The organism is Micromonospora sp. NPDC049559, assembly GCF_040676675.1.
GTDB lineage: Bacteria > Actinomycetota > Actinomycetes > Mycobacteriales > Micromonosporaceae > JBFAPK01.
The window spans coordinates 1-115343 of the sequence record NZ_JBFAPK010000021.1; the positions used below are offsets into that span (position 1 = coordinate 1).

The window sequence follows — 115343 nt, forward strand, 5'->3', positions numbered from 1 at the left end:
GCCCGACCACGCGGCCCACACAACAGCACCACCCGCCGCGCACCCGCCGCCACCGCCCGGATCGCCGGACCCGTCACCAACACGTCCCCGGCCGAATCGCTGCGGACCACCAGCACGCAACCGCGCCGCCGCGCGACGACCGACCCGACGGACGGCCCGGCGGGGCGCCGGACGGTTCCGACCCCGAACCCCGCCGGCGGTACGGCGCCGGACGCCGGCGGCGCGGCGGTGAGCAGCCCCTGACGACGCAGGATCAGATCGACGGCACCGTTCAGGTCGGACGCGACCGCCGGCGCGGCGGCCACCTCCTCCGCCCGGGTCACCGGCGTCGGCACCAGGATCCCGCTCGCACCCGCGGCGAGCGCCGCCGCCATGTCGCGGCCGATGTCGCCGACCAGCACGCAGCGGGCGGGCGTGGTACCCAGCGCCGCCGCGGCCCGCTCCACCAGCGCCGGGCCCGGCTTGCGGCAGCGGCAACCGGCCGTCTCGTCGTGCGGACAGACCTGCCACGTGTCGAACGGACCCAACAACTCCTCGACCCGCGCGTTCACCCGCGCCAACTGCCCACCCGAGAACAGACCCCGCGCCAACCCCGACTGGTTCGTCACCACCCCCAGCCGCAACCCCGCCGCCCGCAACCGGTCCAACGCCACCCGCACACCCGGCAACGGCCGCACCTTCTCCGGATCACCGTTGTACGGCACGTCCTCCACCAACGTGCCGTCCCGATCCAGCAGCACCGCGTCGAAGAGCGGGCGCATCAGCGCTCCCGCCCGTACGGCGACACGGCCCGGGCACCCCACCAGCCGCGCAGCCAGTGCCCGACGGCCAGCGGCGGGATCAGCACGCTGGTCACCAGCATGGTGCCGACCTCCTCGGCGGTACGGGGGCCGGGCGCGATCCGGGCCGCGGCGAAGCGGGCGGTGCCGGCGAGCCAGACGCCCGCGCCGAGCGTGGCCGCCACCCCGGCCAGGCACCGCCCGGTCGCGCTCGCGGGCCGGTGGACGCCCCGCAGCGTGAGCGCGCCCAGCGCCAGCGCCCCGGCGGCGGTGATCCGGGCGTGCCGGTGCCGCCGTCCGGCCGGTATGCCCAGCTCGGCGCGCCAGCGCGGCCCGTAGCGGCGGCGCAGCAGCGCGTCGTCGGCGTTGCCCCGCTGGGTGCGCAGGCTCACCCAGCGGTCCTCGGGCCGGACCGGATGCGTCACCGTCCGCCCGCCGCGCTTGAGGTACCAGCCGGCCAGGCGTACCCGGTGGGCCAGCTCGGCGTCCTCCCGGAAGGCCCGGGGGAAGCGCTCGTCGAAGCCACCGGTGGCGACCAGCGCGGCCCGGCGGTAGGCCATGTCGGCGGTGATCCAGCGCCCCTCGGCGAGGCCGGCGGTGGCGCGTTCCCAGTCGGTGGGGCGGCGGTCGGCCGGCAGCGGGACCCGTACCCGGCCCTGGACGCCGCCGACCCGGTCGCCGACGGCGAGGTCGGCCGCGAGCCGGCGCAGCCAGTCCGGCGCGGGCAGCACGTCGTCGTCGAGGAAGACCACCCAGGGGTGGTGGGCGGCGCGCCAGCCCACGTTGCGCGCCGCCGCCGGGCCGGCGCCGCGCCCGCGCAACACCTTGGTGTACGGCGCCAGCGCCCCCGGTACGGCCAGCTCCCCGCCGCCGGCGGCGCGGTCGTCGACCAGCAGGATCTCCGGCTCCGGACCGCTGCCCACCTGCTCGGCGAGGGCGCGCAGCAGCCGGGCCAGGCTGGGTCGCCCGACGGTCGGCACCACGATGCTGATCACGGGCGGCCGGCCAGGTCGGCGCGGCGCACCGCGAACGGGCCGAGCGCGAGCAGATCCACCGGGGCGGAGCCGAACAGCTCCATCGCCTCGCGCGGGGTGTCCACCATGGGCCGCCCGGCGGTGTTCAGCGAGGTGTTCACCACCACCGGCAGGCCGGTCAGCCGCTCGAACTCGGCGAGCATCGCCGCCACCAGCGGTTCGGTCCCCGCGTCGACGGTCTGCACCCGGGCCGTACCGTCGACGTGCACCACGGCGGGGATCCGGTCCCGCCACTGCGGCTTCACCCGGTGCACGAAGAGCATGTACGGGCTCGGCAGCACCCCGTCGAAGATCTCCGCCGCCCGCTCGGCGCGGACCATCGGGGCGATCGGCCGGAACTGCTCGCGGCCCTTGACGTCGTTCATGCGGCGGGTGGTCTCGGCGTCGCCCGGGTTCGCCAGCAGCGACCGGTGCCCGAGCGCGCGGGGGCCGTACTCGCTGCCGCCCTGGAACCAGGCGACCACGCCGTTGCCGGCCAGCACCCGGGCGGCCTCGACGGCGATCGACTCGGGCCGGTGGTACGGCAGCGCGGCGCGGCGCAGCTCCTGTTCCAGCTCCTCGTCGCTCCACCGGCGGCCCAGGTCGACGCCGGGCATCGGCGCGGTCCGCTCCCCCAGCGCCTCGGCCACGTGCAGGGCGGCACCGAGCGCCGTACCCGCGTCGCCGGCGGCCGGCTGCACCCAGACCCGCTCGTACGGCCCCTCGGCGGCGAGCCGCGCGTTCGCGACGCAGTTGAGCGCCACGCCGCCGGCCAAGGTCAGCGTCGACGGACCGCCGGCCGCGTCGTACAGCCAACGGGCCAGGTCGAGCAGCACCTCTTCCAGCCGCGCCTGGACGCTCGCCGCGAGGTCGGCGTGCTCGGCGCCGAGTTCCTCCCCGGCGGCGCGCGGCTTGGCCAGTCCCGCCCAGTCGATCCGTTCGACCGTGAACCCGCCGTTGCCGGTGGGGCGGATCAGGTCGCGCAGCGCCCCGAGGTGTCGCGGCTCACCGTACGAGGCCAGCGCCATCACCTTGTACTCGTCGCTGGAGTGCAGGAAGCCGAGGTGGCGGGTCAGCTCCTCGTAGAGCAGCCCGAGCGAGTGGGGCAGTTCCTGGGCGGCGAGCTGGGCCAGCTGGCCGTCCCGGTACACCCCGGCGAGGTGGCTGGCGACCTCGCCCCGCCCGTCGAGTACCAGGACGGCGCGGTCGTCGCCGGCCGCCCGCTCGCCGGTGCCGGGACCGGCCGGCGGCGCGGCGAGCCCGGCCGAGGCGGCGTGCGCCACGTGGTGCGGCACGAACCGCACCCGCTCCGGGTCGAGGCCGGGCAGCGCCTCGGCGAGGAAGGCCGGGGCACGTTTGGCGTACTCGATCCGCAGCCAGTCCCAGGGGTCGGTCAGGCCGAGGCTGTCGGCGCTGCGGCACAGCCCGGGGTCGAAGGAGTACGCGACGGCGTCGAGGGAGCCGGCGTCGATGCCGGCCCGCTCCAGGCACCAGGCCGCCGACAACTCCGGCAGCTCCCAGGCGGAGAAGGGCACCGGCCGCTTGCCGTGCTTGCGCCGGCTGAACCGCTCCTCCTCGGCGGCGGCGACCACCCTGCCGTCGACGACGAGGGCGGCGGCCGGGTCGTGGAAGACCGCGTTGATCCCGAGAACACGCATGGCTGGGCTTCTACCCTGGCGGGACCTGCTCAACCACAAGATCAGCCACTTCCCATAAGTCGCTTTTGTCCATGCCGACGGCAGCGATGTATACGTCCAATCCGGACGATCCATCGGTGGCCCGTGAGGGTCGGACGCGCGAAGGCTCACCGTGCGGATGCGCGTCGACACGGCGAGCGATAAAGGGGTCGGGTGCCGGTCGACCGGCGCGGAACGGATCCGGCCGCGGCTCGGCCCCGAGGGCGGCAGAACGCGGCGCGAACCAGGGCGCCGGCGGGCGACGAGACGCCGCCCGAGCCGGGCATCGGGAGATGTCAGGTCCGGCGGGCGCGAAGGTACCGGCGACGTCAGCAGTGCCGGCGACGTTGCCAGTGCCGGCGGGCGCGAGGATGCCGGCGACGTTGGCGGCGCCGGCGGGCGTCAGCAGTGCCGGCGGGCGTCAGCGCGGCGGCAGGGCGGTGCTGATCCGGACGGTCGTGCCGGCCCCGTCGCTGTCGATGGCCAGGACCTCGCTGGTCTGCTGGACGATCCAGAGCCCCATTCCCCCGGTCGGCGAGGGCGCCGGACGGTCGCGGCGCGCGACGTACTTCTCCGCCGCGAAGCCCGGGCCGTGGTCGCGGACCTCACAGATGAGGTGGCTGTCCCGCCAGAGGCGCAGTTCACCCCGGCCGCCGCCGTGCCGGATGGCGTTGGTCATCACCTCGTTCACGGCCGCGACGAAGTCGACCGTCTTCTCCGGGGCCAGCCCACACTGCGCGGCGATCACATCGACGTGCCGGCGAACCTCCGCGAACCGGGACGCGTCGAAGCCGGCTGCGAAGAGTAGCCGCGACGTCACGCCGCGAAGTGGACTGTCGGGGGGTGGTCCGCCCATGGCACCTCCTTCCCCTGGCTCTGATCCAATGCCGTGATGAAGGTACCCGAGACAGCGCATCTAACCCCCGGCCAGGGGACGAGTTGTGTCGGATGACCGCTTCTACCGGCTTGCCCCGCCCTGAGTGATCTTGTACGCCGGCCGCAGGCCGCCCGGACGGGCGCGACAACCGCCGGAACGTACGGTGTCGGGCCGCGGTACGGGCGCGGGGGTCGCCCACCCACCGGGTCGAGCGACCGGATCGGGCCGGTCGAGGGCTAGGCTCTTCCCGTGATCGACGCAGGCAGCACCGGGAGTGACGAGCGACTCCGCCGTATCGAGGCGGTCACCGACGCCGCGCTCTCCCGGCTCGGCGTGGAGGACCTCCTCGACGAGCTACTCGACCGCGTCCGCGACCTGCTCCAGGTGGACACGGCGGCGATCATGCTGATGGACCAGGGCGGCCGTCAGCTGGTGACCACGGCCGCGAAGGGGATCGAGGAGGAGGTCGACGAGGGCTTCCGGCTCAACATCGGCCAGGGCTTCAACGGCCGGGTGGCGAAGGAGCAGCAACCGATCGTCCTCGAGGACGTCACGCCGAACGACGTGGTCAGTCGGGTGCTGATCGAGAAGGGGATCCGCTCCCTGCTCGGGGTGCCGATGCTGGCCGGCGACCGGGTCGTCGGCGTGCTGCACATCGGTACGCTCACCCCGCGTCGCTTCACCGCCGACGACGTACAGCTGCTGCGGCTGGTGGCCGACCGGGCGACCCTGGCCAGCCAGACCCGGATGGGCAACATCGACCGTACGGCCGCGCTCGCCCTCCAGCGCAGCCTGCTCCCCAGCCAACTGCCCGGGGTCGCCGGCGTCGAGCTCGCCGCCCGCTACCGCCCGGGCCAGCACAACGGCATCGGCGGCGACTGGTACGACGTCTTCACCCTCCCCTCCGGCTGGCTCGGCGTGGTCGTCGGCGACGTCTCGGGGCACGGGCTGCCCGCGGCCGTGGTGATGGGGCGGCTGCGCAGCGCGCTGCGCGCCTACACGCTGGAGTGCGACGACCCCGACGACGCGCTGACCCGGCTCGACCGCAAGATCCACCATTTCGAGACCGGGAACCTGGCCACCGCGCTCTACGCCATGATCAGCCCCGACCGGAGCGAGATCCGGATATCCCTGGCCGGACACCTCCCACCGGTGCTCGTCGGGCCGGAGCACCCGGCGGAGCTGCTCGCCGTACCGGTGGACCCGCCGCTCGGCACCGGCCGGCCGCAGCGACGCCGGACCACGGCCGTCGCCTTCCCGTCCGACGGGGTGCTGGTCTGCTACACCGACGGTCTGATCGAGCGGCGCGGCGAGCCGATCGACGCCGGATTCGAGCGGCTCCTCGCGGCCACCCGGCCCGGTACCGCCGAGACGGTCTGTACCGCGATCATGTCCGCCCTCGGGTCGAACCATCAGGCCGCCGACGACATCGCCCTGCTCACGATCCACCGCCGGACGGCGTAGGGACCGTCTCCCCCGAGGTCCTGACGCCGGCCAGGATCCGCATCGCGTGGCGTTCCCGCTCGGCGAGCTCCGCGAGGATCGCCGAGGCACGGCTCAGCCGGTCCCGGTCGCCGGTCTCCCCGGCGGCCCGGATGTGGTCGGCGACCTCGGTCCACAACGGGGCGATCTCGGCGTACAGCCGGTGACCGAGGCGGAGGTTGTCGTCGTCGACGATCGTGGCGCATTCGGCGAGGAAGTCGCGGTACATGGCGCGGAACAGGGCGCCGCCGGTCCCGCCGCGTTCCATCAGCGCCGCGGCCAGCGGGAGGTCCCGGGACGGGTCGCCCGAGCGGTCGAGCCACCGGAGTACCTCCCGGGCCGCCTTGCCGATACCCCGGTGGCCGAGGTTGGCGATGGGCGGGTCGAGGAAGGCGCACGCGTTGTCGCGGATGGCCGCCCGGACGGCCTCGCCCAGGTCGGGCCGGTCCACCGGGCCGCCGACGGTGTAGGACAGGTTGCGGGGGCTCATCGGTCCGCGCGCGTCGCGGGCGCGTTCGAGGCTCGTCAGCGTGGTCGTCACGGCCCCGCCCTGCTCGACGGTGTCGATCAGGTAGGCGTGCGTCTCGTCGTAGCCGTACATCGCGGCGAAATGGCCCCCGAAGTGCACCTTCGTGGTGAAGTAGTCCAGGTGGTAGCAGTCCAGTCGCAGACCGACCGGGCGTCCGGCGGCGAGGGCGGCGGTGAGGTTCCGCCAGGCCCTGCGGGGCGAGCCGGTCTCCTGGATCCGCAGCGTCAGGCCCAGCCGGTCGGCCACGGTCCGGGTGATCGCGGTCGGCCTGCTGCGACCGCCGAGGAACGGGAAGTCCATGCCCTTGGCGTCCCAGTAGACGAAGCCCAGGCCCGCGCCGAGGCCGAACAGCATGGGCTCGGAGAGGTCGACGCCCGCGTGGCGCAGCAGGGCACCGAGCGTGGTGGTCTCGCAGTGCCGGCCGGCGAACGAGACGTTCTCTATGATCATGTGGGTTCCTGTTCGGCGGGTCGAGGTGGTGCGGGCGGAAGGCGTACCGGCCAGGCGATCTCCGTACGCAGCGCGGTCGTGGGTACGCCGGGCGCCGGCGGGACGAGATAGCACTCCTCGGCCGGGCCCGCCAGCACCCGGTCCTGCTCCGCGATCCAGCGCCCCAGCGACCCGTAGGCGGTCTCGATCTCGTCGTAGCCGCCCTCGTGCACGGTCGCCACGAGCAGCGTGCCCGCCAGTTCCCCGGCCGCGACGGTCGCGGTCGGCCGGGGTGGACGCGCCACCGGCACGTACAACTCCACCTCCGACTCCGCCGCGTCGAGATCGTCGCTGAGGTAGCGGGTCCCGGCCGGGCCCGTCGGGACGATCCCCTGCTCGGCGAGGCCGGCGAAGAGCCGGGCGAACCCGGGCGCCAGCGCCTCGGCCAGGCCGCTCAGCGGGGTACGCACCAGCGTGCGGGCGACCGGCTGGGCGTCGCGCCACCGTTCGTACACCTGGAGCCAGCCCGGCACGCGTCCCGGATCGGCCAGCACCACCGCCAACCGCCCCGCGATCTCGTCCAGCCGGGCCGCCCGCGCGGCCACCCGCTCCCGGTGCCGCGCCACGACGGCGCGGGCCCGCTCCGGGGTGCCGGCCGCGAGGATCTCGGCGATCTCGGGCAACGGCACCTCCAGCTCTCGCAGCCGCCGGATCAGCCCCGCCCGGGAGAACTGGTCGACGCCGTACCGGCGGTAGCCGGTATCCGGGTCGACCAGCGCCGGGACGAGCAGACCCAGCCGGTCGTAGTTACGCAGCACCCGGACGGACAACCGGGTCGCCCGCGCGAAGACCCCGATCGGCATCAGCCCCGTCACCAGCGCCTCCCCCAGCCTCGACCCTCCCCCGGGGAGAGGGTCAACCCCGGCCGGCCCCGCCGGACCGGCCACGGGGAGCATCATGACGGAGCCGTCCGGCCGGATCTCGCCCGCCGCCCGCCCCGGGCCGCGCACGTGCCCGGACCGGGGACCGGTTCAGGGCTCGTGGCCGTTCCGGGAGGGCGAGCCGCCCGGGTCCGCGTGCGGCGCGCGCCGGGCGAGCAGGAAGACGCCGACGATCAGGACGGCGAGCGCGGCGGCCTCGCCCAGCAGGAACCAGGGTGCGGTCCGGATCCGCTCGTCCAGCCAGAGCAGCCCCACCGCGATCGCCACGATCGGATCGGTGACCGTGAACGTGGCCAGCGCCGGTGCGCCGAGCGGGCCGGCCTGGTACGCGTTCTGGCTGAGCTGCACGCCGATCGGACCGAGCACGATCACGCCGTACGTCTGCCAGTGGCCGAAGACCGCCGGCAGCCCCTCCGGGAAGGCGTGGGCGAGGCTGCTGATCAGACCGGCCGTGACGCCGTAGCAGACGCCGGCGGCGGTGGCGAGCGGAAGCGGGCGCCAGCGGCGGCCGAGCCGGACGGCCAACAGCAGGCACGACCCGATCACGACGGCCAATCCGCCCGCCAGCCACGCGGCCGACCCCAACGAGTCCAGCCCCCGGCTGCGGTTCGCGCTCGGCGCGGCGAGCAGCAGGAACGAGCAGAGTCCGATCAGGCAGAGCGACGCCTCCAGCACGATCGTCCGGTCCGGGCGGCGCGGCACCGCGATCAGCAGGACGTACCAGAGCAGCGAGGTCACCAGCAGCGGCTGCACCAGGATCAGCGGTACGAAGTCCAGCGCCGCGACCTGCAACCCGAACGCGGCGGCGGCCAGCAGCACCGACCACCGCCAGGTGCGCCGCTGCCAGAGCCGTACCAGCAGCGACGGCTGTCCCACCCGCTGCTGCGGTACCCCCTGGTTGGCGCGGTACTGCAACACCGACGAGATGCCGAAGGCCGCCGCCGCCGCGACGGCCAGCACGGTACCGAGCGCGGCCCGGGTGCCCGGGTTCACGAACCGGTCGGGGCAGTCATCGGCCATCCTCACGCCGGACGGTACGCGCCGGTGCCGGCGGCACCCGACTTCCCCGCCCCGCCACGGACAAACCTCCCCTTCCCGCCTCGATCGTGGAATTCTGGCGCGGCACGAGCCGCCCCTCGGGTCGTACCGCCGACCACCAGTCCCTGATCGACAAGTGCGCTCCGTTTGGCGCGTCGCCGCCGGGGTAGCCGGCGCCGGACCGCCGGCACGATGACAGGCCGGCGCGATGACAGGACGGCGCGGCGGCGCGGCGAAGGGACGAGGGTGGGAATCGTGCTCCGGCTCGGCGCCGCCCGGCCCGGAGCGGCGGCCGGCGTCCTGCTGGCGCTGACCGCCGGGCCGGCCGCGGCCGAGGCGGCGCTGCTGCTCTGGGCCGGCAACCGGGCCGCGCTGGCGCTCGCGCCGCAGGCCGGCGCGCCCGTGCCGGTCGGGGTCTTCCACGACCTGCGGTGGGTGCTGGTGTACCACGACTCCTGGACGACCTTCGCGCTCGCGCTGCTCGGCGCGGTCGCGCTGCGTACCGTGCTCGGCACCGCCACCGTGCTGGCGGCCTGGCCGCCGGAGACCCCGCGCCCCTGCCCGCGGCGACTCGCCGGCACCACGCTCATCGCCACCGCCGTGAGCCTGGCCGCGCTCGCGCCGTGGGCGGCGGTCACGGTCGCCGCCGGCGTCACCGCGCTGTCCTGGTTCTCCGTGGGTGCCACCATCGCCGTCCTCGCGCTCGCCCTGGCCCTGGCCCGCGCCCCGGTGACCGGTACCTGGTGGCGCGGGCTGCCGCCGCCAGCGGCCCTGGCCTGGACCGTCGCCGCGTTCGTGGTGGCCACCCTGGGCGCGCTCGCCGTGGGGCTGAGCCCCGGCTGGGCGGCCGTGCCGCTGGCCGCCGTCGCGGGCGCGGCCAACGCGCCGATCTGGCGCGGCCTGGTACGGGCGGTCGCCCGCACCCGCCCGCGGGCGCCCCGGCTGCCCCTGGTACCGGCCGTCGTGCTGCTCCTGCTGCTCGCGCTCGCCGGCAGCGGCGCGCTCGCCCGCTCCGGCTCCCGCAACGCCGCCCGGCCGCCCCCGGCGCTGGTGCTGCGCGACGGCGCGCCCGCCCCGGGACAGGCGCTCGTCTACGTCGGCGGGTACGACTCGACGTACGACGGCGGGATCGGGTACGCGCCCGACCCGGCCGCCCGGCCGGTGCTGCCGGTGACGCGCTTCTCGTACGCGGGGATCGACGAGCGGGGGCGGCCGCTGCCGTACGGGCCGGCCAGCACGCACCAGTCGCTGGAGCGCAGCGCCGATCTGCTGGCCCGGCAGGTGGCCGACGTGCGCCGCCGCACCGGGCGCCCGGTCGCGGTGCTCGGGCACAGCGAGGGAACCCTCGTCGTCCGCGCCTACCTGGAGCGCCGGCCGACGCCGGAGGTGCAGGGCGCGATCCTGCTCAGCCCGCTGCCGCAGCCCGGCCGGGTCCACTACCCGCCGCCCCACGCGAACGGCGGGTGGGGGCTGGCCACCGGCTGGCTGCTCCGCGGCATCTTCAGCGTGATCCAGAGCAACGGCGGTACCGGCATCAGCAGCGACCAGCCGTTCGTCCGCTCGCTGCTCGACGGCGGCGACCGGTACCGCGACCGGGTCCTCTGCCCGGTGCCCGGGATACGGATGATCGCGTTCCTGCCCGTGCTGGACGCCATCGCCGACCCGCCGGGACCCGAGCCGGGCATCCCCGTCGTGGTGGTACCGGAGCGGCACGCCATGGACTACGGGCGGGCCTCGGTCCAGCGGCGGATCGTCGCGTTCCTGAACGGCGCGCCGCCGCCGGCGCCCCGGACCGGCTCGTACCGGGCGGTGCGGGCCGCCGCGGCGGCCTGGCAGGCGCCGAGCCTCGCGCCGGGGCTCAACCCGGCCTGGCGCGATCCGCCCGCGCCCGCGGACCCCGGCCGCTGCCCGGCCCGCCCCGGCCCGTGACCCGCCGAGCGGATCGCCGCCGCCCCCGCGCCGGCCGGTCGGCTGCTCCGCCAATCTGGACCGCGGAGCCTGGCCGGCATGACACTCTGGGCGTATGCGGCGCAGCCGGTGCCCCGGCCGACGCGGGAACCGGCCGGTTCCGGGGCCCGGGCCCAAGGCTGCCGCCGCTGCCCATGGCCGCCCGAACGGGTAACGAGCGGGCTGGCGTCCCCGCGAGGAGCTGGCATGACACTGCCTCCCACGGCCAGCCGGCCGCCGCCCGGACGCGCGCGCCCCGCGGCGAGCGCTCCGGCGCCGGCACCGGGGGTCGCGCGGCGGGTGCTGGTGGTCTCGGCGGACATCGGCGGCGGGCACCACGCCACCGGCCGGGCGCTGCAGGAGCGGGTGCAGGAGCTCTGGCCGGGCAGCCAGGTGCGTTGGCTGGACACGCTACGGGTCATGGGACCCGGGGTGGGGCCGGTCTTCCGTCGGATCTACATCACCAACGTCGAGGTGACGCCCTGGCTCTACGAGTTCTTCTACGGCACGCTCTGGCGCCACCCCGGCTTCGCCCGCGCGGCGAAGGCGTTCACCGGCGCCTGGGCGGGTCGCCGGCTCGCGCCCCGGATCGAGGCGTTCGACCCGGACCTGATCCTCTCCACGTACCCGCTGGGCAGCGCGGGACTGGCCTGGCTGCGCCGGCGGCGCGGGCTGGGCGTACCGGTCGGCGCCTGGGTCTCGGACTTCGCCCCGCACCCCTTCTGGGTGTATCCGCAGCTCGACCTGAACCTGGTGGTGCACCCACGGGCCGTGCCGGTGGCCGACGCCGCCGCGCCGGGCGCGCCGATCGCGGTCTGCACGCCGCCGGTGGTGCGGGCCTTCCACCCCGGGGACCGGGCCGAGGCCCGCAAGCGGTTCGGGCTGGACGAGTCCCGGTACGTGGTCGTGGTCGCCTGCGGCACCTTCGGTTTCGGCGCCGTCGAGGAGGCGGTCCGAGGGCTGGCCGGGCTGGGCGACCCGGTGCAGGTGGTGGTGGTCTGCGGGCACAACGAGCGGCTCGCCGGCCGTCTCGCCACGCTGGGCGTACCGCCGGAGCGGGTGTCCGTCCTCGGCTGGGTGGAGGAGATGGCCGAGCTGTACCGGGCCGCCGACCTGGTAATCACCAACGCGGGTGGGGCGACCGCGCTGGAGGCGTGGGCGACCGGTACGCCGATGCTGATGTACCGGCCGATCGCGGCCCACGGCGCCGCCAACGCCGCCCTGATGACCGCCGTCGGCCTCACCCGCACCTACCAGAACCTGCCCGACCTGGTACGCGCCGTCGGCCTGGCCCGGGCGGCGGCACCGGCCGGGCCGGGTCCGGCGCCCGACAACGGGTACCTCGCCGAGTTGGGCCTGCCCGCGCTGGCCGGCGGCGCCACCCCGAGCGAGCCGGCGGCCCCGGCGGCCGTGCGGGGCAACGGCCACGGCAACGGCCGGGCGGGCGCCCAGCCGGGACGGCGCGCGCCGAGCTGGCCGCTGCGCGCCCCGGACGCGTTCTTCCTGCACGTGCAGTCGGCCACGGTGACCCAACAGATCGGTGCCGTGCTGGATCTCGACCCGCGGCCGGACGGGCGCCCGGTCGAGCGCCGGGACGTGCTGGAGCTGCTGGCGCAGCGGCTGCCGACGGTCACCACGCTGCGGCGGCGCCTGGCGGACCGGGGCCCGTTGCGCCGGCCCGGCTGGGTGGTGGTCGCGCAGGTCGACCCGGCGGCCCACGTGGAGGAACATCCGCTGCCCGCCGGGGCCGGCGAGGCCGAGGCCGGCGCGGCCGTCAGCGAGTTCTGGTCGCGCCCGCTGCCGATGCACCGCCCGCTGTGGCGGATGCTGCTGGTCACCGGCCTGCCCGGGGGCCGCGGCCGGCTTGCCATCAAGCTGCACCACAGCCTCGGGGACGGGCTCTCCGTCATCGGTACGCTCCAGCGCCTGCTGGATCCGGCGCCCCGGGAGCGGGGCGGCCCGGCGGCGCGCCCGGCCGCCCGGCAGCCGGAGACCGGACCCCGGGCGGGCATCCTGGCCTCGGCCCGGGAGGGGGTACGCCGGGGGCTGGCCGCCGCCCGTGGCCTGGTACGCCTCGCGGTGGCGGGCCCGGCGCCGCAGGCCGCCTTCAACCGGCCGCTGACCACGTCCCGCCGTACGCTGGTCAGCGCGACCCTGCCCACGACGGCGGTGCGCGGCGCGGCCCGCGACTGCCAGGCGCACACGAGCGAGCTGATGTGCGCGGTGACCGCGGAGGCGATCCGCCGCACCTACCGGGACGTACCGATGCCGCCGCGACTGCGGGCGATGTTCGCGGTCTCGCTCGACCCGCGCGGCGGGCCGCGCACCCACGGCAACTGGACCGGGGCGGTGGCGCTGGACCTGCCGCTGGAGCCGATGGCGCCGGCCGAGCGGGTCGCCCGGGTACGCGACAGCCTGCGGGAGAGCCTGACCAGCGGCGAACCGCTCGCCGCCGCCCTGGTCATGCGGGCCATGGGTACGCTGCCCGCACCGGTGCACGGCCTGCTGGCGCGGCGCGCCTACAACAGCCGCTTCGTCAACGTGATCGTGTCGTACATGAGCGGGGTGGCGCACCCGCAGCTGATGGCGGGCGCGCCGGTGCGGGCCGTCACGCCGGTGGTGGCGCTGGCCGACAAGGTGCCGATCGGTGTCGCGGTGATGCGCTGGGGCGAGACCATCAGCGTGGGCGTCCTGCTCGACGACTCGCTGGCCTGGAGCGCCGAGACGTTCGTGTCCGAGTTGCGGGCCGCCTTCGCCGAGCTGACGGTGGCAGACTGACCGGCATGGAACGGGAGCGGGTGTCGGCCTGGGTCGCGGCGTACGAGCACGCGTGGCGCGCGCCCGGCACCGACGCGCTCGCGACGATCTTCACTCCGGACGCCAGCTACCGGCAGGCGCCGTACCGGCCGCCGGTGGTCGGGTTGGACGCGATCGCCCGGATGTGGGAGCAGCAGCGCGAGGGCCCGGACGAGGTGTTCCGGATGCGCGGCGACATCGTCGCGGTCGAGGGCGACACCGCGGTGGTACGCGTCGAGGTCCACTACGGCGACCCGGTCACCGAGGAGTACCGCGACCTGTGGATCGTCCGCTTCGCCGACGACGGGCGCTGCCGCGCGTTCGAGGAGTGGCCGTTCACGCCGGAGCGGTCCGCGGAGGTCGCCCCCGACGGGGCGTGACCCGGACCCAACTCCGGCCGCCGCACGGCATGACGCAGCTTCCGGAGATGTTCCGGAACACACTCCATCGCGCCTACCGTCCCGCGCTCACCGGTCCCGCCCGTCGGCCGTGCCGAGGAGTCCCCACGCGGTGAATGCCGGCGCTGGCGCACCCCGCGAACACCACCCCAACCGCAACAATAGTCGAACGTCGATGCCTCTTGCCCTCTGAAAACATCCGGACCATACTACGAAAAGTTTCGATCTGATTTCCGGCAACGGCGTCGCCGGTGCCGTACCCCAACACGCTCGACCGACCGCCGGCCGCGATCTCCCTGGCCGCGGCCGGCCGACCAGGGCTGCCCGCCGCTCGGCGGTCGCCCGCGCAGCCACCCCGAAGGAGGGTCCACGATGCATCCCCCGTCCCGGCGCGCCAGGCGTACCGGCGCCGCCCTGGCCGCCTGCGCCGCCATCACCATGGGCGCCGCGGCCACGCTCGCGGCGACGGCCGCTCCCTCGTCCGCCGCCGCCGACTGCAGCGCCGGCTACGTGGCGCTGACCTACGACGACGGCCCGAACACCGGCACGACGAACAGCCTGCTCAACGCGCTGCGCTCGGCCGGCGTACGGGCGACCTTCTTCAACATCGGCCAGCGGGCCCAGCAGAACCCCAGCCTGGTACGCGCGCAGCAGTCGGCCGGGATGTGGATCGGCAACCACAGCTGGACCCACCCGCACCTGACCCAGCTCAGCCAGGCGCAGATGAGTTCCGAACTCAGCCAGACCCAGCAGGCGATCCAGCAGATCACCGGCACCGCGCCGAGGCTGTTCCGACCCCCGTACGGGGAGACCAACGCGACGCTGCGGGCGGTCGAGTCCCAGCTCGGGCTCACCGAGGTGATCTGGTCGGTGGACTCGCAGGACTGGAACGGGGCGAGCACGAGCCAGATCGTGCAGGCCGCGTCCACCCTCCAACCCGGCGGCGTCATCCTCATGCACGACGGCTACCAGACCACCATCAACGCGATCCCGCAGATCGTGGCGAACCTGGCCAGCCGCAACCTCTGCGCCGGCATGATCTCGCCGACGACCGGCCGGGCCGTCGCACCCGACGGCACCACCCCGCCGACCGGTCCCCCGACGAACCCGCCGGGCGCCGGCCTCTGCACGGCGACCTACCGCGAGACCCAGCGCTGGGGCGACCGCTTCAACGGCGAGGTACGCATCACCGCCGGCAGCGCCGCGATCAGCAGCTGGACCTCGGTCGTCACGCTGCGCTCGCCGCAGCGCGTTTCCACCACCTGGAACGGCACGCCGAGCTGGGACAGCAGCGGCACGGTCATGACGATGCGGCCGAACGGCAACGGCAACCTCGCGGCCGGCGCCTCGACCACCTTCGGCTTCACGGTCATGGCCAACGGCAACTGGACCGCGCCGAGCGTCTCCTGCAGAACTCCCTGACCGGACCGTGGAACTCTCCGCTCCGGTCCGGACCGGACCGGGGCGGACCGGAGCGGGGCGGACCGGAGCGGGGCGGACCGGAGCGGGGCGGACCGGAGCGGGCGGGTGTCGGCGGGGGCGCGTCACCCGCCCGCTCGCCCGCCGGTCAGGGGTGGGTGTCGAGACGTTCCGTCGATCCGGCGTCGAGGGCCCGGGTCACGTTGCGGATGCCCGCGCGCACCAGGTCGCCGTACGGGTCCTCGGGAAGATCCCGGGCGAGGTCACGCGCGACGGCGAGGTGGTCGCGGGCCGTACCGGCGTGGCCCAGTCGCCGGTGGACGTCGGCCAGGTTGAGGTGCAGCGAAGGCAGGAAACCCTGGACCCGCAGCGAGGAGTGGTACCGCTGAGCGCGTTCGTCGGTGAGGTCGGCGACGGCGGCCAGCGCGCGCTCGTCCCAGACCAGTTCCTCCTCGGCGGTCTCCTGGAGGTCGGCGAGGTAGTGCGCGAGGGTGCAGCGGTGGAAGGGGTCGCCGTCGGCGCCGATCCGGTCCCAGAGGGCGGTGAGGGTGTCGCGGGCCTCGATCCTTCGCCCGGACTGGCCGAGCCGCACCGCCGCGACGACCCGTTCCATGACCTCGTCCGGCGCCGTCCGGGCGGGCGCGGCGTCGGCAGGCGCGGCGTCGGCAGGGGCGGTCTCGGTGGGCTGGCTCATGGTCTCTCCTCGATGCTCGTCGGATGGGGCACCCGGGACGGGCACGGCCGCCATCCTGGGCCCTCGACCAACTCGAAGGTCAAGCGCGGACCGGCCGGGCACGCCCGCTCGACATCCCACGTGGGACGTATGCTCAGGCATGTCCAAGAGAACCCTTGTCCGGGTGGCGCTCGCCGCCCTCACGGCCGCGCTGCTCGGCCCACCGCTGACCGCGCCGCCGCCCGCGTCGGCCGGTACCGCGGAACCCCCCGCCGGCCAGCAGATCTTCCACAAGGGAGACGGCGGCTACGCCTGCTTCCGGATCCCCTCCGTCGTCCGCGCCAACTACCCGGACGCCGACGGGGTGCTCCGCGACGAGCTGGTCGCCTTCGCCGAGGGCCGCCGGGACAGTTGCAGCGACCACGGGGACATCGACATCGTGTCGCGCCGCTCCGTCGACGACGGCAAGACCTGGGGCGCGGTGCAGATGGTGGTCCGGGGCTGGGGCATGGCCAAGAGCAACCCGACCCCGGTCGCGATTCCCGGCACCGCCACCATCGTGCTGCTCTCCGTACTGGAGTGCGGCTGGCCGTCGACCTGCGGTCGTACGCCCCGGGCGACCTACAGCCACGACGGCGGCCTGACCTGGCCGACCTCGCCGGCGCCGAACGACCTGCTCGACGACCTCGGCTTCGGCGACACCCCGCCGTTCTGGCTGGCGTTCGGCCCCGGTCACGCCGTCAAACTCTCCACCGGACGGCTGGTCGCGGGCGTCAACTTCGTCCCCGAGGACGGCGGGCCCTCGTACGGCGGCGTGGTCTACAGCGACAACGACGGGGCGGACTGGCGGATGGGCCCGGTACAGGAGGCGACTGGCACGCTCGACCCGCAGGAGATCAGCGTCGCCGAGCTGTCCGACGGCCGGGTCTACCTCTCGGCGCGCAACCACGCCAACGAGGACTCACCGACCGACGACAAGTGCGCCAACGCCGGGCACGACAACCGGCTCTACGCGATCCTCGACCCGGGCGCCGGCAGCTTCCGCCGCCGGTTCCAGGTCGAGTCCGACCTGGTCACCCCACTGGCCTACAGCGGGGTGCTGCGCGCCGGCAACCAGTTGCTCTTCGCCGGGCCGTCGATCTGCGACCGCCGGCACGACCTGCGCGTACGCACCTCCTTCAACTCCGGATGCAGCTGGGAGACGGACGCGAACCAGGGCACCCAGCTCTGGTCGGGTGACGCCGCGTACACGGACCTGGCGCCGCTGCGCTCGGGCAAGGTGCTGGTGCTGGCCGAGGCCGGACCCGACATGGACGCGAACCGGACGATCAGCTGGTTCGTGCACACCCCGATCGCGGCGCCCGGCGACATCGGCACGCTCAAGGTCACGCCGGAGGAGTCCGGCTCCGGCAACGACGCCTGCCTGGAGGACGGCACCACGCTGACCGCCGGTCGGTCCGGCAACGCGGCCAGCCTGGGCAGCGGCTCGTACGTGAAGGTCCCGTACGCGGAGAACCTGGCCCCGCTCGGCAACGACTTCACCTGGACGGGCTGGTTCGCGTACGGGCCGTCGGCCACCACGCAGGCGCTGCTCTGGGCGTACAACACCGGCGCGGGCAAACCCCAGGTGTGGCTCCGGCTGGAGCGCAACGCGAACGGCCTCCCGCTGATCCGGGGCCACGCGGAGACGACGACCTCGGCGGTCGACATGTTCGCCACCGACCCGCTCGGCGGTACCCTCGACGACCAGGTCTGGCACCACTTCGCCCTGGTACGCGCCGGCGGCACGCTCGCCCTGTACCTCGACGGCGGCCGCCTCGCCCAGGCGACCGGGCTGACCGGCTCGGTGAGCGCCGACCCGGCGATCGCCGACGCGTTCCGGATCTACCTCGGCCGGCGCCTCGACGGCGTCTACCCGTTCACCGGCAAGCTCGACGACTACCGCTACTACAACCGGGCGCTGCCGCAGTCCGAGGTCGCCACCCTCTTCGGCGGTGGCGACGTCACCGGCGGGCTCCAGCTGCGGCTGCCCTTCGACCGCACCCGCTGAGCGACGCCCGTCCGGCGGCTCCGACGGGGAACGGGTGCGGCTCCGGGTCCTCGACCCGGAGCCGCACCGCTTTCCGCCGCGCTCAGGAGGCGGCCGAGAACAGCACCAGCGAGGCGACCACCGGGGCCAGGTACAGCAGCGGGAACGGCACGTGCGAGAACGAGCGGGCCCGCAGCACCGTCACCACGGCGCCGACGAAGTAGAGCACCAGACCGATCCCGGCCAGGACGCCGAGGACCGGCACGGACAGGCCGACCACCAGGCCGACCGCGCCCGCCAGCTTCGCCGTGGCCAGCCACGGCCGCCAGGAGTCCGGTACGCCGTAGGCGGCCAGCGGCTCCACGACCCACCTGGCGCGGAAGTACATGGAAAACGCCGAGAAGGCCACCCAGGCGGCCGCCGCGACGGTGACGATGACGTAAGCGGTGTTCATCAGGCTTCTCCTCAGATCGTGCCGCTGCTGGGGAGACACCGCCCGCGGGACCGATGTGACCGCTCGCGCCGGTCGAGCCGACGAAGTGACCCAACGCACAGCCGCGCCGGTGGTACGGCCCGGGACCGGGCCGTACCACCGGCGGGAGGCGCTCGGGCGGTGGCGGGTCAGTACCGCCTCGACTGCCCGCCGGGCAGCGGCGTCCCCGTCCCGGGGTGCCCGGCTCGCCCGCCCCGGCCGGCGGCCCGTACCGCGTCGGCGGCCCGTACCGCGTCGGCCGCCGGCCGGGCGTCGTGGGCGGCGGCGAGCGCCCCGGTCAACGCGGGCCTGCCCGGGGTGAAGAGCCACGCGTCGAAGAGCGCGCCCAGCGACCTGCCGGAGATCCGCTCGGCGAGCGCCACGAAGTCGGCGGTGTTGACGTTGCCGCCGGCCTTCGACGACGTCCAGGTGCGCAGGATGGTGAAGAAGGTGGCGTCCCCGACGGTGTTCCGCAGCGCCTGCAGGGTCATCGCCCCGCGGCCGTAGACGAAGCCGGAGAGCATCTCCTCCGGTCCGGGGTCGCCGATGGTGAGCTCCCACACCGGGTCGTCGGCCGGGAGCGCGTCGTAGTAGCTGTCGAAGGTCTCCTGTACGGTCGAGCGGCCCTCGTGCTCGGCCCAGAGCCACTCGGCGTAGGTGGCGAAGCCCTCGTTGAGCCAGGTGTCCTTCCACTGCCGGACCGTCAGGCTGTCCCCGAACCACTGGTGGGCCAACTCGTGCACCACCGTGCTGACGGCCTGGTTGCGGTAGTAGAAGAAGTCCGGCGAGTAGATCGGCCGGGTCTGGTTCTCCAGTGCGAAGCCGATCGGCGCGTCGTCGACGATCGCGCCCGCCACCGGGAACGGGTACGGCCCGAACTGGCCCGAGAGGAACTTGATGATCTCCGGCTGCCGGGCCAGCGTGGTGTCGATGACCCCGCCCGCGGACGGGAGCTGGTCGACGGTCGCGGAGCGCCAGGTGCTCGGGTTGGCCGGGCTGCCCGCCGGAGCGCCGGGCGTGGACCAGCCGTCCAGCGTGTCCCCGTCCGTCTCGAACGAGGTGCTGCCGGCGCCGGTCGAGACCGTCACGTCGTCCAGGTAGACGCCGGTGCGCGGGGTGTCGTCCTCCCCCGGGCCCGGCTGCTTGGTCACGTACGAGAGGGAGACCTCCACCCGCTTGCCCGTGTACGCGCCCAGGTCGGCGGTCCAGGGACCGTACTCGTCGCCGTAGTTGAAGGAGCTCGACCCGTACCACCGGCCGGTGGTGCCGGTGGGCTCGCACGTGCCGTCGGCGGCGGCGGTCAGGTAGTGGGCGAGGAACGGGTGCGTCCCGTCGCAGAGCGAGCCGGCCCAGGTGCGGGCGACCCCGTCGACGTCCGGCAGGGTCGTCCAGTCGTCCGCGCCGACGGTGTGCGCCTCGACGAAGAAGTACCCGGCGTCCGGTGTGGACAGATCCACCCAGAAGCTGAGTCGCGCGCCGCCGGCCGGCACGTCGATGGTCCGGGTCAGCCGCTTGTACGCCGGCACCTCGGCGCCGGAGTAGAGCAGCCGGTCACCGGTACGCGGCCCGACCACCGGGCCGGTCAGCCGGGTGTCGACGGCGTCCCAGTACCGGATGCCGTCCTGCTGGTAGGCGCGCAGGTCGTACCGGCCGACGGTCACCGTGGCCAGGTAGGGTGCCATCGGTTCGCGCGCGTCCCAGCTCCACGTGGTCGAACCGTTGCGGCTGGTCCGGCCGGTCAGGACGCCGTTCGCGACGGCCGTCAGGCCGTCCGGCACGGTGACCCGCGTGGTGTAGGCCGCCTTGTCGCTCGGGTGGTCGTTCACCGGGAACCAGGTGGCCGCGACGTGCGGCTCGCCCGCGATCAGCAGGCCGTCGTCGGTGTGCACGACCCCGGAGGTGCCGATCGCCGGGTCGTCGACGGTCTGCGGCACGCCGTCGTACCGGACCACGGTGGTGAAGGTGGTGGCGTCCGGCAGCCCCCGCGACGGTGTCACGGTCAGCTCGCCGCCGTCCCGGCGCCACGTCGCCGGACGCCCGTCGACCGTGATCGACCGGACGGTCAGCCCCTGGAGGTCGAGGTTGAAGGCGGAGAGGTTCTGCGTGGCGACCGAGGTGATCGTCGCGACGCCGGTCAGCACGTCCGTCGCGGGGGCGTAGGTGAGGTCCAGACCGTAGTGCCGGACGTCGTAGCCGCCGTTGCCGGCCAGCGGCAGGTACGGATCGCCCGCGCCCGGCGCGCCCGGGGTGAACGTCCCTCCGCCCGGGGTGAACGTCAGTCCGCCCCGGGCCGCCGTCGCGCCGGTCGGCGGCGCGAGCAGGGTGGCGGCGAGAGCGAGGGACAGTGCGGGCATGGCTCTGCGTAACATGTCTTCTCCGCATGGGTCGGAACGCGAGACGGCACCGGGCCCGGAAGATCGACGGGCGCCGGCGCCACCGACGCGGTCATGCTATTTGCGGAGCACCGAGGTGGACGGTGGCGCCGACGAACACGTTCCGGCCCGCGAATTGTCCGCCGACCATGCAACGCAATGCCCTCCCGGTACCGATGTCGGAGCCGACCGGCCGGATCGGTGCCCGACTCGGCGCCGGGGTGCTCAGCGGGCGGGGGGCCCGTCCGGCGCGGAGCGGCCCGGGGCGGCGGCGAGCAGCCGCGCGAGCTGCCCGAGGTCGTCGACGCGCAGGTCGCCGTCGCAACCCTTGAGCGCGGCGGTCATCGCGCCGGCGGCCCGCCCGGCCCGCAACCCGATCTCGGTGTCCTCGACGACCAGGCAGCGCGCGACCGGTACGTCCAGCAGTTCGGCGCCGCGCCGGTAGCCCTCCGGGTCGGGCTTGCCCGCGCTGACGTCCCCGAGGGTGAGCAGCACCGGCGGGTCGATACCGGCGGCGGCGAGCCGGACCTTGGCGAGGCTCGGGTCCGCGCTGGTCACCACCGCCCACGGCAGCTCCAGCCGGCGGAGCGTCGCCAGCAGTTCGTCGGCACCGCGGGTGGGCCCGACGTCGGACAGGTCGTCGTACTCCAGCGCCAGTAGGCGGCCGGCGGACGTGGCGACCGCCGCGTCGTCCAGTTCGGGCAGCAGCCGGCGGATCGTGCTCTCGGCGGGGCTGCCGTGGGCGATCGCCAGTACCGCCTCCGGGTCGACGTCGTGCTCGCCCGCCCACGTACGCCAGGCACGCTCGACGGCGGCGTCCGAGTCCACCAAGGTACCGTCCATGTCCAGCAGCACGCCCCTGATCGTCGACAGGTCCACCGCTGCCTCCCTCCGAATATACTCGTAGCCCGAGCATAAGGTGGTGAACGCGATTCATGCCAGCCCCTTCGCGCCAGCGCGCCGAGACGGCCCGCTGGCACACCGCCGCGCAGGTACTGGCCGCGTTGCGCCGCCAGCCCGACATCACCCGGGCGGCGATGGCCCAGCAGCTGCACCTGTCCAGCGGATCGGCGACCGAGGTGTTGGCCCGGATGCGTGAGGTCCGGCTCCTCGACGAGGAACCGGCCCCGATCCGGGGCCGCGGACGCCCCACCACCCTGCTGCGGCCCCACCGCGGCGGACCGGTGGTGCTGGCGCTCGACCTGCGCCACGAGGACTGGAGATCGGCCCTGGCGACCGTCGACGGGCGGCTGCACGAGCCGCGCGTCCACCGCCACCGCAGCCGCGAACCGGAGCATGTCCTGGCCGACCTGCGCGGTCACCTCCGGCGCGTCCATCGGCGGTACGGTCCCCGGCTGCGCGCCGCGTCCCTCGCCGTCGCGGCGGCCATCCACGGCGACCGCCTCGTGCAGGCGTCCGCCCTCGGTTGGGGCCCGGTCGACCTCGCCTCCGTCGCCGAGGGCACCGGCCTGCCGCTGCTCGCCGGCAACGACGCCACCCTCGCGGGCATCGCCGAGGCCCGTACCGGCGCGTCCACCGCCGGCGGGACCGCGCTGCACCTGATCGTCGAGGTCGGCATCGGCGGTACCCTCACCGTGGCGGGAGAGGCGGTCACCGGTGCACACGGCGCCGGCGGCGAGTACGGCCACCTCCCCTTCGGCGACCGGAGCCAACGCTGCCCCTGCGGCGCCCGCGGCTGCTGGGACCTCGACGTCGACGGCCGCGCCCTGGCCCGGCACCTCGGCGAGCCGGAGCCCGCCGATCCCCGCACCTACGCGCGGGCGGTACTCGACCGTGCCGCGAGCGACCCGTACGCCCGGCGGGCCGTCTCGACCGTCGCGGCGGCCCTCGGAGCGGGCATCGCCGGCCTGGTCAACCTCCACGACCCCGAGGTGGTGACGCTCGGCGGGCTCGGCTCGGCCCTGCGTACGGCGGCGAGCGCCCCGTTCGACGCCGCGTACCTCGACGGTCTGATGGCCTTCCACCGCGCCCGACCGCCGCTCGTGCTGGACGCCGCGCACGGCGACGACGGGCCGCTGCGCGGCGCGGCGCTGGTGGGCCTCGACCACGTCACCGCCGAAGCGGCCCTCGCCACCTGGGCCGTCGAGTTCCGGATGTAGCCAGGCATCGTTCGATGATTGTTAGTCGGAAACCGGTGCTCCGGGCCCAGGGGTACGCCGGTAGCGGACTAGCGATCAACGGGAAGGCCGGTCGGCGGGAGCACGGGTACGGCGGGCGGCCAGGATGGCGAGGACTTCCTGACGCACCGCGGCAGTCTCGCGGACCAGCCGGCGATGCGTGAACCGGACCACCAGGATCCCGAGGGCGGCCAACGCCGCGTCCCGGCGCAGGTCGATCTCGCGCTGGCGGAGGTCCCCGTGCGTGGCGGCGCCGTCAAGCTCGAAGTCGACCCGCTCGTGTTCCGCGTAGACGTCGAGGTACACGGTGCGGCCGGCCACCCGCATGCGCACCTGGCGCTGGAACGAAGGCATGCCCGAGCCGCTGAAGACATGATCGTGTCCCCAGATTTCGAGGGCGCTGTGGCAACCGGCGGCGAGCCGGTCCAAGAGCACTCGGAGCCTCACCCGCCCGGTCAGCTTCGGGGCGCGCGCCATGGCCGCCACTATCCGCGCCGGTGTGGTCAGTCGATCGTTGACCGCTCGGATCACCGGTCCCGGCGCGTCGGCGGAGGGCAGCAGCGGCCAGGCGTCGACCAGTGCCCGCTCGATACGGGTGACCGACAGACCACGGCGCACCACCACCTGCGGCGGCTCGGCGGTGAAGTCACGTTGCTGGTGGATCGTCAGGCCCGGCCGGCTGCGCAGTCCCGACCCGGCCGGGACGGTGAGGTGCACCGCCTCGCCGGGGAGATGCGACCGCACCCCCCACACGTCGAGTGCGGTGGTGTGACTCAACGCCCCTCGGCCCCGCCCGTAGTGCAGCGCCGCCCGGCGGAGCAGTCGCGACGTGGGTTCGAGCCGGGCGTCGAGATAGACCCCCGGCAGCATGCGACGCAGGTGACCGGTGCGGACGGCCCGCTCCAGGATCCACACCGGAAGCGCCTGCCCGGCCTCGGCGCGCGTCACCAGCCCGCCGCCCTGGTCCACCAGGGATCTGAGCAGAGGATTCACGACGTCGAACGTGGCGGAAGGCCGGTGCCGTCGCCACCGGTCACGTCGGTGGCTGTGGACAACCGCTTGCCCGGTGGAAAGCTCCCGGCCGGCGGGATGATCTGTTACGTACCCGCCTGATCGTCAGTCGAGAACCGGTGCCGAGAGCGGCCGGACGAGCCGGTGGGCGACTAACGATCATCCGTCGGACAAGGCTCAGGGGGCGAAGCAGCAGAACTCGTTGCCCTCCGGGTCGGCCAGCACGTCCCAGGAGATGTCGCCGCCCTTGCGGCGCAGCAGCGTGGCGCCGGCCCGCAGCAGCGCGTCGGTGTCGCCGACGACGTCGAGGTGCATGCGGTTCTTGACGGTCTTGCGCTCCGGTACCGGGATGATCCAGATCAGCGGGCCCGCGCCGGTCGGGTCCACGATCGGTACCGGCCATTCGGCGGGGCGTGGGCCGTCGGCCGGTGGCTCCAACTCGTCCTTGCGCCGGTAGCCGAGGGTTTCGCACCACCAGTCGGCCAGGCGCTGGTGGTCGTTGGCGTCCAGGCAGAGGTCCTTGAACCGCGCCAGCGGCCCGGACCGCGCGTCGTCGTGCTCGCTCATGGCGCCACTATCGCAGGCGGTGCGGCTCCGCGCCCGTTCCACCGCCGCACGGGCCGGTCTGTCCGGCGCCTCGTCGATCGCGCTATGCGGGTCGCGCTCGCCCACGGGCGCGGTGCGGTCCGGCGGGGGAAACCGCCGCCGGGAACGTGACCCGGACGGTGGTGCCCTGCCCGGGTGTCGAGGTGACCCCGGCGGTGCCGCCGTGCGCGGTGACGATCGCCTCGACGATGGCCAGCCCCAACCCCGAGGTGCCACCGGTGTCGCGGCTGCGGCTGGGGTCGGCGCGGTAGAAACGCTCGAACAGGTGCGGCAGATGTTCCGGCGCGATCCCGTCGCCCTCGTCGCGTACCGTGACCAGCACCTCCCCGTCCCGGGAGCCGACGGTGACGGTGACCGGCGTGCCGGGCGGGGTGTGCTGCACCGCGTTGCCGACGAGGTTGCGCAGCACCTGTTGGATGCGCGGGCCGTCCCCGTCGACGACCGCTTCCGCCACCCCCCGCAGGGTGATGGTGCGGTCGGCGCTGACCACCCGGGCGTCGTCCACCACCTCGCCGGCCAGCGCCACCACGTCCACCGGCTCGCGGTCCAGCGGCCGGGCCCCGTCGAGGTGGGCCAGCAGCGCCAGCTCCTCGACGAGCAGCCGCATCCGGTCCACCTCGGCCTGCATCCGTTCCATGGCGTGGTCGAGTTCGTCGGGGTCGCGCAGGCCGCCCTGGACGTAGAGGTCGATCCAGCCGTGCATGGTCGCCAGCGGCGTACGCAGTTCGTGGCTGGCGTCGGCGACGAAGCTGCGCAGCCTCTCCTCGGCCCGCCGCCGGGCGTCGAACGCCCGCTGGACCGCGGCGGTGATCGCGGTGGCTTCCGGGCCGGCGAGCAGCCCGATGAGGGCCAGCCGCCACCGGGAGGATCGGCTCATCGCCGCACCGCCCGCAGGCTGTACCCGAACCCCCGTACGGTGTGGATCAGTGACGGCCCGCCAAAGTCGATCTTTCGGCGGAGGTTCGAGACGAAGCGCTCGACCACCCCCGCGTCGCCGCCGAAGTCGTACTGCCAGACGTGTTCGAGGATCTGTGCCTTGGAGACCACTCGCCCGGTATTGGCCAGCAGGTAGCGCAGCAGCCGGAACTCGGTGGGAGAGAGCTCGACCGGGCGCCCGCCCCGGGTCACCACGTGCCGGGACTCGTCCAGCTCCAGGTCGCCGCAGCGCAACACCCCCTCCGGAAGCGCCGGCGGCACCCGGCGGGAACGCCGCAGCAGCGCCTCCAGCCGCGCGGCCACCTCCACCACGTTGAACGGCTTGGTGAGGTAGTCGTCCCCGCCCAGGCGCAGCCCGCGCACCCGGTCGTCCAGTTCGTCGCGGGCGGTCAGGAACATCACCGGCACGTGGACGCCCCGCGAGCGCAGCAGGTGCAGCAGGTCGAAGCCGTCCGTGCCGGGCAGCATCACGTCCAGCACGATCGCGTCGGGCGGGTGCGCCCCGATCGCGGCGAGGGCGGCCGGCACGTCGCCGACCGCCTCGACCTCGAACCCCGCGAACCGCAGCGCGGACAGCAGCAGTTCCCGCAGCCCCGGATCGTCGTCCACCACCAGAATGCGGTCCACGTTCCCTATCTCACCATCACGACGGATCCGCGCCCGCCGATCCGCGCGCCCTCCACATCCAGGTTCGGCAGCACCCGGTCGAGCCACCGCGGCAGCCACCAGGCACCGCGCCCGGCCAGCGCCAGCACCGCCGGCACGAGCGTCATCCGGATCAGGAACGCATCCAGCAGAACGCCCACCACGAGCGCGAAGGCGATGGGCTTCAGCGTGGCGTCGCCGCCCGGGACGAAGCTCGCGAAGACCGAGATCATGATCAGCGCGGCCGCCGCGACCACGCGTGCCGAGGCGCCGAAGCCCCGGGTGACGGCGCGTCCCGGGTCGCCGCTCCGGGCGTACTCCTCGTGCATGCGGCTGACCAGGAAGACCTCGTAGTCCATCGCCAGGCCGAACAGCACCGCCATCAGGATGATCGGCATGAAGCTGATCACCGGCCCGGTCCGCGGGACCCCGATCGGATCGGCGAGCCAGCCCCACTGGAACACCGCGACCACGGCGCCCAGCGTCGCGCCGACCGAGAGCAGAAAGCCCAGCGTCGCCTTCAGCGGCACCACCAGCGACCGGAAGGCCGCCAGCAACAGCAGCACAGACAGACCCACGACGAGCAGCGCAAACGGTACGAGCGAGGCACGCAGCAACGCGGAGATGTCGATGCCGATGGCGGTCACGCCGGTGACCCCCACCGACGCACCACCCGCCGCCTCGATGTCGCTCACCAACCGCTCGGTGCGTTCGTCCTGCGGCCCGGTCTCGGGGATCACCGTCAGCAGCGCGTACCGGCCGTCGGCGGAGAGCTCCGGGCGCCCGGCGGCGGCCACCCCGTCCACCGCGCCGAGCCGCTCGGCCAGCGCCGTGGCGGCGGCCCGGCGGTCGCCTTCGTTCGCCAGGTCGGCCAGGACCAGCAGCGGGCCGTTGAAGCCCGGTCCGAAGGAGGCGGCTGTCAGGTCGTACGCCCGCCGCTGCGTGCTCTCCGCCGGGGCGGAGCCGTTGTCGGTGAGCGCGAGCCGCAACCCCGCCGCCGGTACGGCCATGACGCCGAGCGCCGCGACGACGGCGAGGGTCGTGGCCAGCGGCCGGCGGGTGACCAGCCGGACCCAGCGCGCGCCCAGGGTGGGCCGGGCGTCCGCGGCCTCGCGCCGAACGGTCCGCGAGCCGGGCTTCGGGCGCAGCCGGTCGCCGGCGAAGCCCAGCACGGCCGGGATCAGGGTGACGGCCACCAGCACCGCGACGATCACGGCGGCGGCCGCGGCCAGCCCCATCGCGGTCAGGAACGGGATCCCGACGACGGCCAGGCCGGCCAGGGCGATGACCACGGTGAGGCCGGCGAACACCACGGCGGTGCCGGCGGTGCCGATCGCACGGGCCGCGGACTCGGCCACGCGCATACCCGAGGCCAGTTGTGACCGGTGCCGCGCGACGATGAACAGCGCGTAGTCGACGCCGACCGCCAGACCGAGCATCAGGGCCAGGGCCGGCGCGGTCGTCGGCAACGTCAGCACGCCCGCGACCGTGGCCAGGCCGGCGACGGTCGCGCCCACCCCGAGCAGCGCGGTGAGCAGAGGTAGCCCGGCCGCCACCATTGAGCCGAAGGTGATGACGAGGACGACCAGCGCGATCAGCAGCCCCGCCGCCTCGGTGCCGTGGCCACCGTCGGCGGGGCTGCCCCCGTACGCCGGGCCGCCGAACTCCACCCGCAGCCCGGCCTCGCGGACCGGCCGGAACACGTCCTCCAACGCTTCGAGGGAACCGGGCCTCAGCTGGGCACGCCGCTCCTGATAGTCCACGACGGCCAGGGCGACGCGACCGTCCGGCGAGACCATCTTCGCGGCGAACGGGTCCACCACCCCGGCCACCTGCGGCGCCTTCGCGGCGGCGGCGAGGGTGCGCGCGATGACGGCCCGGTGCTCGGCGACCTCGCGGCCGGCGGGCGCGACGAGCACCACCTGCGCGGCGGTGCCCGACGAGGACGGGAACTGCTCGGCGACGATGGCCAGGGTCCGTTGGGCGCGCGAACCGGGGATCGAGAAGTCGTCCTCGTACGAGCCGCCGGCGGTGGCGGCGAGCGCCCCGGCGGCGACGAGGACGGCCAGCCAGGCCACCAGGACGGTCCGGCGGCGCCGGTGGGCCCAGGCGCCGAGCCGATAGAGCGATGCGGCCATGACGGCGAACTCCCGTGGTCGAGGATCAGGGAGCCTCAGCACACCGCCCGTGCCTGACGACCCGGCGCCCGCGAACCTGACGGTTGCCTGACGATGCGCGGTCAGCCGGGCGGCGTCGTCCGCCGCGATGCCCGCGGCACTGGGTGATGTCGCTCCATCACCGGAGCCGGTGCGGGAGCGGTGCGGAGAGGCCCGCGCCGGGAGTCGCGTGCGGCGAGCAGCCGAGGATCGCCCGCGGGCCGGTCCGGACCTGGTACCTGGTCTAGGCTTGCCCCGGCTTACTACGGTCGGGGCCGAGCCCACCGCCGAGTTCTCGACCGAGGTCGCGTCACCGCTGGAGATTGGACCCGGATTCCTGTCGTGGCTGCTTCCGACACCGTCGCCGACGTTCTCGCCAACCCCCACGACCGAGGCGAACGCCGTCGGGAGCGCGATCTGTAGCGTCGCCTTCCTGCTGGCGGTCGGCGTCGCGGTGTATCTGATCTTCAACTCGGCGAAGTCCAAGGCGCGCTTCGACGAGACGCTACGAGTTGACCACGAAGGGCGAGATCAACGTGACTGGCGACATCATCCGGGCCGAGTCGGGCGCCATCGTGAACAACCGGGCGACCGTCACGAACTCGTTCAACAACCTGGCCGAGCGGTACGACCCCGGGGTGGCGGAGGCCCTCGTCAAGCTGGAGCGCGCCGTCGCGGAGTCGGAGAACTCCGAGGCGCGGGAGCTTCTCGCCGCGTTCCTGGACGCGCTCGGGTCCGAGAGGCAGCAGCCGTCCGTACTCAAGCGACTGTTCGCGGGCATCCAGGAGGTCGCGCCGGGGGTCGCCGCCATGACCGACGTCGTGGCCAGGATCTCCAGCATCTGGAGTTGATCCACTCGGGACCGGGTGGCGGGGTCTGGCTAGGCTGACCGGCTGTGCCGCTGACCCCCCGCCGTACCTCCACCCTGCTGAGATCGCTGCGAACCTGGGGGCCCGTGCTGGTGCTCTCCGTGGTGGTGATCGTCGCGGCTGGGATCGTGGCCGTCGGGCTGCGCACCACGCCGGTCTCCCCGGCCCGGCCGATCCCGGTCTCCAGCGGGTCGTGGGCGCCGTTCGTGGGGCCGCAGCTACCCGACGGCGGGCCCGTCGCCCGGCTCGTCGTCCAGGTGCTCCGGCAGTCCGGGTACTCCCCCGAGATCAGCTACGCCAACTCCTGGTCGCTGGCCGAGGAGCAGGTCACCTCGGGCGCCTCCGTCGGGGTCTTCCCGCTCGTGGGCAGCGCGACGCGGCGCGCCCGCCTGCTGCTCTCCGACCCGCTCGTCGACTTCGAGTACGTGCTCTTCTACGACCGCCGCCGGGGTACGCCGCGGGTCGCCACGGCCGCCGACCTCGCCGCGCTGCGGGTGGGCCGCGTCGCCGGCTACGACTACTGGAGCGAGTTCGAGGCGGCGGCGACGAACACCGTCCGGTTCGAGTCGGCGCTGGACGCGTTCCGGGCACTGGCCGACGGGAAGGTGGACGTGGTGGCCGAGGGGCTGCTCTCCGGTCAGGCCGTGCTGACCGACCCCGCCTTCGCGGCCGACGCGACGGACTTCGACCACCTGCGCGGGGATGGCCCGCTGGTGCACTCGGTACAGGGGCTCTACTTCATGATGCCCCGTACCTCCGAGGCGGCCGCGGTGATGCGCCGGTTCAACCGGGAACTGGCCCGTACCCGCCGGAGCCCCGAGTACGCCGACATCGTCGCGCAGCTCAAGCCGTCCGAGTTCCAGGAGGTGAGCCTCGCCCCGGTCGGCGCGACGGGACTGGTGGAGCTGCTCGACGCGGCCGGGAGGCCGGCGCTGCTCGCCCCGCAGGGGACCCGGGCCCGGGTGCTCTCCTGGCCGGAGCAGTTCGGCGGCGCGGCGGCCGGCACCCCCGGCGCGCCAGGCAGCCCGGGCGGCCCGGGCGGCCCGGGCGGCCCGGGCGGCCCGGGCGGCCCGGGCGGCCCGGACGGCCCGGGTACCGGAGGCGTCCGCCCCGGCGCCGGGCGGGTCCTGGTCCAGGTGAAGATCACCAACGGGCCGGCGCGCGGTCGCGTGCTCTACGTCGACGCCCGGGCCCTGCTGCTGGAGCGGAGCGGCTCGTGACCCAGCTGCGGATTCTCGCCCCGGTGGTGGTCGACTTCTACGCGGTACCGGGCGCGGCGCTGCGCGAACCGGAGTCGTACGCGCGCTTCTGGGCCGAGCGCCAGCCGGAGGTGGACGCGCTGCTGGCGCGGCTCGCGCCCGCGCCGCCGGCCGGGCAGCCCGTACCGGCCGAGCAGTCGGCGCGGCCGGCCGAGCCCGCCGCGCGGCCGGCTGGAGCGTCGACGGCGCGCCCGGTGGCGCCGGTCCCCGCCGTCGTGCTGGAGCACACCCGGCCCGCCAGCTCGCTGAACCTGTACCGGACCATCAGCGAGGACGCGGTCGAACGCCCGTTGCACGTGCTCACGGGCACGCTGCGGGAGGAACACCTGCCGGGCGTGTTCACCGACGACGGCGATGTCCTGCCCGACGGGGTCAGCGAGATCACCTTCCGGCTCTACGACCACGGCCTCATGCTGCTGGAGCTGCTGGCGGAGGTGGCGCCGTCGGTCACCGTCCCCGACGGCGGCCTGCCGGAACGGCTGGACGACCTCCAGGCCCGCGCGGTGGCCATCGGCGAGCGGGTCGCGCTGGCGGTCGTCCGGACGTACCTCGACCCGGTGCTGGAGCTGCTCCGCGACCGGGACTCCGACGAGCGGATCCTGCTCGCGGCCACGCCCGCCGACGATCCGGTGACCGTGGAGTTCGGCGAGCCGCTCTGGGTCACCCGGAGCCTGATCGTTCCGCCGGGCGGGCCGGGCGCCGAGGCGGTGGTGCGGCACTGGGTCAAGGACGTGGTGGGAGCCGGCGACGACCGGCCGCCGGCCGAGCGGCTGATCGACGGCGAGCTGGACCACCTCGCCCGCTGGCTGAACTACGTCTTCATGGACCGGCACGGCGCCGGCGGCGGGATGCGTCCCGGCGACCCGTTCCGCGACCAGTGGGAGGCGCTGCGCTACGCGCAGGTCTTCTACGGCGTCCTGGACCGGATCGACGCCCGGTTGTCGAAGATCCTGGCGGACTCGGCGGCGGCCGGCAGCCGTTGGGAGCTGGAGCAGCTCAAGGGCGCCCTGATGAGCCTGAGCCAGCGCGCCGAACTGATCATCATGGAGCGGCAGAACCTGGCGAAGTACCTCAAGCGCGCGGTACGCGTCGAGATGGACGCGATCCTGGCCTTCTGGGACTACGACGAGCTGCTGGCGCAGCCGGTACGCTTCAAGATCGATGTCTGTGACCGGCGGCTCGCGGAGTTCGCCGCGCGGCGGACGGCGCGGTCCACGATGTTCACCGACCTGATCCTGCTCGGCATCGGTGTCACGTCCATCCTCGGCACGGCCCTGTCGGTGACCGAGTTCGGCCGCTCGATCGCCAGCGACCCCGAGATGTCGGTCTACGACCTGGGCCGTTCCTCCATCGTGGAGTGGGTGGCCGCGCAGCCGGCGGACGCCGTCCTGGTCACCTCCGGGGTCGTCTCGGCGCTGCTGGTGGTCATGTACCTCTTCTTCCGGCGGGACAACCAGGCGTGACCGGTCATCCACGCGGCACGGGCCGGGCGGCATGAGGCAGGCGCTGCGCAGCCGGGCCATCCGCACCTTCGCCGTCACGCAGTTCCTGCTGGAGGTGCAGTTCTGGTTCCCGGTCTGGCTGATCTACCTGCTGGACCTGGGCTTCCCGCTGACCACGGCGGTGCTCGCCGACGGGGTGTTCCGGATCGTCTCGGTGGCCTGCGAGTTCCCGCTGGGCGTCGTCGGGGACCTGCTCGGGCGGCGCCGGACGTACCTGGCGCTGGCCGGCGCGACGATCGTGACGTACGCGGCGATCACCCAGATCCACTCGGTGGGGGTGCTCTTCGGGGTCTGGGTGCTCTGGGGCGTGCAGTGGGCGCTGGGTTCCGGCGCGGCCAGCACCTACCTCTACGAACTCTGCGCGGTGCAGCAGCCGCAGGTCGACCCGGCCAAGGCGTTCGGGCTGGTCCGCGCGGTCGGCAACGTGGCCGTGCTGCTCTCCCTGCTGGCCGCCGGCTACCTCTACGACGTGGATCCGCGGCTGCCCTTCGCGATCACCGCCGGGCTGGCCGTGGTCGCGTTCCTGCTCGCGCTCACCCTGCCGGAGGTCGCCCGGCCCCGGGTGGTGCCCACGCTGGGCGCGCTGGTCGCGGACGTGCGGGCCGTGGCCGCCGATCCCCGGGTACGCCGGGTCGTCTGGCTCGGGGCGCTGTTGCTGCTCTTCGGCTGGAGCGCCCGCATCCTGTTCCAGCCCCTGGCGCTGGAGCTGGGGCTGTCGCCCGAGGTCACCGGCTGGATGTACGCCGTCTTCGCGGCCGCCTCGGTGGCGGGCGGGCTGGCGGCCGGCTACCTCGCCACCCGGCGCCGGGCGGCGCTGACCGTCGTGTTCGTGCTGCTGCTGGTGCCGCTGGTGGCCACCGCCCGGCTGACCTGGCTCGGCCCGTTCCTGTTCCTGCCGATACTGGGCTTCGCGTACGCGCTGGGCACCACCGTGCTGGAGGTCCTCACCAACGAGGTGACCCCCCGAGCGGTTCGCGGGATGGTCTTCGGGCTGGTCACCTGCCTGGGCGGGATCGGCATCGCGGTGGCCCGCCCGGGTCTCGGCGTGGTCGCCGACCAGCGGTCCGTGGCGTTCGGCTTCGCGCTCTGGGCCGCGATCGGGATACCCGTGCTGGCGCTGGCCGCTCCGGCGATCCGCCGCCTGCGTCCGGGGCGCCCGCCCGCGCCCGCCGTACCGCCGCTCGACGAGCCGTCCGGAGCGGCCCGCCCCTGAACGACGGGCCGGTTGGTTTGTCGGCCGCCGCTCCTAGAGTGGATCCGCCCGTTGGCCCGAGACGATATGGAGCGGATCCCGATGGCGTACCTCCCCGACCTGGACCGGCTGCTCACCGGCGGCTCCCGCTACCTCGACGGGCCCGTCGCGTACGTGATCGAGCCGCACCGGGTCGGCGACGTCGTGCTCCCCACCGGCCGGGTGGTCGGCTGCGATCCGCTCACCGTGGCGGGAGAGACTTCGGCCTTCACTGCCGAGGTCGCGCCGGGCACCTACCCGCTGGTGGCCTGGGTGGCGGTACTGCTCGAAAACGGTGTCGAGTCGCAGCGGCGGGTCGCCGCCCTGCAACTGGTCGTCCGTCCCGGACCCGTGCGTTGGGAACCGGCGCTGCGACCAGGGTGGGAGACGTCCGAACTGGGCGACGACGAGTACTTCGGCTACGGGGTGGACGCGGGTCTCGGCACGCTCGCCGACGAGGCAGCGGTACGGGCGCTGGTGGACTGGGACTACGACCGGATCGACGACATGTTCATCCCCTCCCGGTGGCCGGAGGCGCCGGTCCCGGGCGCGGTGGGCGGGGTGGTCGACGGGACCACCGGGGCGAACGTCCTCGCGGTCGGGTCGGGCTGGGGCGACGGGAGCTATCCGACCTTCGTCGGCCGGACCGCCTCGGGCCGGGTCGGAAGCTTCGTCACCGACTTCATGGTCGTACCGCGCGACTGAGCCACCGGAGGCCCCGACGGCTCGCCCCGCCACGGATCGTGGCGGGGCGAGACGGGTGGGCGGAGCGGCGCCGGCTTACCGGATGGGCGCCGGCGGCGGCAGCGCCGGTGCGGGCACACCGGACCGGCGCGCCCGGCGGGCGGAGCGCACCAGCAGCGCGCCGACCAGGATCATTACCAGGCCGGGTACCAGGCCACCCAGTGCGAGCAGCACGTACGTCCAGTCGAACGGCTGCCCGACCCGCGCCGGCGTACCGTCGTCGCCCGGCCCGAAGTGCGCCGGGTCGCCGTGCTCCTTGGCCGGCAGGACCGCCGGCTCGGGCTTGAGCGCGGCGGCGGCCTTCATCGCCGCGTCGGCGTCGACCATGCCGTACCCGGTCTGCGGCGAGTGGCCCGAGCGGTAGCGCGAGGCGGTCTGGATCAGGAGCTGCTCGACCTGGCGCGGCGCGAGGTCCGGATACTTCGACTTGATCAGCGCGACGACGCCGGAGACCAGCGCGGTCGCCGACGAGGTGCCCTCGATCTCCACCCGTCCCTTGGTCCGCGCGTCCGCGGCGTTGATCTTCGTGCCGGGCGCCAGCACGTCGACGTAGCTGTGCACGTTCGAGAAGCTGGCCGCCTTGCCCGACGGCGTCGCGGCACCCACCCCGATCACGCCTGGGAAGTTGGCCGGGTACGAGATGACGTTGCCCTCCTCGCCCTCGTTACCCGCGGCGGCGACCACCACGACGCCCTTCGAGTTGGCGTACGCGATGTCCGCCGCCACGCCGTCGTCGTAGAACTGCGCGATGTTCGAGATGGAGCCGAGCGACAGCGAGATCACGTCGGCCCCGGACCTGACGGCTTCGGTGATGGCGGTCCGCGTCGGGTTCGCCTTCTGCTGCGTACCGGTCGCAGGCCCGACCGGCTCGTCGGTGAAGTCGGGGTCCCCCTCGTCGCGGAGCACCCGGTATCCGACAACCTTCGCCTTCGGCGCCACGTCGAGCACGCTCGAAGCCATCGCGGTGCCGTGCAACCCGTACCACTTCTCGTGCTGGTCGGTCTCGCCGAGTTGGTCCGGTCCCTCGGTCGCCCGGCCCTTGAGGACCGGGTGGTCCGTACGGATCCCGCTGTCGACGACGGCGACGGTCACGCCGTCCCCCTCGGACGTGGGCCAGACCGCCGCCACCGACATCGCGCCGATCTCCCAGCCGGGGGCGGCCAGCGCCGCCGGCGCGCCGGCCAGCACGACCGAGGCGGCCAGCGCCACGGCGCCACCGGCGCCGAGCAGGCGGGCCGCCGTGCGACGGTTGCTCACTTCTTGCCCTCCATCGCGAGGTCGAACCGGGCCCGGAACTGTTGGACGAGGCTGCGCGTGAGCAGGTCGAGGCTGCGCTCGTTGGCCGATCCGAGCCCCGGCATGTCCCAGGGCTCCGGCAGCTTGGCGACCTTCCGCCCGTCGGCGTAGCCCATCGTCGCGAGGATGACGTACGGCTGCTCGTACAGGTCCAGGTCGTAGCCGACGATGTCGTAGCCGGCCCGGTTCGCGTCCTTCCAGCCGGCCGCGGGCGTTCCCGGCACCGGGTACGCCCGCAGCGGCTGGCCCTTGTAGCCCGCGCCCGGCCGGAACCGCTCGATCAGGGGTTTGGTGTCGGCGTTGGAGCCGAGTACCAGGATGCCGATCGTCGTGACCAGCGTCCCGCTTTCGTCGACGTAGGTCGCGCGCAGCACCGACCGGCAGCCGTGCTGGTTGACCGCCTCGGCGAGGTCGGCGCTCACCGGCGCCTTGTCGCACGTCGCGACCGGGTCGATCCCCTGCCGGGACCAGGTGCCCTCGAACATGCCGAAGTGGTCGGGAAAGACCTTGTCGGCCGGCAGATTGTGCCAGGCCAGGGGCTTGAAGTCGTCGTTGGCGATCTGGACCCGCGAGTTCGAGATTGCCTGGGCCACCACTCCTCCGCCAGCGAGGACCGGGCAGATCCCGAGCACCATCAGCAGGATGCCGACGACCCTGCGTCCGCGACCGCTCTTGCCGGCCGGCGCCGCGGGCTGGCCGGTCCAGGACGCCCCGGGCGCGGGTCCGCCGGGCTGCGGCGGCACCGTCCCGGGGTACGGCCCGCCCGGCTGCGCCTGCGGCGCGCCCGGGTACGGCCCGCCCGGCTGGGCCTGGAGCGTACCCGGGTACGGGGCCACCGGCTGCGGGGCCGGCATCCCGGGTACCGGCTGCGCCTGCGGCGTACCGGGCCACGGGGCCGCCGGCTGCGCCTGGGGCGGCCCCGGGTAGGAGGCCGGTTGCGCGTACGGCCCGGCCGGGTAGGGCGTGCCGGGCTGCGGCATACCGGGGTACGGCAGGCCCGGTGGCGGACCCGCGGACGGCCCCGGCGGGGGTGTGGACGAGGGATGTGTCAACAGAGGACCTTCCTGTCGGGCCGGGCGAGATCCGCCGGAACGGATACCGGAGGACTGGCCAGGGAGGATACTGACGCCCGTCCAGCCAGACATTTCGGGGTGTTAGCGCCATGTCACGCGCGGCAGCAGCCCCGTCACCACACGTACGACGAGGGATGTCGCGAGGCGCCCGTACGGTGGCAGCGTGACCGAATCGATGATGCTGACCGTCGCGCGGGTGGCGCCCGAGGAGCCGGACAGGGCCGAGAAGCACGACGGGGCCGAGGGCCACGACGGGGCCGAGCCGCGTGGGCTGAGCACCCTGCCGCCGGCGGCGGAGCACGGCGGCCGGCTGGAGCGTCGGCTCCGCTCGACCGACGGCGAGTTGGAGGTGTGCCTGTTCGGCTTCCCGTCCGAGGCCGCCGTCGAGGCGTACGACGCGGAACTGCGCCGCCTGCCCGACGCCGCGCCGGACGACGACTCCCGCCCGCGCCTGCTCCGGCTGCCGCTGGTGTTCGAGCGCGGTCCCGAGCGGATCCGGCTGTGGCGGTGTGTCGGGGAGTGGCCGGTCTACCTCATTCTCGACAACGACGAGACCCTGGACGAGGTGGACCTGCTCATGGTCGCCGAGGTGCTGACCGATCTCGACCGGCACCTCGACGCCGGGCTGCGGTTCGCGCACGGCGCGCTGGGGGTGGCGGACCCGCTGCGCGAGCCGGAGCTGGTCTTCTACGCGGACGACGAGTGGTTCCTGCGCTTCACCGAGGGCTGCGCCGACCCGTACGGCGTCGGCGTGATGTTCCGCCGCCACGAGCCGGTCCGGATCGAGGACCTCGACGAGGGGGAGATCGTCGAGTGGCCGGAGGCTCCCTGAGCGGGGACGCGACGGGACCTGTGGCAGCCGACCCGGGCCGGATGGCCCTGCCTCACCGGAGGTGGGCTGCCGTTGACTGAGGACGACGGAGCACGGCGCCACCGGCGGAGCCGGGGGCCCGAGGGCCGCTCCGCGCGGAGCCGGCCGGGCCGTGCGCCCCCGGGAGGGAGAGATTCGATGAGCACCCAACCGATCGTCGTCGGCTACGACGGGTCCCCATCCGCCCGCGACGCCCTGGCCTGGGCGCTGGACGAGGCGGGGCGCAGCCGCCGGCCGGTGCTGCTGGCGTACGCGTTCGAGTGGTACGCCGTCGCCGCCCCGGTCGCGCCCGAGGTGGCGACCTGGCCCGACGCGACCGCCCGGCACGAGGCGGAGCAGGTGGTCGGCGCCGCCGCCGCCGAGCGGACCGCCCTCGACGAGGTGCTGGCCGAGTGGCGGGAGAAGTTCCCCGAGGTGCGGGTCGAGGCCGAGGTCGTCGTCGGCTCCCCCGGCGGCGCGCTCGTCGACGCCAGTCGCGGCGCGGCTGCTCGTGGTCGGCTCGCGTGATCGGGGCGGGTTCCGCGGCCTGCTGCTCGGCTCGGTGAGCCAGCAACTGCTCCACCACAGCGCCTGCCCGGTCGCGGTGGTCCGGGAGGTCCCACCGGCCGACGCGGCGGAACGCGAGGCGTGAGCCCGCCGGGCCGCCGGCACGTCCGGCGCGGCGGCGCCCGGAGATGGCGCGGCCCGGCCACCGTCGCGGGTGGCCGGGCCGGCTATCGCTACCTACTCGCCGTGGTCGGCCAGGTCGGCCAGCGCCCGCGCGGTACGGAAGTACTGGTTGCGGCCGAGGTCGCCGATCGTCTTGATGCCGAGCGCCTCCTTGAGGGCGGTGGCGTTGCGCTCGCTCACCCCGGCGAGCGCGGCGACGGGGGCGTTGACGATCTCGGCCAGGCTCTTGTCCTGGTACTCCTTGTCGAGCAGCTTGACGAGATTGGCGCTAACCGGCACGGGTACTCCCATTTATCGTCGGCCCGGCACGGTGCCGGACACGGCCGGTATTGTTCCACAAGGGAACGACACCACCCCGGGGCGCCCGATCCGCCCACTCAACCCACTCGGCCCGATCAGCCCGTTTCCCGCCGGAAGCAGTCGGCGAGCAGCGCCAGCCCCTCGTCGATCCGTCCCGCGTCGATGCCGCCGTAGCCGAGCACGATCCCGGCCGGCGGGCGGTCGCCGAAACCGTACGTTGCCAGGTCGTCGGCGGCGACGCCGCGCTCGCCGGCCCGGGCCAGCACCCGGGCGGGGTCGACCGGTACGCCGGGCCGGAGTCGGGCGCACAGGTGCAGGCCGGCGGCGGAGGGCACCGGGTCGAGCCACTCGGCCAGGTCGCGGTGCAGCGCCGCGCGGACCCGCTCGTGCCGCGCGGCGTAGACCCGGGTGGCCCGGCGCAAATGCCGGGGCAGCTCGCCGGAGTCGATGAAGGCGGCGAGCGCGCCCTGGCTGACGGGGTCGCCGTGCCAATCGGTGAGCTGCCGGGCGGCGCGCAGCGCGGGCTGCAGCGAGGCCGGGGCGACGAGGAAGCCGAGCCGCAGCATCGGCAGCAGCGTCTTGGAGAACGTTCCCAGGTAGACGACCCGGCCGGTGCGGTCGAGGCTCTGCAGCGGCTCCAGCGGCCGGTCCGAGAAGCGGTACTCGCTGTCGTAGTCGTCCTCGACGATCACGGCGTCGCGCCGGGCCGCCCACTCCAGCAGCGCCGCCCGCCGGGCCAGCGACATCGGCGTACCGAGCGGGAACTGGTGCGAGGGCGTGACGTAGACGAGCCGGGCGTCGCGCGGCAGCGCGCCCACGTCGAGCCCCTCGGCGTCGACGGGGACCCCGACCACCCGGGCCCCGGCGCAGTGGAAGGCCAGCCGCGCCGGCGGGTAGCCGGGCTCCTCGACGGCGACGCGGTCGCCCGGTTCCACCAGCACCCGGGCGACGAGGTCGAGGGCCTGCTGGGCGCCCTGGGTGACCAGCACGTCCTCGGTGCGGGCGCGCACCGACCGGGAGATGCCGACGTGCCGGGCGATCGCCGCGCGCAGACCCGGATGCCCGGCCGGGTCCCGGTAGCCGGTCTCGCGCACCGTCGCGGCGCGCAGTTGGGCGGCGACGAGCCGGCGCCAGGTGGCGAGCGGGAAGAGTTCGGCGTCGGGCGCGCCGACCCGGAAATCGTACGCGGGCGGCGGCGCGTCGGTGCGGGCCGGCGCGATCCGGTCCCAGAGCGGCCGGGGGCGCACCGCCCCGGCGGGCGCGGTACGGGGCCGGGCGCGGCCGGCGAGCGGCTCGGCGCCGACGAAGGTGCCGGCGCCGACCCGGGCGACCAGGAATCCCTCGGCGGTGAGCCGCTCGTAGGCGACGGAGACCGTGTTGCGCGCGACGCCGAGCCGGCCGGCGAGTTCCCGGGTGGGTGGCAGGCGCTCCCCGGGCCGGAGCCGGCCGTCCAGGATCGCGTCGTGCAGTTGCCGGTAGATCGCGGCGGCGAGGTCGCCGCGCCCGGTCAGGGTCACGTGCAGCTCCACCGGAGGAGCGTACATTGGCCCATTCAAAGCGCTCGGAATTGGCGCTTCTCTCGGCCAATGTGCGGTCATAGGTTGATCTCGACGGTACCGACCGAACCCCGAGGAGAGCCCCCGTGACCACCGTCGACATGTGGTTCGACCCGAAGTGCCCCTGGGCCTGGAACACCTCCCGCTGGCTGCTGGAGGTGGAGCGGGTCCGGGACGTCACCGTACGCTTCCACGTGCTGAGCCTCTGGCTGCTCAACCAGGGACGCGAGGGGCTGGAGGAGTGGTACGAGCGCTGGCTGCGCGACACCCTCGGGCCGGTACGGGTCCTGATCGCCGCCGAGCAGAAGTACGGCACCGAGATCCTGCGGGACCTCTACACCGCGTTCGGCAACCGGATCCACCACGAGCGGCAGCCGATCGGGCCCGACCTCTACACCGGCGCGCTCGCCGAGCTGGGGCTCGCCACCGAGCTGGCCGGGGCGGCCGAGGTCGCCGACCACGACGAGGCGCTGCGGCGCAGCCACCACGCCGGCCTGGACCCCGTCGGCGAGGACCTCGGTACGCCCGCGATCCACGTACCGGGGCCGGACGGGCGGCCCAACGCGTTCTTCGGGCCGGTGGTGAGCCCGGTACCGCGGGGCGAGGCGGCCGGCCGGCTCTGGGACGGCGTGCTGCTCGTCTCCGGTACGCCCGGCTTCTTCGAGCTCAAGCGCGGCCGTACGGAGGGTCCCCGTGTCGACTGAGGCGGTCACCGCGGCGGCCGGGCGGGTCACCGGGTCGACCGGGCCCGCCGAGGGCGCCCCGTCGGCCCGGCCGGCGCGGGTGCTGGCGCTGGCGCAGCTCGCCAACTCGATCGGCGACGGCGGCTTCTACGCCTGCTCCGCCCTCTACTTCACCCGGATCGCGGGGGTGTCCACGCCCCGGGTCGGTCTCGCCCTCACCCTCGGCTGGGCGGTCGGGATGCTGGTCGGAGTGCCGCTGGGCCACCTCGCCGACCGGTGGGGGCCGCGCCGCACGGCCGTGCTGCTGGCGACCGCGACCGCCGGCGCGCTCGCCGCCTTCCTGGTGATCCGCTCGTTCCCGCTCTTCCTGCTGGTCGTCTGCCTGTACGCGTGCGGCCAGGCCGGGCTGGCCTCGGCCCGGCAGGCGCTGCTGGCCGGGCTGGTCGAGCCGGCCCGGCGGACCACGGTCCGGGCCCGGCTGCAGTCGACGGCGAACGCGGGCCTGGCGGTCGGGGCGGCGCTGGGCGGGCTGGCCCTGTGGCTCGACACCGCCGCCGGGTACCGGGCCGTCCTCGCCCTGGACGCGGTGAGCTTCCTGGTCGCGGCGCTGGTGCTGCGCCGGCTGCCCGAGGTGCCGCCCGCGCCGGTACGCGCCGGCGAGCCGCGGCTGACCGTGCTGCGGGACCGCCCGTACGCGCTGGTCACCGCCCTGAACGCGGTGATGTACCTGTACATGCCGCTGCTCAGCCTCGGCCTGCCGCTCTGGATCGCGCAGCGTACCGAGGCGCCGACGGCGCTGGCGGCGGCGCTGCTGGTGGTGAACATGCTCGGCGTGGTGCTGTTCCAGGTCCGCGTCGCCCGGCGGGTGACGGACCTGACCGGCGCCACCCGGGCGATGGGGCGGGCCGGGCTGCTGATGTTCGCCGCCTGCGCGGTGTACGCGCTCTCCGCCGGTGGCCTCGGCGTGGCCGGTACGGTGCTGGTCCTGCTCGCCGCGTCGGTGTTGCAGGTCTTCGGCGAGATGTCGCAGGGCGCCGCGGGCTGGGAGCTCGGCTTCGGGCTGGCCCCCGCCGACCGGCAGGGCCAGTACCAGGGCTTCTTCGGCATGGGGCCGCAGCTGGCCCGGACGCTCGGCCCGGCGCTGCTGACCACGCTGCTGCTCGGCTGGGGCGTCCCCGGCTGGCTGGCCCTGGGAGCGATCTTCCTGGTCGCGGGGCTCGCCCTCGGTCCCGCCGCGCGCTGGGCGGCCCGCACCCGAGTGGCCGGGCCCGCACCGGTGCCGGTTCAGCGGGTGGCGGCGGTCCTCCCCTTGAGGTGACGGCCCAGCTCGCGGGCGATCTCGCGGTTGGCGTCCCGCTCGGCCAGGGCCTGCCGCTTGTCGTAGGCGCGCTTGCCCCGGGCCACACCGATCTCGACCTTCGCCCAGCCGTTCTCGAAGTACATCGACAGCGGCACCAGGGTCAGGCCCGGGTCGCGGATCCGGTCCAGGATCTTCACGATCTCCGCCCGCCGCAGCAGCAGCTTGCGCATCCGGCGCGGCTGGTGGTTGGTCCAGGTGCCGTACCCGTACTCGGCGATGTGCAGCCCGTACAGCCAGAGCTCGCCGTCGCGCTCCTGGGCGAACGCGTCGACCAGCGACGCCTGTCCGGCACGCAGTGACTTGACCTCGGTACCGCGCAGCACGAGGCCCGCCTCGTAGGTCTTGAGGATCTCGTAGTCGTGCCGGGCCTTGCGGTTCGAGGCGATGAGCTTGCGGCCCTTGTCCCTGGTCGCGGCTGCCTCCCGAGCGTCGTCGTCCGCCCGGCGCGGGCGGCACCTCGCGCCGGGCGGGGTCCGCGCGGCGCGGGCGAGGTCGAAGATACCTCGCCCGCGCCGGGCCGGGACGGGCAACGGGTACGACCGCCGGCCGGTCCCCTACCGCGCGGGCAGCGGGACCTCGATCCTGTCGACCGGGTGGGTCAGGAGACGACGAGCGACTGGATGCTCACGGCGGCGGCGCCGCGGGCCCACTCCTCGAACGGCAGCGGGCGGATCGAGAGCGGGCAGTCGGCCGCGGCGCCGAAGGCCTGCCGCTCGAAGCCGGCGCGGATGTGCGCCTCGAACAGGTCGTACGCGGCCAGCCCCTCGCCCGAGACGACGATGCGGGCCGGGCCGACCAGGTTGGCGACGGCCGCGATGCCGGTACCGATCGCCGTGCCGGCCCGGGCGAAGACCGCGCCGAGCCGCTCGTCGCCGCCCCGGGCCAGCGCCACCGCGTCGGCGATGGTGAGCTCGGCCCGGTCGACGGCGGCGCGGGCCTGCCGGACGATGGCCTCGGTGCCGGCGATCGACTCCACGCAGCCGCGACCGCCGCAGTGGCAGTCCGGGCCGGTCCCGTCGACGCCGATGTGGCCGATCTCGCCGGCCACCCCGTGCGAGCCGGAGACCAGCCGGCCGTTGACGACCAGGCCGCAGCCGATGCCGGTACCGACGGTGACCAGGGCGAACGACTCGGCGCCGACGCCCTCGCCGAACCAGTGCTCGGCGGCGGTCAGCGCCTTGACGTCGTTCTCCACGGTGACCCCGAGCCCGGTGCGGCGGCCGGCCAGCTCGCGCAGCGGCACGTTGCGCCACCGCAGGAACGGCGAGTACCGCACCAGGCCGCTGTCGCGGTCCACGTCGCCGGAGACGGCGAGCCCGAGCCGGCGGGTACGGGCCCGGAAGTCGCCCGCGCCGTCGAGCAGCCCGTCGACGAGCTGTCCGAGTTCGGTGAGGACCGCCTCGACGTCCGGGTCGGTCAGCGGCCGGCGGGCGGTGGCGCGTACCTGGGCGCAGAGGTCGCAGACCACGCCGATCAGCTCGTCGGCGGTGATCTTCACGCCGACGAAGAACTCGCGGTCGGCGCGGACCGCCAGCGGGCTGGCCGGCCGGCCGGCGCCCGGTCCGGTCCGCTCGGTGGCGGCCAGCTCGTGCAGGTAGCCCATGTCGATGAGCGGGCGGGCCGCCTTGGTGACGGCGGCCGAGGAGAGCCCGAGCCGGCGGGCGAGGCTGACCCGGCTCAGTGGACCCTCGGTCAGGACGGCGGTGAAGACCGCCGTCGCGGCCGGGGCCGCGGCGAGCGCGCCGGCGCTCTTCTCGGAGAACGGCATCGTGCCCGGCCCGGGAAACCCCGTACCCGTCTCGGGAAACATAGCGGAAACCTAAGTTCAATAATTAACTTCGTCAAGTATTGATTTCGGCGTGGCGGCGGTCCTACGCTCGGCGGCACTCACCGGCCCGCCGACCCGAGGACCTTGATGCCCCCCGTGCTCTTCCACCCCGAACACCGCCTCTGGCTGCTGCGCGGCGCGACCACCGCGTACGCCGTCCGGCTCGCCGCGGACGACAGCGTGCGGCACGTGCACTGGGGTGCCGCACTCACGCTGGACCAGGCGGTCGAACTGGTCGAGCGTACGTCCCCGGCGGCGAGCAGCTTCGAGGCGATGGCGGACGTGGACGAGCTGGCGGTGGAGGGCGGCGCCCGGTTCGGCCCGCCCAGCCTGGCGGTCCGCTTCGCCGACGGCACCCGGGCGGTGCAGTGGCGCTACGCCGGCCACGAGGTCGACGGCGCGCACCTGCGGATCCGGCTGCGCGACCGGCACTACCCGCTCGAGGTGACCCTGCACTACCGGATCCCCGACGGCGGCGACGTGGTCGAGCGCTGGACCACCGTGGCCAACCGCGACGAGGCCGCCCCGGTCACGCTGCTGCGCTGCGACTCCGCCGCCTGGTGCGCGCCGCACCGGTCGGACTACCGGATCAGCCACCTGGTCGGCGGCTGGAACAGCGAGTTCCAGCTGCGCCGCGCCCCCGTACCGACGGCCGAGACGGTGCTGACCAGCCGACGCGGCATGACCAGCCACCACGCCAACCCGTGGCTCGCGGTCGACGACGGTACCGCCGGCGAGGAGGACGGCGAGGTCTGGACCGGCGCGCTGGCCTGGAGCGGCAGCTGGCGGATCACCCTGCACCGCGACCCGGTCGGGCGGCTGACCTGGACCGGCGGCTTCGGCCACGAGGGACTGACCTGGTCGCTGGCGCCCGGCGAGGAGCTGGAGACCCCCGTCTTCGCCGGGCTCTACAGCGCCGGCGGCTTCGGGGCGGCCAGCCGCGCCTGGCACGAGCACCTGCGCCGGCACGTGCTGTCCCACCCGGACGAGACCCGACCGGTGCTCTACAACTCGTGGGAGGCGACCGGCTTCGACGTCGACGAGGCCGGCCAGATGGCGCTCGCGGCCCGCGCCGCTGGCCTCGGCGTCGAGCTGTTCGTGATGGACGACGGCTGGTTCGGCGCCCGTCGCAGCGAACACGCCGGCCTCGGCGACTGGGTACCGAACCCGGAGCGCTTCCCCCGCGGCCTGGGCCCGCTCGCGGCCGAGGTACGCCGGCTCGGCATGCGGTTCGGCCTCTGGGTCGAGCCGGAGATGGTCAACCCCGACAGCGACCTCTACCGGGCGCACCCGGACTGGGTGCTGCACATGGCCAACCGGGACCGCACCGAGATGCGCCACCAGCTGGTGCTCAACCTCGCCCGCCCGGACGCGGCCGAGTGGACCCACGCCTGGCTCGACCGGCTCGTCGCCGAGCACGGCATCGACTTCCTCAAGTGGGACTGCAACCGCCCGTTCACCGAGGCCGGCTGGCCGGGCCACGCCGACCCCGACCGGTTGTTCATCGAGCACACCCGCGGCGTCTACCGGATCATGGACCGGCTCCGGGCCGACCATCCCGGGCTGCGCATCGAGGCGTGCGCGGGCGGCGGCGGCCGGGCCGACCTGGGCATCCTGGCCCGCACCGACCAGGTTTGGACCTCGGACAACACCGACGCGGTGGACCGGATCGGCATCCAGCACGGGTTCGGCCAGCTCTACCCGGCCCAGGTGATGGGTGCCTGGGTGACCGACAGCCCGAACGTCGCCACCGCGCGGCGTACCCCGCTGCGCTTCCGGTTCCACGTCGCCATGGCGGGCGCGCTCGGCATCGGCGGGGACCTCACCGCCTGGACCGAGGAGGAGCTGAAGGAGGCCGCCGAACTGGTGGCCGCGTACAAGCGCGTCCGGCCGGTCGTGCAGCACGGTACGGCGTACCGGCTGCGCGGCGACGGGACGCTGACCGCGGTGCAGTACGTGCGCGGCGACGAGCACGTACTGCTCGCCTGGTGCCCGACCCGCCCGTACGGGCACGGGCCGGCGCCGCTGCGCCTGGCCGCGGTACACCCCGACGCGGTGTACCGGGACCTCGACACCGGGGCCACCTATCCGGGCGCCGTCCTGCGGCACGCCGGCCTGGCCCTCGACCTGCCGCCGGGCGACCACGCGAGCGCGCTGGTCCGGCTGCACCGGGTGGGCTGACGGCTCACACCACCACACACCGCACCCGAACTGGAGATTTCAATGGCGATGAACCAGTCCTTCCCGCCCGTACCGACATCCGGGCCCGGCACCGACCGGCGGACCCTGCTGCGGGGCCTCGGCGGCGCCGCCCTCGCGCTGGGCGCCGGCCCGCTGCTGGCCGCCTGCAGCGGGGGTTCGCCCGGCGAGAGCGGCGGCAAGGCCACCTCGCTCGGTTCCGGCCTCTCCGACCCGGTCCCGCGCTCGGCGATCCAGGCGATGGTCGACGCGTACCAGCAGAAGTCGGGCGCGACCGTGAAGGTCAACGTGATGCCCCGCGCCCAGCTGGTCGACAACATCAGCTCGTACCTGCAGGGCAGCCCGGAGGACGCGATCACCTGGTTCGCCGGCTACCGGATGCGCTTCTACGCGGCGAAGGGGCTGCTGGCACCGGTCGACGACGTGTGGGAGAAGATCGGCGGCAACTTCTCCGAGGGCATCGCGAAGGCCTCCACCGGCGACGACGGCAAGAAGTACCTGGTACCGAACTACAACTACCCGTGGGGCGTGTTCTACCGCAAGAGCGTCTGGCAGCAGCGCGGGTACCAGGTCCCCGGGACCTTCGACGCGCTGCTGGCGCTCTGCGCGCAGATGAAGAGGGACGGCCTGATCCCGATCGCGTTCGCCGACAAGGACGGTTGGCCGGCGATGGGCACCTTCGACTACCTGAACCTGCGCACCAACGGCTACCAGTTCCACGTCGACCTCTGCGCCCACAAGGAGAGCTGGGACCAGCAGAAGGTCAAGGACGTCTTCGACAACTGGAAGGCGCTGCTGCCGTACCAGGACCCGGGCGCGCTCGGGGCCACCTGGCAGGAGGCGGCGCGGTCGCTGGCCGACAAGCGGGCCGGCATGTACCTGATCGGCTCGTTCATCGCACAGGACATCACCGACAAGGAGGTCCTCGCGGACCTCGACTTCTTCCCGTTCCCGGCGATCGCGGTCGAGGGCACCGACGCCATCGAGGCGCCGATCGACGGCTTCGTGCTGTCCAAGAAGGGCGGTCGCAGCTCCGCCGCCAAGGACATGATGGCCTTCTTCGGCAGCGGCGCCGGCCAGGACGCGTACGCCACGAAGGACGCCTCGAACCTGCAGACCGCCAAGGACGCGAACACCTCGTCGTTCTCGGAGCTGAACAAGAAGTGCGCCGAGGCGATCGCCAACGCGAAGTACATCAGCCAGTTCTTCGACCGCGACGCGCTGCCGGCGATGGCGAACAACGTCATGATCCCGGCCTTGCAGGGCTTCCTCAAGGACGGCACCATCGACACCCGCAACCTCGACGCGCAGGCCAAGACCCTCTACGCGGCGCAGTGAGCCGATGGGCGTCATGACGCGGACAACCGTGCCGCCGGCGGTCGCCGTACCCGAGGAGCCGGCCCCCGCGGGGGCCCGGTCCCGCCGGGTGCGGCGGCTGTCCGGGCCGGACCGGCTCGTGCTCGGCCTGATGGTGGGCGTACCGACGCTCATCCAGGCCGTGCTCGTCTGGATCCCCACGCTGCTCTCGGTCGGGCTGTCGTTCACCCGGTGGAACGGGCTGGAGCTGGCCGACATCGAGCCGGCCGGAGTGGACAACTACTCGTACGCCGTGCACGACTACCCGCCGTTCTGGCCGGCGATCGCGCACAACGTGATCTGGCTGGTCTTCCTCGCCCTGGTGGCCACCCCGATCGGGCTGCTGCTGGCGGTGCTGCTGGACCAGAAGATCCGCGGCACCCGGCTGTACCAGAGCATCTTCTTCGCCCCGGTGATGCTGTCGCTGGTGATGGTCGGCATCGTCTGGCAGCTGGTCTACGCCCGCAACGAGGGGCTGCTCAACAACCTGCTCGGCACCGCCGGTACGCCCGGGGCGACCGACTGGCTCGGCGACTCCGGGGTGAACCTCTGGGCCGCGCTGGTGGCGAGCACCTGGCGGCACGCCGGCTACATCATGGTGCTCTACCTGGCCGGGCTCAAGGGCATCGACCCGAGCCTGCGGGAGGCCGCCGCCATCGACGGCGCCAACGGGCGGCAGACCTTCTTCCGGGTGGTCTTCCCGGCGATGCGGCCGATCAACATCGTGATCGTGGTCATCACCATCATCGAGGCGCTGCGCGCCTTCGACATCGTGTACGTGATCAACAAGGGCACCAACGGGCTGGAGCTGCTCAGCGTCCTGGTCATCCAGAACCTCACCGGCGAGGGCCAGGTCATCGGCGTCGGGTCGGCCCTCGCGGTGATCCTGCTGGTCGTCTCGCTCGTGCCGATCGTCTACTACCTGGTCCGCACGTTCCGGAGGGCTGACCGATGACGGTGACCGCCGTTTCCGACCCGGCGCCGCCGGCCTCCCCCGCCCGGCGGCGCCGGGTCGGCCGCCGGCACTACGGCACCCACCTCTTCCTCACCGTGATGGCGGTGATGTGGCTGGTGCCGCTGCTCTGGACGCTCTACACCGCGCTGCGGCCGAAGGCGGTGACCGACCGGTACGGCTACTGGAGCCTGCACGGGCCGCTCAACCTCGACAACTTCGTCACCGCCTGGCAGCAGGGCGGGCTGCCGAGGTACTTCGGCAACTCGGTGCTCATCGCCGTACCGTCGGTGCTGCTCACGCTCGTGCTCTCGTCGATGATGGCGTTCGCGGTGAGCCGGTTCAGCTGGAAGTTCAACCTCACCCTGCTGGTCATGTTCACCGCCGGCAACATGCTGCCGCCGCAGGTGCTCGCCGCGCCGCTGTTCGAGATGTTCAAGCACACGCCGCTGCCGTACTCGATCAGCGCCTCCGGCAGCCTGCTCGACACGTACTACGCGGTGATCGCCGTCGAGGTCGCCTTCCAGATGGGCTTCTGCACCTTCGTGCTGAGCAACTACATGAAAGCGCTCCCCGCCGAGCTGGGCGAGGCCGCGCTGGTCGACGGCGCGGGCGTCTGGCGGCAGTACAGCCGGGTCATCATCCCGCTGTGCCGGCCGGCGCTGGCCGCGATCGGCACCCTGGAGGTGATCTGGCTCTACAACGACTTCTTCTGGCCGCTGCTGTTCATCCACGACGGCGACCAGCTGCCGGTCACCACCGGGGTCAACAACCTCCAGGGACAGTTCCTGCTCGACTACAACCTGATCGCGGCCGGGGCCACCATCACGGTCATCCCGACCCTGGTCATCTACCTGCTGCTGCAGCGGCACTTCGTGGCCGGCCTCACGCTCGGCGCGAACAAGGGCTGACGGAGCAAGGCGGGTGGGGCCCGCCCCGGCCCGGGCCGGCCGGTCGGCCGGCCCGTCCTGGCAGCTCCGGGCCAGGCGCTGGTGAGACGGCGTCGGTACGGCGGAGACTTGTGCTCATGCGCGAGCCCTCCGTAGGCGTTCCGGTGCCGTCACGCGAACGTTCCCGGCCCCTGACCGTCCTGGCGCCGTCACGGGGACGTTCCCGGCTCCTGACCGTCCTGGTCGCCGCGGCGCTGGCGGTGACGGGCTGTTCGGGCGGCGACCGCGGGGCAGGGCCGGCGCCGGCACCGGGCGCGTCGACCACGGCCGCCGCGACGCCGGGTGCCCTGCCGTCGTTGACGGTGCCGACGCCCGTCGCGACGACGCCGCTGGCCGGGCCGATCCGGCTGACGGCGGGAATGACCCGACCGGGGACGCGGCTGCGCTTCGGGCAGAAGGCGATCGTGCCGATCCGGCAGTACCACCCGTGGCGGGGCTTCACCGAGGGGACGCTCGGCATCGTGGTGGAGCGGCTTCAGCACGTCCCGGCCACCAGGGTCGAGGGGAATTTCGACGCCAGCAGCCGCGAGCTGCTCAACCGCAGTACCGCGTACTACGTGAAGATCGTCATTACCAACGAGAGCGGCAACCCGATGTCGCTGGACGTGCCCCGCCTCGACGGGGTGACCCGTGACGGGAGGTCGACCGACACCGCGCTGCACGGAGGCGAGCTGCCGGGCTGCGAGGAGCGGGGCTCACCGGAACCGTTCGGCCACCGGGGCGCCACGTGGGTCACCTGCGAACTCTGGGTCTCCTCGGCGGCCCGGCCGATCGAACGGGTGGTCTACCGGGAGGCGCCGTACGGCGACGCGAACCCGGCCTTCGACGACGCGCGGTTCAACCAGCACTACCGCCTGGGGCTGATCACCTGGGCCTGAGCCCGCCGTGCGCGCCCCCGGGCCGGTGCCCGTGTCGGACACCGGCCCGGGGGCGCGCGGGCTCAGCGGCCGAGCGCGGGATCGCTCACGCTGGAGCGGCCGTTCTCGACGTGCCCGGCGAGCGCGCGGACGAAGCCCGCGTCCCCGCCGGAGGTGACCCGGACGTCGTACCAGCCGTGGGTGTCCCGGGCGACCGGGTACTCGATCCGCTCGCCGGAGCGGAGCCTGCGGGTGGTCGGGCGGCCGTGACCGTACGCGTCGACGACCGTCACCTCGACCGGGTGCCCGCCGTTGACGACGACCACCTGGACGGCGTCGCCCTGACCGGCGCGGCGCAGGGAGACCTCCGGCCCCGCCGTGCGCGTGCCGGCCGCGAAGCGGCGGTAGAAGCCGTTCGGGCCGTGCACCTCCACGTCGTACCCGCCGGTGGCCGGCACCGGGAAGGTGGCGCGCAGCTGCCGTCCCGCCTCGACCGTGAACATCTTCGCGGTCAGGTCGGCCGCGCCGGGCGTACGGGCCCGGGTGTGGAAGACCGCGCCGGCGGTACCCCGGTTGGTGAGGCTGACGGTGAGCCCGTCGGCGCCGAGCGCGGCGGCGGCCTCCAGGTCGTACGGCAGCGGCCGGGCCCGGCGCACGCCCGGCTCCTGCTTCGGCAGCCGCTGCACGGCCGGCGGCGCCGTGGGCGCGTCCGGGTGCCGGTCGCCGTCCGGCGGCAGGTACGCGTCGGTGCTGGGCAGGTCGGGGACCCGGTCGTCGGCCGAGGCGAAGTCGAAGGCGGCGGTGAGGTCGCCGCAGACCGCCCGGCGCCAGGGGCTGATGTTCGGCTCGTGCACGCCGAAGCGCCGCTCCAGGAAGCGGATGATCGAGGTGTGGTCGAAGACCTCGGAGCAGACGTAGCCGCCCTTGCTGAACGGCGAGACCACGAACATCGGTACCCGCTGGCCCAGGCCGTACGCGCCCGGCTCGCCCGTGGTCGCACCCGGCAGGCCCGCCTGGCCCCGGTAGATCTCCAGCTCGGTGTCGACCGTGGAGGCGCCGTCCTGCGCCGTCATCGGCGCGTACGGCGGTACCACGTGGTCGAAGAAGCCGTCGTTCTCGTCGTACGTGACGAACAGCGCGGTCTTGCTCCACACCTCGGGGTTCGAGGTGAGCGCGTCGAGCACCTGGGCGATGTACCAGGCGCCGTAGTTCGCCGGCCAGTTCGGGTGCTCGGTGAACGCCTCGGGCGCGACCACCCAGGAAACCTGCGGCAGCGTGCCGTTCGTGACGTCGGCGCGGAGCAGCTCGAAGAAGTCCTGTCCCGCCTTGGCGTCGGTGCCGGTCCGGGCCCGGTCGTAGAGCGGCTCACCGGGCTTCGCGTTCCGGTACTGGTTGAAGTAGAGCAGCGAGTTGTCCCCGTAGTTGCCGATGTACGGGTCGTCGGTCCAGCCCCAGTAGCCCTTGGCGTCGAGACCCTCGCCGACGTCCTGGTAGATCTTCCAGGAGACCCCGGCCTGCTGGAGGCGCTCCGGGTACGTGGTCCAGGAGTAGCCCTTCTCGTCGTTGTCGATGACCGGCCCGCCGCCCGTACCGTCGTTGCCGGTGCCACCGGTCCACATGTAGTACCGGTTCGGGTCGGTCGGGCCGACCAGCGAGCAGTGGTAGCCGTCGCAGATCGTGAAGGCGTCCGCCAGCGCGTAGTGGAACGGGATGTCCTCGCGGGTCAGGTACGCCATCGTGTTCGGGGACTTGTTCGGGATCCACTGGTCGTAGCGGCCCCCGTTGATCACATGGTGGCCGTTGTCCCAGTCGTGGTTCAGGCCGGGCAGGAACGCCAGCCCGGGCTCCTCGGTGTCCGGGTGGAACGGCAACACCTCGCCGGAGCCGTTCGGCTGGTGGAAGACGCTCTTTCCGCTGGGCAGGGTGACCGGGTGCGGGTCGCCGTACCCGCGTACGCCCCGCATGGTGCCGAAGTAGTGGTCGAACGATCGGTTCTCCTGCATGAGCACGACCACGTGCTCGACATCCTTGATCGAACGGGTGCGCCGGTCGGCCGGGATCGCGGCGGCGCGGGCGATGCTCGGCGAGAGCATCGAGGCGGCGGCGGCCCCGACGCCCAGCTGAAGGAACCTACGACGGTTGACGGGCTGCATGGTGGCATTCCTCGGGTCGACGTACTGGATCATGACAGTCGACGCCGGCCAGGTAACGGCCGTCTCCCGCGGACCTGAGCAGCAGGCGAACGGGTCGTGCACCTCACCCGCCCAGCCGCCCCGAAACGGCGGGCCGGAATGGCGGGCGGGCCGACGGGGTAGGCGGGCGGGTTGGCGGGCGGGGCGCATAACGTGGCCGGGCGGTGGTTCGCGGCCGGAGGGCGGGGGTGGCATGGTTACCGCCGTGCAGGCCAACGGCAACGGCTCCGGACACGTTCCTCCGTCACCCCCGCCGCCCGGCTCGTCGTGGGCACTGGCCCTGGTGGCGCGCGGCCTGGTCCTCGGCGGCGCCGCCCTGCTCCTGCTGCTCGGCTTCGTGCTGCTGCCGTACGCCGGGATCGACGCACCGCCCCGGGACTTCACCTACGCACCCGTGCGCTACCTGGAGTTCGGCGCCGTCCTGCAGGCGTACGAGACCAGGATGAACCTCTGGGGGCGGCTCTACTCGACGGGGCTCGCACCGCTGATCGCGCTGCTGGTGTGGCTGCTGGTCGCCGCCTCGGTGGCCGTGGTGGCGCTGGTCCCCCGGTACCGGACCCGGCCACCATGGTGGCCGCGCCTGGTCTTCGCCGTCGCGATGCTGGCCGCGCTGGCCCCGATGGCGGGATCGCCGGTCAACGGAACCATCCTGCTCACCAGCTCGGGCGGGTACCTGAGCGTGCTCGCGGCGCACCTGCTGCTGCCCTGGGCGTTGCCGCTGGCGAACCGGAAGCGGCAGCGGCGTACCGCGGGCGCCGGTCCGAGCCGACCGGCGGCGGAGGCTCCTGGCCGAGACGGCACCGGTCCCGCCCCCGGCGCCCGGCCGGGCAGCGGGTCGTGACGCGAGCCATGCACACCCGTTCCGGGCCATCTCATGCCAATTGCCGGTATTAGGACGCGTGGTTCGGGGTCGGCGCCGTGCGAGGGCCGCGTCGCCGGTACGGCCCGTCCCGGGCTAACGTGTGCGCCATGGCCCGGCACCAGCGACGACGCGCCGCCGTACGGGCGCCGGGCGGCTCGCCCACCGTCGAGCTGGCACCCGATCCCACCCGGCCGGGCGCCCGTACGCTCTACGTCGACGGCGTACCGCAGTCCTACGTGGACGCGGCGGACCCGACGTACCTGCACTTCGACTACGTACGCCGGATGGCCTCGGTCATCGACGCGGCGGCGCCCAGGTCCGCGCCGGTACGCGCCCTGCACCTGGGCGGCGGCGCCCTCACGCTGCCGCGCTACCTGGCCGCGACCCGTCCCGGCTCGACCCAGGTCGTGGTGGAGCGCGACGCCGACCTGCTCGACCTGGTCCGTCGGGAACTGCCGCTGCCCTCGGAGGGCCTACGGGTCCGGGTGGCCGACGCACGAGAGGCGATCGAGGCGGAGCCGCCCGCCGGCTACGACCTGCTGCTCGCCGACGTCTTCCAGGCGGCACAGATGCCGGCGCACGTCGCCAGCGTCGAGTTCGCCGCCCAGGCGGCGCGGGTGCTGCGGCCCGACGGCATCTACACCGTCAACCTGACCGACCTGCCCCCGCTGGGCCACTCGCGGGTACAGGCGGCCACGCTGCGCGCCGTGTTTCCCGAGGTGTGCCTGATCGCCGGGCGGGCGATGCTCCGCGGCCGGCGGTACGGCAACGTCGTGCTGGCCGCCGCGCGGGAACCCGGCCGGCTGCCGGTGGCCCGACTGACCACCCGCGCGCTGCGCGACCCGGTCCCCGGCGTCGTGCTGCACGGCGCGGCCCTGGACCGCTTCGTCGCCGGCGCCCGGCCGCTGCGCGATCCCCGCCCGAGCGACCTCGTCGCCGGGCCGGGCTAGCCGGTTTCTCGCCGTCCCGCGGTACCGACGGTCGTCTTCTCGCCGTCGCGCGGTACCGGCAGTCGACGGACCACGCCCGAGCCGGCGGCGACCAGCAGGCCACCGAGCCCGACCAGGCCGAGGACCGTGGGCAGCCCGAGCCAGCCGGCGAGCGTACCGACGACCGGCGGGCTGGTCAGGAAGCCCGCGTAGAAGACCACGGTCACCATGGAGATCACGGCCGTCCGGCGTTCCGGGGACGCCGAGCGGCCCACCACCGTGAACAGCGTCGGTACGACCGGCGCGAGGCCGATGCCGGCCAGGCCGTAGCCGACCAGTACCAGCAGCGGGTGCGGGGCGAACGCGGCGACGCCGAAGCCCACCGCGCCGAGCAGCCCGGCGGTCAGCACCAGCGCCGACTCGGTGAGCCGGTCGCCGCGCGACTGCGCCAGCATGCGCCCGGCCGAGAGCCCGGCCATGTAGCAGGCCGGGCCGAGGCTGGCGACCAGCGGGCCGGAGCCGAACTCCTGCTGGAGATGGATGGCTCCCCACTGCTCGACGGCGTTCTCCATCAGCAGCACGACCGCGCCGAGCAGCCCGATGACCAGGAGCGGACCGGGCAGTCGCCGGCGACCCGCTGCCCGGGTGTCGTCGTCCCGCTCCCGGTCGCTCTCGCTCTCCTCCTGCCAGCCGCGCCGGTCGACCGCGAGCGCGGCGCTGACGCCGACGAGGGCGGCGATCACGGCCAGGACGACCAGGGGCGAGGCGCCGAACTGGCGGGCCAGCCCGACCGCCGGCGCCGCGAGCAGCATCGCCAGCGGGGTGGCGGCGTGCACCTTGTTGAAGAGCCGGACGCCGTCGCGGGCCTCGTGCGCGGCCGTCGTCGCGTTGAGCCCGACCTCGATCCCGCCGCTCGCCGCGCCCACCAGCAGCAGCGCGGCCGTGAACGTCGGCAGCGAGGGGGCGAACCCCACCAGCAGGCAGCCGAGCGCGAAGACCGCCGTGACCAGGGGCAGGGTGTGCTGGGCGAGGCGCTGCGCCAGCCGTCCGGCGAGCAGCATCGCCGGTACCGCCCCCACCGGTACGGCGAACAGGGCCAGCCCGAGCTGCTGGTCCGTCAACGCGAGGTCGGCCTTCATCTGGGGGATCAGCGCGGCCCAGCCACCCCAGAACAGTCCCCAACTGGTCGACACGGCCAGCAGCCCGAGAGCGCCGTTCCCCACCCGTCGCACGCGCACCCCTCCCCCGGTACGAGTCCGTCGCCCATCGACGACCGGCACACGGTAGTCGGGATGTCCGCTAACTTCAATACGCGGGCTTCATGCCCGCATGTCCACAAATGCCATTGTTCTCTGGCCGAGCAGGAACCGCGAGCAATCAGCCTTCCGGACGTACCGCCTGTCGGTAGAACCAACCGAGGTGCTCGATCAGCGCCTCGCGGGCCGTGGAATCGACGAGGACGTCCAGCGGGAACCCAGGGCGGAGAGCGAGCTTGGCCGTGGCGATTTTTACGCCTGGCAGTTGGTTCAGCCGCTGGCGAAACTCCTCGCGAAGCGCGATGTCGTCGAACGGCGTCCGGATGCTCAGGTGCTGAAACACGATCTCGAACTTCCCGCTCGGGTAGATGGTCGCGGGCCAGATGTTGCCGAGCTCGTGGTCCTTGCCCCGGGCCATGAGGAAGCACGACGTCTCCCCGCCCGAACCGTAGAGCGGCGTGCCGCCCATCTTGGTCCAGGCCTCGATGACGGCGATCGCGCCGAACGCTACCTGCGCATCCTGCAGGTCGGTCAGCTGCTCCACGAACCGATCATCGAGCCGATCGTTACGACGGGATCGGGGACGAAGGAGCTGCCCGGATACATCCTGTTGCGGCATGCCGGCGAGCTGGGCCAGTTCCTCGACGCCAATCCGCTGAGCCTGGCTGGCACGGCCGTACTTGTCGAACTCGACGCCCTCCGCGCGCAGCAGGTCGCGCGGATCGTCGACCCGGGACGGGTCGAGCCATCGGAAGCCGGGCGATACGGTGCCCTCGGCCTGGAGCACCCGATGTGCGTTCGGCGCCGGGTGACTGGCCAGCCGGGCGCCGACCGACACGGGATGGCTGCCGATCAGCGCGGCCACGTCCCCGTACGCGGTCCAGGAGCCGGCGGGTAGCGCGGCGAGCGCCTTGGTCATGACGTCCCAAGGCACCTCGGACCGGTTACCCGCGTCCTCGGTGGGTCCCGGCCAATGGGCGATGATTCGCTCGGCGAGGGCATCCGCGCGAGCGTGGATTTCGGGGCGGCCCCAGCGCTTCTGTGCGGCGATCTCTCTGCTGAGCGAGATCCCGCTCTTGCCCAATTGAGTCCGCTTGACCAGGAAGGAGCTGTTGCTCAGCTCGGCGTTGTAGCCGGTAAGGGTGAGGTTGCCCAGCCTGTGCACGAGGGCTTCGTGCACCTCGACGAAGCTCTCTTCCCCTTGGAGGTCCTCGCTCAGCATCTGCCGCCACTCGGTCGTAGGACTCTGTGGCATTACGTGTTCGATGGTCAGCGAGTCCGACGTCACCGGCTCCTTACTGCCGTACGACTCCTCCAGCCACTGCAGCACCAGTTTGCGCTGGGTCGCGCGTCCGTTGAGGTAGAACGGGATGGTCCGTACCGCCTCCCGGACGCTGGCGTCGGTGGCGTAGTGCTTGCGACCGATGGACAGGTACGCCCGCACCGCCTCGTCGACCGGCAGATCCGCGCGCATGTCGGTCACGACGCGCAGCAGGATCCGGTTGATGCTCGCGGTGGCCCGGCCGATCAGCAGGCGCCGGATGAAATAACTCTCCACGTGGAGCATCGCCGAGGCGATTTGGTCCGAGGTCGCCGTCCCCTGCTCTCGGCGGTCGAGCAGGTGCAGTAGCAGCGGATACACGGTGGTCGTATCCCAGGCGTTGAGCCGAGTGAGTCGCCGCCGTACTTCCGGGTCACCCTCCTCCTCGGGATGCAAGATGATCCGCAGGAGGGTGCCGAGCCGGCAGAACCTACGCACCTCGGCCTCGATTTCCGCCTCGGTGTGCAGCCGGTTGAGCTGTGCCTGCTGACCCGTGTAGGTGTCGGTTTGCTTGACTTCGGGGTTGCGGTGCACCAGGTCGAGCCAGAACAACTGCTCGAGTTCGCCGGAGTCCAACTGCTCTTGCAGCGGGAACCAGAGCGTCTCGTAGACGGCCTCGCCGCGGTTCGGCAGCCGCATGAAGAGGTAGTTGCGCAGCAGGTCGGCCTGGGTGAGCTTGAGGCCAGTGTTGTTCAGCGACTCGAAGATCCGATACACGTTGTCGCCGGGCTGTGCGACGACCGAGACCAGCGCCATTCCCGAGATGACCGCGTTCTCGATGCGTTCGATGTCCAGCAGGTCGTCCGGGTCGTCGATCGCCGCGAGCTGCGCTACGAAAAACCGGTACGCCGCACCGACCTGGTCACTCCCGCCCGCCTGCGGCGTCGACTCCAGGCATGCCTCGTACGCGGCGCGGTCGGCCTGCGTGGGGACAATCTTCAACCGGTGTGCGGGCTTCCACTTGTTGATTAGGTATTCCTGGTCGATACGGTCGCGATGGCCCGGGTCCTCATGCTGTGCCCGATGATCGCGGATGGCGCAAAGCAGGATGGACAGGGTGGTGAGTCGCTGTTGCCCGTCGACGACCAGGAACTCGGATACGCCGGCCGGTCCGTTCGTGGGGCTGGGCGCAAGCACCAGTGAGCCGATGAAGTGCGTGAGAGTCGGGTCCTCGACCCGCTCCTCGGCCAGCTTCCGAATGTCCTCCCAGAGGCGGTCGAGCTGCGAGTCCGTCCACGAATACGTCCGCTGGTACAGCGGCACCCGATACTGCTTCGCGCCTTCCAGCAACTCCCGCAGCGTCGTCTCGTGTGCCGCAACCATGCAACTGACCCCTCGCTCACCGTGATCTGCCCCCGGGCCGGCAAAGACAACCAGAGGAGAGGCGACCGGGGCAACCCAGGAAAGGCGCAAAACCCCACCAGAGCGCCTCTTCGCCACTGTCGTCTTACCGACAGCAACCAGCTGCTCCACACCTGCGACCCTGCCGGCCAAATGTGGGGCCTACAGCCGTTTCCGGGAGGAGGCGGGCGTGGCCTTCGGCAGCCGAGCCGCCGTGACCGGTTGTCGGCCGCTACCTGGCAACCGAATCGTGGACGCGACGAAATTCTGTGACGTTGCGGCACGTCGGGGCCGATGCATGCCGCCGGAAAACCTGCACGCGCGTGATCGGTGACCGCCAACGTCTTATGCTCGCGTGAAGTCGAGCTGACGAGTTGACGCGGCCGCTCAGGCGGGGGCGAGACCGGCGAAGACGAGCCGCAGGATCTCGTCGACCTGGCCCGGCGTGGGCGGCCGGGTGTGCAGCAGGGCGCGGTAGTAGATCGGGCCGTAGAGCAGTTCCACCACGTCGTCGAGGTCGACGTCGGCGCGGATCTGGCCCTGCTCCCCTGCCCGTCGCAGCCGTTCCCGGGCCGCGGCCACGCGCGGCTTGACCAACCCGTCCAGGAACGACCGGGCCAGTTCCGGGTCGTCCTGCGCGGCCCCGATCAGGCTCAGATAGGGGGCGAAGCTCGGGCTGGACAGGATGGTCGCCACGCCGACCATCTGGGTACGCAGGTCGGCGACGATGTCCCCGGTGTCGGGGAAGTCGGTCGCCGTGCTGGCCAACTCGTTGATGCCCTCCTCGACCACGGCGACCTTGGACGGCCACCAACGGTAGATCGTCTGCTTGCCGACCCCGGCCCGCTTGGCGATCTCCTCGACCGTCGTTCGGGCGAGACCCTGCTCGCGGCACAGGTCCAGGGCCGAGTCGATGATCGCCTGCCGGGCCCGTTCGCTGCGTCGATCCTGCTTCGGGGCGGCCGTACGGCCCTCGTTCGGCGTGGTCATGGTCGAATACTAGCAACAAGACGAGACGGTCCGTCTTGACCGACCGGCGAGAGCGCGCCTAGCATCTTCCAATAGCGAGACGAGACGTCTCGTCACGGCCTGCCGACGTGGGCCGCGCCATGCTCCACCCGAGGAAGGGACTCGCCGTGAGCGAGGCAGCAACCCGCCGAACCGCCGGCATCTTCGGCATCCTGGCCAGCCTGTTCATCGTCGCGCAGGTACCGCTCTACTTCATCTACGACGGCGCACCGCCGGACTGGGACATCCTGACGCGCAGCCTCGTCGGGATCACCGGATGCACCCTCTACATCGTGTTCTTCATCGGGCTGCGCCAGCTCGTCCGCACGATCGACCCGCGCTACGACTGGCCGGCCACCGTCATCCAGACGGCCGGCGTGCTCTGGGTGGCGATGGTCTTCGTACCGCAGTCGATGGAGGCCGGCGCCGCCATCTCCGTCGACCATGACATCGACACGACCACCGAGGGACCGTTCGCGGCGGCGCAGTACCTCATGCAGGGCGCCATCTCCCGGCTGCTGATGGCGCTGCTGCTGATCGCCCTGGGCATCACCGTGTCCCGGCTACGCTTCCTGCCCGCATGGGTGGGGCGTTCGGCGTACGTCCTCGCCGCGATCAACCTGGCCTTCGTGCCGGCGGTGTTCTTCGGCGACGACGCCGCGGACTTCTACAGCGCCCAGGGTTGGGGCACCACCGCGACCATGGGCGCCGCGTGGAGCCTCTGGACGCTGGCGGTGAGCATCAGCACGCTGCGCAGCGCCCGCCGGGTGCCGGCACCGAGCCGGCCCGCCAACCGGGCGGACACACCCGCGTACGCCTGACGGCGAACCGCCGGGGCGTCCGGGAGTTCACGCCCGGGCGCCCCGAGGTCGTTTCCGGGCGGGCCAGGTTCACCAGCCGAGGGCCCCGCCTCCGAACCGGGCGACCGCGCCAGCGAACGGAGCCTCAGGACGCGCCACCCGGCCCTGCCGGGCGCGCGCTTCCAGGGGAAACAGTCGATGCAATCCGGGCCTGACCTGCCCTTTCATGATCGCCCTTCGTCGGCTTGTCCCGGCCGCCAGGGGTAGGCCGGACCGCGCGACAGGCCGGCACCCCCGCCGCGTGCGGAGGCCCCGGGGCGCCGTGTACAGTAATCCCCCGTGCGGCCCGCAGGGCAGCCACCGAAGGAAAGATCCTCACGGGGCTCCGGTAGGGTTGGCAGTGCAAGTCCGGGTGGCGGAATGGCAGACGCGCTAGCTTGAGGTGCTAGTGCCCGTATAGGGCGTGGGGGTTCAAGTCCCCCCTCGGACACCATAGGATGATCTCCATCTGGCCAGGTCAGGCCCCCTCTTCCGAGGGGGCCTGAGTCGTCTTAGGGGACAGGTAGGGGAACTCAGTTTCGCCGGTGGATCGGCGAGACGTTCGTCGGCCGGGCCGGACCGTCCTCTTCCTCTTCCTCCATCTCCCGGGCCGCCGCGAGTCCGCGGGCGAAGCCCCGCGTCTCGCCCTCCTCCTTTACCTTCTCCAACTCGGCCTGGTGCTGCTCGATGAGATGGACGTCCCGAATCTGGCTCTTCGCCCGTTCCTCGGCGCGCCCCTGCTCGCGCGCTCGCTCTTCCGCCGCACCTCGATCGGCCAGCAACTGCTCGATTACGTGCAAGTTCCTCGCGATCTCGGCCCGATGCCGGTCCTCCGCTTCGGTCAGCGAGTCCAGGACGCGGCGGGCCAACTCCCCCAGCTCCGCGCGGTGAAGGACGCCGCCAGGTCGCGGTCCTCGCTGAAGTAGTGGCGTACCTGCCGGCCGGTTTCGCCTGGGGCTGTGACGATCGCGATCTCGCGGGCGCCGGCGGCTACGCAGTCGGCGACCGCGTACGCCACGACGGGCCGATCGATGATCGGCAGTATGCACTTGTTGATCGTCTTCGCGATGGGGAAGAACCTGCTGCCCATGCCGGCGATGGCGATGACAGCCTTCACCACTCCCCTTTCGGTCGAGACGCGCCCACCGTCACAATGCGGCCACAGTGATTTGGGCAGGCGTGCTCAGTTTACGCACACCATCGTCCCGATTTATGACACCTGCGGTGTACAGGTACAGCTTGCGGGCCGCCGGCTCGGTGGTGTGCCAGCGGCCCGCAGGCCTACTGCCAGCGCGCGGCGGGCGCGGTCCTGACAAGGTCGATCAACGCCTACCGAACACGTGTCATGGTGCGGGCTGCACCGTTTTCAGCTGCTGTGCGGAGAATCGCCGATCGGCTTGGCCGGTTCTGCCGCCCAACCGCAGGTGCGTTTTCGCGTCTCGGTGCCTTCGGGGCGACGGGCGTAGCAGCGCCACCGCCAACCCTTGGCGGTACGGTGTAGCGCGATCATTGTGCTGCCACATGCTCCACACAGCGGTGGTGGTTGGCTGAACTGCACCGCGCGTTCGTGCTCGAGTAGCTTCCGGGCGAAGTGGGCGCCTTCCATGACGAGCATGACCTCGCGGCTCTGATGTTGCGAGAGTACGTTGAGGCTTCCGAGAAGCACGAGCCGCTCGTCGATGACGACGATCTTCTGGTGCATTTTGTACATCTCCACGATGGTGGGGCCGGCTGCTCGCAGCGTTGTCAGGTTTTGCTGTGAGTTGTCGGTTCCCTGCGTGTAGTCCCTGGCGTCGCGTACGAAGACGACGACCTTGACACCGCGCGCAACTGCTTCTGCGAGTACAGGTGCCACCGACTTGGTGCGATTTGCCGTCCAGGTGGCCCACATCCAGATCGAGTGGCGCGCGGTCCCGAGGTGTTCGGCGAAGGTTTCGTAGAACCGCTTCTCGTCCTGGATCTCGGCGACGCGGACATGTTGGGCCAGGGTGTCGGCCAGCTCGGTGCCGAACTCTCCCAGCACCGGTCGGTCAGGCTCGGGTACCGACGGTGCGGTGATCAGGCGTTCGGCCGGTACGGTGCGGATTTTGTTGCCGAGCAGTGGTGCGACGCGGGCGAGTGCGGTGTCAGGAGGCGCGTGTTCGAGGCGGCGGCGGCTGCCGATGAGGTAGAGGCGGTTTTTGGTTCGGGTGACGGCGACGTTGAACAGCTTGAGGCCTTCACGGGCGTAGCCGCCGCGGGAGGCGCTGGCCTGTGCGATCCACCGCGGCTGGGCGTCGTCCTCAACGAGATCGAGCACCACGACGTCGAACTCCCGGCCCTGGAAGCGGTGAGCGGTGCCGACTTCAGTGGGTTGGGAGCCGGTCTCCTCGCGATCGCGAAACGCTTCGAGGGTCGCGTCGGCTTGCAGGTTGTACGGGGTGATGACGCCGATTGTTTCTCCACGTGCGCGGTGGTAGTCAGCCAAGGCTCGGCTGATGAGCGCTCCGGCCGGCCACCAGCCTTTGCTGGGGCCGGTCGCTCGTACGATGGCGAGGTCACCGAGCCTGTCGGTGTCGATGAGCACGATTTCCGGGTCGTCGGCGTCTCGGACTCGGATGTTTGGCGCGGCGCGCAGCAAGCCGTCGTAGGCGACGGCGTTGGCCACGTGCATGACGTCGTGGCCGAACCGGTGCTGCTCGTCGAGGACGGTGCAGCCGGGGTGGGCGATCGCGTCAGCGGCGACGGTGATGCCGCACAGGCCGAACACGTCGTCGCACAGCCAGCGCTGCACGTCTGGATGGTCGCTGGCGGCGATGGGCCTGGGCAGGACAGGGCCGAGTTGCATGAAGTCACCGAGGAGGACGGCGGTCGTGGTGGCGCGGGACACCGCCAGGAGGGTTTCGGGAATGGTGGCTGCGCCGACTTCATCGACGAGCACGACGTCGTAAGGGCCGTCGAGGAGGACCTTGGCGGTGCGCAGCCGCGCGAGGGTGGTGGCGACCACGCGGGCCTGGCGGATCAGGATGCTTTCCGCGTCGCGGCGGAGGCGGTCGTAGTCGTCGTGGGCCTTGGCGTGTGCTTGCTCGAGGCGAGACCGGTTAGGTGCTTCAGCCGTCACACGGCGGCGCAGCGACTGCATGCGCTCGTACTCGGCGAGCAGGTGGTAGCGGTCGGCCCGTTCGACAAGGGCTCGCTGTGCTGGCGTGGCACGTGGGGCTGCCTCGGCTGCGAGTAGCCGCTGTTGAGCAGCCTCCTGGTCGGCGATCGTTGCGGACAGATCAGAGGCCGCCGCTTCGCGGACACGCTGCGTTTCTGCCAAGTCGCGGTCGCGGGCATCGACCTGATCGCGGCTGAAACGCACCTTGGCCCGCAGTGCTACGACCTGAGGTTGGGTAGCGCGGTGGAACCGGGCGAGGAGTGACTGATTGTGCTGTACCTGCTCTTCGAGCGTCGCCACCGTCTCCCGTTGCGCCTGCAGCAACCCGCGAAGTCGACTCAGATGACGCCGGTTGCGGGCCCGGGTCCACGCTCCGCCGTCCTGGACTGAGGTTATGTCCGACTCGACGCGACCGCATTCAGCTCGCGCGGCGAGCAGTTTCACCGCGACCCGGTCGGCCTCCTGCTGGGCCAGCGTGGCCTGCCGCTGGATGTCGTCGAGTGCGTCTAAGGCGGCTCGGGAGTCCGATGTTTCCGCGACCGCTGCACGAGCCGCCTGGACGGCGGTATCGGCTTGTTCCAGAGCATGACGCCGTTCGGTGACATGGTCACCGGCGTCCGCCAGCTGTCGCGCTAGCCGAGGCATGTCTCGATCCCGGTCCACCGCTGCCTGGGCGCGCGCGTGCTCCTCGGGAATGAAGTCCGCGACGAGCTCTTCGACGGCGCGCAGCTCCTGCACTGTCTGCTTGAGGGCCAGAAGTTGGTCCTGCAGCGTCAGCCGCCGTTTGTCGGCCTCCGCCAGCGAGGTCTTGACCAGATGCGTGAGCGACACGTTGGGGTCGGCGGCTATCTCCCGCAGGTGGGGCGGCCCGACGCGGATCAGATCTCCGGCGCGGTGCCGACGGTGCCGCATGACTCCAGCGAGGGCGTTGTCGACGGCGATGTTAGTGGCCGACACCAGCAGAACTCGCTTACCGGCGGCGATCAGAGAACTGATCGCCTCACTGAGTACCCGCGTCTTTCCAGTACCCGGCGGTCCCCACACCAGCCGCACCCCCGGACGCAGACAGGACGTGTATGCCTCACACTGCGCCGGCGTGAATCCCGCGACATGCTCCAGCGTCCGAGGTATGGCGGCTAGGCGGCCGGCGGCGAGATCTCCAGCCAGTCCCGCCGGCTCTACCGTGGCGAGAGCGTCACGCAGCCGATCCAGCAGATAGGCAGGAGACTGGCGTCGCTGCCACAGATAGGCGTCAGAAAGGTCCACGAACTCGGCCACCCGAACCCGTAGCTGCTGTTCCTCCTGCAGCACCTCAAGCGGCCGGTACCCGCCCTCAGCCCCTTTCGGCCGTGTCGGGCCGGCCACACTCAGCGCGTCGATCTGGTCGACGTCGGCACGCGAGCCACGTAGATCGACGCTGTACCAACCCGCCTCCCCCATCGCATGGGCCCGCCCAACGCGTCCCCACGTCGCCGTGCTCGCACCGCCGACGGTCGACCTCCACGCGTCGACCACGGAGCAGACGTCCTCGCGCCATCCCACGCCCATCACCTCCGGTCGCTCGCCGGACTGCCTGAGGTAGTCCCACCCTCGGTCCCGGTGACCAGTTGGGCCGACGCCATCGCGCTGTCAGGAAATCCGCCGCTTGTCGAGCCCGAGACGCTGCCGCTCGACCATGATGATTCGCTGTTCGAGTGGTATCGCCTCATCCGCGAGGAGGCCGTGGTCGACGTAGCGGCCGTCAGTAGCCAACGGATCCGCTCTCTTCGCGACGCTGTCGTGGGCGTAGGCCCGGATCAGCGCGGACTTGCGTCCGAGCAGCTCCAACAGCCGCTGATCGACGGTGTCCTTGGCAAGCAAACGGTGAACCCGCACACCGCGGGTCTGGCCCATCCGGTAGCACCGTCGAATGGCCTGCTCTTCATGTGCCGGGCTGAGCTGCGGTTCGGTGAGCACCACCACCGACGCTGCCGGGAGGTTCAAGCCCACCCCTCCGACGGCGATCTGACTGATCAGGACAGCATGACCGTCGATGCCGCTGAACTCGTCCACTACCTGTTGCCGACTAGCGGGCGCAACGGTGCCGCTGAGCACGAATGTCGGCGCACCTTGGAGGCTCGCCCGTACGCGGCCCAAGACCTCCAAGAAGAAGGAGAAGACGACGACCTTCCACCCGTTGTCGGCGGCCTCCTGCACGATCTCGCGCAGCCGTTCCACCTTCGCCGGTACCTCTGACCCGTCGGCGACCACCGCGGCGCGGCGCATGTCGACGAACCTCCGGTCCTGCACCGCCTGCCGGTAAGTTCGCGCCTCGGACCGGCCCAGTTCCACCCAGTCTTCGACCTCGATCAGGTCCGGAAGCTCGACGAGAACATCTTTCTGGTTCCGACGTAGGTAGACATCCGCGACCTTGCGGCGGAAGCTGGCTGCACCAGCCAACCCGTCCGTGACGCTGATATTGGCTGCCACCTGCGGGTTGAGGTAGCGGATGAGGTTCCGGAACTCCTCGACCCGGTTCATCATCGGCGTGCCAGTCAAGAAAATCGCACGAGGAGCCCGAGCGAGAAGGGCGGCGGCAGCCTGAGAACGGCGGGCTTCCGGATTCTTGATGTACTGCGCTTCGTCGACGATGATCAGGCCCGGCCGGAGGTCGCTGGGCAGGGCAAGCCTGCCCAGCGTTTCGAAGGTCGTTACCGCCACGCCGCCGGCGCGGCTCCATTGACCGACCACTTCGTCGCGCTGCGGCCCGTGTAGCCGGTGGGCGGTCAGCGTGCTGTGCAGGGCTACCTCACCAAGCCAGTTCACCACGAGGCTCGCCGGGCAGACAACGAGAAAGTGACGCTCGCCGCCGGCGGCGAGGTGAGCGCAGACAGCGATCGCCTCGATGGTCTTGCCGAGCCCCATCTCGTCGCCGAGGATGCACCGCCGCTGCGCGAGCGCGTACCGGACACCGAACGCTTGATAACCGCGCAGCGTCACCCGCAGCATGCTTACGTTAAGGCTGATCTGCGCGGCCTGATCCTGCAAAGCTTGGGGCAGATGGCCGTGCGCGGCTGCACCGTCCGCCGTCCTACCGCTGACGCGCTCCAGGAGGGTGCTGTAGGCGGCGGCGTCACGCGTGAACTCCGCCCACAGATCGCCGCGGCCGACAGCGTGCACCTGCGCCATCGCGCGGGTCCACTCGGAAAGGAGAGCAACGGCCGCTTCCGCTTGACGGCCGGTCAGCAGTCGTGCGACGTCCGCTGCCGCCGCTCGGGCAGCAGCTTTGGTGGCTCGCCGCGCGAGCAGCAGGCGGATGCGACTGTTGGCTGGCTTGGCTCTGCGCAGCACGTCCGTCAGATCGGCGGCATATGAGCCGAGGCTGGCGGCGGCGTCGGCGTGCAGTTGTGTAACGCGGCGCAGTGCCCGTAGGGCGCGCAGGAGCGGATCGAGCGCGGGATCCTTGCGGTCGGCGTCCAAGCGCACAGCGGTGTTCTGCTCAACGACGCGATGCAGGTCCCTCGCCGCTCGTTTCATCGCCGCCGCACTCTGTTCACCTACTCCTGGCAGGCGTACAAGCTCGTCGTGCGGCGCCTGCAGCACATCCAAGACGGTCCGGTATCCCGCTCGCTCGACGCTGGACGCAAGTCGGAGACGATGGCCTGCTGACCGGAGTTCCTGGACCGGCATCGCACGCAACTGATCAAGCACGGTAGCTTCGTGGGCTTGGTGGTAGAGCCTTCCTACCTCGCGCTCCTCCGCTGCTGGGGCCGATCGAAGAGCGGCGAGTTGCTCCACCAGTGCATGCCCGCGGCGCCATGCGTCACGTGCGGCCGCCCGATCGAAGGATGATGTCGCTGTCGCGTCCCGAGGCTCTGATTGGGCAGCCTCCCGTCGCCCCACAGTCTCATCCACTCCCTCGGCTCATCGGGACACTCAGCCTCCGTCACCTGCACGCGCCGTCACAACGGTGCCGCCGTGTCCGATGGATGATTGACAAAGTCCCGTTACTGCGGCACCCGACCCCAGATAGGTCTCGGCATACATCGAGCCCCTTTCGTCCACCTCAAAGCCGTCAGTAAATAACGCGTGGTGTGAGGCATGATCGGGAAGGCAACCATCTGTAGCCTCGTCCATCCGCACTACAGGGCAGACATCGCGCTCACCATGTGGCCGTCCTGGTGGCCGCCACACCGGCGAACCATCGCGCGAGGTTTCAACGCTGGTCATGCACGCCAGATTGATCGTGATGCGGTCTTGCCGGCGGCAGCGGCGATGACTGGTCAGGGTGACAGTCCTGCCGCTCGTCGTGCCGCTGCCATGACTCGGGACAACCAGGTCTGGGGAGCCAGCGTCTGCTGAACGCTGAGCAGGTAGGCCGCCGGCGCGACCCGAGCCGCCTCGGCCTTGGCTCGAGCGGTTCGGCGTAGGCTCAGCGCACCGAACGCGACACCTGCAGCGACCGCCAACTGCGGATGAACGAGCAGGCCAGTGGTCGCCAACCCAGCGGGCATCTCGAACTTATTGTTCAGCGCGAGGGCGGCAGTGTCGATCCCAACGTCCGCCAGACCACGTCGAAGTCCCTCCACCGGCGCCTTCGCGTAGCGGGAGACGGCATCGGACAAGTACGTCTTGAGGATGACCGGCGACTCGATCTGTCGCAGCTGGTCGGCCAGACCAGCGCCAACCCTGTCAATATATTCGCGCCAGCGGTCGAACTCTGCACCGTAACGACGTCGTACCTCGATGATCTTTTCTACCGGCACCTGATCAAGATCGCGCGGCACGACTGCGGTGACACAGAGCAGGCCAAACGTATCCGAGATGCCTGGCCGGTCAATCACGTCATGGCTCGCGCCGGTGTCTGGTGCGAAGTTGAGTGGACCGGAGATAACGGCATGGGCGGCCAGTTGATCGGTGGTGACGGCAAGGTTGTTACGTCGAGCCAGTTCCTCAGTCAGCCGACACTTGTAGATCCAAGCCAGCTCCGGATGCATGGCGAACCAGTCGCCACGAGCCGGTACCGCCAGCTCGGCGTCGATCATGTGCTCGGCCAGGTGGGATGCCAGCTCACTTGCATGGACGTCGGCTAGTGCGCCAGCACGGATTCGTTCAGCCAGCCCTTGCGGATCCGCCCACTGCGCCGGTCCATAGCGCTCCAGGTCGGGAACACAGTCATGTTCCGTACCCGTCAATGGAAACGGCTGCGGTTCGGCAAGCTCCTGCGGATCCCGGTACGCGAGTTCCCGTCGCACCCGCCAGGCCTGATGACGCTCACTGGGAAGCGTGTTGACGAACTCAAGGAAGGACCCGACCATCGTCCGTGCCGCCGTAGTCGGCGAGTGATCGACCACAAACCCGAGTTCGTCCTGCAGAATCTGAACGAGGCGAGAGTTGCGAGTCGGATAGTCCGGATGCACGATCCGTACCATGTGTGGCCAGTAGAGCGCTGCCACCTTCAACCAGCGGGCGTCACGGAAGTGGATGTACGGGTAGTAGACGGCCATCCGCGGCAGCCGCGCGCCGGATTCCGCCATCGCACCTTCGAGCAGACCCATCCAGAACTTTCTACCACGTATGGCGAGGAAGGGCATACTGCGAATGCGCTCCAACCGCCCACACCATGTCGAACCGAGCTCAGTCTATGCTCCCTCGCAAGCCCATGCTCAAGCGGTATATGGTCGCATACCGTCCAAACTAGCCATGCCTTGGGATCGGCGACCTGCACCCGGGCACCGCCACCGTAGCGTCAGGTGAAGCTGTCGCGCCCCGTCCGGTGGCGGAATGGCGGCGCTGGCCGTTGCTGCCCCACGGCTCCCTAACTCGCTCGGACATCGACGGCGTTGGCTGCGGCTGAGCGGTAGCAGACGGTTGTCCCGTCGACGCCGTCAACGTGTCGAGGCCGCAACAGGCGACGCCTCCCTCAGCACCGCCTCCTCGGCGGCGAGCCGACCAGCATCTAGCCCCGTGCGTGAAATGCCCCGTTTGGCGGCAACCGTGACGGCAACACAGGCGCACTGCGACGACAGCTGACCCGCTTTGCCAACTCGCCGCTACCTGCCATCACCGCCACCTCCGTCGATACACGACGCAAGCCACTGATGTCAGCTCAACGACCTATAGACTCAAGCCATCGTCGCGCAGCCATCCTCTCCCGCTGCGGCGTGCCGGGCCAGCTTGCCTTCCAATCCGCGAGTTCACGAAGGTCGGTGAGATCTCGGAATCCGTTCAGCAGAACGCTGCCGATCATGGACTCCCCCGCCGTGCCACAGACAATGACATCTCCGGCCAGTGACAGCATGGCGAACTCCGGTACGCCGAATCCGCTGCCGAGTGCGCTTGCGGAGCCTGCACCCATAATGTCCCACGATTCGGCCAGCTTAACGTGCGCCCACCACCAGTCGTCCTCACGGATTTCGACGGCGACCAAGAACTCTCGATCGTCACCAAAAAGCCCCCCCTTACGGGAAAGATCAAGCCAGCCGTCGTTCGCTCTAGTTACAAAATCCGGAACATCGGTGCGGACGACCGATCTTGGCCACGCGCCAGACCTTGGCGGATAACCTGGAGCAAGAGTTGCGAGTGTCGGCGGAATGAGGGGAAGCTCCGGCCCCATCAGCCCGAGGAGGATCAGGCCCGCGGGAGCCAGCCGCTCAGAATAATCCGCTTTTTTCATCTTTTCGAAACCTTCGATTCCATTGAGAACGCCAGCGAAAGCCGGTGTACGACATCCTTGGGAGATGTCGTACACCACCTTTCGGGCCTGTCACCAATTATAGAGAGTTGGCGATCCGTAGTTATGCACACCTTCCTTCGTTAGAGGAAAATAGGCAATCTGGCCGGTTGTCTGATTTCTCATGATTCTAATCTGACTTCCTGGTCGACCATTCCAGTAGATCGGCGAGCCTTTCCAAGAATCCCAGTACCGCCTGGCTGGACCACTCAGATTATTCCCCTCGAACGTGTCGACACTGCCGTTTGGCTTCAGCCGCGGCGACATGTTTGGGTTTGCCTCCAACATATTAACGAGCTCGTGAGTGTCACGAGGAACCGAGTAATATGCCTTATTCGCCGCACTCCTGCCAGCAACAGCCTCCGGCGAGTAATTCTCGTCAGGGGTCCATTTACTCTCGCCACAGTTGTGCACCAATACCGGCATGTTGCCGGCGATTACATAGTACGTGTGGAAGTTGTCGACAGTGAGGTCGCGCATCTGACGTGCGCCGAGAAAGCTTCGGATGCTGGCCACCCGAACTTCGTGCCCGTCCTCGCCGCGTAGGGAGTCACCTGGTTGCAGTTGGCTCGCGTTTACCCAGGTTTCGGTCGTTGCGTCCCAGAAGGGATGGTGGCTGGTGGTGTGGAGGGTGAGAATGGCGCCCTCGGGCGTGGCGACACTGACGTCAGTGAGGTCGACGTCGCGGTTGTTGTGTAGCGCGGTCACCTTTTCCGCGGTGGTCGTGCCGCTCGCCGGGTCGGTTGCGGTGACCGCGTCACCGACCTGTACGTCCTTGATGGCCTTCTTACTGCCGTCTGCCAGCAGAACCGGCGTGTCGGGGTCGAAGCTGTGGCAGCCCGGCTTCGGTTTCAGCCCTCTCGCGAGTGGGCCCGCTTCGGGCGCGAACATCTCGCCGATGCCGGCAGTGACGGCGCCGGTTAGTCCTCCTACCGCGGCGTCGACTACCACCTCCTCGGGCGGTGCGCCTTGGAGACCGTCGGTGATGGTGCTGCCTATCGCACCTGCGATGGCGGCGCAGCCGACGACGCCGGCGCCTTCGGTTGCGATGGTGCAGCCGATCCCGACTCCGATACCGACTACCGTGCCAACGAGGACGGGGTGATCCTGCGCCCAGTTGCTGGTGGCGTCCCATGCCTTACAGGCCCAGGAGAAGACACCGCAGTGGCTCTTCTTTGGCTTGGGTTTTGGTAGGGCTGGGGAGGTTGCAGGCCCTCCGCCTCCGCTGCCCTTGCCTCCATTTCCTCCGTTGCCTGCGTGTCCGCCGGAGGAGCCCCCGCTACCCGGGCCGCCGAGGTCGTCCGCGAGCGTGTGGTCCGAGTACGGGTGATCATATTCCCACTGTGCGTCACTATGGTCCAGGCCCGTTGGGTCGGAGTAGGTGATGGGCGAGTTGTTGGAGTAGGCGTAGCCGGTCCATTGCTGAGGGTCGGCGAGCCTTTGGACGGGGTCGACGGAGATGAACCGGCCGGTGGTGGGGTCGTACTCGCGGGCGCCGATGTGGGTCAGGCCGGTTGCGGCGTTCTCGGTCTTGTTGAGGAAGCCGCGGTTGTCGATGAGGTTGATGGCGGCGCCGCGGGGTTGGCCGTACGGGGTGTACTGCCGCCAGGTGGGCGTCTGGGCGGTGTAGTCGAGGTAGAGGTTGGGGGTGCCCTGGCGGTCGGTGATGGCGAAGCAGTAGTTGGTGCCGGATCCGGTGCGGATGGCGAGGCTGCCGTCGGGGAGCGGGTAGTAGCGGGTGCCGGTGACGGTTTGCGTGCTGGTGTTCAGGGTGAGTTGTTCGCCGGGCAGGTAGAGGATGGTGCTGCCAGGGTCCTTCTGTAGGAGCAGGTTGCCGTCGGCGTCGTAGATGTAGGAGCTGTTGCCGGCGGTGCCGCCGGTGACGGAGGTGAGCTTGCCTTCGTCGTTCCAGGTGAGGGTTTGCTGGCCCTGGGCGGCGTTGCGGCTGGTCATGTTGCCGGCCGCGTCGTAGCGGTATGACGTGGTGGAGGTGGTCGCGCCCGTGGTGTTTGTCGAGGTCAGGGTGTGTGCCTGGTGGGCGCCGTTGCCGTCGTAGGTGTAGCTGGTGGTGGTGTCGGCGCCGCCGGTGAGGTTGTGGGTGGTTTGGGTTTTGCGGTTGCCGAGGACGTCGATGTCCCAGGTGGTCCAGTAGGCGCTGCTGGTGCCGAGGGTGTCGCCGACGGTGGAGTGGTCGGCGGCGGTGGGGGTGGCGGTGCAGTTGTCGGTGGCGGTCCAGGCCGAGGTGAGTCGGGCGAGGGTGTCGTACCGGTAGCACTGCGTTTCGGGTGTGGTCGAGTTGAGGCGGGCGTCGGTTTGTTTGGTGACGTTGCCGGCGAGGTCGTAGTCGTAGGTTTGGTTGTCGACGAAGTCTGTGGTGGAGCTGCTGTGGGTGAGGAGCCGGCTGGTGAGGCGGCCGGTGTGCTGGTCGTAGCCGTTGGTGACGAAGGCGAGACCAGCAGTGCCGCCCAGGGTTTCCTGGGCCGGTCGCCCGTATTCGTCGTAGTCCGTTTTCTTGGCGTATCCCGCGAGTCCCACGACAGCGTTCGGTTGGTCGAAATCCGTGCTCGAGTGGCTGACCGTCTCGGTCGGCAGGCCACCGGCAACGGGGTAGGCGTCCCGGAAGGGCAGACCGCTGTTGACGGTGTACTGGTGGCTGAAGGTGTAGGTCTTGCCCCCGAGCAGCATGCCCTCGGTCGCGGGGATGGTGATGATCTCGCCTAATGACTCGCCAAAGACGTTGAAGTCCTTCTGCTGGGTGATGTAGGCGGCGCCGTCGTGGTAGGCGGTGGAGGTGGTGAGGTGGCCGATGGGGAACTTCATCCCGAGGACGGCGCTGTCTGAGTTGTCGTAGACCCAGGAGGCGGCGCGATTTTGCGGGGTCTGTGCCGACACCGGAGCGTCGTACTTGCCGGTCTTCCGGTTGATTGCGTCGTACGTGTAGGAGATCGTCTTGCCGCGGGCGTCGGTGCTCTGGATGAGATTGCCGTTGCCGTCGTAGGCCATCGTGCTGGTGCCGGCATCCGGGTCGGACTTGCCGATGACCTGCCCAAGCAGGTTGTACGTCGAGGTCCAAGTGTTGTTCTGGGCGTCGACGAGGGTGCTCTGGTTGCCGTGGCCGTCGTAGCCGTAGGTGGTCGCGGTGGTCGTACCGCCGGTCAGGTAGAAGCTGCCGGTGAACGTGTTCGACGGCGTGACCAGGGTGGGCGCGGTGGTGTACTGCTGCAGCTGGCTGGTGCGACCCAAGGGGTCGACAACGGTGGTGGTGGTGACGCCGCCGGTCGGGGGTATGACGGTGGTGCGGTCGCCGTTGTAGACGGTGGTGGTCTTCGACACCGTGGAGCCGCCGTCTTGACTTTCGTCGATGACCGCTCGGCCGAGGCCGTCGTAGGTGAACAGGTCCTTGTTGTGGACGGCTTTGCCGAGGTCGGGCGCGCTGACGGGATTACCGATGGCGGGCAGGGTGGTGCCGTCCCACCAGCCGTTGTAGGTGGCGGTGACCCAGCCGCGGGTGTCATAGAACGTGTCGGTGATCAGCCGGCCGCCCATTGGTGTCATGGCCTGGGTTTGCCGGGTACGCAGCAGCGCGTCGTAGATGACGGTCGAGGTCAGGTAGCCGTTAAGGTCGTTTAGCTTCCGGGTGGTGGTGCCCGTGACGCCGCTGTTGGAAACCTGGTACGTGTACGCGTAGTTGGCCGGCTGGCTCGTGGTGCGGGAGTTCAGCCAGACGGAGGTGGCGCGGCCGAGGGTGTCGTACTGCTGGGTGGTGACCACACCGTTGGGGTCGGTGGTGGTCAGGGGCAGCGCGCGCGCCGGGTCGAGCGTGGTGGTGACGCTCTGCTTGAGGGGATTGGTGACCTTGACCGTCGTGGTGAGCCCGACCGAGTTCATCGTGTACTCGGTGGTGGTGGGGGGATTGTCGTTGCCGTCGTAGGCGGAGGTGACGCGGCCGTAGGAGTCGTAGGTCGACCGGCCCGTGGTTTGGTAGGTGAATGCTCCGGACGCCCACGTGGCGGCGGTGCGGGTCATCGTCACGTCGCCGAACGAGGGGGCGACGGTCTGCGGGAACGTGGTCGCGAAGTCCGGGTCGTCGTAGAAGGTGCGCTCGTTTTTGACGACCTGGTCCGGCCGGTTCACGCTGGCTGGGGCGGTCAGGGTGTTGACGCTGCCCGGCACCGAGGGCGGGGATCCCTGGGTGAAGCCGCCGCAGGCGACCGAGTCCGCCTCGGTTTCGCTGACCAGGCCGACCAGGTTCTTCGCCGTGTTGACCGGCGCGTAGCTGGTGGTGGTGCACTGGTCGTAGGCGGGATCTGCCGGGACGGTGTGGGTGTAGGTGTGCTGCAGCAGGCCGAACGTGGGGCTGGCGGTGTTGGCGTCGTAGGAGCTGTCGGTTCCGGTGTACCGCCAGCTGGTGGTGCCGCCGGTGGTGACCGCCTGCCTGCTGTAGGTCTGTATCGGTGCGACGCGGTTCGCGGTGAGCGCGGACAGGCCGGTGCGGGTGCGGGTCGCGGTCGCGGCGGAGACCCAGTACGAGGTGATGGTGGAGTGGTCGACCGGACCGCCGTCGCCGAGGTAGGCGGTGGTTTCCAGTTCGCTGCCGGCGAGTTCGTCGGTGTCGTCGTGGGTGCCGCCGGCGGAGTCGGTGAGGGTGACCGCAGTGGTGTTGTTGTTGCGGGACATGCCGCGGTAGTAGGTGGTTTCCGACCGGGTACGGGGGTTGGGGTCGGTGCCCAGCAGGGTGGCGACCTTGCCGTAGCCGCGGAACTGGCCGTAGGTGCGGTACTTGGCCTTGACCACTTCGTTGTCGTCGTAGTGCCAGGCGGCGCCACCGAGGTAGGCGTAGGTGGTGGCGGTGGCGGGGGCGCCGCCGGTGGGGTCGGTTGAGGTGACCTTGGTGACCGCCCACTTGTTGAACCAGTCGCGGATCGGATCAGTGAGCCCGTCCGGGGTCCAGTACACCGGGTAACAGGAGCGGGTATTGCCTGCCGGGTTGGTGGTGACGGGAGCGGTGCAGGGGTTTGGCAGGTCGTAGGTGGCGGTGATGACCGAGCCGGTTTCGGTCGTGACGGTGAGGATGCGGTTGCGCTTGAGAGCGGTCCAACCGTCGCGTTGGCTGTCGACGCGGTTGTCGAGCAAGATCGAGCTGAACTGCACGGGCGGGAGAGTGACCGCGGCGGGTGGCCCGGCGCCGCCGGTATCGGAGCCGGTGTGGCTGATGGCGCTCAACCACAGGGTGGGTGAGTTGCCGTCGCCGGTGGGCGGCATGGTCTGGGTGAGCGTGTAGGAGTCGATTGGCACGTAGGTCGAGGACGCGGGCGAGTACTGCTTGGCGGTGATCGAGGTGAGCCGGACGGTGGAGAAGTACGAGGGGCTCCACGAGGTGCAGGTCTTGCCCTCGGGGCAGATCAGGTCGTACGGCACGTCGGGCCAGTTCGCCTCGGTGCTGGAGTTCAGCGGGCTGCAGGTCCCCGATACGCAGCGGTCGCTGGTGCCGAATTCGATCCGGTTCGGTGGGGTGCCGTAGGCGTTGCCGTCGGTGAAGCCGTAGTCGATGTGGTCGAGGTGGCTGTCGCGGACGTATTCGACGTTCTTGGAGCCCTTGTTCTGACCGTAGTAGTTCTTGTCCTGCTTGTAGTAGTAGGCGATGGCGTTGCCGTGGATGTCCTTGGCGTAGTCGAGGTTCCAGCGGTAGGCCATGGTGCAGACGGATCCGGGAAGGTCGTTGCATGGGTCGCCGGAGTGCGCGGAGTACACCGGTTGCGAGTCGACCGAGTTGGTGGTCGGCTTACCCGACGTCCAGCCCGGGATCTCGTTACGGCCGAACTGGTACACGGTGCCGTCGCGGTCGGTGACCTGCCAGTAGTCGGTGTTGTAGGTGCCGGTGCCGTTGTTCGAGTTGACGACATGGGTGACGACCTCGCCGTTGTCGCGCTCCGGCTTCCAGACCTGCTTGCCCTTGTCCCACACGAGAGATGTCGACGAGCCGCCCAGTGACAGGGTCAGGATGGGGCCGTCATAGCACTGGTCGTAGGTGGGGTTTGGAGCGGCGCTGCCCTCCGGGCTGTCGGCACACGACACGAACGACTGCTCGACATACGACTGGGGCGTCGACCAGCCGTCGCCGACCCAGGACGACTGCGCCTGGGTGGAGACTGTTTGCCCGTCAACGCTGCCCGAGTCGTACGACAGGGCCAGGTCCGGCACGAAGTCCGACACCGCCGGCGGCACGGCGATGGGGTAGGAGTAGGTGAACGAACCGGAGCTTCCTCCGCCGGACCAGGACCCGGACGGTTTGAGGTCGGTGGCCGCATAGGTGCCGGCCTCGCCACCCTCGGGCGCGGGATCGCTCACCGCCGCCAGCACCATCGGCGTGGCCGCGCCACCCGGCGCCACACCGAGTGTTGTCGGAGCGGAAACACTCTGCTCGCGGGCGTCGTTGGTGGAGTCGAGCAGGGTCATCCGGCGGCAGTCCGCCGCCGAGGGCGTCGTCAGCACGCAGGCCGGCAGCGACGCGAGCCGCAGCCGGGACCCGTAGTTGCCGCCGTATGCCTGCGCGAACGCCTGATAGTCCAGCCCGACCTGAACCGCACCTCCACCAGGCCCGGCCGGGGTGACCGCCAAAAGCACCCCGTTGACACCGGCCGCTTCGGCACGACCGTGGTCCAGCACCTGCACGTCGAGCTTCGCCGGTCCGGCGTAGCGGCCCTTGGCGTCCGCCACCGTCTGCGCCCAGACCGGGAGTCGGGTGTCGCGTGCCTTGGCGCCCCGACCCGCCGCCGCGGTTGTGGTCGGCGCCGCCAGCGACAACGCGGCGTGGCCAGCCGCTGGCCAAGCCGTCTTCTCCGGCACATACTTGCGCTTGGCCGGGTCAGGTGGCGGTGCCGAGAATCGCGACGGCAAGGCCCGCACTCCGGGCACCGGGCGCCCCGACGGCTGTCGAGGAGGCGCCGTGGGCCGCGCCGGCCGTGCCGCCACGGCCGGGACACCGCCGACCGTGGTACCCAGGAGCGACAGTGTGACTGTCGCCGCCAACGCTGCGAACCACCGTGCTGGGACGGCGAATCCCGTCGGTCGAACCATGGCAACCTCGCAAGGAAGCGTCAAGAGGTGCTGTCATGCACGAAGGCCGCCGGAGGCAGGCCGCGGGCGCAGACACTCTCGCATGATCAGCTTCGCCGCCTCGATCACGGCCAGGTAACGATTGATCACTATGGGGCGGCAAAAGTGGATCGAGATCTTCAAAACGGACTGACCGTGAGGTGTTGATCACACGCTCTCGGTAGCGGCCGTAGCTAGCTTGTCGAGGACCCGGGCCCTCGAAGCCCTCCGGACCTCGAAAGCGATCTCAGATGGCACTCCCCTCGCGCGCGGCACGCAGACGACTTGCCGCGCTCACCGGCCTCGCGGCGATCATCGCCGCCGCCGGACAGGCCCCCGCGGCGATCGCCGCGCCGAAACCGAAGACACCGCCCCCTGCGACAGCATCCGCCGCACTGACCAGGGAAGAGGCGGTCGCCCAGGCTCAACGCACGGGCAAGCCCGTCGACGTGGTCGGAGCCACCACCTCCACTGACACCCTGCGCGCCAACCCCGACGGAACACTCACCCTGACCCGCACCGCCGTGCCCGTGCGCAAACGCGTCAACGGTGCGTGGGCCAATCTGGATGCCACCCTGCACCGCAACGCCGACGGCACCCTCTCCCCCGCCGTCACCACAAACTCGCTCACCTTCTCCGCCGGCGGCACCGGCGCGCTGGCAACCATGGTCAACGGCGGCAACAAGCTGTCGCTGACCGCGCCGACGCGGCTACCCACCCCCACCACCTCCGGTGCGACCGCCACTTACGCCAACGTTCTGCCCGGCGTCGACCTTCAGGTCACCGCGGACCTGTACGGCGGCTTCTCCCAGGTCTTCGTCGTCCACGACGCCACCGCGGCAGCCAATCCCGCACTCAAGCAACTGGCCTTGACCACGAACACCGACGGGGTCACCGTCACCAGCGACAACGCCGGCAACCTCAGCGCCAAGGACCGGCACGGTGCCGCCGTGTTCACCGCTCCCGCACCGACCATGTGGGACTCGGCCACTAGCCCAGCCCCGACCGCCAACCCGAACCGCACCCAACCCGTCGCGCCAGGCGCGAGCTCCAGCTCGCCTCCGCGCGTCGCCTCCACCGCACACGGTCCCGGCCACGGCGCACACACCGCCGCGATCAAGGTGGGTGTCCGGGCTGGCGGCATCGACCTGACCCCTGACGCGACGATGCTGACCGCCAAGGACACGGTCTATCCGCTGTTCATCGATCCCACCTGGTCCTCTGTCGGCGCAGGCAACAACGGCTGGGCCACCGTCGCTGAACCCAACGCCACCACCAACTACTGGAAGAACACGCCCGACCCCGAGGGCCGGATGCAGGTTGGCAACTCGGGAGAGATGTGGTCTCACACCCTGATCAACTTCCCGATCGCCACCTCAACCCTCATCGGCGCCACTATCCAGTCCGCCACCTTCGACATCACGGAAATTTGGTCTTTCTCGTGCACGGCACGCCCGGTCGACGTCTACGCCCCCGGCACCACACTCACCTCGTCGAACGCCACATGGAAATACTGGGCCGGCGTTGACATCGGCGACGTCGTCGCCTCCGCGAACGTCGCACACGGCTACAACTCCAATTGCCCGGCCGCTGGGGTCGCTTTCGATGTTCTCAACACCATCAACGAGGATGTCAAAAAAAGCAAAAAGACGCAGACGTTCTTGCTCATGGGCGAAAACGAAGCAACCGATAAATACAGCTGGAAGGAATTTCTCGAGACAAGCCCGCGGTTGACCATCACCTACAACCGCCGTCCCAACACGCCTACCGGCATGAGCACGAACCCGGGCACAGCCTGCCCGAGCGCAAGCCCAACAACGATCGGCCAGGGCCCGGTCACCCTGTACGCGCCGGTATCCGACCCTGACGGTAACACCCTCGGTGTCACCTTCCAGCTCTGGAAGACCTCCGACCCGACGCAGAAGCCAATCGCTTCGTCCACCTCCGCACTCACCTATGCCTCTGGCACCACCGCGGTCTTTCCTGTATCCCAAAGCATCTTGGACACCAACGCAGGAAGCACACTCACCCAGTTCTCCTGGCACGTGCAGGTCACCGACACCATCACTACCAGCGACTGGTCACCCACCTGCACATTCACCTACGACCCTACCCCCAGCGGGGCACCAGTCATCGAGCCAATCCCAACAAGCACCATCGGTCAGAAAGTGACCGTCACCATTGACCCACCGACGTCCACAATCGTCCCCACCGCTTACAGCTACCAACTGAACGGCGCGCCGCCCGGCACGGTCGGCGCGACAAACGGGAAAGCCACCCTGGACATCACCCCCACCCGATTCACCAACGTACTGACCGTCACCAGCCTCACCGCCGGCGGCAACTTCGGCGGCACCGCGCGACAGCCCTTCAACTCCGCCCCCGCCACGACCGCCGCAGACGGCGATCTCACCGGCGACAACCAACCCGATCTCCTCACCGTCGGCGGCACCCACGGTCTACCCGCCGGCCTCTGGCTCGCAAAAGGCAAAAACAGCACGATCGCGGCCAACGCAACCGACATCGGCGCCAACGGCAACGGGTTCAGCGACGGCAACAGTCCCATCGGCTTCACTGGCGCACAGGTCATCACCGGCCACTTCACCACCGGCGCCGGTCTGCAGGACGTCCTCGTCTACTACCCCGCGGGCGACCATCAAGGCGGCGGTACCGTGCTCTACGGCAATGGCGACGGGTCGGTCCTGCAAGCCCAGCAGAACACCAACAGGTACCCGTTCTCTCGCGGCACGCTGACCGACGGGCGTGGCGACGAACCCGTACAGATCGCGAACGCCGGTCACACCTCCGGTCAGGGCACTGTTTACCCCGACCTCATCGGAATCAGCGGTGACGACACCAGCGGTTACTCCCTGACCTACTACGCGAGCCAGGACGGCATCGCCTTTTATCAGGTTTCTGAGCCGCTCAGTAACAAGACCCCGACCGGCGACGTCTACTGGAACAACTGGACCATCGCCACCGGTCAGACCACCAACGGCACCGTCATGTACCTGTGGAACCGCACCACCGGATCACTTTTCCTGTGGACCAGCCTCACGTACGACATCGACACACAAACCCTCGCCTACAACCAGCAGACCATCGTCACCAACGGCTGGAACACCAATGCCGACCTGAGCCTGCAAGTCGCCGACATCAACCAGAACGGCACCCCTGACCTCTGGACCGTCGGCGAAAACGCCGAGGTCACGGCCTACCTCATCGACAATCTCACCACCACCCCCACCATCTACATCCCGCCGAAACAAACGCTGCTCGCCTCCACGCACACCTGGCCGCTCAACGACGGCACCGAAGACGCGGCGGTCACCACAGCAGCCGACACCGTCGGCAACAGCCCTCTCACCGTTCAAGGCGCTACCGCGAGCAGTGCCGTCTGGCACGTGGGCGATCTCTACAGTCCATCCCTACAACTGAACACCACCGCGAACGACGTCAGCGTCGACACGACCGGCACCGCCACGCTACACAGCAACGGCCCCCTCATCGACACAACCAAGTCCTTCAGCCTGTCGGTATGGGTCAAACCCACCGGCGCCGGCGGTGTCATCGCCTCCGAAGACGGGGCACACTCCTCCCGATTCATCATCTGGGACAACCAGGACGACAACACCTGGCGCTTCGGCATGGCCACCGGCGACACCAACGGCTGGACCTACGACCAAGCCATCGCACCAGCCGGCGCGCAACTCGGCGTCTGGACCCACCTCGTAGCGGTCTTCAGCGCCGAAACCAACACCATGTCCCTCTATGTCAACAACCTCCTGGTCGACACCGCCTACCACAACCCCGCCGTCACCTGGCCCAGCACCGGCAACTTCGCCATCGGCCGGTACCTCAACAACGGTGCCCCCGTCTCGTACTACTCTGGCCAGGTCAGCAACGTGCAGGCATGGGCCAGCGCCCTCACCTCCACGCAGGTTGGTGCCACCAACAACCAACACGCCCTGTCCGGACAGTGGAAGTTCGACACCGCCAGCGGCGTCACCACCGACACCTCCGGCAACGGACGACAGCTCGCCCTCAGCGGCAGTACCCAGACCGGCGTCACCGGCAAATACGCCCAGGCGCTCGGGCTCAACGGCGGCTACGCCACCACCGGCAAGACCGTCAACACCGCGTCCGGCTACACCATCTGCACCTGGGCAAACCTCGACGGCAGCAACGGCACCACGTACCGCGCCATTTTCAGCCAAGACGCCGGACGATCGAGCGGATTCTGGCTACGCACCAACAGCCTCGGCTACTGGGAATTCGTCATCTCCACCAGCGACAGCGCCTACACCGCCGTCAACTCCCGCGCGCCAGCAACAGCCGGCGCCTGGACCCACGTTTGCGGCGTGTGGGACACCTCCACCAGCCAAATGATGATCTTCATCAACGGCGCGCTCGACGGCATCCGCACGGCGACAACCACCATCGTCCCCACCGGCTCAGCCAACATCGGCCGCTACAAGTACCTCGACGCCTACGCCACCTACACCGGCAGCCTCGACGACGTACGCACCTACGTCGGCGCCATAACCGAACCCGACCAGATCACCGCGATCATGAACACCACAGACGGTGTCACCGACACCGCACACGCCCTGTCCGGACAGTGGAAGTTCGACAACACCAGCGGCGTCACCACCGACACCTCCGGCAACCAACACCCCCTCACCATCAACGGAGCCGCACAATCCGGCGCCGGCGGAAGCGGCATCTACAACGAAGGACTCATCCTCAGCGGCGGCTACGCCAACACCAGCGGCCCGGTCATCAACACCACCTCCGGCTACACCGTCTGCGCCTGGGCCAAACTCGACAAGAACACCACCAACATCAACTACCGAGCCATCCTCAGCCAAGACGCCAACCGCTCCAGCGGCCTCTGGCTACGCACCAACAGCCTCGGCGCCTGGGAGTTCGTCATCGGCACCAGCGACTCCAGCTACATCGCCGTCAGCTCCTCCCAAGCCACCCCCGACAGCTGGACCCACCTCTGCGGCACCTGGGACAACAACACCCACCAGATGTCACTGTTCATCAACGGCCAATTCGCCGCCACCGGCGCGGCGTCCGGCGGCGTCAACGCCACCGGAGCCTTCAACATCGGCCGCTACAAGTACCTCGACAACTACACCGGCTACTTCGCCGGCACCCTCGATGACATCCGCACCTACGTCGGCGCCATAACCGACACCGACCAAATCACCGCCATCATGAACGACAAGTAGCACCCAGATAACGCCTGGTGGGGCCACCACCTAACGGCCCCACCAGGCGAATGCGGCATCTGGTCCCGCGACGTCCGCGACGGCCAGTTGGTCCACCACAGCGACCGCGGGTCGAACTCACCCTGGACGCCGTGATCCGAGTGAATGATCGTGCCCGGCTGCGGTTGGCGGTTGCTGATCGCCATGCCCAGCGCGTTGGTGACCAGGGTGGCGGTCTGCGTAGCGTCGATCGACCAGCCGACGACCTTCCGCGAGTAGGTGTCCAGCACGACCGCGCAGTAGACCTTGCCCTCCCTGGTCGGGTGTTCGGTGATGTCGGTAACCCACAACCGGTTGGGCTCCCCACGGCTGAAGTCGCGGTTGACCAGGTCCGCCGCGGTCGAGGTTTGATGCTTCGGCCGGGGCCGCCGTCGGTGGGGAAGGCCCCTGATCCCGGCGCGCCGCATCAACATCTCCACCGCGTTGTGGCCGACAACGATGCCCTGCCCGAGTCGCAACTCCGCATGAACCCGGCCCGCACCGTACACCCCTCGAGACGCGACGTGGACCGCCCTGATCCGTTCGGTCAGCCATGCGTGCCGCAACGCCCGCGCCGACGGCGGCCGGCCGAGCCAGGCGAAGTAGCCCGACACGGACACCCGCAAGACGCGGCAGCCCACGTTGACCGGCAGTCCCTCAGCAGCCATCTGCTTGATGGCCGTGTACCGGCCTTTTGGGGGCACCGCCTCCTTGAGTAACTCGGCGGCACGGCGGTGGACCGCGAGTTCGGTCTCCAACTCGGCGATACGACGCCGCGCGGCGACCAGCTCGACCTGGTCCTTCGACGTAATCCTGGGTAGACGCCCGGTGTCGATCAATTCCTGGCGGCGCCAGGTATAGATGGTCAGGTCGCTGATCTGCAGGTCCCGGACCAGGTCGGCCACCGATCGGCCGGCCTTCAGTAGATCAAGGACCTTGCGACGGAACTCGGGTGGGTATCTTTTCGGCACGTCTCTCCTCAACGAGCGAAACGCACGAAACTCAACAAACCGACTCCACCAAACCCGGGGAACATCATCTTATCCGGCTGATCAGCCACATTATTGAAACCGCGACCGGGCAGCCGCCCAAGGCCCAGGTCTGGGCCCAGGGCTGGTTCCGCGACCAGAACAAACGCACGCTGCACCACCTCGCCGAGCCGCCGCCATAGAAGAAACCCAACTATCCCAGGACGGTCCGGGAGATTAGGTCCGTTTCTGGGCCGGGGCGATTCCTGGACACCGCGACCGCCGGTATGCCCGCCAAGGATGCCTGCAGCGCCCTCGACATCGAGCCGCGCCCACAACACGTCGAAGGTGCCCCGCGTGAGTTGAAGTGCCCGGTCACCCGCGAGGCCGTGATTGAAACCCGGCCCGGAATATACGAGGGCGGGCATCGCGCGTTCTACGAGCTGGGCTAGTTACCGCAGCCCAGGAACAGAAAGTCGGGAGACGGGCGGTCCGACCAGTTGTCCTCGGTGCCATCCGCCGCCCGAGCGCAGATGTCGTACCAGCTCCGGACGGTCGAGTACCTCAGTCCATGCCGGGGCAGTGGCAAGATCACTCAGACGAATACTGGTAGACCGTTCAACGCTTCAAGCAGCCAACAGAGCCGTTCGGTCGTCCCGCCCAGACGCGGAGCCGGATGTTCTCATCGTGCTAAAGACGGCGGACGGGTACTTTACGTACCGGATTTCCGAGGGATAAAGCGGTCGGTCAACGACCGGACCGACTGTCCAGGGTGGCCAATCACGCCATGGTTGCGCCTTGCGACCTCAATCGGACAGGCAATTTAGCAAATGTCGACTATGGATTCGTTGGTAGAGTCGTAGTCCTCTTGGCGGGTTCTCCCGCCCGTCGGTGATCTACAGGGATTGTGCATGACCTGCCGACACCCCAGGGCCGTCAGCACGACGTGGTCTACATGACCGGGCGAGGGCACCACGTCATCCTCGGCACCGCCGGAACGGGCAAGACCGTGATGGCCGTGCACCGTGCGGCGCATCTGGCCGACCCCCGAACCCAGAACAGCGGACCCACGCTGTTGCTAACCTACACCAACTCGCTGGTGGCCTACTTAAGGCACTTCGCCGCCGACCTGCCTGGCGTCACGGTCGAAACGTACGGCCGGTTCGGCCGCGGCTATCTAACCGCCCGCGGTCGAATGGGTTACCGCCAGATCGCGACCCCGACTCAGCGGCACTACTACGTCGAGCAGGCGGTCAAGGCCACCGCCGCTACGTACCGTCCGAGCCCGTTCTTCGACCGGACAACCGACTTCTTCCTCGACGAGCTGGAGTGGATCGATGGTAACGGCCTGGCCACGCTGTCGGACTACCTCGCGGTGCGACGCGTCGGCCGGATGGAACCGCTGCAGCCATCGCAGCGGCAGGCAATCTGGGCGATCCGCACGAACTATCTCGCCGCCCGCACGACGGCCGGATTGCCCTACGACTGGGCCGGCGTGCCGTCCGCAGTTCGCGCGGCGCTCGCCGACGACGCGCAGCCGCGCCGGTACAAGCACATCGTGGTCGACGAGGCGCAGGACCTGTCGCCGGAGGCAATCCGCTCCCTCGCTGCGGCTATCCCGGCCGCCGGCAGCCTGACCTTGTTCGCAGATTACGCCCAGCAGATTTACGGGCAGCGGGTGTCCTGGCGGTCCTGTGGTCTGACGGTAGCCAAGACTGAGGAGTTCCTAGACAACTACCGCAACAGCCCGGAGATCGCCCGGTTGGCCATTGCCATGGGCGAGATGCCGCATTTCCAAGACTCCGCCGACCTGGTCGAGCCGCGGGCGCCGCAGCGAGCGGCCGGCGCGAGACCAACGCTGGTCCGGTACTCGTCGACCGAAGTGGAGGCGCAGGGGGTTGCGGCGAACGCGGACAGCTTTGGCAAAGTGTCCCGGGTCGGTATCCTCACCCGGACCCGTGCCGAAGCCCGCAGCGCCTCGCGGGGCATCCCCGGAGCCCGCGCGCTGCACGACAACCTCGACCAGTGGGAGATCACGGCAGGGGTGTACGCGGGCACCTACCACTCAGCGAAGGGCCTGGAGTTCGACGTGGTGTTTTTGCCGTTCTGCGGCGCCGACCGGTGTCCCGACCCCGAGACGGTCGCCGCGTTCGGCCATGACGAGGCCGCCGCCCGGGAGAGCAGGCTGCTCTACGTCGGTGTCACCCGTGCCCGCGACGAACTAATCATCACGCACACCGGTGAGCTGACCCCGTTGCTCCCGTCGGCCGGCTCCGGCCTCTACCAGGTGACGGTGGCCCCATGAGCGGGTCCTTCGACCTCGCGGTCGCCGCCGAGCTGGCGAAGATGAACTTGCCCGGCTGGCTCACTTCACTCCGGCGCGGAATCTGCCTCACATCATCCGCAACGGCCTCCTGCGCAGTGTCGCCGACCTAGGGCCTGTTTTAGAAGTGCGGGTACTGAGGTTCAGGCTGGTGGGTTGGGGTAGCTGCGGCCGGCTAGCCAGATGGTGAGGTCTTGGGCGATGCGGCTGCGGTCGGTTTCGACCGTGAGGTCGTGGATGCGCTGGTGGGCATCGCGGCGTTCGACTTCGTAGGTGTCGTCGTCGAGCAGCGAGATGGACGCGTACCAGGCTGGGTCGTCGTCGGCGGGGTTGATCGTGACGAAGGTGTTGTCGTCGTGGTTCAGCCGTTCGATCAGCATGAACAGGGCGTCCTCTGAGGGGTCGTCGATGTGCTCGCCGTTCTCGGTGTCGGCGTAGTAGTAGTCGGCAGCCATCGGCGTCCCCTTGCTCTGCTGGTCAGCCGGCCCAGCATCCCACGAGGGCATGCCCGTTGATCAGAGCCATTCGTTGATCGCGGCGACCTGCACGGCGGCTTCGAACCGGACGGCGAGTTTGTCGTAGCGTGTGGCGACCGCGCGGTGGCGCTTGAGCCGGTTGATGCCGCACTCCACCGCGTGGCGGGCCTTGTAGTCCTCGACGTCGAAGGCTGGTGGTCTGCCGCCGGCCGCGCCGCGCCTCTTGCGGTTGCGGATCTGGCCGGCCGGTTGCGCAAGGTGGCTTTGATGCCGTGCTCACGCAGGTAGTGCCGGTTGGCCCGTGAGGAGTAGGCCTTGTCCGCCCGCACCCTCTCCGGACGTTGACGCGGCCTGCCCGGCCCCAGCCGAGGCACGCGGATGCCCCGCAGCACCGGCACGAACAGGGGCGCATCACCACGCTGCCCTGCGGTGATCAGGATCGAAAGCGGCTTCTGACCCTGCTCGCACGCCAGGTGAATCTTCGTGGTCAGACCACCCCGAGACCGGCCGAGTCCGTGATCGGCGGGCTCCGGCACCAACCCGCCGGCCGGCTCCCGCTGCGCGTGAGGGTCACGACGAGCGCCAGCGGCATGCTGATGCGCACGGCAGATCGTGGAGTCGACGTTGACCTGCCAGCAAATCAACCCAGCCGCGTCGGCCCTGGCCTGCAACGCGGTGAGGATGCGCGCCCACACACCCGACCGCTGCCACCGCCGGAACAGCCCATACACCGTCTGCCACGGCCCGTACTCCGGCGGCAGATCCCGCCACGGGCACCCCGTCCGCACTCGCCACCTGATCCCGTCGATCAGTAACCGACGCGACCACACCGCTGGCCGACCACGCCGGTCCGGCCCGGGAAGCAACGACTCCAACACGGCCCACTGCTCATCGGTCAGATCACCACGACCCACCAGAAGATCATCAACGCAGCTCAACCTGTCGATCAACTTCTAAAACAGGCCCTAGCGCCGGGAAGGTGACCACGCCGTGGCAAGGACGGGTGAAGATGGGCAGTCCGACTGCCAGCAACGGCACCAGGATTCAACATTGCGATCATGTACCGTGCGTCTGATGCACCGGGTACCGATAGATTTGGACGCCTACCACCAGCAGGTGCGCTCCACTGCCTGCTTTGTCTGCGCGTTCCTACACGGCGATCCTGGCTTCGAGCACGAGACGCTCTACGACGACGGCGACCACGTCGCATTCCTCAACCGCTATCCGACCCTGCCTGCCTACGCGCTTGTGGTGCCGCGCCGCCATGTCGAGGACGTGGTGCGTGACCTGACGACCCAGGAGTACCTCGGCCTGCAGGCGGCGGTACACCGGGTGGCCCGAGCAGTAGCAGCGGTGACCGCCGCCGAGCGGGTTTACCTACTGTCCCTGGGCAGCATGCAGGGCAACGCACACGTCCACTGGCATATCGCGCCGCTGCCGCCGGGGGTTCCATACGAGCAGCAGCAGTACCACGCCCTGATGAACGAAAACGGCATCGTGAAGTACAGCCCGGAGCAGTTGGCCAAACTCGGCGCCGACATCCGCGCAGCCCTCAGCCCATAATCACCCTCCCCACGCTGGCGCCAGGTAGGTTCGGACACATCGCGCCTGACCATCCGGCTACCTGGCACCACCACACTTCGCGGGCGACCGGCCGTGCCAAGTGCATCCGGACGAACAGCAGATGTCCCGTCACCTAAAGTTGGCACCATGCCCGGCCGGGGCACGAGTGGTGGCACCCGTCCGGATGTAGTTAGCCCCAGCTTCGGTACGGTGCTGGAGTGCTGGAGATCGTCTTCGAGACCCATGCGTTGAGCGAGGACAACGAGCGAGGACTGGCAACCGGCTGGCTGCCGGGGCGGCTGAGTGCCCAGGGCCGGGAGAACGCGGCCGAAATGGGTCGGCGGCGGCGGGAAGATGGCATCGCCGCCGTATTCTGCTCCGACCTTCGGCGGTCGGTCGAGACAGCCGAGCTCGCCTTCGGCGGAACCGACATCCCGATCCTGTACGACTGGCGGCTACGCGAGCGTGACTTCGGCTCCCGCAACGGCACCCCGTCTGTCGAGGTGGGTCGCGACCTCATGGACCATCTCGACCGGCCCTATCCAGACGGCGAGAGTCATCGCCAGGCAATCTACCGGGTCGCGCGCAGCCTCGCGGAGTTGCCGACGCGGTGGGCCGGGCGGCGGGTGATGGTAATCGGTCACATCGCCACCCAGCGTGGCCTCGAGCATCTCGTCAATCGGGCGACCGTGGAGGATCTGGTAGCACGCAGGTTCCAGTGGCGCGAACACGGCTGGGAATACCGGCTCAGTTGAGCCTGGACGGTTGGTAAGCGCTGGATTGGCGGTTGGCTGAGTACGGTAACGTTCAGGCCGGCATGGTACCCGAGCACGAGGCCGACCAACGCCACGAAATATGCGAGGTTAAGCCGGACCGCCCGGGCCAGCCGTCTGGACGAAGTTGGCAACGCCGCACGACACGAACGGACGACTGGCGATGCCAGCTTCACGTGGGCCGGCAGCCGCAGGACGCCCGGGATCAGCGCGCCGGAGCTGGGACCACGGCAGGCTGCCTCACCCTTGGTAAGCGCTGCTGACTTACCTGGGCGAGTCGCCGACCGCTGGTAGTGGATTGGCAGAGAACGCCATCTAACATCAGTCTTCGCGGGACCGGTCGCGGACCGAACTCGGACCACGCCGGCAAGCTGGACGTACCTGCCTCGCGATTCGCGGGTCGGAATCGGTACGCAAGCGAGTCTGGCCGTGGTAGCGCATCAGGAACGCGGGACACAGCCCGCAGACCGTCGTCGGACGGTACAACACCGGACGCGGAGGCTGGAAAGGCAGCCGTGCGTTGCCCGTGGGCCGGCATCATCCTGGTCAGCCCGGCTGCGGACGGTGTGCACCGGATCGGCCGTCGCGGTCATCTGCATCTGCCGTTGGCGGTACGTCGGTGGTGCCGCCTGGCGGCCGGGCATTACCCGGGTCGACCCGTTACCTGCGAGATTTGAGGATGCCGATTTCGCAGCCCTCCGGCGGGCGACGTCAGAGACCGACCGAGATGGGCCAAAACCGGCGGATCACGATCAATCTCGCTGAAAGGTGCATCGAGCCCGGGGTGCGCAACGGCTCTCGGTGCCGTTTCGTTCATTCGAATGACAAAGCACACAGCAACCGGAAACCGATTGATCCGTATCGGACCAGCAGACAAGATAGTGCGATTGGTTTTCCGAATCCCAATACCCTTGAAAGGATTCCCGTGAAATTCAGGCTGAAGAGCCGCATTGCCGTCGTCGTCGCGTCAATGGCACTCCTGGTCGGAGGACTCAGCCTAGGGGTTTCCAGCCCCGCCCGCGCCGCAACGCCTTGGTGGGTCCAATTTTGCGCCTCGGGAAACTACGCGGCCAACGTCTACTGGTGGAACTCGACTGGCTTCATGCACGTCGACCAGGGAACGTGCAACTCGGCCTTCTTCGCACCAGCGACGCCGGCCTACGTGGTCCACTTCGACGTATATGTCGCCGATTATGGCAGCTACGTCGCGGGTCCGAACGTCAACGTCGGCTTGGGTGCGAGTTATGCGGCAGGCGGTTCGTACGCGAACCCGCTATTTTACGCCATCTGACACCAGCCCTCCGCGCCGGCGTGCCGGTCGCCGCGCCACCGGCGCGTAGCCGAGCCTGGTTTCCGCCCATCCGGGCCAGGCTCGGCTCGGGCTTGTCGGGTGAACGATGCTTCCGACGATCCTGGTTATATCCAAGATTTATGTAGTAGGCACCGAGGTGCGTTCCCCTCGAGACTCGACGGTGGCTGCATGCCGTCCACGGGAAAGCACACCGCCTCGGCAGGTCAAAACGGATCTCCTACTGAGGTACTGTCGCTGTCGCCCTGGAACCATCACGAATTGCCGAGAAGCTCCGCCGCCCGTTCCGCGATAGCCACGACGGTCGCGTTGGGATTTCCGGCGATCGCGGAAGGCATGATCGACGCGTCGGCCACACGAAGGCCGTCGAGGCCGCGAACTCTGAGTTCCGGGTCGACGACGGCCATCCCGTCACTGCCCATGCGGCACGTGCCCACCGGATGGAAGTACGTGGTCATGCTCGAACGAACGAACGCCGCGATCGCCTCGGGGGTGTCGACGTCGGGAACAGCCACCGCCTCCCGATCGCGCCACGGCGCTAGTGCGGGGGCCAGCCCGATCTCGCGGGCCAACCGGAAGCCGTTCACCATGGCTCCGACGTCCCGAGGGTCGCCGAGGTAGTTCGGATTGATCAGCGGCGAAGTGTCAATATCAGGACCGGCCAGGCGCAAGGTGCCGCGGCTGTGTGGCCGCAGCAGGCTGAACACGATGGTGTAAGCGTTCTCCGGTCCCTGAACGCCGGCAGGATAGAGCGGCGCCTCGACCAACAGCAGATGAAGGTCCGGAGATAGTTCAGACGGGTCGCTACGCGCCAACCCCCCGGCGCTGACGAGGTTGCTGCGGGTAGAAATCTGGATCGGCTGGCGCGCGGGGTACACCAGGCCGGTCATGGGGTGGTCCTGCAGACCCGTCCCGACTCCGGCCAGGTCGTGGATTGGCCGGACACCGACGGCGTCGAGGTGCTCGGCGGGCCCAACGCCCGAAACCAGCAACAAATGTGCCGATCCAATGGTGCCGGCCGCGAGGACGACTTCTCGCTCGGATCGCGCGGTGACAGGCAGCCCGTCCACGACGTATTCGACACCAATGCAGCGTTCCCCGTCGATGAACAGCCGCCGGACGGCCGCGTCCGTGACGACGGCGAGGTTGGGGCGGTCGAGAATCGGCGTCAGGTAGGCGTCAGCGACGCTGAGCCGCTCGCCGCTCCGGATGGTGAGGTCGAACCAGCCCAAGCCCTCGCTCAGCCCGCTACTGGGATCGGCGATCAGGCGATGCCCGCTCTGTACCGCCGCCGCAAGCCCGTCGACCACTACCGCGGCGCGATCCGCCTCGGGCAGCGGCGCGACGACCATGGGACCGCCAAGACCACGTACGGCCGCGTCACGGCCCGCCGCGTGCTCGCCGCGCTTGAGGTAGGGCAGGAGGTCGGAATATGTCCACCCCTTCGCGCCGGCCGCACCCCAGGCGTCGTAACTTGCCGGAGTGCCTCGGACGAACACCATCGCGTTGACCGTGGAGCCGCCGCCGAGTCCTCTGCCCTGAGGCAGGTAGACAGTCCTGCCGATGCTCTGCTGGGCGACCGTGTGGTACGGATAGACCGCGTCCGTCGCGAGCTGTGGTGGCCAGCCGACAGGTGGAACATCCGCGGCCGCGGTCCGCCGCGGGCCCCCCTCCAGCAGCAGCACACTGACGTTCTCGTCCTCCGATAGGCGTGCCGCAAGGACGGATCCCGCTGACCCACCGCCCACAATGATGTAGTCGTACGAATGCTCGCGAGAGTCCCTGGTCCTCAGGGTCGTATCCCTTCCTACGCAGCTGCCTAGTGTCGCAGCATGAAGATCTTTTACCTGGCTTGGTGTAACGAAGACCGTCGCGACGGCCTACGCCGACCGCCAACCGCACGTGGTGTGGAACCTGTCGACACACGCCACGGACGAGGTGAAAGCCTGGCTCAACCGGCACCCCGGCTCGCCTTCCGGGCCATCAAGATCTCTCGACAGGTGTCCGGCGAGATACGAGCGTCCTGCCGATCAAAACCCTGTCTCGCACCGCGCCTTTCGCAGCACCTCAGAGGACGATCTCGGCGAGGCGCTCGATGTCGTCCAGGTTGTCCGTGGCGGAGTTGAAAATGATCTCGTCAGCGCCGATGCTCTCGAAGGCCTTCACCCGGTCGCGGACGTCGTCGGCGCTGACGCTGACGTAGCCGGCGACCAGCTTGGCGAAATCCTCGCCGGCCGTGCTGTAGTAGTCGTAGACGTTGGCCCGGCCCTTTTCACCGTCGCCGAGCGCGAAATAGGTGATCGCGACCAGCCGCGGCGCACCCTTCCGGCCGGCGGCTGTCCAGGCGTCCCGAGCGCTGTCGAACAACTTGCTGACCGTCGTGACCGGGAGGGACGTACCGATATAGCCCTCGCCCTGCTTGGCCATTCGGGCGAACGCGGCCGGCACGACACCGCCGAAGAGGATCGGGATCTGCCGAGTGCCCGCCGGGACGCCCGCGTTCCGGCCACCCTCGGTCAGGGCACCCTTGATGTGGCCGCCCGCCCAGACGTCGCGGTAGACCTTGAGGTCAGCGTCCATGATCTTGCCCTTGGGGCCGCGCCCCTCCACTGTGAAGTCGTCCGGGCGTCCGCCTAGTCCGATCCCCAGTGTGAACCGGCCGCCTGAGACGCCGTCGATGCCGGCCAGTTCCTTGGCGAGCAGCACCGGCGGCCACGTCGGTCCGAGCAGCACGTTGGTGAACAGGCCGATGGTGCTCGTCGCCCCGGCCGCAGCGGCCAGCGCGACAGTGTCCTGCACACCGGGGTAGGCGATGCGCCCGACCGTGCCCAGCGTGGAGAAGCCCGCCTGCTCGGCCCGGCGAGCCCACGGCGGAATGACCGTCGGGTCGAGGTTGGGTACCTGGTTCGGAATCCCGATCCCAATTTTCATGACAGTGCCTCCTTCTATGCGCGCCCGCGGTGGCGACAGCAGGCGCGGAGATTGGCCGTGACCTCGGTATTGGTATGGCAACAACAAAAAGAGCTGTGTGACAGCGCTCTTTGACTTGCGATGCCTCGTTATCACGTATATGTATCGCCAAAGCGCCGCCCGTCCCGCTGCGTGAGCCGGCGCCGTTACCCAATACGGTCACCTGCCACCGTCGAAAAACTCGGCGACCGCGAATGCGGCGCTGGCGCCGGTGGAATTGCCGAGGGCTGCGTCCCGCCTGTCATCAGCGACACATTGTCGGTAGCACATCTAGTGCACGGTTGGCCCGTCAGCTCGAACAGAAAGCGGTTGTCCGAGGTCTTGAATCCGGCGCGCCCAGGGTGGGCACGGTGCTCCGATTCGGGGGCCGGCGGGCCGTGGCGGCAGTGACAGAGCGCCCTTCGTCGTCAGCCGCGACCGATGCGGGGCGGGGTCGGGGTGCCGTAGACGCGCTTCGCGTGCTTCGCGTAGAGGCGCGGCGCGACGATGGGCATCGTCAGGCGTGCCACCAGTGGCGCGTCGGCGAGCACGGCCTTGAGTACCTCCGGATCGCCCTCGTACATGACCATGCCGAAGCCCAGGGGCAGCTTGGATTTCGGCATATCCTTCATTCCATGCTCCCCGAGCTGGCTCCACTCGGCCGCGGTCATCAGTTTCTCGGCCAACGGGAGAATCTCGCGCTCCTCCAGAGCCATGTGCTCGATGAGCACGACCCGCAGACGGTCGCACACCTCTGCCAGCTCGGCACCGCGCCGGCCAGTCGACCGCCAGGCGGGCAGGATCTTCCTGATCATAGTGACACATTCGTCGATGGCGTGATGCTGCGCCTCCATTGTCGGGACAATCGCCTCGGCCGCCGCGCCGCCGCGCTCAAGCAGCTTGGGCCACGCATACACGTCTTCGCCCTCGTGATGCAGGTGCAAGATCGAGCAGAGGAGCTCGGCATGTGCGCCAACCACCTCGGCGCGCGCGCCGTCCCCTTCGGGAACATCGAGGATCAGTTCCGGCAGCAGGCTGAACTCGCGGCGGAACATAGCATGGGCCATGTACATGTCCCGGACGTCAGCCATGGGTTCGTTCTTAATCGCACTCACGGGGCCGTGACTCCAACCATCAGCGTTCCCTTCGGTTCGTCAGTCGCCGCCGCCATTCGGTCCGCGTTGCGGCGCGTATCGACCTGATTCACCTCGACCGCATAGAGACGCGATGCGGTCGATTCAACATCCCCAAATTAATACTCCGCCTGCGCGCGGATGTCATCGCGACGAATCTCACTTTCCGAATTTTGAACCGTTCATGGATTGTGCGAGTGGCCCTCCGGACCGGGTGGCCGTCGGGGTCCATCCGGGCGTATCTCGGGAACAGCTACCGGAGATCCTGAAGCGTGCCGCCAGGGGTCACCCGCCACCGTCGCCTTGACCCTGACCGGCGCGCGCCGCTGGTCCTGGCGCACCTGCGTAACGGCGACACGCCGGCTCGCGTCGGCGACCGAACTGAACCGGTGCTCGATTTCCCAGCACCGGCGCGAGCAGCAGCGTCCGCTCCCCGCAATCGTCCAGGCGAAGATGACCAGGCCCTGCCTCTCGAGTGGGGCCGGCGCGCGACGGCAGCCCGGCACCCAGGTCCACGGCTGCGCCAAGCCCCTCACCGGCCTGATCCTCACCTACGGCGGCCAGGCCACCATCGAACAACTTCGACAACCGCAGACTCGAACACAAAAACCGACGCACTCCCGCAGCCCGTCCTCGCCGCTTCTGACGTGAAGCAGGTCACGGATGTCTGGCGCTGCCAGATGAGGCTCCGATCAAATGGCCTCGGCAATTGCCCAGTTCCACCAGGAGGTTTGTCGTACATGTCGTCCAATGTGATGGGCTCGGACCGTCGACCGGTACTGGTCGTAACCCCCGAGTTCAAAGCGGACGCGCCGCGTCGGCTCGCTGAGCTGCGCGCGCGAGGACCGATTCATCGGGTGAGGGGCGGCAGCGGACTCGACCTGTGGATGGTGGTCAGCTACAGCGAGGCACGTGCGGCGCTGACGCATCCGGCACTGCTCAAGGACCCGAGCCCGGCGGAGGAGGCACTGAGGGAGGTCAACTACACCGGCCACAAGCCCACCGTAGGAATCGGTGGGAATATGCTGACGTCGGATCCGCCGGATCACACCAGGCTGCGGCGACTAGTGGCCGGCGCCTTCACTCCCCGCCATGTCCAGGGACTAGCCCCGCGTATCCAACAAATCGCCGACGATCTGCTCGACGCGATGGCTCGACAGCGCGAGGTCGACCTGGTCGAGGCGTACACCGCGCCGTTGCCGCTCACCGTGATCTGCGAGATGTTGGGCGTGCCGCAGGGCGAACGAAGGAATTTCCGGGCCTGGACCCGGGCACTACTGGGCTCATCATCCGACACGCAACGCGCTGGCGCGCGGAATCTCAGCGAGTATCTCGCCGATCTGATCGAGCGGAAGCGGGCTGAGTCCACGGATGATTTGCTCTCGGCGTTGATCACCGTACACAGCGCGGAGGACGGCAGGCTGTCGCGGACCGAGCTGATCAGCACCGGACTTCTGCTCGTGGTCGGTGGCCACGACACCACGGTCAACCTGCTTGGTAACGCCATGCTCGCGTTGTTGCAGCGGCCGGACCAGGCTGATCTGCTGCGCGCCCGGCCAGAGTTGATCGGTGGCGCGGTGGAGGAGTTCCTCCGGTACGACGCGCCGTTGGAGCAGACCACTCTCCGGTACGCCGCCGAGGATTTGGAACTGGGTGGGCGGCAGATTCTGCGGGGCGACGTGGTAATGGTCATGCTCGCCTCGGCGAGCCGGGACGCACCCCAGCCCGATGGCGACGACCCGGATGTACTCGACGTGGCGCGGGCCAACGCCCGGCATCTGGCGTTCGGACATGGCATCCATCACTGTCTGGGGGCGCCGCTCGCCCGGATGGAGGCCGTCATCGGGATCAGCTCCCTGCTCCGACGGTTTTCCGACCTACGTCCGGTGATGCCGCTGGAGGAGGTACCGAGGATTTCCGTCGGCCCGGTCCGCGGCCCACGCAGCCTGCTGGTACGGCTCGGCGACGGCTGAGAGGCGGTGTGAGTCGGGGTTTGGAACTGGGGCCGCCCAGGTTCCCCCCGACCGCCCGTCGACGTCTCAGAGCCTGACGCGTCCGAGCCACCAACGGCAGCGCAGTACGACCAGGGTGGTTGCGCGGCGAGCTCGGTCACGCCGTGCGGACACCAGTCGCGCGGCGTGCGGCCTTCCTCGCGCCGACGAACCCAGAGCGCGCCCTATCGTTGCGGGTCCGGAGCCCTTGCCTCGGGCTGCTCGGTGCTTTGGCAGGCTGGCGCACGAAGAGTGCGAGGCTGTGGTCCCAACGCTTCGATAGGTGGTGAGCTGTCATGCCTGGTGGTCGTCCTCGGAACTACGATCCCGACGCGGTCTTGGACGCGGCTATGCGGACCTTCTGGCTGCGGGGTTACCAGGGCACCTCCATGTCCGACCTCACAGCGGCGATGGGGATGAACGCGCCCAGCATCTACGCGGCATTCGGAGACAAGGAGGAACTGTTCGAGAAGGTGGTCGAGCGGTACCTCGCCGGTCCCGGCGCCTATCTACAGATCGCATCGGAGCAGCCAACGCCCGCGGCGCTGGTGCGTACCGTCCTGCGGGCCGTGCTGGACACGATCGCTGGAGAGGACACTCCCCCCGGCTGCCTGACGGTTCACGGCGCTCTCGCCGTGAACCCACGGTCGAGTTCCGTGCAGCAGCTCCTGCAGCGTGCCCGAACTCGCGGAGAGGTGGCACTGACCAGCCGTTTTGAGGCCTTCCAGCAAGACGGCAGGCTCCCTGCCGGGAGCAATCCGTCGGCCCTCGCGCGCCTGCTGATCACAGTGATCCAGGGACTGGCCGTACAGGCCGCGTCGGGGGCCTCGCGGGAGGCATTGGAGGCGGTCTGCGATCAGCTGCTGGCTTGCTGGCCGGAGACCGACCGCGCCGCCGGCACCACCGAAAGCCACACCGGCGGCGCCGAGTCGGGGCGGTAGACCTCGCTGCCGGTCGCCCAACCGACCGGGTTACCGGCGTGCGGGGCGCCCGTGACCATTCGTCGGGCCAGGCTGGTTTCGTACCGAACATGGCGTGCTCAGGAACACCGGCGGCAGTGAGGCGGTTCCGGTTCCACGCCGGTCCGGAGCCCTTCACAAACCGGCTGGTGGTATGGCGTGGCTCCGCCGGCGAACCGGCCGACCCATGCGTCGCCGCCCCGTCGGGACGACTCGCCATCCGGCGGATCTGCGCCGGGGGCGCGGCCCCGCGTCGATCAAAGCGGGTTGTCCGCACGGACCACTCAAGATCGACGCGAGCGCCTTCTCATCCCCGCGCCACGCCCCGGCGCCCGAAGTCAAGCGACGCCAGAGTACCGAGCTGCGCTACACCCGCGCAGCACGCTTCCGCAAACCCGGCGGACATCGCATCCCGCCCGGCAGGCTCCGGATCGCCTGACGTAAACGCCGACTCACTCTTTGAAAAATTTGATCAGTTCACGACTGAGTTGTTCGGGCCGCTCCTCGGAGATGTAATGGCCCGCTCCGGCAAACTCAACAAATCGGATGTCAGTCGCCCGCCACTCGTTGGACGCCCGAGACGTCTCCAGGTGGCTGCTGGGTACGAGGACCGGCATGGTCAGCTTTGGGTAGCTGACAGCCTCTTGTATGTCCTGGTACAGGGTTCGGTACCAGCCGGCGACCGCGCGGATCGACTCGACGGAGTCGAATGCGCGCCCGTATATTTGGCGGCTCTCCTCATCGATCGCACCCGGGTCGCCGGAGAACTGGTCGGCGAGCCAGTCGACGACGATCCGGTAACGGCCTTCCAACAACTTCTCAGGAAGTCCGTCGAGTTGATTGAAGCCCAGGTGCCATACGTTGGGACCTCCCGGCGGTGGCAGCGCCGGCATGTGTAGTGCTCTTTCACCCGGCGCGCCTGGTTCCCACATCGCCAACTTCCGGGTCACTTCGGGATGGTTGGCGGCGAAGAAGAAAGCAATCCATGAGCCGACGTCCTCTCCCGCCACATTGACCTTCTCGTACCCGAGGTGCCGGACCAGTTCCCGGATGTCGCGGGCCATGGTGGTCTTGTCGTACCCTGCGGCCGGCTTCTGGGAGTCGCCCATTCCGCGGTACTCGCAGACGATCACCCGGAAATGCTCGGCGAGTGCGGGCATCATCTTGTGAAACTGCCACCACGTACGAGGCCATCCTGGCAGCAAAATCAGTGGCTCGCCAGAGCCGCCGGTCACGTAGTGCAGCCGTACCCCGTTGACATCGGCGTAGGCGTGCTCAAAACCTCGAATCTCGTTAGCGATCATGGCACTCTCCGATCAAATCCCTCAGCGATCCGGCAGCATCTCCGTCATGTACCGCTCCATCAGCTCCGCCGTCCGCTTAGGCAAGCCGCCTTCTTGCATCGGAGGAGCGACGCCCGGCTCGGCCGATTTGGAATTGACGAAGAGAAGGTTCTCGATGCCGCCGGGAGTGAACAGGAAGATCATGCGTGCGGCGTGAACGCCGCGGTTGCGGAAGCGGTGCCGGGTTCCGCGGGGCACGAAGAAGAAACCGCCCGCGCCGGCCGTCACCGTCTGGTCGCCGTCGAGAAATTCCAGCTCTCCGGAGACCAGGTAGAAGGCTTCGTCGTGGGCGTTGTGCACATGGGGCTCGGGACCTCCACCGGGCGGCACCGTGGCCTCGACGAAGAGCAGAGAGCCATTGGTGCTTCGCTCGTCGACCTTGACGGTGTAGGTGTCGCCCGCACCCCAGTAGGACTTTCCCTCTCCGGCGGGGACGTAGATCGCGCCTCTTCTGGTGTAGCGGGGGTCCGTGGCGCCGGGACCGGCAAGACTCATACCCTGCTCCTCCTAGCCGGAGCGAAACGTTTTTTAATGATCGATACAAAACTAGTGCGGGCGCATTTCGCTGTCAACTACCTACTAGTGATGCAGCCCATACAGGGCGTTTGCCAACAGGACCCGCGCCGACAGAAGGGCGGGTTCGAGCGCTCGCTCCCGGCGACGGGTTGGAATTGGCTCCCGGAAGAAACGGCGGAATAGGGCGCGTTCGGGTTCTCTAGCTGCGGTCTCGGCCTTTGTTCGCGAGGCCGGCAAGGCCGCCATGGCCACCTCTCCCACCGACGGTGGGACGGGGCCGGACGCTGGGCAGTTTCGCCCTCGATCCGTCGTCGCCCGGAAGCGCGGCGCCCGGCGATGGCGGCCGTCGCGCGCCCGGTAGTGGCGGCCGGTGGTGGCCGGGTGGGCGGTGGTCTCGCGGGAGGCCGGTCGAGGCAGGCCGCGTCACGGGTTGCGTCCACCCGGCCGGCTGGCGTTACGAATTCCCGTCGCCTCCGGGCCGGGCTGTCAGGCGACGGTCCTGGTCCGCGTCGAGGTCTCCGGCTATCGGCGGCGGTACCCCACGAGCCCCGGCGCGCGGCGTCGGCGGAGACACCATCGCCGCCAACTCACCGTCCGATGCGAGGGGGTGTGGAGGTGCCGTAGATGCGCTTGGCGTGTGAGGTGTAGCGGCGGCGAGCCATGAGGGGCATGACAACGCGAGCGAAGAGCGGAGCGTCGGCAAGGATCGCTTTGGTCGCCTCGGCGTCGCTCTCGTACATCACCATGCCGAACCCCAGGATCAGGTCGCTCTTGGGTGTGTTGGTCATGCCGTGCTCGCCCAGCTTGCCCCACTCCGCCGCGGTCACGTACTGCTCGGCCAGGGGGAGGATCTCCCTCTCCTCCAGCGCCATGTGCTCTACCAGCCGGTCGGTGAGCAGTTGGAAGGCCTCCGCGAGTTCCGTACCACCCTGCGCGGTCGAGCGCCACTGCGACAGGCGCTCTCCAGCAATCGTCAGGGCCTCCTCGATGCCGTGATGCTGCTTCTCCATCGTGGGCACGATCTGTTCGGTCTTCGCGCCTCCCCGTTCCAGCAGGAGAGGCCACAGGTAGAGGTCCTCGCCATGGTGGTGGGAGTGCAGGAACGAGCAGATCTTGTCGGCGTGGTCGGCAACAACCTTGGCGCGGCGGGTGTCCCCCCGCGCCACGCCCCGGATGAGCTGCGGGAGGAGACGGAATTCGCGACGCATCATGGCGTGCGCCGAGTACATGTCGCGCACGTCAGCCATCTTCACATTCTTGGGCTGCATGGACCTTTCTTTCTTTTGCGGGCACCGCCGGAGGTCGCTTGCGCTCCTATGGCGGGCGCGGACAGAGCCGTGTGCGTGAATGGCGACCGGTACCGCGGCTCGCTCGGGCGGCCTTCGCCCCCTTACCGGCAACCCGTGGGTGTCGGGAAGGTGCTACGCGGTGACGAGGTCGAGTTTGATCATGCTGCCTTGCCGTGCCGAGCGACCGGGACGCCTAGAGTTGAAGCTTCAACTTGACTGTCGGGTCGACCATAGCACATGATGTTGAAGCTTCAAGTCACTTGATAGGCTGGTGATCATGACGGAGAACGCCGGGGCGCAGCGGTCGGGCGGAGAGGCCGAGCCGCGCTGGCTGAGGGGTGGTGAGCTGTCGGCATGGAAGTCCATGGCCAGGGTCCTGACGACACTCGTCCCCGCATTGGAGCGTCAACTGGAACGCGATGCGAACCTGAACTGGATGGAGTACCACGCCCTGGCGCTCTTGTCCGATCAGGAGGGGCATACGCTGCGGATGAGCGACCTGGCCTCCCGGGCCGCCTCGTCCCTCTCGCGCCTCTCGCACGTGATCGCGCGTTTGGAGCGGCAGGGCCTCGTTTACCGTGTGCCTGATCCCCAAAACGGTCGGTACGTCCGGACGACGCTCACCCGCGAGGGCTACGAGAAGCTGGCGGCGGTCGCGCCGGCACACGTCGAAAAGGTGCGAACGCTGGTCTTCGACGTGCTGGAGCCCGACGAACTGAAAATGCTCAAGCCCCTATTCGATCGAATCTACGCGGCCATCGAGGAAGCCGAACGTCGAGGGTGAGACCGGCACGTCCGGGGTGCTGCTGACGCGATGACGGGTCGGGCGCCAACGTCTGTTTCGACGTGCCGCGCGGGCGCCGGGAGACGCCGAGCCATGTCCGTGTTCCGCTGCGGCCGGCCGCGCCCATTTCCGTGATCAATGCCTGTTCCTCGTCATTGACATCCGCCCCGTGGCGGGCCGGTCCGCGCTCCACGGTGGGCATCGCTCGCCCCGATCACCGGCACATCATCAAACCCAATCAATCGGAGTATCCGTGAACATCGCCTTGTGGATCATCGCTGCCCTGCTCGCCCTGTTCTTCCTCGCGGCCGGGTTGATGAAAATTGCCCAGTCGAAGGAGAAGCTGCTCACCAACCCGTCCATGACCTGGGCCGAGGACTTCTCGCCGGGTGTGATCAACATGATCGGCCTGGCGGAGATACTCGCCGCGATCGGGCTGATACTGCCGCGGGCGGTGGATGTGGCCCCCGTCCTGGTGCCACTCGCCGCCTCCGGACTGGCCCTGATCATGGTGGGAGCCGCGGTCACCCACGGCCGACGTGGCGAGCGTGACGGCATCGTCAAGAATGTGGTGCTGCTGATTCTGACGCTGATCGTGGCCTGGGGAAGGTTCGGTCCCTACTCCCACTGAGCGGGCCATCACCCGCACGAGTGAGGGTCCGGAGCGCACAGTGATTCGTCGGGCAGGTAGCTGCTCCTCGACGGCGGCGACCAGCGTCTCGTCCTCCGGGGTCACGCCCGGCCGGAACCGGCCGACCACCCTACCGTCGGGCGCGACCAGGAGCTTTTCGAAGTTCCACTGAACGCCACCGGCCTCGACGTCGGCATCCGGGACGCTGGTCAGCTCGGCGTAGCCCGGGTGCCGCCCCGAGGGCCGAGCCCGCCCGGCGGAATCGACGGGGAGGGCCGCTCACGTGACGCGCGATGTGCCAGGCACCGGCGCGCCGGTGGTCCGCGCCGGGCGCGGGCATTACCAGCTCGCACCACGAACCTGGACCAGCCAATGTGGACTGGCTTGCCGGGCCGTTGTCCTGAGCGTACCGGGGAACCTCGTTCCGGCGATCCCGGCCGGGTCGCCTGGGCCACCGCCGGCACCGCGTGCACGGGTGCGCCGTTGGTGGGTTCGTTGGCGAGTAGGGAGACACGGAGCCGATACCGGATACCCGGCCCACTGCCATCGAAACGCTCGGCGCGGCCGTACCCGCCCTGCAACGGAACATCGTGGGTCGGGTCCGCACGGCCGCCAGCGACCTGCCGCAGGCCGTCGGGATGGATCGGGAGGCCACGCTGCGCCAGATCCGCGAGGCGGCCGGTGCTGACCCCGACCACCATGAACAACGCCATCGCAAGGGGGAGGGGAAGGGCGCGTCCGGCCCTTCCCCTCCCCCGATTTCAGGCCGACCAGGCTGCGTCTCCGTTTTGCGCGACGTGAATGATCGGCCGCCTGCATAACAAGCAATCAGCTGAGCGTTGCTTCGATGGCCGAGATGACCCCGGATCCGGACACGACGCGGTCGAGCCGGAACCCACCGTCGGCAAGAAGCCGACGCCACTCGGCCTGGGTACGCTCACGGCCGCCGAACAACGTCAGCATGACGAGATCGATCGTCTTCGTGAAGTGCGCTCCGTCGTCCTCCGGCATCACCATTTCCATCAGGACCAGGCGCGCGCCGGGAGCGGCGGCCTTGGCGATGTTGCGGAGAATTCGAACGGCGGCCGCATCATCCCAGTCGTGCAACACGACGGACATGAGGTAGACGTCGGCGGTGGGTATGCTGTCGAAAAAGTCTCCCGCAACGACGCTCGCCCGCTTGTCCAGCCCCGCCGCCGTGAGGACTTCGCTGGCTCCGGCCACGATGTTCGGAAGATCGAAGACGATGCCCTTGCGCTCGGGCGCCCTGGTGAGTAGCTCGGCCAGGAGCCACCCATCCGCCCCGCCGATATCCGCGATCGTCTGCCCCGCGGGTATCTGATAGACGTCCAGAAGGTCGCCTAGTGAGACCCGCCCTCCGCCGGCCATGGCGGCGTTCTGCAGCCCGGACAGGCGAGGCGATTCCGTGACCCAGTCGAAGAACGGCTTGCCGAGAATCTCGTTAGCGCCCGTCTTCCCCGTACGCGCGGTGTGCAACAACCCGCTGAACGGAACGTAGTGCGTCTCCATGAGGTACCGCGCCGCCGCGCGCAACGAGTGCACCGGACCGTCGGCGAGCGTACGCCCCAGGTCGGTGACCTCCACTCGCCCGTCCAGGGTACGGAAAACACCCAGTGGCGTCAGGAATCGGATGATCCGGCCGAGCGCGTCCCTGTCCGCGTTGGTGGCTTTGGCCAGATCCTCCACGCTGCGCGGACCATCCAACAGCTCAGTGGCCACCCCCAGTTCCGCTATCACGTAAAGAGCCTGAGACACCTCGAAACCCGCCAGAAGCTGTCGCATCTGCCAAGCAGCGGAAAGGGGCTGTCTACCATCAGTCACGATAATCCTCCGAAGTCGAACCCTCGACAGAAAGTCGGCTCCGAACGTTTCCACAGGACTCATCCCGGACCGTGGTCCGGGCATCGCGAAGGAAGCGGATCCCACACTGATTCCGTTGAACCGGATCCGGCCGGCAGACGTCGCGTTCAGCGGTAACCTCTCGTGGACAGGAGCCATTCGTAGTCATGACCGCGCAGTCCGATCAGCATGTCGACCCGGTCCGGGTCGCCGCCGTTCCCTCGCCCGAAGCCTCCGGCGGCGCGTCGCGTCCCGACCACGGGGCCGTGCCAGCGCCGGTCACGCTGCCGTCGGCAGCCCTGCCGGGATCGGCGCCACCGCCCGGGCCGACGGCCGACGCCGCTCCCGGGACCACGACGACGCCGGCGGCCGACCGGCCCGCCGACGCCGCTCGGGAGATGGCGGCCGAGTGGGGCTGGCGGGGACGCGCGAACCGGCTCAGCCACGGGGCGTTGGCGCTCGCCGCCACCCGCGAGGAGCTGGTCCACCGGGCGGCCCGGCGGCGGCTGCTCCACACCTTCAGCCGGACGATGTCCATCGTGGTGGCCAATCCCAAGGGCGGTGCGGCGAAGACCCCGAGCGCCCTGATCGCCGCGGCCACCCTCGGGTTCTACCGGGGTGGCTACACCCTGGCCTGGGACAACAACGAGACACGGGGCACCCTTGGGGCGCGGGCCGAGGAGGCTCCGCACCAGCGGACCGTCATCGACCTGTTGGACCACGTCGACGAGTTCCTCGACACCACCGCCAGTATCGGACAGATGGCGGCGTACCTACGCCTGCAGGGCGCCCGGTTCGACGTGCTCGCCTCCGACGACGCTGCCGGCAGCATGGAGATCATCGACGCCGTGGCGTTCCGCAAGCTGTGGACCGCGCTGTGCCGCTTCTACCGGCTGATCGTGGTCGACACGGGCAACAATGTCCGCGCGGCGAACTGGCAGTCGGCGACGGCGGTGGCGGACTGCCTGGTGGTACCGACCACGGTGCAGCGTGACGTGGCCGATAGCGGGCTGTGGATGCTCGATCACCTGATCCGCACCGGACGGGCCGATCTGGCCGGGAACGCGGTCGCCATCGTCTCGTGCGCCGATCCGAAACCGGACGCGGCGCTCCTCGACGACATCGTCGAGCGCTACCGCCAGGTGGTGCGGGACGTGGCGGTGATCCCCTACGACGGTGCGATCCGTTCCGGCGGGCGTATCGAGTACGACCGACTCACCCCGGCGACCCGCCGGGCCTGGCTCATGGCGTGCAGCTCGATCGTCGACTCACTCGTCATCCGCGACCAGGACTGAACGACCAGGCGTCGGCCCCGGTGGCGCGCCGGGCCGCGTCGACGGCCCGGCGCAGCGCCGTTCGGGCCCGCCGGTCAAGTGCGTCGTCGTGGATCGGGTCGTACGCCGGTTTCGGGCCGCCGGCAGCATCCGGGATGACCTCGCGCAGCAGCACCAACGCCGCCGCGTCTCGGCCGAGATGCGCGACGTCGACAATCCTCATCCGGCTGCCGGCTTCGAAGCGCACACCTTCGGCTCCGGGCGACGTCGGGTCGGCCACCCGGCGTCCGGTGACCGACCAGATCACCAGCGTCGGACCGGCGGGCCCCCGACGGCCCGAGGTCCGTGGCCACGGCACGGTACTCGCGGTCAATGCCTCCGACGTCCGCACCTCCTCCCCCGGTTGCCAGCGCGCCGGCTGATCGGAAGGCCAGCCGCTGAACACCGCGCCTGTGTACCGCCCCTCGCCCGGGTCGGGCAGCACGGGGAAGTCGGGGCGCCGCTGCGGGGCCGGCACCGGTTCGGTCGCCGGCTTGGACAGGGGTGACTCGGGCCCGATCGCGGTTTCCGCCGTCGACCCGGGAGCCGCCGGCACCGGCACCGGGTCACGGGCTACGTGCGGTTCGGCCGGCCGGCCCGGCCCGGGGGCGTGGCCGGGCTCCGGATGGGGCTCCGAACCGGCCTGCGACTGCCCCGGCAGTTCGATCAGGTGGCCCGGGCCGACCACCGTGAGCAACGGGCCGTACCGCTCGACCAGTGGCGCCCAGAGCGCCCCGTCGGTCTCGGCCGGCATCCTCGTTACAGCCAGCCGCAGCGACGCCCTCGTCTCGGCTGGCAGCCCGTCCAGCACCGCGTTCAGCGTCGGCAGGTCCCGGGGCGGTCGCGCGACGGCCGCCGCGCCGAGCACCAGCACCGGCTGCCGGTCGTCGACCGGCAGCCGCCGGATCCGATCCTGCTCCGGATCATCGCCAGCCGAACGCAGCCACAGGCCCGAGCGGACCACCTCGACCGCCCAGTCCACGTCGACCCGCTGCACTCCGGCGGTACCGGCGGCGCCCGGCAGCGGATCACGCCACCGCACCACCTGCGGGGCCGCTCCGGCGCGGTACACCACTCGCTGGGCGAACGACCGCCAGCCCTGCCGGCCGTCGTTCCGCACGGGTGCCGCGGGGTCCGCCGGCGCGTCGGCGTCGAGACCGGCGAGTACGTCGACCGTGCCGCCGGTACGGGCGGCGAGCCACTCCCCGAGCGTGTGGGCGGTGCCGGCGTTGCCGTCGCAGGGCACCAGGACCATCCCCCGCCGTAACGCCCGGGGCAGCGCCTCCAGCACCGGATAGAGCAGTTCGGGCGGCGACCCGCGGCCCGGCCGACCGACCACCACGGTCAGCCGCGCGGGGTCCACCGGCGCCGCGAGCACCGCCGTCGTCAGCGCCGGTACCGGTGGGTCCGCGTCGTGCAGCCACAGCCCGGCCGGTACGGCGGTCGCGCGCAGTTCTGGCGGCAGGGCCCGGAGGCCGCGCGGAAGCAGCCGTTCCCACCGAGGTGCCGGATGCCGTGCGCCCTGCCGCTCCGCGGGCTCGCCCGGCCGGAACCGCCACCACTGTCCGTCCACCACGAACAGCGCTCCGGTGGGCAGCAGCATGACCGGCCCGGCCGGGGCGATCACCTCCATGCCCAGTTCGTCGGCGAGTGGTTGGGCGATGCCCGGTTGACCCGAGTCGGAGAGGACCAGGCGGATCGAGCCGCACCGGACCGGAAGGTGCCGGCGGAGCAACGTCACCAGGGTCGGCACGTCCAGCGCCGGTTCCGCGGCCACCACGACCGTGTGTCGCTCGCGTTCGCGCGGCAGGCGAGCGGGGGTGAGACCGGACGGCAGCGAGTGGCCCCGGACGAGGAGGGTGACCCGGTCGTACCCGTGCACCCGGATCTGGTCGGACCGCTCACGCATGACAGATGTCCTTCCGCGCCGAAGGGCGTCGGCTAACCGGCGGGATCCCGGCGTCCTGGACCGGGCACGCGTCGGGTCGGCGTGGCCCGGAGCGCTCCGCGTGGCGGAACCGGCCCAGGAGGGTCCGACCTGACCACCTGGACGGGAAGCCGAGCCCCATCACCCACCGCTGGCGCCCGCGACGACGAGGACCATTCAGTGTGCCCTGGTCTGCGGCTCGTCACCGCCGTCGCCCTTCACCTGGTCCAGGCGGGGGGCGCGCGGGCCGGCGATCGGGGTCCGGGATCCCGGCGACCCGTCCGCGATCGCCGGCGTCGACCACCGGGTGGGCCGATCCGGGTCCGATCGATCGGACGACCCGCGAGGTCCGCTACCCGGAGCTGGACGATGGGCTCCCGGACGCCGGGACCGAATCGGACCAGCCGCCCGCAGCTCGGCTGCGGGGGATTGGTTCTCGTCGGACTCGGCGTCCGGCTCCTCCGGCGGGTCGAGCAGCTCGGCGCCGCACCGCATCCGGCTCAGTCCACTGACGACCGGCCCAAGATCGAAACACAGGTCCCGGCAGGATTCGCAACCGGCAAGGTGTTCCTCGAAGGCAAATACCGCTGCCAAGGGCAAGGCACCCAGAAGGTACGCTCCGCAGTCGGCACAGAGCCGACCGCGACCTTCACTGTCATCGCTCATCGGTGCATCAGATCTACTCCAAGTCACGGCCATCCGGTGGCAGCATGCGACCAGAGTGTGCCTGGTGGAAGCTACTACCAGATTAACGGCCACCGCCAGCAGTAGATCACCGAACAGAAACCCCATGAGGTCTCAACTCGTGTCGGTAGGGCCGATAGCGGCGCGCAGGGACCGCAACGCGTAGTGCGCCCGCGACTTCACGGTCCCCTCGGGAATGCCGAGACGAACGGCGACCTCTTCGGTCGATTTACCCAGGAAGTATAGCTCGACGAGCACCTCTCGGTGCGCGCGGGTCAGCTTCCGCAAGGCGCGCCGGACCGTCTGCCCCGCCACCACGGCGTCGGTACTGTCGACAGTTCCCGCCACCTGCGCGAGGTCGGAAACCCCGACCTCGGTTGGCCGGGCCCGACGGGCACGCGCGGCGTCAATCGCGATCCGCCGCGCCACGATGAACAGCCAACGCCGCAGCGCCTCCCGCTCGGACGGCAAACGATCCAGGTGGCGCCACGCCTGCATCAACGTTTCCTGCAGCAGATCCTCGGCCAGATACCGATCCCCCAGAGTCAATCTGAGCAGGAACCGGTACAACGGCTCCACATGCTCTCTGTGTAATGCGTACATTCGCGCCGACGGGGCCGTGGCATCACCCGGCCACCCGTCGTCGACCGGGGCAGGCCGGCCCACCCCGCCACTTTGGAACAGCACAAGTAGCAATCCATTCCCCCAGGCACATTCACCGCGTGCTGGACCAGGTGCATCCAGTAGCTGTCGAGCCCCCCATGATTCGACAACCCCGTGAAGCATACGATCGACTCATGTTTGGTCAAGTGATCGAGGGAACCTTCCGAAAGAATTGCACATTTGCAGCAGTCCGGCTCCCCGTTACCACCCGGAAGCCCGGCAGAAATCCCTATGTCGTCACTGGAGTTCCTTATCGCCACGACGGAGAATCGGGAAAAGTACCTATGTGGTCGTCTGGTGTCCCGCCGCCACCACGGGAGTGACGTCCTCGGCGAGGAGCGTCCGTAGTTGTTCGACCGTCGGCGTGCCAAGGGTACGGAGCCGGCCCGCCTGGCGCGTGATGGAGTCCTCCAGCAGCTGGCGGGCATACCGACCATTGCCGAAGGCCCGCCCCTTCGGTAAGCGCTCGAAGTGTTCCCGAAGCACGATCAGCGTGCTGCCCGGACATTCGTACCCGCTGGCCGAGGCGAGCCCCTGGAAGATCGCCACGAGTTCGTCGGGGCTGTAGTTCGTGAAGTGGATACGACGCGAGAAGCGGGAGGCCAGACCGGCGTTCGCGGCGAGGAAGGTTTCGATCTCCCGCTCGTACCCGGCGGCGATGACCACCACCTCGTCGCGGTGGTCCTCCATCAGCTTGACCAGCGTGTCGATCGCCTCCCGACCGAAGTCCTGCCGAGCGTCGGGTGGCGCCAGGGTGTACGCCTCGTCGATGAAGAGCACCCCGCCCCGCGCCCGCTCGAACGCCTCCCGGGTGCGCTGGGCGGTGTGTCCGATGTACTCCCCGACCAGGTCGGCGCGGGCCACCTCGACCATCTGGCCGCCCGGCAGCACGCCGAGGGCGGTAAGGAGCTGCCCGTACAGCCGGGCGACGGTGGTCTTACCGGTGCCCGGCGGCCCCGAGAAGACCAGGTGCCGGGAGATGGTCGGAGCCGGGAGGCCGGCCTCGACCCGGGTCCGGATGGTCGCCAACAGGTCGATCATGTCGGAGACCTCCCGCTTCACCCCACCCAGCCCGATCATGCCGTGCAGCCGGGCGAGCAGTTGGTCGACCTCGTCCGTCCGTGCCGCACCGGTCCGCGCGCCCGTCGTGACGCCGAGGTCCTGCGGCAGCAACCGGGCCAGCTCCACCCCGTCCGACGAGGACGCCTGCGACAGCCGGTACGCCTGCCGCCCGATCATCTCCTCGAACACCTTGCGGGCCACCCGGGCGTTGCCGAAGTTCGCGTCCCGCGCCATCCCGTCGAACAGCCGGGTCAGTGCCAGGCGGGTGTCGTATTCGAGGGAGTAGTGGTGGGTGCTGCACAGCCGCTCGACGATGGTCACCAGTTCCTCGGTGGAGTAGCTCTCGAACTCCACCGTTTTGGAGAAGCGGGAGGCCAAGCCCGGGTTGGAGTCCAGGAACGCGCGCATCTGCGCCGAGTAGCCGGCCACGATCACCACGATCTCGTCGCGGTGGTCCTCCATCAGCTTGACCAGGGTGTCGATCGCCTCGCGGCCGAAGTCGTGCCCGCTGCCGCCGCCGTCGACCGGGGAGAGCGTGTACGCCTCGTCGAGGAAGAGCACCCCGCCGAGGGCCTCGGTGAACCTCTCCGTGGTCTTCACCGCCGTACCGCCGATGTGCTCGGCGACCAGGTCGGCCCGCGCCACCTCGACCAACTGGCCCGTCTTCAACACGCCGAGCGCCGCGAGGATCTTCCCGTAGAGCCGGGCCACGGTGGTCTTGCCGGTGCCGGGAGCGCCGGCGAAGACCATGTGACGTGACATCGGCGGGGCCGGCAGCCCAGCCGCGGCCCGCCGCTGGCTCACCCGGTGCAGCCCGACCAGCGTCGCCACCTCGTGCTTCACCCCGGCGAGCCCGACCAGGGCGGTCAACTCGGCCAGCAGCGGGGCGGCGGCGTCGGAGGGCCCGTCGCCTCCCGGCTCACCGCCCGGCGCCGGCGCCGCGAACGGGCGGGTCGGCTCCTCGCCAGCCTCACCGGCACCGGCGACGGGAGTCGGGCCCACCGGGGCAGGTTCGGCCGGACGGGCACCGTTCGAACCGCTCGGGCGGTCCCCGTGGCCGTTGCCGACCATCGTGGTCGACTCCACCACCACCGGATCCGCCGTCTCCCGGACCAGTCCCTCGCCCGCGTTCGAGATCAGTTCGCAGCCGTCCAGCCGGCCGGACGAGCCGGCGGCGAAGCGGACCCCCGGCCCGCCGCTGCCGTGCACCCGGCTGCGGAGCAGGGTCAGGTTTGCCTGCCGCTGGACCAGGACCCCGACGGTACGGGCGTCGCCCACATCCGATCCCGTCACCGTCGCCGTACCGTCGACCAGCAGACCGACGGCGCACCCCTGCACGGTCGCCTGCTCGGCGACGAGCGTCGCGCCGGCCTCGACCAGGAACCCGCCGGCCGCGCACCGTTCGACCCGCGTCCGTTGGACCACCGGCCGGGCCTGGCCGAGCACCCGTACCCCGTACTCCCGGGCCTCCTCCACCAGGCAGTCCTCGACCAGCGGCGCGGCCGACCCGCCGACCACGATCCCGGTCGGCCCACCGCGTACGGTCAGCCGGCGCACCGTCCCCGCCGCCTCGCCCTGGAACAGCAACGCGCCGCCCGGTCCGTCGGCCACCCGGCCGCCCTCGATCAGCGGCGCCGCCGAACCGGTGACCGCGATCGCCACCGCCTCGGCGTCGGTGATCTCGTTGTCCGCGAAGGTGCCGGTGGCCTGGTCGAGCACGATCAGCCCGTGACCGGCAGCACCGCGTACCCGGCAGCCGCTCAGCACCGGATCGGCCGTGCCGGAGACGACCACCGCGTGCCCGCCGACCGTGCTGATCTCGCAGTCCTCGAGGGACGGCCGGCCCCCGGTGACCACCACCCCGGCCCCGGGCAGGTCATGCAGCCGGCCGCGCACCACCCGGAGGGCGCCGTCATCCTCGACCACGACCGCCGGCCCCTCGGTCGCGGTGATCTCGCAGCCCTCGACGGTGCCCCGGCCACCCTGGCCGCAGAGGACCCCGGCGCCCCGGATGCCGGTGAACATACAGCCGCGCAGCACCGGATCCGCGCCGCGGAGGATCACCGCCCCGGCGCTGCCGGTCTCCCGAACTGTGGTGGCACTGACCGTGCCGCCGCCGGCCTTCTCGAACAGGAACCCCGCGCCCTGCGGGTTGGCGACCTCGCAGTCGCGCAGCTCCACCCGGCCGCCGGGCACGTGCACCGCCACGACCCCGCGCCCGTCGATCGCGCACCGGTCCGCCTCCAGCGCGCCCCGCCCGACCTGCACGGCGGGCAGGTTGGTGGACCCGCCCCGGACGGTCACCCCGCGCAGCGTCACGTGGCCACCGCCGACGAAGACCGCCACCCCGTCGCCGCCGTCTATCGTCACCGTCCCCGGGCCCTCCTCGGCCAGCACCGTCACCCGGCTGGTGAGTCGCAGCTGCTCCCGGTAGGTGCCCGGCTGCACCATGATCGTGGCGCCGGGGGCGGCCGCCGCCAGCGCCGCGGTGATGCTCGGCAGGCATCCCGGCTCGGTGTCGGAGACCGACAGCAGATTGTTGGTCACGCTCGTCCATCCTCGTCAGCCACGATGGCACCGGCGGACGCCGGTGCGGGGAAGGGTCGGCCCGCGTCGTCCAGGCCGGGGGCGAAGGACGGCGGCACCGCAGCTCCGCCGGACGCCGGGCCGCCCTGGTCCGCCGCGCGTAGCCGCTGCAGAACGCGTTCCGCGCTGTCGGGTCCGCCCCGCGCGGACGCCGCGAGGTCCCGCAGCAGCACCCGTACCTCCCGCCCGGGTGCGCCGTCGTCGACCGCGAGCACCTGGAACCGGCTGCCCGGCGGGAAGACCGCCGAGGCGCCGGTCCCACCGTCCAGGCCGTCCAGGCGGCGCGCGCTCACCGACCAGATGAGCAGCCGCGTCCCGGCCGGTGCGGCGTTCGCCCCGGCGGTCAGGTCGACATCGACGAAGGCGGGTTCGACCAGCACGTCGCCCGGCCGGTACCCGCCGGCGAGGCGCGGGTCGTCCGGACCGGCCCGGAAGACCGGCCCCAGCACCGAGGGCAGCCGGCGCAACCCGTACGCGGCGGCGCGGGCCACCAGCGTCAGTCCGGCCGCCGCGGTTTCCGGGCCGCCGCCACGCAGGAACTCGTTCAGCCGGTCCCGCTCGCCGTCGCAGTATGCCCGCACCGCGACCAACCCGGCGGTCAGCTCGCCGGAGGCTCCGGCCACCGTCCGTAGTCCGGGTGACTGCGCCAGGGTCCGGGCCACCACCCGGGCGTACGCGTCGTACCGGCCGCCGAGCGCTTGGCGCAGCGCGGTGCGGTCGGCGACCGGCGAGTCGAGGCCGGCCGCGGTGAGCCAGCGCGGCGCCGGAGCGGGCGGGGCCGTCGACTCCGAGGGCCGTCCGGCCGGTTCGGTGCCGGTCGGCGGGGCCGGTGGCTTGTCCGCCGGGCCCGACGCGGTGGTACCCGACGCGCTGGCACCGTCCGCCCCCGGGGTGTCGGACGCCCGCGGTACGTCGGACCCCACGATCGGCGCGGACGGGCCGAGCGCGGCGGCGGTCAACGATGGCCCCGGCTGCCAGCCCGGCCCGACGGCCGTCGGCACCTCGCCGGGCTGTCCGGGCGTCTCCTCGGGTTGCCCGGATCGCGGTCGGGCCGGTGCTGCCGTCGGAGGCCCGTCGGCGGCGCCGCCGGACGCGGAGGGTGGGGCGGGAACCGGCGGCCGGTCGCCCCAACCGGCGGCCGGTCCCCGCGCTTCGGTGCCGGGCCCGCCGATCGGCGCGGCGTCGAGCGCCGCGGGGCCGGTGCCCGGTCGCCCGACATCGGCCGGGGGTGGGGCGCCGGTCTGCGGCGGCACGGCGAGCCGCGGCGGCGCCGGCCAGCGTCCGGAAGCGAGCAGTGCGGCGGTCTCCGGCCCGAGTGGGGTGGGGAGCGCCGGCGGTGCCGGCGGATCGCCCGGCAGCGTCGGCGCGCCCGGAGCCCCCGGCGCGGCGGTGCGCGATGCGGCGCCGGCCGTCGGGGCGGTACGCGGCGCCGGGGCGGGACGGGGCACGCCCCGGTCGGGCCGGCGGGTCCGTGCCGGCGGGCGCGCCGGCAGCACGGGCCCGACGAGGCGCCCGCGGCGCGCCGTACGGGTTGCGCCCGGCTCGCGTCGGCTCCAGCGCAGGAACGCACCAGCGGTCTGGAGCAGCCCGGTCGCGGTGCGGGTGACCGCCCCGTCGGCCGCGTACACCGGTGTCGCGAGCGCGTCCGCGAGGCCGCCGAAGAGCAGGTCGGCGGCGGGCCCGCGCACCGGCACGCCGGACGTGACGAACACCAACGGCCGGGTGTCGCCCGCCCGGCAGGCGTCGAGCAGCTTCGCCAGCGCGCGGGGTGCCACCGGCCGGCCGGCCACCCGGAATCCGGTCACCTGCACCTCGATCTCGACCACGAACCCGGCCAGGCAGCGCGCGTTGCCCACCGTCGGTTCGTCGACGAACGACCAGCCCGACGGGGTACGCGTGCCCGGGAGCGTCCCGGGCGTGTCGGTGCCGGTCTCCGGCGTACCCGGCGGTCGGACGCGCGGCGCCGGCCGGGGCGGTTTCCAGGCGAGCCGCGGACGCCGCGCCGGCAGATCGAGGTATCCGCCGTTCGCCCGCAGGATCGCGTGCGGCCAGCGGCTGGCGGCCGTGACCGCCGGCGGCGGGATCGGCGCCAGGGTGACTGCCGGCGGCGGGACCGGCACCAGGGTGACCGCCAGCGGCGGGACCGCCGGCCATGGCGGTTCGGCCCGGACCGCGCCGTCCGGGTCCACCCCGACCCACGGCGCGGGAGCGAGCGCGCCGCCCGCCGGTACCGCGAGCGCGGTCGGCGGGACGGCCACGTCCTGCCCGATCCACTCGGCCAGGAGTCCCGCCTCGGCGCGCGGATCGACCGACGGGGCGTAGGCGCCGATCGGCACCAGCCGGATCCCGGTGGCGACGCCACCGAGATGTTCGGTCAGTGCCTCCAGCAGCAGCTCGAACAGGTCCGGCCGGGCGGTGACCGAGGGTGCGCTCACGACGGCGCGCCGCCCCGCTTCGGGGGGCAGGGCGGCGGCCAGCTCGTGGATCGGCGTACCCGCGTCCGCCTCGGTACGCAGTACCAGCGCCTCCCCGGCGGGCTCCACGACGACGGCCGGGACGGGTGGGTCGCCGCCGGTGGGCGGGGTTCCGGGTACCACGTCGGTCAGGAACGCGGGTGCCTGGTGGACAACGTCGGTCAGCCCTTCGTGGTGCCGGTGTGCCAGAGCCCTCGCCCGCCGATCGAGATGGTCACGTTGCCGTCGGACTGCAGCACCAGGATGGCACCGTTGTTGCCGGCGGTGTTCGAGGTCCAGATCGTCGCGTTGGACTCGTTGTAGAGCGCGAGATTGCCGTCGGCCTGGAAGACCAGGTGGTGACCGCCCTTGCCCTTGGTACCGGTCTGCCAGACCGCCTTGCCCTGGTCGTAGAGGATCACGTTGCCCTCGTTGGCCAGCACGAGCTTGAGGCGGTTGGTGCTCCAGGACTGGCCGAGTCGCAGGGTGGCGGTGGACTGCACCACCAGGGTCTGCCAGTTCGGCTTGGGCGGGCTGGTGGTGGGATGGGCCTGCGGCGGGCGGGACGGGGAGGTGGCACCGCCCGGGGTGCTCCCCCCGCCGGCCGGCGGCGCGGCGGTGGCCGGTTGCCCGCCGGGCGACGGGGTCGCGGTCGCCGGCTTGCCGCCGGCCGCCGGCTTGCCGCCCAGCCGCGGGTCCTGCTGGTAGTAGCCGACGTAGCCCATGACCAGGTTGACGTAGGCGCGGACGTCCGCGTCGTCGGGCAGCCCACCGGACTGGCGTACCGCGTCCGGGCCGACCCGGAACGCGGCCAGCGCCAGCGGGTACGAGTCCTTACCCAACCCGCCCAACTCGTCGAAGAGAGCGCACATCGTCAGGCCCAGCGTCGGAATGGCGACGCTCGGGTCCCAGGGCGAGGTGCTGGTGGGCGACGGGGCGTACCGGGCCCAGACCTGGGGGCTGAACTGCGCGATGCCCTGCGTGGAGTGGGAGCCGAGCAGGTTCGGGTTGAAACCGGAGGCGGCCATCAGCTGCGCGGCGACCCTGGCCGGGGTGAGCCCCGAGCACGCCCGGCCGGCCGCGAGTACCGCGGCGAGGTAGGTGTCCGGCACCGGCTTGGCGTCGGTTCCCGCACCGGGCACCGCGCCGATCGGGCCGGTCGGGCCGCCCGGCTTCGTGCCGGTGCCGGAGCGGTGCGCGTACCAGGCGGCGTAGCCGGAGACACGGTCCACGTAGCCGTTGGCGGCCGGCGGGATGCCCTTCGCGGCGCGCACGGCCTCGACCCCGGAGTGGTACGCCCCGAGCGCCAGCCGCCACGGGTCGCCGCCGATTCCGGCCCGACGTACCTGGCCAACCAGGTCACAGGTGAGGTGGGCGAGCGCGGCGACGTTCGCGGCGGGATCGGTACGCGCAGAGGTGGTGCGCGGCTTCCACTCCTCCCACGCCGCCTCGGTGAGGCCGGCGATGCCCGTGCCGCCGTTGGCGGTTTTCGCGTTCGCGTCGAAACCGGAGGCTGCCATGAGCTGCCCGGCGAGCCGGGCCGGGGTGAGTACCGGGCAGGCGTGCGCCGCCGCCGCGATCGCCTCGACCTGGCCGGCCGGCACCGGCCGGCCGGCGAGTTCGGTCTCCTCGGCCGTGGCGGTGCCGAATCCGGCGCTGGCCGCGACCCCGGCCCCGCCCATCAGCACGAGCAGGATCCCGATCGCGACCCAGCGCCGGAACGGGGAATCGAGCCGGTCCAGTCCGCGTGCGACGGGCCCCCAGATCCGGCCCACCGCGCCAGCGACCCGCTCTCGGAGCCGTCGGTAAACACCACCGCCGGGTGTGGTAGCCACTGTTCAATCTCCCTCGCCTGACACTTCGGTTACACGACGGCTCGCCCCGGTCGCCGGTTCAAAGTTCGTCGCTGCTTCGCGCCC

At 70.8% G+C, this 115343-nt stretch carries 85 protein-coding genes and 1 tRNA gene; 37 read left to right on the top strand and 49 right to left on the bottom strand.

The window, feature by feature from the left end:
* The 4 genes from AB0J86_RS21995 to AB0J86_RS22010 form a co-directional block, all read right to left on the bottom strand.
* Positions 1-761 (bottom strand): HAD-IIIA family hydrolase (locus AB0J86_RS21995; RefSeq protein ID WP_363859446.1); only part of this gene is annotated, 761 nt, incomplete at its 3' end.
* The gene (locus tag AB0J86_RS22000; RefSeq protein WP_363859447.1) at positions 761-1774 is read right to left on the bottom strand and encodes a glycosyltransferase; all 1014 of its coding nucleotides are present in this window, start codon (positions 1772-1774) and stop codon (positions 761-763) included. The genes AB0J86_RS21995 and AB0J86_RS22000, both read right to left, overlap by 1 nt.
* Entirely contained in the window at positions 1771-3450 is a 1680-nt protein-coding gene (locus AB0J86_RS22005) for a carbamoyltransferase C-terminal domain-containing protein (RefSeq protein WP_363859448.1), read from the bottom strand. The genes AB0J86_RS22000 and AB0J86_RS22005 overlap by 4 nt, the downstream gene beginning before the upstream one ends.
* A gap of 439 nt (positions 3451-3889) precedes the next feature.
* Complete coding sequence (locus tag AB0J86_RS22010) at positions 3890-4324, bottom strand: ATP-binding protein (RefSeq protein WP_363859449.1); 435 nt, start codon at positions 4322-4324, stop codon at positions 3890-3892.
* Positions 4325-4594: 270 nt separating this feature from the next.
* Here AB0J86_RS22010 and AB0J86_RS22015 point away from each other — a divergent pair, with 270 nt between their 5' ends.
* Positions 4595-5809: a GAF domain-containing SpoIIE family protein phosphatase gene (locus tag AB0J86_RS22015; protein ID WP_363859450.1), complete on the top strand. Its 1215-nt coding sequence runs from the start codon at positions 4595-4597 to the stop codon at positions 5807-5809.
* Here the strand turns inward: AB0J86_RS22015 and AB0J86_RS22020 are convergent.
* The 3 genes from AB0J86_RS22020 to AB0J86_RS22030 all read right to left on the bottom strand — a co-directional run bounded on the left by AB0J86_RS22020 (position 5784) and on the right by AB0J86_RS22030 (position 8746).
* Complete coding sequence (locus AB0J86_RS22020; RefSeq protein ID WP_363859451.1) at positions 5784-6806, bottom strand: BtrH N-terminal domain-containing protein; 1023 nt, start codon at positions 6804-6806, stop codon at positions 5784-5786. The two genes, AB0J86_RS22015 and AB0J86_RS22020, sit on opposite strands and share 26 nt — an antisense overlap.
* Positions 6803-7660, bottom strand: a complete 858-nt coding sequence (locus tag AB0J86_RS22025; RefSeq protein WP_363859452.1) for a MerR family transcriptional regulator — start codon at positions 7658-7660, stop codon at positions 6803-6805. Before AB0J86_RS22025 ends, AB0J86_RS22020 begins: the two co-directional genes overlap by 4 nt.
* 156 nt (positions 7661-7816) lie before the next feature.
* The gene (locus AB0J86_RS22030) at positions 7817-8746 is read right to left on the bottom strand and encodes a DMT family transporter (RefSeq protein WP_363859539.1); all 930 of its coding nucleotides are present in this window, start codon (positions 8744-8746) and stop codon (positions 7817-7819) included.
* Positions 8747-9010: 264 nt separating this feature from the next.
* On the opposite strand from AB0J86_RS22030, the gene AB0J86_RS22035 reads away from it, so the two are divergent.
* The 4 genes from AB0J86_RS22035 (at position 9011) to AB0J86_RS22050 (ending at position 15327) form a co-directional block, all read left to right on the top strand.
* A complete protein-coding gene (locus AB0J86_RS22035) occupies positions 9011-10693 on the top strand; it encodes an alpha/beta hydrolase (RefSeq protein WP_363859453.1) in 1683 nt (560 codons plus the stop codon).
* Between the two features lie 225 nt (positions 10694-10918).
* Entirely contained in the window at positions 10919-13489 is a 2571-nt protein-coding gene (locus tag AB0J86_RS22040) for a wax ester/triacylglycerol synthase domain-containing protein (protein WP_363859454.1), read from the top strand.
* Positions 13490-13494: 5 nt separating this feature from the next.
* A complete protein-coding gene (locus AB0J86_RS22045) occupies positions 13495-13887 on the top strand; it encodes a nuclear transport factor 2 family protein (protein ID WP_363859455.1) in 393 nt (130 codons plus the stop codon).
* A 390-nt stretch (positions 13888-14277) separates the two neighbouring features.
* Positions 14278-15327 (top strand): polysaccharide deacetylase family protein, encoded by a 1050-nt coding sequence (locus AB0J86_RS22050; protein ID WP_363859456.1) that lies wholly within the window; start codon positions 14278-14280, stop codon positions 15325-15327.
* Between the two features lie 145 nt (positions 15328-15472).
* Here the strand turns inward: AB0J86_RS22050 and AB0J86_RS22055 are convergent, their stop codons facing one another.
* Entirely contained in the window at positions 15473-16018 is a 546-nt protein-coding gene (locus AB0J86_RS22055; protein WP_363859457.1) for a hypothetical protein, read from the bottom strand.
* Between the two features lie 139 nt (positions 16019-16157).
* Here AB0J86_RS22055 and AB0J86_RS22060 point away from each other — a divergent pair, with 139 nt between their 5' ends.
* A complete protein-coding gene (locus AB0J86_RS22060; protein ID WP_363859458.1) occupies positions 16158-18047 on the top strand; it encodes a sialidase family protein in 1890 nt (629 codons plus the stop codon).
* Between the two features lie 82 nt (positions 18048-18129).
* Here AB0J86_RS22060 and AB0J86_RS22065 read toward each other — a convergent pair whose 3' ends face one another.
* The 3 genes from AB0J86_RS22065 to AB0J86_RS22075 all read right to left on the bottom strand — a co-directional run bounded on the left by AB0J86_RS22065 (position 18130) and on the right by AB0J86_RS22075 (position 21749).
* Positions 18130-18480: a DoxX family protein gene (locus tag AB0J86_RS22065; RefSeq protein WP_363859459.1), complete on the bottom strand. Its 351-nt coding sequence runs from the start codon at positions 18478-18480 to the stop codon at positions 18130-18132.
* Positions 18481-18647: 167 nt separating this feature from the next.
* On the bottom strand, positions 18648-20852 hold the full coding sequence (locus AB0J86_RS22070; RefSeq protein ID WP_363859460.1) for a M1 family metallopeptidase: 2205 nt from the start codon (positions 20850-20852) through the stop codon (positions 18648-18650).
* A 243-nt stretch (positions 20853-21095) separates the two neighbouring features.
* Positions 21096-21749 carry an HAD-IA family hydrolase gene (locus AB0J86_RS22075; protein WP_363859461.1) on the bottom strand — a complete coding sequence of 218 codons (654 nt, stop codon included), beginning with the start codon at positions 21747-21749 and terminating at the stop codon, positions 21096-21098.
* Positions 21750-21805: 56 nt separating this feature from the next.
* Here AB0J86_RS22075 and AB0J86_RS22080 point away from each other — a divergent pair, with 56 nt between their 5' ends.
* Positions 21806-22990 carry an ROK family transcriptional regulator gene (locus AB0J86_RS22080; RefSeq protein WP_363859462.1) on the top strand — a complete coding sequence of 395 codons (1185 nt, stop codon included), beginning with the start codon at positions 21806-21808 and terminating at the stop codon, positions 22988-22990.
* A gap of 75 nt (positions 22991-23065) precedes the next feature.
* Here AB0J86_RS22080 and AB0J86_RS22085 read toward each other — a convergent pair whose 3' ends face one another.
* From AB0J86_RS22085 to AB0J86_RS22105, 5 genes are all read right to left on the bottom strand, one after another.
* Complete coding sequence (locus AB0J86_RS22085; protein WP_363859463.1) at positions 23066-24001, bottom strand: DUF559 domain-containing protein; 936 nt, start codon at positions 23999-24001, stop codon at positions 23066-23068.
* Positions 24002-24196: 195 nt separating this feature from the next.
* On the bottom strand, positions 24197-24586 hold the full coding sequence (locus AB0J86_RS22090) for a VOC family protein (RefSeq protein WP_363859464.1): 390 nt from the start codon (positions 24584-24586) through the stop codon (positions 24197-24199).
* 82 nt (positions 24587-24668) lie between these two features.
* Entirely contained in the window at positions 24669-25502 is an 834-nt protein-coding gene (locus AB0J86_RS22095; RefSeq protein WP_363859465.1) for an ATP-binding protein, read from the bottom strand.
* On the bottom strand, positions 25499-26188 hold the full coding sequence (locus tag AB0J86_RS22100) for a response regulator transcription factor (RefSeq protein WP_363859466.1): 690 nt from the start codon (positions 26186-26188) through the stop codon (positions 25499-25501). Before AB0J86_RS22100 ends, AB0J86_RS22095 begins: the two co-directional genes overlap by 4 nt.
* A 5-nt stretch (positions 26189-26193) precedes the next feature.
* Positions 26194-28344, bottom strand: a complete 2151-nt coding sequence (locus AB0J86_RS22105) for an MMPL family transporter (protein ID WP_363859467.1) — start codon at positions 28342-28344, stop codon at positions 26194-26196.
* Between the two features lie 530 nt (positions 28345-28874).
* Between AB0J86_RS22105 and AB0J86_RS22110 the strand changes: the two genes are divergently transcribed.
* Genes AB0J86_RS22110 through AB0J86_RS22130 form a run of 5 tightly spaced genes read left to right on the top strand, consistent with a single transcriptional unit; the run spans position 28875 to position 33928 of the window.
* Complete coding sequence (locus AB0J86_RS22110; protein ID WP_363859468.1) at positions 28875-29213, top strand: hypothetical protein; 339 nt, start codon at positions 28875-28877, stop codon at positions 29211-29213.
* Positions 29214-29257: 44 nt separating this feature from the next.
* Complete coding sequence (locus AB0J86_RS22115) at positions 29258-30451, top strand: transporter substrate-binding domain-containing protein (protein WP_363859469.1); 1194 nt, start codon at positions 29258-29260, stop codon at positions 30449-30451.
* Positions 30448-31953, top strand: a complete 1506-nt coding sequence (locus AB0J86_RS22120; RefSeq protein WP_363859470.1) for a hypothetical protein — start codon at positions 30448-30450, stop codon at positions 31951-31953. Before AB0J86_RS22115 ends, AB0J86_RS22120 begins: the two co-directional genes overlap by 4 nt.
* A 31-nt stretch (positions 31954-31984) precedes the next feature.
* On the top strand, positions 31985-33205 hold the full coding sequence (locus AB0J86_RS22125; protein WP_363859471.1) for an MFS transporter: 1221 nt from the start codon (positions 31985-31987) through the stop codon (positions 33203-33205).
* 51 nt (positions 33206-33256) lie between these two features.
* Positions 33257-33928, top strand: coding sequence for a DUF4241 domain-containing protein (locus AB0J86_RS22130; protein ID WP_363859472.1), 672 nt, complete (start codon positions 33257-33259; stop codon positions 33926-33928).
* A gap of 75 nt (positions 33929-34003) precedes the next feature.
* Here AB0J86_RS22130 and AB0J86_RS22135 read toward each other — a convergent pair whose 3' ends face one another.
* Together AB0J86_RS22135 and AB0J86_RS22140 are read right to left on the bottom strand one after the other, a co-directional pair.
* Positions 34004-35224: a S8 family serine peptidase gene (locus AB0J86_RS22135; protein WP_363859473.1), complete on the bottom strand. Its 1221-nt coding sequence runs from the start codon at positions 35222-35224 to the stop codon at positions 34004-34006.
* Positions 35221-36243 carry a hypothetical protein gene (locus AB0J86_RS22140; protein ID WP_363859474.1) on the bottom strand — a complete coding sequence of 341 codons (1023 nt, stop codon included), beginning with the start codon at positions 36241-36243 and terminating at the stop codon, positions 35221-35223. Before AB0J86_RS22140 ends, AB0J86_RS22135 begins: the two co-directional genes overlap by 4 nt.
* Positions 36244-36499: 256 nt before the next feature.
* Here AB0J86_RS22140 and AB0J86_RS22145 point away from each other — a divergent pair, with 256 nt between their 5' ends.
* The 3 genes from AB0J86_RS22145 to AB0J86_RS22155 all read left to right on the top strand — a co-directional run bounded on the left by AB0J86_RS22145 (position 36500) and on the right by AB0J86_RS22155 (position 37838).
* Positions 36500-37168: a hypothetical protein gene (locus tag AB0J86_RS22145; RefSeq protein WP_363859475.1), complete on the top strand. Its 669-nt coding sequence runs from the start codon at positions 36500-36502 to the stop codon at positions 37166-37168.
* 177 nt (positions 37169-37345) lie between these two features.
* The gene (locus AB0J86_RS22150) at positions 37346-37714 is read left to right on the top strand and encodes a universal stress protein (protein WP_363859476.1); all 369 of its coding nucleotides are present in this window, start codon (positions 37346-37348) and stop codon (positions 37712-37714) included.
* The gene (locus tag AB0J86_RS22155) at positions 37698-37838 is read left to right on the top strand and encodes a universal stress protein (protein ID WP_363859477.1); all 141 of its coding nucleotides are present in this window, start codon (positions 37698-37700) and stop codon (positions 37836-37838) included. Before AB0J86_RS22150 ends, AB0J86_RS22155 begins: the two co-directional genes overlap by 17 nt.
* Before the next feature lie 92 nt (positions 37839-37930).
* Here the strand turns inward: AB0J86_RS22155 and AB0J86_RS22160 are convergent, their stop codons facing one another.
* Both AB0J86_RS22160 and AB0J86_RS22165 read right to left on the bottom strand, forming a co-directional pair.
* Entirely contained in the window at positions 37931-38155 is a 225-nt protein-coding gene (locus AB0J86_RS22160) for a hypothetical protein (RefSeq protein WP_363859478.1), read from the bottom strand.
* Between the two features lie 116 nt (positions 38156-38271).
* Positions 38272-39705 carry a PLP-dependent aminotransferase family protein gene (locus AB0J86_RS22165; protein ID WP_363859479.1) on the bottom strand — a complete coding sequence of 478 codons (1434 nt, stop codon included), beginning with the start codon at positions 39703-39705 and terminating at the stop codon, positions 38272-38274.
* A 128-nt stretch (positions 39706-39833) separates the two neighbouring features.
* On the opposite strand from AB0J86_RS22165, the gene AB0J86_RS22170 reads away from it, so the two are divergent.
* Both AB0J86_RS22170 and AB0J86_RS22175 read left to right on the top strand, forming a co-directional pair.
* The gene (locus AB0J86_RS22170; protein ID WP_363859540.1) at positions 39834-40436 is read left to right on the top strand and encodes a disulfide bond formation protein DsbA; all 603 of its coding nucleotides are present in this window, start codon (positions 39834-39836) and stop codon (positions 40434-40436) included.
* The gene (locus AB0J86_RS22175) at positions 40426-41733 is read left to right on the top strand and encodes an MFS transporter (RefSeq protein ID WP_363859480.1); all 1308 of its coding nucleotides are present in this window, start codon (positions 40426-40428) and stop codon (positions 41731-41733) included. Before AB0J86_RS22170 ends, AB0J86_RS22175 begins: the two co-directional genes overlap by 11 nt.
* Here AB0J86_RS22175 and smpB read toward each other — a convergent pair.
* Entirely contained in the window at positions 41700-42305 is a 606-nt protein-coding gene (gene smpB, locus AB0J86_RS22180) for an SsrA-binding protein SmpB (protein ID WP_363859481.1), read from the bottom strand. The two genes, AB0J86_RS22175 and smpB, sit on opposite strands and share 34 nt — an antisense overlap.
* A gap of 68 nt (positions 42306-42373) precedes the next feature.
* Positions 42374-43585: an ROK family transcriptional regulator gene (locus AB0J86_RS22185; protein WP_363859482.1), complete on the bottom strand. Its 1212-nt coding sequence runs from the start codon at positions 43583-43585 to the stop codon at positions 42374-42376.
* A 105-nt stretch (positions 43586-43690) separates the two neighbouring features.
* Between AB0J86_RS22185 and AB0J86_RS22190 the strand changes: the two genes are divergently transcribed.
* From AB0J86_RS22190 to AB0J86_RS22210, 5 genes are all read left to right on the top strand, one after another.
* On the top strand, positions 43691-45784 hold the full coding sequence (locus tag AB0J86_RS22190) for an alpha-galactosidase (protein ID WP_363859483.1): 2094 nt from the start codon (positions 43691-43693) through the stop codon (positions 45782-45784).
* Positions 45785-45826: 42 nt separating this feature from the next.
* Complete coding sequence (locus AB0J86_RS22195) at positions 45827-47140, top strand: ABC transporter substrate-binding protein (protein ID WP_363859484.1); 1314 nt, start codon at positions 45827-45829, stop codon at positions 47138-47140.
* A gap of 13 nt (positions 47141-47153) precedes the next feature.
* Positions 47154-48113 carry a sugar ABC transporter permease gene (locus tag AB0J86_RS22200; protein ID WP_363859485.1) on the top strand — a complete coding sequence of 320 codons (960 nt, stop codon included), beginning with the start codon at positions 47154-47156 and terminating at the stop codon, positions 48111-48113.
* Entirely contained in the window at positions 48110-49021 is a 912-nt protein-coding gene (locus AB0J86_RS22205) for a carbohydrate ABC transporter permease (RefSeq protein WP_363859486.1), read from the top strand. The genes AB0J86_RS22200 and AB0J86_RS22205 overlap by 4 nt, the downstream gene beginning before the upstream one ends.
* 116 nt (positions 49022-49137) lie before the next feature.
* Positions 49138-49938, top strand: coding sequence for a hypothetical protein (locus AB0J86_RS22210; protein WP_363859487.1), 801 nt, complete (start codon positions 49138-49140; stop codon positions 49936-49938).
* A gap of 62 nt (positions 49939-50000) precedes the next feature.
* On the opposite strand, the gene AB0J86_RS22215 is transcribed toward AB0J86_RS22210, so the two are convergent.
* Positions 50001-52070: a phosphocholine-specific phospholipase C gene (locus tag AB0J86_RS22215; protein ID WP_363859488.1), complete on the bottom strand. Its 2070-nt coding sequence runs from the start codon at positions 52068-52070 to the stop codon at positions 50001-50003.
* Positions 52071-52302: 232 nt separating this feature from the next.
* Here AB0J86_RS22215 and AB0J86_RS22220 point away from each other — a divergent pair, with 232 nt between their 5' ends.
* The gene (locus AB0J86_RS22220; protein WP_363859489.1) at positions 52303-52950 is read left to right on the top strand and encodes a hypothetical protein; all 648 of its coding nucleotides are present in this window, start codon (positions 52303-52305) and stop codon (positions 52948-52950) included.
* A 128-nt stretch (positions 52951-53078) separates the two neighbouring features.
* A complete protein-coding gene (locus AB0J86_RS22225; RefSeq protein WP_363859490.1) occupies positions 53079-53921 on the top strand; it encodes a fused MFS/spermidine synthase in 843 nt (280 codons plus the stop codon).
* Here the strand turns inward: AB0J86_RS22225 and AB0J86_RS22230 are convergent.
* From AB0J86_RS22230 to AB0J86_RS22240, 3 genes are all read right to left on the bottom strand, one after another.
* Complete coding sequence (locus AB0J86_RS22230) at positions 53918-55132, bottom strand: MFS transporter (protein ID WP_363859491.1); 1215 nt, start codon at positions 55130-55132, stop codon at positions 53918-53920. The two genes, AB0J86_RS22225 and AB0J86_RS22230, sit on opposite strands and share 4 nt — an antisense overlap.
* Before the next feature lie 145 nt (positions 55133-55277).
* Positions 55278-57800: a DUF262 domain-containing protein gene (locus AB0J86_RS22235; protein ID WP_363859492.1), complete on the bottom strand. Its 2523-nt coding sequence runs from the start codon at positions 57798-57800 to the stop codon at positions 55278-55280.
* A gap of 405 nt (positions 57801-58205) precedes the next feature.
* Positions 58206-58808: a TetR/AcrR family transcriptional regulator gene (locus AB0J86_RS22240; RefSeq protein ID WP_363859493.1), complete on the bottom strand. Its 603-nt coding sequence runs from the start codon at positions 58806-58808 to the stop codon at positions 58206-58208.
* A 146-nt stretch (positions 58809-58954) separates the two neighbouring features.
* On the opposite strand from AB0J86_RS22240, the gene AB0J86_RS22245 reads away from it, so the two are divergent.
* Both AB0J86_RS22245 and AB0J86_RS22250 read left to right on the top strand, forming a co-directional pair.
* Positions 58955-59647 (top strand): hypothetical protein, encoded by a 693-nt coding sequence (locus tag AB0J86_RS22245; RefSeq protein WP_363859494.1) that lies wholly within the window; start codon positions 58955-58957, stop codon positions 59645-59647.
* A gap of 385 nt (positions 59648-60032) precedes the next feature.
* A tRNA-Leu gene (locus AB0J86_RS22250) sits at positions 60033-60119 on the top strand.
* 79 nt (positions 60120-60198) lie between these two features.
* Here the strand turns inward: AB0J86_RS22250 and AB0J86_RS22255 are convergent.
* The 7 genes from AB0J86_RS22255 to AB0J86_RS22285 all read right to left on the bottom strand — a co-directional run bounded on the left by AB0J86_RS22255 (position 60199) and on the right by AB0J86_RS22285 (position 76422).
* Entirely contained in the window at positions 60199-60534 is a 336-nt protein-coding gene (locus tag AB0J86_RS22255; RefSeq protein ID WP_363859495.1) for a hypothetical protein, read from the bottom strand.
* Complete coding sequence (locus AB0J86_RS22260; protein ID WP_363859496.1) at positions 60507-60782, bottom strand: sugar phosphate nucleotidyltransferase; 276 nt, start codon at positions 60780-60782, stop codon at positions 60507-60509. The genes AB0J86_RS22255 and AB0J86_RS22260 overlap by 28 nt, the downstream gene beginning before the upstream one ends.
* A gap of 249 nt (positions 60783-61031) precedes the next feature.
* A complete protein-coding gene (locus AB0J86_RS22265) occupies positions 61032-64346 on the bottom strand; it encodes an AAA domain-containing protein (RefSeq protein WP_363859497.1) in 3315 nt (1104 codons plus the stop codon).
* Positions 64347-64433: 87 nt separating this feature from the next.
* Entirely contained in the window at positions 64434-66386 is a 1953-nt protein-coding gene (locus AB0J86_RS22270) for a DEAD/DEAH box helicase (protein WP_363859541.1), read from the bottom strand.
* Between the two features lie 680 nt (positions 66387-67066).
* Positions 67067-68341: a DUF6236 family protein gene (locus AB0J86_RS22275; protein WP_363859498.1), complete on the bottom strand. Its 1275-nt coding sequence runs from the start codon at positions 68339-68341 to the stop codon at positions 67067-67069.
* Positions 68342-68892: 551 nt separating this feature from the next.
* Complete coding sequence (locus tag AB0J86_RS22280) at positions 68893-69537, bottom strand: hypothetical protein (protein WP_363859499.1); 645 nt, start codon at positions 69535-69537, stop codon at positions 68893-68895.
* Between the two features lie 12 nt (positions 69538-69549).
* Positions 69550-76422 (bottom strand): polymorphic toxin-type HINT domain-containing protein, encoded by a 6873-nt coding sequence (locus AB0J86_RS22285; protein ID WP_363859500.1) that lies wholly within the window; start codon positions 76420-76422, stop codon positions 69550-69552.
* Positions 76423-76862: 440 nt separating this feature from the next.
* On the opposite strand from AB0J86_RS22285, the gene AB0J86_RS22290 reads away from it, so the two are divergent.
* Positions 76863-81851, top strand: coding sequence for a LamG-like jellyroll fold domain-containing protein (locus tag AB0J86_RS22290; RefSeq protein ID WP_363859501.1), 4989 nt, complete (start codon positions 76863-76865; stop codon positions 81849-81851).
* Here the strand turns inward: AB0J86_RS22290 and AB0J86_RS22295 are convergent.
* Entirely contained in the window at positions 81794-82840 is a 1047-nt protein-coding gene (locus AB0J86_RS22295) for an IS3 family transposase (protein ID WP_363859502.1), read from the bottom strand. The genes AB0J86_RS22290 and AB0J86_RS22295 overlap by 58 nt on opposite strands.
* On the opposite strand from AB0J86_RS22295, the gene AB0J86_RS22300 reads away from it, so the two are divergent.
* The gene (locus AB0J86_RS22300; protein WP_363859503.1) at positions 82822-83040 is read left to right on the top strand and encodes a hypothetical protein; all 219 of its coding nucleotides are present in this window, start codon (positions 82822-82824) and stop codon (positions 83038-83040) included. The two genes, AB0J86_RS22295 and AB0J86_RS22300, sit on opposite strands and share 19 nt — an antisense overlap.
* 704 nt (positions 83041-83744) lie before the next feature.
* Entirely contained in the window at positions 83745-85142 is a 1398-nt protein-coding gene (locus AB0J86_RS22305; RefSeq protein WP_363859504.1) for a 3'-5' exonuclease, read from the top strand.
* Between the two features lie 161 nt (positions 85143-85303).
* On the opposite strand, the gene AB0J86_RS22310 is transcribed toward AB0J86_RS22305, so the two are convergent.
* Together AB0J86_RS22310 and AB0J86_RS22315 are read right to left on the bottom strand one after the other, a co-directional pair.
* Complete coding sequence (locus AB0J86_RS22310) at positions 85304-85615, bottom strand: hypothetical protein (protein WP_363859505.1); 312 nt, start codon at positions 85613-85615, stop codon at positions 85304-85306.
* Between the two features lie 60 nt (positions 85616-85675).
* Positions 85676-86550 (bottom strand): IS5 family transposase gene (locus AB0J86_RS22315; protein WP_363859506.1). Its coding sequence is split into 2 segments (ribosomal slippage): positions 85676-85864 and positions 85867-86550, totalling 873 coding nucleotides; the frame shifts between segments, so codons are not numbered across the junction.
* Positions 86551-86710: 160 nt separating this feature from the next.
* On the opposite strand from AB0J86_RS22315, the gene AB0J86_RS22320 reads away from it, so the two are divergent.
* The 3 genes from AB0J86_RS22320 to AB0J86_RS22330 all read left to right on the top strand — a co-directional run bounded on the left by AB0J86_RS22320 (position 86711) and on the right by AB0J86_RS22330 (position 89263).
* Positions 86711-87199, top strand: a complete 489-nt coding sequence (locus tag AB0J86_RS22320; RefSeq protein WP_363859507.1) for an HIT domain-containing protein — start codon at positions 86711-86713, stop codon at positions 87197-87199.
* Positions 87200-87417: 218 nt separating this feature from the next.
* Entirely contained in the window at positions 87418-87954 is a 537-nt protein-coding gene (locus tag AB0J86_RS22325) for a histidine phosphatase family protein (protein WP_363859508.1), read from the top strand.
* Positions 87955-88897: 943 nt separating this feature from the next.
* Positions 88898-89263 (top strand): hypothetical protein, encoded by a 366-nt coding sequence (locus AB0J86_RS22330; protein WP_363859509.1) that lies wholly within the window; start codon positions 88898-88900, stop codon positions 89261-89263.
* A 272-nt stretch (positions 89264-89535) separates the two neighbouring features.
* Here the strand turns inward: AB0J86_RS22330 and AB0J86_RS22335 are convergent, their stop codons facing one another.
* From AB0J86_RS22335 to AB0J86_RS22345, 3 genes are all read right to left on the bottom strand, one after another.
* Positions 89536-91074, bottom strand: a complete 1539-nt coding sequence (locus tag AB0J86_RS22335; RefSeq protein ID WP_363859542.1) for a GMC oxidoreductase — start codon at positions 91072-91074, stop codon at positions 89536-89538.
* Between the two features lie 274 nt (positions 91075-91348).
* Positions 91349-92212, bottom strand: a complete 864-nt coding sequence (locus AB0J86_RS22340; protein WP_363859510.1) for an LLM class flavin-dependent oxidoreductase — start codon at positions 92210-92212, stop codon at positions 91349-91351.
* Positions 92213-92658: 446 nt separating this feature from the next.
* Positions 92659-93321, bottom strand: a complete 663-nt coding sequence (locus AB0J86_RS22345; protein ID WP_363859511.1) for a hemerythrin domain-containing protein — start codon at positions 93319-93321, stop codon at positions 92659-92661.
* A 782-nt stretch (positions 93322-94103) separates the two neighbouring features.
* On the opposite strand from AB0J86_RS22345, the gene AB0J86_RS22350 reads away from it, so the two are divergent.
* Together AB0J86_RS22350 and AB0J86_RS22355 are read left to right on the top strand one after the other, a co-directional pair.
* On the top strand, positions 94104-95336 hold the full coding sequence (locus tag AB0J86_RS22350; protein WP_363859512.1) for a cytochrome P450: 1233 nt from the start codon (positions 94104-94106) through the stop codon (positions 95334-95336).
* Positions 95337-95704: 368 nt separating this feature from the next.
* Complete coding sequence (locus tag AB0J86_RS22355; protein ID WP_363859513.1) at positions 95705-96295, top strand: TetR/AcrR family transcriptional regulator; 591 nt, start codon at positions 95705-95707, stop codon at positions 96293-96295.
* A 470-nt stretch (positions 96296-96765) separates the two neighbouring features.
* Here the strand turns inward: AB0J86_RS22355 and AB0J86_RS22360 are convergent, their stop codons facing one another.
* From AB0J86_RS22360 to AB0J86_RS22370, 3 genes are all read right to left on the bottom strand, one after another.
* On the bottom strand, positions 96766-97617 hold the full coding sequence (locus AB0J86_RS22360) for an alpha/beta hydrolase (RefSeq protein ID WP_363859514.1): 852 nt from the start codon (positions 97615-97617) through the stop codon (positions 96766-96768).
* A 21-nt stretch (positions 97618-97638) separates the two neighbouring features.
* Positions 97639-98151, bottom strand: coding sequence for a cupin domain-containing protein (locus AB0J86_RS22365; RefSeq protein WP_363859515.1), 513 nt, complete (start codon positions 98149-98151; stop codon positions 97639-97641).
* A gap of 608 nt (positions 98152-98759) precedes the next feature.
* Positions 98760-99440 carry a hemerythrin domain-containing protein gene (locus AB0J86_RS22370; RefSeq protein ID WP_363859516.1) on the bottom strand — a complete coding sequence of 227 codons (681 nt, stop codon included), beginning with the start codon at positions 99438-99440 and terminating at the stop codon, positions 98760-98762.
* Between the two features lie 298 nt (positions 99441-99738).
* On the opposite strand from AB0J86_RS22370, the gene AB0J86_RS22375 reads away from it, so the two are divergent.
* Positions 99739-100245: a MarR family transcriptional regulator gene (locus AB0J86_RS22375; protein WP_363859517.1), complete on the top strand. Its 507-nt coding sequence runs from the start codon at positions 99739-99741 to the stop codon at positions 100243-100245.
* A gap of 253 nt (positions 100246-100498) precedes the next feature.
* Positions 100499-100876 (top strand): DoxX family protein, encoded by a 378-nt coding sequence (locus AB0J86_RS22380; protein WP_363859518.1) that lies wholly within the window; start codon positions 100499-100501, stop codon positions 100874-100876.
* 828 nt (positions 100877-101704) lie between these two features.
* Here AB0J86_RS22380 and AB0J86_RS22385 read toward each other — a convergent pair.
* Positions 101705-102679, bottom strand: a complete 975-nt coding sequence (locus AB0J86_RS22385) for a methyltransferase (RefSeq protein ID WP_363859519.1) — start codon at positions 102677-102679, stop codon at positions 101705-101707.
* Between the two features lie 224 nt (positions 102680-102903).
* Between AB0J86_RS22385 and AB0J86_RS22390 the strand changes: the two genes are divergently transcribed.
* Positions 102904-104031, top strand: coding sequence for a cobalamin biosynthesis protein CobQ (locus tag AB0J86_RS22390; RefSeq protein WP_363859520.1), 1128 nt, complete (start codon positions 102904-102906; stop codon positions 104029-104031).
* Here AB0J86_RS22390 and AB0J86_RS22395 read toward each other — a convergent pair.
* The 6 genes from AB0J86_RS22395 to AB0J86_RS22420 form a co-directional block, all read right to left on the bottom strand.
* Positions 104012-105958, bottom strand: a complete 1947-nt coding sequence (locus AB0J86_RS22395; protein ID WP_363859521.1) for a hypothetical protein — start codon at positions 105956-105958, stop codon at positions 104012-104014. The two genes, AB0J86_RS22390 and AB0J86_RS22395, sit on opposite strands and share 20 nt — an antisense overlap.
* A gap of 195 nt (positions 105959-106153) precedes the next feature.
* Positions 106154-106768: a zf-HC2 domain-containing protein gene (locus AB0J86_RS22400; protein WP_363859522.1), complete on the bottom strand. Its 615-nt coding sequence runs from the start codon at positions 106766-106768 to the stop codon at positions 106154-106156.
* 6 nt (positions 106769-106774) lie between these two features.
* Entirely contained in the window at positions 106775-107263 is a 489-nt protein-coding gene (locus AB0J86_RS22405; protein WP_363859543.1) for a sigma-70 family RNA polymerase sigma factor, read from the bottom strand.
* Positions 107264-107605: 342 nt separating this feature from the next.
* The gene (locus AB0J86_RS22410) at positions 107606-110932 is read right to left on the bottom strand and encodes a right-handed parallel beta-helix repeat-containing protein (protein WP_363859523.1); all 3327 of its coding nucleotides are present in this window, start codon (positions 110930-110932) and stop codon (positions 107606-107608) included.
* Positions 110929-113568 (bottom strand): hypothetical protein, encoded by a 2640-nt coding sequence (locus AB0J86_RS22415; RefSeq protein WP_363859524.1) that lies wholly within the window; start codon positions 113566-113568, stop codon positions 110929-110931. Before AB0J86_RS22415 ends, AB0J86_RS22410 begins: the two co-directional genes overlap by 4 nt.
* Before the next feature lie 38 nt (positions 113569-113606).
* Positions 113607-115199, bottom strand: a complete 1593-nt coding sequence (locus AB0J86_RS22420; protein WP_363859525.1) for a hypothetical protein — start codon at positions 115197-115199, stop codon at positions 113607-113609.
* Positions 115200-115343 lie beyond the last annotated feature (144 nt).

What these genes read in the sequence shown, in the direction of transcription:
- AB0J86_RS22005 (WP_363859448.1), bottom strand. Translation starts at nt 3,450, where the DNA reads ATGCGTGTTCTCGGGATCAACGCGGTCTTCCACGACCCGGCCGCCGCC.
- AB0J86_RS22010 (WP_363859449.1), bottom strand. Translation starts at nt 4,324, where the DNA reads ATGGGCGGACCACCCCCCGACAGTCCACTTCGCGGCGTGACGTCGCGG.
- AB0J86_RS22020 (WP_363859451.1), bottom strand. Translation starts at nt 6,806, where the DNA reads ATGATCATAGAGAACGTCTCGTTCGCCGGCCGGCACTGCGAGACCACC.
- AB0J86_RS22030 (WP_363859539.1), bottom strand. Translation starts at nt 8,746, where the DNA reads ATGGCCGATGACTGCCCCGACCGGTTCGTGAACCCGGGCACCCGGGCC.
- AB0J86_RS22040 (WP_363859454.1), top strand. Translation starts at nt 10,919, where the DNA reads ATGACACTGCCTCCCACGGCCAGCCGGCCGCCGCCCGGACGCGCGCGC.
- AB0J86_RS22045 (WP_363859455.1), top strand. Translation starts at nt 13,495, where the DNA reads ATGGAACGGGAGCGGGTGTCGGCCTGGGTCGCGGCGTACGAGCACGCG.
- AB0J86_RS22050 (WP_363859456.1), top strand. Translation starts at nt 14,278, where the DNA reads ATGCATCCCCCGTCCCGGCGCGCCAGGCGTACCGGCGCCGCCCTGGCC.
- AB0J86_RS22055 (WP_363859457.1), bottom strand. Translation starts at nt 16,018, where the DNA reads ATGAGCCAGCCCACCGAGACCGCCCCTGCCGACGCCGCGCCTGCCGAC.
- AB0J86_RS22060 (WP_363859458.1), top strand. Translation starts at nt 16,158, where the DNA reads ATGTCCAAGAGAACCCTTGTCCGGGTGGCGCTCGCCGCCCTCACGGCC.
- AB0J86_RS22065 (WP_363859459.1), bottom strand. Translation starts at nt 18,480, where the DNA reads ATGAACACCGCTTACGTCATCGTCACCGTCGCGGCGGCCGCCTGGGTG.
- AB0J86_RS22070 (WP_363859460.1), bottom strand. Translation starts at nt 20,852, where the DNA reads ATGCCCGCACTGTCCCTCGCTCTCGCCGCCACCCTGCTCGCGCCGCCG.
- AB0J86_RS22080 (WP_363859462.1), top strand. Translation starts at nt 21,806, where the DNA reads ATGCCAGCCCCTTCGCGCCAGCGCGCCGAGACGGCCCGCTGGCACACC.
- AB0J86_RS22090 (WP_363859464.1), bottom strand. Translation starts at nt 24,586, where the DNA reads ATGAGCGAGCACGACGACGCGCGGTCCGGGCCGCTGGCGCGGTTCAAG.
- AB0J86_RS22095 (WP_363859465.1), bottom strand. Translation starts at nt 25,502, where the DNA reads ATGAGCCGATCCTCCCGGTGGCGGCTGGCCCTCATCGGGCTGCTCGCC.
- AB0J86_RS22105 (WP_363859467.1), bottom strand. Translation starts at nt 28,344, where the DNA reads ATGGCCGCATCGCTCTATCGGCTCGGCGCCTGGGCCCACCGGCGCCGC.
- AB0J86_RS22125 (WP_363859471.1), top strand. Translation starts at nt 31,985, where the DNA reads ATGAGGCAGGCGCTGCGCAGCCGGGCCATCCGCACCTTCGCCGTCACG.
- AB0J86_RS22140 (WP_363859474.1), bottom strand. Translation starts at nt 36,243, where the DNA reads ATGCCGCAGCCCGGCACGCCCTACCCGGCCGGGCCGTACGCGCAACCG.
- AB0J86_RS22150 (WP_363859476.1), top strand. Translation starts at nt 37,346, where the DNA reads ATGAGCACCCAACCGATCGTCGTCGGCTACGACGGGTCCCCATCCGCC.
- AB0J86_RS22170 (WP_363859540.1), top strand. Translation starts at nt 39,834, where the DNA reads ATGTGGTTCGACCCGAAGTGCCCCTGGGCCTGGAACACCTCCCGCTGG.
- AB0J86_RS22185 (WP_363859482.1), bottom strand. Translation starts at nt 43,585, where the DNA reads ATGTTTCCCGAGACGGGTACGGGGTTTCCCGGGCCGGGCACGATGCCG.
- AB0J86_RS22190 (WP_363859483.1), top strand. Translation starts at nt 43,691, where the DNA reads ATGCCCCCCGTGCTCTTCCACCCCGAACACCGCCTCTGGCTGCTGCGC.
- AB0J86_RS22195 (WP_363859484.1), top strand. Translation starts at nt 45,827, where the DNA reads ATGGCGATGAACCAGTCCTTCCCGCCCGTACCGACATCCGGGCCCGGC.
- AB0J86_RS22200 (WP_363859485.1), top strand. Translation starts at nt 47,154, where the DNA reads ATGACGCGGACAACCGTGCCGCCGGCGGTCGCCGTACCCGAGGAGCCG.
- AB0J86_RS22205 (WP_363859486.1), top strand. Translation starts at nt 48,110, where the DNA reads ATGACGGTGACCGCCGTTTCCGACCCGGCGCCGCCGGCCTCCCCCGCC.
- AB0J86_RS22210 (WP_363859487.1), top strand. Translation starts at nt 49,138, where the DNA reads ATGCGCGAGCCCTCCGTAGGCGTTCCGGTGCCGTCACGCGAACGTTCC.
- AB0J86_RS22215 (WP_363859488.1), bottom strand. Translation starts at nt 52,070, where the DNA reads ATGCAGCCCGTCAACCGTCGTAGGTTCCTTCAGCTGGGCGTCGGGGCC.
- AB0J86_RS22220 (WP_363859489.1), top strand. Translation starts at nt 52,303, where the DNA reads ATGGTTACCGCCGTGCAGGCCAACGGCAACGGCTCCGGACACGTTCCT.
- AB0J86_RS22225 (WP_363859490.1), top strand. Translation starts at nt 53,079, where the DNA reads ATGGCCCGGCACCAGCGACGACGCGCCGCCGTACGGGCGCCGGGCGGC.
- AB0J86_RS22235 (WP_363859492.1), bottom strand. Translation starts at nt 57,800, where the DNA reads ATGGTTGCGGCACACGAGACGACGCTGCGGGAGTTGCTGGAAGGCGCG.
- AB0J86_RS22240 (WP_363859493.1), bottom strand. Translation starts at nt 58,808, where the DNA reads ATGACCACGCCGAACGAGGGCCGTACGGCCGCCCCGAAGCAGGATCGA.
- AB0J86_RS22275 (WP_363859498.1), bottom strand. Translation starts at nt 68,341, where the DNA reads ATGGGTCTGCTCGAAGGTGCGATGGCGGAATCCGGCGCGCGGCTGCCG.
- AB0J86_RS22290 (WP_363859501.1), top strand. Translation starts at nt 76,863, where the DNA reads ATGGCACTCCCCTCGCGCGCGGCACGCAGACGACTTGCCGCGCTCACC.
- AB0J86_RS22310 (WP_363859505.1), bottom strand. Translation starts at nt 85,615, where the DNA reads ATGGCTGCCGACTACTACTACGCCGACACCGAGAACGGCGAGCACATC.
- AB0J86_RS22320 (WP_363859507.1), top strand. Translation starts at nt 86,711, where the DNA reads ATGCACCGGGTACCGATAGATTTGGACGCCTACCACCAGCAGGTGCGC.
- AB0J86_RS22340 (WP_363859510.1), bottom strand. Translation starts at nt 92,212, where the DNA reads ATGAAAATTGGGATCGGGATTCCGAACCAGGTACCCAACCTCGACCCG.
- AB0J86_RS22345 (WP_363859511.1), bottom strand. Translation starts at nt 93,321, where the DNA reads ATGGCTGACGTCCGGGACATGTACATGGCCCATGCTATGTTCCGCCGC.
- AB0J86_RS22350 (WP_363859512.1), top strand. Translation starts at nt 94,104, where the DNA reads ATGTCGTCCAATGTGATGGGCTCGGACCGTCGACCGGTACTGGTCGTA.
- AB0J86_RS22355 (WP_363859513.1), top strand. Translation starts at nt 95,705, where the DNA reads ATGCGGACCTTCTGGCTGCGGGGTTACCAGGGCACCTCCATGTCCGAC.
- AB0J86_RS22360 (WP_363859514.1), bottom strand. Translation starts at nt 97,617, where the DNA reads ATGATCGCTAACGAGATTCGAGGTTTTGAGCACGCCTACGCCGATGTC.
- AB0J86_RS22365 (WP_363859515.1), bottom strand. Translation starts at nt 98,151, where the DNA reads ATGAGTCTTGCCGGTCCCGGCGCCACGGACCCCCGCTACACCAGAAGA.
- AB0J86_RS22370 (WP_363859516.1), bottom strand. Translation starts at nt 99,440, where the DNA reads ATGCAGCCCAAGAATGTGAAGATGGCTGACGTGCGCGACATGTACTCG.
- AB0J86_RS22375 (WP_363859517.1), top strand. Translation starts at nt 99,739, where the DNA reads ATGACGGAGAACGCCGGGGCGCAGCGGTCGGGCGGAGAGGCCGAGCCG.
- AB0J86_RS22385 (WP_363859519.1), bottom strand. Translation starts at nt 102,679, where the DNA reads ATGCGACAGCTTCTGGCGGGTTTCGAGGTGTCTCAGGCTCTTTACGTG.
- AB0J86_RS22390 (WP_363859520.1), top strand. Translation starts at nt 102,904, where the DNA reads ATGACCGCGCAGTCCGATCAGCATGTCGACCCGGTCCGGGTCGCCGCC.
- AB0J86_RS22395 (WP_363859521.1), bottom strand. Translation starts at nt 105,958, where the DNA reads ATGCGTGAGCGGTCCGACCAGATCCGGGTGCACGGGTACGACCGGGTC.
- AB0J86_RS22400 (WP_363859522.1), bottom strand. Translation starts at nt 106,768, where the DNA reads ATGGGGTTTCTGTTCGGTGATCTACTGCTGGCGGTGGCCGTTAATCTG.
- AB0J86_RS22405 (WP_363859543.1), bottom strand. Translation starts at nt 107,263, where the DNA reads ATGTACGCATTACACAGAGAGCATGTGGAGCCGTTGTACCGGTTCCTG.